The following is a 115,343-nucleotide window of genomic DNA, read 5'->3' on the forward strand; positions in this document are numbered from 1 at the left end:
TAAGGATGGTGGAAAACCTTTAGATGTAGCAAATACCTCTCGTCAGTCAGAAGTAGTAAACTTTTTAGGACCAAAGCAAAGTGAGTATGATAGACTTTTATTTGCTGCTGTAGAAAGTGGGAATGTTAGTGAAGTTACAAATCTTCTCAATATTGGAGCTAGTATTGAAGTTAAAGGTGTAGAAAATGCGGAGTTTAGGTTGGCCCGTTATGTAAAAAGAATTATGGAGATGAGTAATTACCATAATGTTCATTCGGAAAAAAATCTGAGCTTGAAAGGATAAAAGGAGAATTACCAGAGTCAGTAAAGAATGCAGTATTTTCATCGGAGGTATGTATTAAAAGTGTTTACTATAGTAATGAGTATTTATATCCTGCTAGTGATTATCTTAGCCATGATAGGGATAGAAGGAGAGTATTTACTTGGAGGCCAGGGGCAAAGATAGTCCATGTCAATGGAAAATTGAGGATTGTGGATCTACTCGCAAGAAGCGTGATGTACAATATAGTATTACAAAAGAAGCTAAGTGTGATCTATCTTATGATAATGCATCAGACAATTCATCGCAAAGTGACGAAATAGGCTATAACAAAATAGGAGCTACAAGCGGAGCAAGTAAGCCGTCTTCATGGATAGATGCTGTTAAAGGTGTTTTTCAGTTTATCTCTTCCCCTTTAAGGGCTGCGTTGCCTTCATTTTCAGGAAATAGCTCTAGCCGTTCTGATACAGCAGGAAGTAGCTCCAATCATTCTGATACAGTAAGAAACCCAAATATCCAATATACTAGCTAATTTATAGCTCTTTTTACAATAATCCGAACAGACCGTAATATGCTACTGGCCTGCTATAGCCATAAACACATATCTTATCGCATTCGGACTATTATAAGAAAGGCTATACTTCCTTGAACGACTTTATAATATCCGATGTGTAAAAAAGAGCCTTTACAGGATTAACATCAGAAAACTTAGGAAGAGGACACTTTTTATCTAGAAAAGCTTGTAACAAGAAAAACATCAAGCTAGCATTATTACTCGCACAAACTTCACGACTATAGCCTTTCTTATAATAGTCCGAATGCGATAAGATATGTGTTTATGGCTATAGCAGGCCAGTAGCATATTACGGTCTGTTCGGATTATTGTAAAAAGAGCTATAACTATTGCATTCCAGAACAATTTGATGCATCATTCTTTTTGTAAAAAACATTCCACACTTTCTCTCCACTTTTTCTGGGTAAGGTCATCATAGCATTAGTTAGATGCATTAGAATTGATTATGATGATGTACATATAATGTTTAGGTTTCAAGAACTTGCTCTGGAAATGCAAAAAAAAATGTTCAACATTATGTCGCGAGTCAAACTTAGGGTATTTGGCGTCTCATGTTTAATTTTTCGCACTACGTGCATCGCATGTCTTTAAAAATTCTGGGTTTTTACCTATATAAGCCGAAACGCGCTTATAAAGCGTTACAAGACATCAAAAAATGCCAATACTCGACAGAGATAGTAAAAGACTAGCTAACTCGGGGATTCTTTGTCTTTTTTTCTGCTTAGTAAACTTCTTAAACATTTGCAGCGTAAGTTAGTTGCAATTAAAAGCAGCTTAATCTTGCTTGTCAAGCGTTTAAAACATAAAAAACGCCAATATTTTAAAGCGGATAATAACCCCGGGGCTTCTTTTGCCTTTTTTTTCATTTGGTAAATTTCTTAATGTTTATGGCTGAACGACAATCGTCATCCCGCTACGTGTTAGCGGGATCTATGCTTTGAGATACTGCGAATGAATCGCGGTATGATGGTTAAGTAAGGGATCTATGCTAAGAGATGCCAAAGACCTTCATGAAACTTTGCCCATTTGGCTTCTCTAAAGATTTCGTTTACAGAATCTAGTAACTCAGCTATGCAGAATAAAAAAAGTTTGTATGGTATACAAATAGTGTGTTTTTTTTATAATTATTTTCCATAATATATAAACCTTTGGTCCAAGCTGTAAATGCCACCATAGGAATTAAAAGTTAATTAACAAACTGCAATGTATAATGAAATAAAGAAACTTGTAAGACTTTGATCTTACAGATTATAAACTTGTCATAAATTAACAGTGTCTGTTACTGCTTTTAGGTGTGAGGCTAGAGGGTTATTAGCAGTAACAGACACTGTTAAACTTATTATAGAATTTACCTAAAGTAAATACTTAATTTAAAATATTATAATATTTTTACTTACAATAGATTTATGTAAATGCTTTTTTCCTCAATTAGTATTGTACTATTATACTTGTTGAATGCTAAAAAATTATCAACCATCACTAATCTCTATTTGCATAGTGAGTTTATATATACTATTATACAGTATATAACTTAGTTTTATAGCAAACAAGCAAAAGATATGGTGAAGTTATTTGCACTATTGATAATATTTTACTCAAATATATCTGTTGCCTCTGCTCCTACTTCCTGGCAATTTGGATTTCCTGCTCCTGCAACTGAAGTAATGGAGGCTGTAGTTAGGTCACATTCGTTTGTGATGCTTGTGGTGGTTACAATAATGCTTTTTGTGTGGGCGCTGCTTGCTTATGTAGCGTTTCGCTTTCGTAAAAGCAAAGTAACAAACATAAGTAAAACTACCCATAGTGTTCCTTTAGAAATTATTTGGTTTGTTATACCAACTATCATTGTTGGAATATTAGCCTTTGAAAACGCTAAATTACTGAAGCTACAGGAAGAAATACCGAAAGCTGATATAACACTGAAAGTTATTGGCCATCAATGGTATTGGAGTTACCAATATCCAGAATATCAAGGTGTGTCATTTGATAGTTATATTAAGGGAAAAGAAGACTTTATCGAAGGAGATTTAAAGCTATTCTCTGTTGATAACAACATCGTTTTACCCATTAATACTAATGTTCGTTTACAAGTTACAGCAGGAGATGTGATACACAGCTGGGGAGTACCGGCTTTTGGTGTAAAAATTGATGCGATACCAGGTAGGCTGAATGAGGCGTGGTTTAATATCAAAAAGTCTGGTGTTTATTACGGGCAGTGCTATGAATTGTGTGGTCAAGGCCATGGATTTATGCCAATTGTTGTTGAAGCAGTAAGCAAAGAGGATTTTAATAAGTGGATTGAAAATAGAAAATTAGTGAGTTAAATTTGGAGTATAGATATGAGTGACGTACCAAGGGGCATAAAGCGTTGGTTGTTTTCCACTAATCATAAAGACATAGGGACACTGTACATTATTTTTTCCATATTAGCTGGAATTATTGGTGGATTATTATCGGTGATTATTCGCACTCAGCTGATGCACATTAATATACTTAACAATAACTATCAATTATATAACGTAATGGTTACAGGGCATGCGTTGATAATGGTGTTTTTTATGATAATGCCAGCCCTCATGGGAGGATTTGGTAACTGGTTTGTACCTCTCATGATTGGCGCACCAGATATGGCATTTCCTCGTATGAATAATTTAAGTTTTTGGTTATTAGTGTCATCTTTTATTTTGCTCATTCTCTCAGTGTTTATTGGTGAAGGTCCAGGTACAGGTTGGACTTTATATCCACCTTTATCACAGGTAATGTCCCATCCAAGTGCAGGAGTTGACATTGCTATACTTGCACTTCATGTTGCTGGTATGTCGTCAATTGTTGGGGCGATCAACTTTATAGTTACTATATTTAACATGCGTGCGAAAGGCATGTCGTTGACTAAGATGCCACTATTTGTTTGGTCTGTCTTGCTAACAGCATTTATGTTGATTGTTGCCTTACCGGTGCTTGCCGGTGCTATAACTATGCTTCTTACTGATCGCAATATTGGTACTTCCTTTTTTGATCCTGCAGGTGGTGGTGACCCTGTGTTATTTCAACATTTATTTTGGTTTTTTGGTCATCCAGAAGTTTACGTAATTATTTTTCCTGCATTTGGCATCATAAGTCAGGTTGTATCAACTTTTTCTCACAGACCTGTATTTGGTTACATAGGGATGGTTTATGCAATGATAGGTATAGCAGTATTTGGCTTTATGGTTTGGGCTCATCATATGTTCACTGTTGGGCTTAGTGCTGACGCTGCTGCATTTTTTAGCACTACCACAATTTTTATCGGTGTTATAACTGGTGTAAAAGTCTTTAGCTGGATTGCAACTATGTGGGGCGGAGCAATTGAGTTTAAAACCCCTATGCTATTTGCACTAGGTTTTATTTTTATGTTTGTTGGCGGTGGCATAACGGGAATAATTCTTTCTCATGGTGGAATAGATAAGCTCCTGCACGACACCTATTATGTTGTTGCTCACTTCCATTATGTCATGTCACTTGCTGCATTATTTGGAGCTTTTGCTGGCTTTTATTATTGGATTGGTAAAATGTCGGGTAAACAATATAATGAGCGCTTAGGTCAAATCCACTTTTGGCTTACTTTTATTAGCACCAATATCACTTTTTTACCTCAACATTTCTTAGGATTAGCTGGTATGCCAAGGCGTATACCTGATTATCCTGATGCGTTTATCTCTTGGAATTATATATCCTCAATTGGTTCGTATATGTCCTTTGTTTCAGTTATGTTTTTTGTGTTTATAGTTATACATCTTTTTAAATGGGGCAAGAAAGCTGGAGATAATCCTTGGGGAGGTGACACCTTGGAATGGACGGTATCTTCACCACCGCCTTTTCATACTTTCGAAAAACCACCAGTGGTAAAATAGAATGTACACAAGTGTTTTGCTAAATGTTGAATCAACAATACTGGATTTTTGGCGTTTGCTGAAGCCAAGGATAATGTATCTTGTGGTATTTACTGCAGTTGCTGGTATGGTTACTGCACCAGGTAGTATGCACCCTTTTCTAGCACTAATATCTCTTATATGTGTTGCTCTTGGCTCAGGATCTGCAGGTGCTATAAATATGTGGTATGACAGAGACATAGATCTGCTCATGGAAAGGACAAAAAACCGCCCTATACCCTCAGGTAGAGTTTCTGCAGAAAGTGCGCTTGAATTTGGTATAACTCTTGGAATATTGTCAGTATTTATCATGGCAATAGCAGTAAACTATATTTCTGCTGCTTTGCTTGCTGTTAGCATATTATTTTACGTTTTCATATATACAATTTGGCTAAAAAGGCGTACTCCGCAGAATATCGTTATCGGTGGTGCAGCAGGTGCTTTCCCTCCAATGATTGGCTGGGCAGCTGTGACTAATTCTGTAAATTGGGAAAGTTTCATTTTATTTTTAGTAATTTTTATGTGGACTCCACCACACTTTTGGGCCCTATCTTTAAATAAGTCTGAAGACTATGCAAAGGCATCGATTCCAATGTTCAATATTGTTTATGGTCCGGAAAAAACAAGAAAATATATATTAATTTATAGTGTCTTGCTGGTGCTAACTAGCTTGCTTCCAGCTCTATTCTTGAAAAAGGCTTTACTTTATCTAAGCATGGCAATTTTTGCAGGTTGCATCTTTATTTGGTACGCTATATCAATTCTCAGATTCAAGAACCACAACTCACAGAAACAAATGTTTTCTTACTCAATTTCTTATCTATTTTCCCTATTCGCCAGTATTATTTTTTGTTCTATTGATTTATTTTAGTTATGAAAGAACGGCAGAAGCATAAAAACTATTTTTTACTTTTCCTTTTGGTAATGCTCGTTGTCACACTTTTTTTTGTTTCTATAATAAAATTTAAAGGTGCAGCTTAAACTACCTTTAGAAATTGTGCTTTCATAAAAGCAACTATATATAGCCTTTCTTATAATAGTCCGAATGCGATAAGATATGTGTTTATGGCTATAGCAGGCCAGTAGCATATTACGGTCTGTTCGGATTATTGTAAAAAGAGCTATACTTTGTTAACCGATATAAACAAAGATGAGTAAAAAAGAAGTGACAATATATACGGATGGGGCGTGTTCTGGTAATCCTGGAGCGGGAGGATGGGCAGCTATCATATTATTTCAAGATTACAGAAAAGACATTTATGGTAGAGAAGAAAATACCACAAACAATAAAATGGAGTTAACAGCGGTGATCAATGGGCTGAAAGTATTGAAATTTTCTTGTAATATTAATTTATATACGGATAGTCTTTATGTTAAGCATGGCATAACAGAATGGATAAATAAGTGGAAAATGAATGGCTGGAAAACAAGTAATAAAAAATCAGTAAAAAATATGGAATTGTGGAAAGAGCTAGACAACGTTGCTTCACAACACGAAATTGATTGGAAGTGGGTTAAAGCACACAGTGGCGATAAGTATAATGAGGAGGCTGATAGTTTAGCAAGAAAAGCAATAATCGATGCTTAAAAAAATTACTATATTATTTTCCGTAGCTTTATTATTCATATTGTGCTTCTTTATTTTTTTTAAGCCTTTAAAAATCAATATTAATTATATTGATTTTTATGTTAAACATAAAATATCAAAAATATTTGTTGGCTCAAGCGTTAATATGGAGAATACCTCAGTTGTTTGGCAGAAAGATGGCAAAGATCCGTATTTAGTCATTACGGATTTGGCAATAGCAAACCCTAATTTTACTATAAAAGTTCCTGAGCTTTTTGTACATTTTAAGTTAAGTTCCTTATTTAAAGATAGCACAAATCTCTCTCAGGTTTCAGCTGATAATGTGCATGTATGTATCAAGAGAGAAGAAACTAATGTTAATCCGCAAAACTCATTAGACCTTTTGGATAATCATTATTTAAGTAGTAACCGCCTTCCTTCGGTGTCATTCCAGCGCGTGACGCTGGAATCTAGAAAAAAAGAAACAAGTAGTCAAGCTACTTGGATGACAAGGACGACTGCTGGGATGACAGGAAAAAAAGATACTGGGGTGACAGGGAAGAATTTCAAGATGACAGAAAGTAGTGCAAAAAATCTATTAAAAACAATAAGGGAATTTTTTTTTGACTTAAATGCGGATTCAAAAATTGAATTTACTAACATCGCTATTGATAAAAGCACAGAAGATGAATTTTTTATTGATAAATTATATATAGGGAAGGGGGAAGATTTTAATGTTTTAGATATTCATGTGAATACAAAAGATGGAAAGGGATTTTTGGATGATTTATCAATTACGATAAAAAATCGCAACAATTTGCTAAATGTGTACGGGACATTTTATGATCTAAAATTGGGACTATTGAGCAAGTTTTCTACATTAGTTAAAAGCTACAATTTGGACAAAAATATAGGATTCAAAGGAAGCTTCTCAGTGAAAATTAATAAAAAGGATGAAATTGTAGATGGAAATATATACGTATTAAATACAGAAAATTATTTGAACAAAAATTTGGCCTTAACTAATGTAAATATAAATTTAACATATAATAATGGAATTATTAGTGTAAAAAACTTCCATTTTAAGTTAAATGACACGTATCTCTCTTTAATAGGCAAAATGAACTTTGGTACAAGTTATGCTTTGCTTAGAATTAATATTAGTAAGTTTGCTGCAAAGGATTTATGTACTTATATACCAGATAGTGTAGTAAATAGTAAATTTAAAAGCTGGTATTGTGATAATATTGATGGGGATGTTTTAAATACCATTGTAAGTTTCAATGGCAAAATTAACAATTTGGTTGATGACGATCTGTCAGACATTGTAATTGTTGCTGATATAGAAAACGGTAGCGTAAAATTTGATGAAGATTTTGAGCAAGTAAAGGAATTAAAGGGTGGTTTGATCATCAAGAATAACGATCTTGAAATTACTGTAAATAGCGCTAAGTTTCAGAATTTCACTGTTAATGGTGGTGATATTGAAATGAAATCTCTAAATAAGGAAGATTCAGTTCTAACCATTAATGGCAAAGCTGTAAGTGATGCGTATGGTTTATATGAGCCTATAAGATTTAAGCTGGATGATGTGGTGAAGGTTGAAAGGGATAAAGTAAGTGGAATGGCAAAATCCGTATTTAATTTTCGCATTTTTAATCTAAATGCTGATGACAAAAAAGTAGACTTCTCAGCAAATTTTCATTCTGAAATTGACAATTTGGCCGTCTATAATGCAAGTCTTGGTAAATATGATATTAAGCTTAGTTTTGGCAGTGACTTTATAGATTTAAATGGTAGTGGTATGGTGAATAACACACAGCTATTATTTGACCTGAAAAGTAGCAATAGGAATGAAAGTTTCGCCTGGAATTTGACCGGAGATTTACCCGCTCAAATATTTAATTTTGATAGTGGCTATGTCAGTGCAAATTTAGAGTCAGTGATAAATCAAGATAAGACGGGGTATGTTAATGGTGATATAGATTTATCAGAATTTGAATCACATTCAAGCTACTTAGGGTGGAAAAATCGCTTTGAAGATCACAATAAAATTTTGTTTTCTACAAGGTTAAAAGGAGCAGGTGAATTGTTAGTAGATAAATTAGACATTGTAGGAAATGACCTAGATATAAAATTCAGCGGAAGAGTAGAAAATGGAAATTTATATTTAAATTCTAGTAGCTTTAAATTGCCTGATAATGATTTTAGTATAGAAATTGAATCAGGTAAGGAGAAAAATGCCATAACTATTTATGGTGAGGAAATTAACTTAAGTGATATTTTAGGCTTGCTTGGCAAAAACAGTAATGGATTAAATAAAGATATAGAGATTAGTATGAATGTTGACAATGTAATTATGAAAGAAGGCATCGTTATCAAAAATGCTAAGCTGAATGTAACCTGTACTAAAGGTAATTGCAATGGAAGTCAATTTACAGGGCAGTTTCTGGAAGATAGCAGCAACATACTAGCAGAATACAGTGGAATAGGGCTCGAAATATATGCGGATAATTCAGGTATGCTTTTGCGTTCCCTAGGCATTAGTAAATCAATTAAAAACGGCAAATTGTCTTTTTATCTCTCTCCTCAGAGAGAAAGTGGAGAACATTATGGTACGTTATCCATTAGCAATTTCTACATCAAAGATGCTCCACTACTTACTACTTTATTGTCGATGTCTTCATTGCCTGGCATTGTAAATGCCATAAAAAATGAAGGTGTATACTTTTACAAATGTAATGCACCTTTTTCATACAAAGATGGCACTATTGAAATTGAAGAATCTTGGTTTGAAGGGGCGGAGTTAGGTATTAGCACTGGTGGTAAGCTCGATATTAGAAATTATAAATTCCAGGTTGCAGGACAAGCAATACCAGCATATTCAATTAATAAATCTTTGTTAAAAATTCCTATAATTGGAAAACTTCTTACTGGTGGGAAAAGTAGGGGAATCGTTTCAATAGACTATAAAGCAAGTGGTGATGACAAAAACAATAACGTATCTGTTGATCTTATCTCTTCGCTAACTCCAAACCTATTAAAGAGGTTATTGGGAGTGTTTGATCGCATTATGACAAAAACAACGAAAGTGGCTTAAAAGGTGGTGTGAAAAAGAAATTTGGTTCGATATGACCAAAAGGGAAGTTATTTAACAAAATTATGGACAAAAATGCAAGAATTTCAGAATGATCTACCTGGTTTTTTATTTAGTTATTTAAGTAATATAGCCTTTCTTATAATAGTCCGAATGCGATAAGATATGTGTTTATGGCTGTAGCAGGCCAGTAGCATATTACGGTCTGTTCGGATTATTGTAAAAAGAGCTATACCACTCCCTTTAACCTCTCTATATTTGCTGAACAACTAAAAAGGGTAGGGGGTGGTTGTAAATTGTATCTGTTCAGCAGAGTGGCAAAATAAGGTAGACGAGAAAAGACAACTATAGGAATAAATGGGTGTCATGCCAGTGCGTGACACTGGTTTCCATCCAAAAGGGTGTCATTCCAGTGTCAGCTACTTTCATGACATCGTTTACTATGTGCCATATTGTAATGTTCGTACAGTTGTGGAATGAATCGCGGTATGACGTGTTGCTTGGGTCAGCTATAGTATAAATATACTAGGGGTTATAGTTTTCTTATGCTGCCTTTTTGTTATTAGACAACCACAATATAAAGGAGTGAAACGGATGCAAACAGCAGTGCATTTCTGCACCAAACGTATTACCTTTAACGAATAGTAAAATGTGAGATTTTTTGGAACTACCGTGGAGCAATTGCTCCACGGTTTCATTCTACTTAGAATCCACCCATGCCACTCATTTCTCCTGCACCCATAGGAGATGAAGCATTCTCTTTGCTTGGTACATCAACTATCATAGATTCAGTAGTTATCAGCACACTCGCAACAGATACCGCTGTTTCAAAAGCAATACGCACCACTTTTGCCGGATCAATCACACCAGCTGTAAACGCATTAGCATAATTCATAGCCTCAACGTTGTATATAAGCTCTTTATCATTCTGCTTAATCAAATAGTCAATTATAACAGCAGATTCAAGACCAGCATTTTTGACTAACCTTCTAATTGGAGCACTGAGAACTTTCTTGATAATGTTTATGCCTATTTGTTCCTCGTCACTTGCACCTTTTAATTTGTCGAGAACAGATGAAGCATAAAGAAGCGCAACCCCACCACCTGGAACTATACCTTCTTCAATTGCAGCTCTTGTTGCATGCAGCGCATCTTCGACTCTATCTCTACGTTCTTTAACTTCCACTTCAGTTGCTCCACCAACTTTGAGCACAGCAACGCCACCTGATAATTTCGCTAAACGTTCTCTTAGCTTTTCTTTATCATAATCAGAAGTTGAAGTTTCAATTTGAGATTTAATCTGCTGAATTCTAGCTTTCACACTGTCAGAATCGCTATTTTCGCTGACAACTGTGGTATTATCTTTAGTAATTTTAACATTTTTAGCCGTACCAAGATCATCAAGCGTGAGATCTTCCATCTTGATTCCAAGTTCATCTTTTATGACGTACTTAGCACCAGTTAAAGTTGCTATGTCTTCGAGCATCTCCTTTCTTCTGTCACCAAAACCTGGAGCTTTTACTGCAGCAACTTTTAAACCACCACGCAATTTATTGATAACTAAAGTGCTTAATGCTTCACCTTCGATATCCTCTGCAATAATAACCAAAGGTTTACCAGATTTAACAATAGCTTCAAGAATAGGAAGTAAAGGTTGAATAATATTTAATTTTTTCTCTGTAATTAATAGATAAGGATTATCAAGCTCCACGATCATTTTTTCATTATTTGTAATAAAATACGGAGAGAGATAACCGCGATCAAATTGCATGCCAGTAGTCAGCTCAACTTCTAACTCTTTTGAACCTTTACTCTCTTCAACAGTTATTACACCCTCTTTTCCAACTTTTTTCACGGAATCAGCGATACTGTTACCTATATCCTTATCACCATTTGCAGAGATTATTGCAACTTGTGCCACTTCGTCTATTTTCTCTAGAGAAATTGTACGAGACATTGACGCAATTCCCTTTAATATTACATCTTTTGCCTTCTGTATTCCGTTTTTAATACCAACACGATCGTTTCCAGCAGCAATTGATTTTGAAGCTTCCATTATCATGTTGCTAGTTAGTATTGAGCACGTTGTTGTACCATCACCAACTTTATCGTTACATTGAGAACAACTTTGTGCAAAGATGCTTGCTATCGCAGCGTTTAATGGTTTTTCAGGCTTGATACCCTTCATCACCTTATAACCATCTTTTGTAATTTCTGGTGCTCCATAGGGCTTATTAATCCCTACTGTTTTTCCCCTAGGTCCCGCAGTTATTGCCACCGTTGAGTCTACCATTGCTGCGACTTCACGAAAGGCTTCTTGCAACTGCTCACCTGATACTACTACATTAGTCATTTTTATCACCTCTTGTTAATAAAAAATTTAGAAAACTATAATAAAATTACTTACAATGCACTATGTCGTGCTTTGTTTTAGTTTAGTAAAATAAAGACTGCTACTTAATGACAGCAAGTATATCGGACTCTTTCATCACGATAAGCTTCTCATTATTATGTTCTATTTCTGTACCAGCCCATTGGCGATAGAACACTTTATCACCAGCTTTCACAGTTAAAGTTACGCGTTCGCCACTTGAATTGCGTGAACCTTCACCAATTGCTATAACTTCACCTTTAGTAGGTTTCTTTTCATCACTTGATGGAAGCACAATTCCACCTTGCTTTTCTTCGCTAATAGGCTTGATCAGCACGCTATCATCTAATACATTTAAACTTATACTTGACATTTGTTTTTCCTCATCAACAAATTAACTTATAAGTTTATATATATATACTCGTAAGTTAGATTTCAAGGGCTGGAGCTTGTAAAATATGCACGCCAAAAGCAGTTTCTAAAAGAGCCTAATGTTATATAATAAAATTTAGATTTATTTATAGAGATTTCATGAGTTATATACCATTTTTAAGTCGTGGTGTGGTAGTGCTATATGGGCCTGACACTAGAGATTTTCTGCAGGGTATTATAACCAATGATATTAATAAGTTGGATAGCCAAAAAGCCATTTACTCTTTATTGCTTAGCCCTCAGGGAAAATATCTATATGATTTTTTTCTTATTGAATATGGTAAATACACCCTCTTAGAGTGCGAAAACATGCACTTGCAGCAAATAATCGAGAAACTGGATTTGCTTAAAACTTACTTGAGAGTGAAGATTAAAGACGTTAGCGCACTATATAAGGTTGGAGTTTTGTTTAATACTAAGTTGGCGGAGTGTAGTGGTAAGTCACAAGTTATTTTTCAAGATCCAAGGCACAAGCTGCTAGGAATGAGGATCATACATAAAGATGAAATAAAAGAGCCGGTTGGGGATTTTACTCAGTATGAAAAAGTCAGAATTCAAAATCTCGTTCCAGATGGAGCGAAAGATATGGTGCAGAATTCATCGTTTCCGCTGCAATTTTTAATCGATAAAGTAAACGGTATAAGCTTTAATAAGGGGTGTTATATAGGTCAGGAAGTTGTAAATCGAATGAGCAGACAAGAAATATTCAGAAGAAAACTTTACCTTGTTGAGGGGGATAACGCACTTCCAGATATTGGCACTAAAGTGACAAATGAAAACAATGAGGAAATAGGGGAACTGCGCTCTAGTGTAGACAACATTGGATTTGCATTGCTTAATACTGGAAAGAGCCATGCAAATTTATATGCAGATGGAGTTAGGTGCGTTAAGACGTTGAAGTCTTAAGGTAGCGCATATAGAAACGAAAAACTTGCTTGACACCCTTCACCAGCGCCCTTATCATAACAGTGAAGCTATTTCATTTAACTTCGCAATCTGTGCAGATTAAAACGACAAGGACTCCTGATATAATGTTGAACATTTTTTTCTGCATTTCCGGGAATGTTCAAAAAAGTGTGTCAAACCGAAAAAAAAGTAATAAATTGGTATAAAAAAATGGAGGTTTGACAATGAGTCAGAAAGTAGTAAACAGAACTACCGGTTTGGTAGATTACAAAGAACTGGAAGCAAATATACTGTCATCAATAAGGGAAGGCAGACCATTAACAGGAAGGGATGGAGCATTTACACCACTTATAAAAAAGCTGCTGGAGGCAAGTTTGGAAGGTGAAATAGAAAATCACTTATTAGCTGAAAGTGAAGAGAATAATCGAAGAAACGGGAGAAATGGAAAGACTTTACGGACAAGTGCACACTCACTTCTTCTTGATTTTTTGGTTTATCTTGTCTACCTATTTTGCCACTCTGCTGAACAGATACACTCAACTAATGGTCAATACATCTTCTATTAAAAATTGTACAAATTCATTGCCATTCCAGTAATTCATAGAGATTTTACCCAAAATAGCTTTAACATTACCCTGCATGATAGCAGAGCCAAGATGAGTATTTGCAGAACGAAATGCAATAGCTCTTACCATAACATTATCATCAGCAATAAAACATTTTATATGGTCAACTCCTATAACTTCAGGCTTTCTTATCTTTGCTCCTTGGATAATAAACCTTGGTTCAGGATTTCCAACTCCAAATGGTCCCAAGCGTTGCAATTGATTCCATAAAGACAAATTTATTGCTTTAGCAGTTACTATACTATCAGCTTTTAAAGTTTTCTCATTTATAGAGTTTGAAAATCTTTCAGTAAAAAAATCATGCAAATCATTTATTTTGTCTTCTTTAATTGAAAATCCTGCCGCCATACTATGGCCACCACCTTCAATAATCAAATTTATAAACTTTGCGGAAAGGACTGCAGCACCGATATCAACTCCCAAAATTGATCTACAGCTTGCTTTTCCTATTCCATTATTTAAAGATATCACTACTGTTGGCAAGTGAAACTGCTCCTTTAGCCTTGATGCAATTATACCAATTATTCCCTGGTGCCAATTGCCACTTATCATTATAAAATTCGCACCTGATTGGGCAGACTTTTCCGCTTGTGCTGTAGCTTCCAAGAGAGCCTCATTTTCTAACACTTTTCTTGCATTATTCAAATCTATTAATTTTAGCGCGATTGAATGTGCCTCTTCATCATCATCGGTGGAAAGCAACCTTGCACCAAGCGATGCTTCTCCAATTCTTCCTCCAGCATTTATGCATGGCCCAATACTAAACCCTAATCGAGAAACACTTGGTTTTTCAAGGATTCCCAAAGCATCAAATAAAACACGCAAGCCAACGTTTTTTCTTGTTGACATAACTTTTAATCCTTGTGAGACAAGTGCTCTATTGAGGCCTGTGATCTGCATAACATCACAGACAGTTCCCAGGGCAACCAAATCCAACAGATCAAATAAATCTGGTTCTTTTTTGTTGGTAAAAAATCCTTGCTCACGTAGGCTTTTATTAAGAGCAACAATTAGCAGAAATGACACTCCAACTGCTGCTAGGTTATTATAAGGAGAGCTCTCATCAAGGCGGTTTGGATTCACAACTGCTACGGCTCTTGGTAATTTTTCCGTACCAAGGTGATGGTCAACAACTATAATATCAAGACCAAAAGCCTTTGCATCTTCTATTAGTTGATATGCAAGCGTACCACAATCAACGGAAATACATAAATCAATTCCATTCTTTTTAAGTTGTAATAAAGCATCTGTGTTTAATCCATAACCCTCATCAACACGATCTGGAATGTAGATTATAGAGTGTGTATCGATTGCTCTCAGGTATCTGTTAATCAATGCTGACGACGTTGCACCATCAACATCATAGTCACCAAATATTGCAAGGTTTTCATCATTTTTTATTGCCCGTATTATACGAGAAACAGCTTTATCCATATCAAGAAGGTGAAAGGGATCTGGTAATAGCGATCTGATTAGTGGATATAAGAAGTCGCTTGCATTTTCTATGTTAACACCACGAGTAACCAATATTCTTGCTAATATTTCTGGTAACTCAAATCTCTGTGTAAGAGTTAAGATTTGCCTTTGATCTGCTTCTTGCAACTTCCACAATGCATTTGTTATGCTGCGCTTTTCAATTTCAAGTAGCATATTCTTTCTTTGTAAATAAAACTACTTTACCAGAATTTTTAAGCTTGTTCTATAATTGTATTAGACTTCTGCATAACCTAAACTAAGTAGAAAAAAGGTATCATCTAAGTAGCTGACACTGGTCTCCATCCAAGAGGGCAGTAGCCCCTTCGGTGTCATTCCAGCGCGTGACCAGGTCTTTTTAGCTATCATAGGATGACAGAAGCAGACACTCCACTTTGTCGTTCCAGTGCCTCCTTTTTTTGTCATTCCAGTGCCTTGACTATTTGGATCCAGGAAAAAGAATGGTGTCATCCCAGTGCCCCTATGATGTCATCCAAGTAGCCTCCCTCTCCTGTCATCCCAGTGCTCCTTTTTTTGTCATCCGAGTAGCTGACACTGGGATCCAGGAATTTTATTAAGTTGGTAAGCATAAAAGTGTTATGTATAGCTCTTTTTACAATAATCCGAACAGACCGTAATATGCTACTGGCCTGCTATAGCCATAAACACATATCTTATCGCATTCGGACTATTATAAGAAAGGCTATAAAATACAACGTTCTTGATGGGATTGCGTGAAATGCTGGATCCCAGTGTCTGGGCACTGGGATGACAAAGGAGGACAGTGTCAGCTACTCGGATGACAAAAAAAGGAGCACTGGAATGACAGCAGTCCTACGTCATACCGCCGCGGTATCTCATCAGCTATAGCCTTTCTTATAATAGTCCGAATGCGATAAGATATGTGTTTATGGCTATAGCAGGCCAGTAGCATATTACGGTCTGTTCGGATTATTGTAAAAAGAGCTATAACAAGCAGCGGGATGACGGTTGTCGTTTAGCTATAAACATTAAGAAATTTACTAAGCAGAAAAAAAGGCAAAAGAAACCCCGTGGTAATTAGTGTTCACTCTCTAATCCTGCAAATTGGCGCACTATACTGTCTTAAACGACTTATAAGCGCGTTTCAGCTTTTATAGGTAAAAACCTAAAAATGCTGTGAAGACATAAGGTGCACATAGTGCAAAAAATTAAAAATAAGACGCCAACTACGTTGTTTTCTTGCTGTTTAATCTGCACAGATGAAGATAATTGAATAGCTTCAGTATCATGATAAGGGCGCTGGCGGAGTTTGTCAAGGAAGTTTTTTCGTTTCTATGGGTCAGTTGGTACGCGCTTTGCCTTTTAACAGATGTAAAAGCACAATTATTACGAACAACATTCCACCAACAACTGATATAGCGCCACCTATAATGAAGCACGTGCGTGCTAACATTGACGAAATGCTTGGCAGATCTGCAACCTTCCTTAAAGCACCATATCCACCAAGCCACACAAGGCCAGTAATATGGAGAAAATGCCCTACACTGTAGGCATAAATCTGTAATCTTACCATGGAGTTTTTTACCTCTTTAAAGTTTAATTTGGGTAACAGCCAATAAATGAAATTCATAAAAGCTATAGTGATCCCAACTACAGAACCGTGATAATGAGCAGGAATCGTGACATTACCTTCAATAGTCAACACTCCGAGCACATCTCCATAAGTGAACAACAAAAATGAATGTAATAAATAGTTGCTTTTATCATTAATAAAAGTTCTGATGTTGTAGCACACTAATATTATCAAAAAGCACGGCAAAACTGCTCCAGCAATCCTCATATGCCAAGTAAAAAACTGTATTAACTTGGCACTATCAACTGGATAAACAAAATATACAAACGGTGCGCCTACAGCTAAAATCGTGTTTATAAATAGTGGTAAAATAGTAATTTTATTGTTTGAAGCTAAACTAATATCATTGGAACTTAGCATTATTAAATAGACTAAAAACATTCCTTGAGTAAAAGCAAACTGCAATAAATGTCCGCCTCCCCAAAAGAGATATTCGTAAAATAAATTATTATCTGAGTGATATAGACCTGGAGGCATATTATTATATGCTAAAACAAAGCAAAGAAATGACGATACAAGTATAATAACTAGTCCAATTTGCCCAACAGAGAGAAATGAAACCTCTTTTTTTGATGTGTATGCTAGCATTGTATTTACTAATATACTGGCAATAAATAAACTGAGTCCAAGTAAAAATAATTTGTTTTGTAATACGGGAATATAGTTACTTTTGATAACTTCAGTGTTTGGAACGAATGCGGATATAAACATGAGCAGCATCGAAAGGGTTGATAGAACCCATGAAAAGTTAAACCAACTATTGGTATTTTGTAGGTTTATGATAAAGAGCAGAGATATTATAGAGCACATCCACACTAAAATTGACAAGTTCACGTGTATTACCAGCGCATTATCAAAAATATATTGTGCAGAAGGAACAAGAGAGGAGATAAAAGGCAATCGTAGAAAAATAACAATTATTGACAGTAACCCAGAGCAAGCAAGAGCACATACTGCCAAGAACATCCATTTTCTACAGAGCGGAGCGTTGTCTTGTATATTAAGCACAATCTTTTTTCTCAATTTTGTTCAATACAATATATAACACTGCAATAATACCTAAAACATAGCAATAGTATACGTGTGGCACGACTGCCAAAGGTGAAACTCCAGCAATAGTGCTAGCCAAAAGCAATTGAGCGCCATACGGTATTAATCCTTGAAATACACAAGAAAATATGCCTAGCCATGCTGCACTATAGTGAGGCGGTATTTCATATTTCTTAGCAATATCTCTAGCAATTTCACCGCTAAAAATTATAGCGATGGTATTATTTGCAAGTAAAATATCAAATATACTGACTATTTTTGCAATAAATAACTGCGCTGTTTTTTGTCCACCACGTTGTATCATAACCCAAGATGAAAGTTTATCTGCAAACTCCTTAGAATTTTTACCTACCAGTCCTGAAAGCCCGCCAACCATGAATGACAGTAGCATAATTTCATGCATACTCATAAACCCCTTAGTGATGTTTTGGCTTAAAAACAATAAACCATGATTGCTGTTATTTATAAATCCAATGATTCCAGCAAAAGTTATGCTTAAAACCAATGCCGTAAATACATTTATTCCAAAGTTTGCAAGCAATATAAGTATTATGTAAGGAGTCACAAGCAATAAAGAATACTCCTTAACTGAAATAGCAGCACTATTGCTTGAGCTATAAAATAATATAATTATTGTGAATATAGAAGCAATTAGTGCCACTTTTGCATTCAGTTTTAATTTTTTCTTTATATCAGCCTTTTGAGACATCACAGATGCAATTGTAGTATCAGAGATAATAGATAAATTGTCGCCAAACATTGCTCCTCCTACAACGGTTGCAACTCCTAAGGAAGGAGAAATCCCAGCTTGTGTCAGTTCAACTGCAATAGGAGCAATTGTTGCAATGGTGCCCATTGATGTACCAATAGCAGTGGAGATGAAAGCTGCTACAAAAAATAATCCTATGAGTAAAAATTGTGTTGGTATAAATGAAAGAGCCAAATTAACTGTGGCATCAGCACTACCGATTGCTTTAGTTACTTCACTGAATGCACCTGCAAGTAAGAAAATGATACACATAGTGATAATATTACGATCTCTTACCCCATCTAGAAAGGCATACATTTTTTCTTCAGTATTGCCCTTGCATAAAACCCAACCCAGAGCTATGGCAGGAACAATGGCTACCAGTGGAGATATAGCTCTTTTTACAATAATCCGAACAGACCGTAATATGCTACTGGCCTGCTATAGCCATAAACACATATCTTATCGCATTCGGACTATTATAAGAAAGGCTATAACTGATAAAAAGCATTTGAAACGCCAAGAATAGTAAAATATATACCACTTCCTACAAAAAGAAATAGGAACAGTAAAATAGGCAAAAAATTTGTAAGATAAAACATACCTCTACTCCAGCTCTGATAAACGCAAATCAACTATGATATGATTTATATTATTATAAACCACAGTTAGCACCTTGACCAAGGTTTTTCTAGAAAGCAATCTACCAGAAAAGGTTTCCATGAAAAGGACTATTATAATATATCATCTACTTGAATTATAGCTCTTTTTACAATAATCCGAACAGACCGTAATATGCTACTGGCCTGCTATAGCCATAAACACATATCTTATCGCATTCGGACTATTATAAGAAAGGCTATAAACTGGGAGATAGAATAAGTAAAAAATATGAATGACATAACAACAAAGCAAGTCATATCCTTATGGGATGCACAAGTTGGTGGATTTTTGCCGGATAAAAGAGAAATGGAGATTGATAATATTTTTTTAATCTAATGCTTCAATGTTTCCGACATAGGAAAAGTATCATCTTTACTTTCTATAGAGGAAGGCACACTATTTTGATTATCATCACCATCAATTGGAGTAGTAGGGTGCATTAAAGCAACTTTCATAACTTCATCAATATTCTTAGCAAAAACTACGTTGATCCCCTCTTTGATGCTTGCCGGAATCTCTTGCATATCTTTCTCATTTTCACTTGGTATAATCACAGTTTTGATTGATCCTCTGAGCGCTGCAAGCAATTTTTCTCTTAAGCCCCCAATAGCTAAAACTCTACCACGCAATGTCACTTCGCCTGTCATAGCAACATTTTTGTTAACTGGTATATTCGTCATAAGAGAAACAATAGACGTACATACCGCGCCGCCAGCAGAAGGGCCATCTTTTGGTACTGCACCCTCAGGTACATGTAAATGTATATCATTATTTTGGAACTTTTCGGGCTTTATACCAAAAAACAAACAATTTGATCGAATATAACTATACGCAGCTTTTATAGATTCTTGCATAACCTCTCCAAGCTTTCCTGTGTATTTTATTTCTCCCTTGCCCGCAATTAGGACTGATTCTATCATCAAAATATCACCACCTGTTTCAGTATAGGCGAGCCCAGTTACTATTCCTACTAAACTCTCATTTTCCGCAATGCCAAAGGTATATTTACGTACCCCTAAATAATCTTGTAAATTGTCAACCCCTACGGATATTTTCTTATTTTTATCAGTCAATATTTCTTTAACTGCCTTTCTCATGAGCTTTGCAAGCTCCCTTTCCATACTCCGCACACCACTTTCACGTGTATATAAACGTATCAACTCGTATAACGCCTCATTAGTTATGTCCCATTCCTTCTGATACAAACCATGCTCCTCCTTTAACTTCGGAATAAGGTGGTGTGTAGCAATACTGATTTTTTCATCCTCAGTATACCCGGACAATTGTATAATTTCCATCCTATCACGCAAAGGATGTGGTAAATTTAAGCTGTTTGCCGTAGCTACAAACATTACACTTGAAAGATCAAACTCAACTTCCAAGTAATGATCCGTAAAGTGTTTATTGTGCTCAGTATCTAAAACCTCAAGTAATGCAGATGCAGGATCGCCACGCGAATCAGAACCCATCTTATCTATTTCATCAAGCAGAAAAAGCGGGTTGCATGAATTAGCTTTTTTCATGTGTTGAATGATTTTACCAGGCATCGAGCCAATATAAGTTTTCCTATGCCCTCGTATCTCAGACTCATCACGCACACCACCAAGAGCTATGCGAACAAAATCTTTTCCTACTGCTCTTGCCATAGACTTAGCTAAAGAAGTTTTACCAACACCTGGCGGTCCAACTAAGCAAAGTATAGGACCTTTTATCTCTTTTACTCTTTTTAATACCGCTAAAAATTCTATTATTCTATCTTTTACTTTCTCTATGCCATAATGATTTTCATCTAAGATTTTCTTAGCTGCATTTAAGTTAATTTTTGCACCTTTGTACTTTCCCCATGGCAACTCAAGCAACCAATGCAAGTAACTAGATATAACTGTAGCTTCAGGAGAAATGGGATTCATTTTCTTGTATCTCTTCAAATCAGTTATAGCTTTCTCTCTTGCTTCCTGAGAAAGCTTTGTTTCATTTATCTTTTTTTCAAATTCATTGAGTATATTCCCTTCATCACCATTCTCAAATTCGCCTAATTCTTTCTGTATAGCTTTCAATTGCTCGTTAAGGTAGTAAACTTTCTGAGTGCTTTCAACTTGCGATTTAATTGTCTTATATAAACGGTTTTGTGCGTTCAAAATACTCATTTCTCTCTCAATAAAAGCAAAAGCTTTTTTTAAACGCTCTTCTGGGTCATAAGCCTCAAGTATACTTTGTTTATCTGATACTTTTATATTTAAATGTGAAGCTACCGTGTCTACAAGTTGATCAACTTCTTTGATTTGATCAATGGAGTTAATGGCAACCTCGGGTTGATTTTTCTTGTTTAGCTTACACCAGCTATCGAACGCGTCTACAACAGACCGCCTTAAAGCTTCTAAATCAATATTGTCTTCATCTTCTTTATAATAATTGTCTAACTCTACCCTGGCTTGTAATAAAGTATGAGAGCTAATATATTCTACAACTCTTCCCCTTCTTATCCCCCGGATTATAACTTTTACTGCATTGTCAGGTAATTTTATTAACGGTTGTACAATGCTTGCTAGCACACCTACTTCATAAAGATCTTCAGGCTCTGGATTATCAACAGAGCCATCTTTCTGTGCTACAAGAAAAATCTCATTTTGGTGATTACTACTACTTATTGCATACTCTAGTGCATTAACAGATTTTTCTCTGCCTATGAATAAAGGCACCATTATATTTGGAAAAATTACTACATCTCTTAAAGGTAATACTGGCAATGCAGTAAAAGTAGAGCTTACAGCACGTTCAATGTTCATAATATATGCCTCAAATTAATCATTAACCGTTATAACATTGCCATTGTTATTATGATTAACCGTTGCTTTTCCTAATTCTACCATTTTCTTAGTGATCACTATAGTGCTACCTTCAAAGCCTCCGTTTCCAGATGTATACATAATGTCAAGCAAAAGTGACTCCAAGATAGCACGTAACATTCTTGCACCTGTTTTGTAGCTTATAGCCTTTTTAGCAATAGCTGATATTGCTTCATCTGAAAACTCAAGGTTTACTTTGCTAAACGCAAGCAATGCTTTGTACTGTTTTATTAGTGCATTCCTTGGCTCTGTCAACACATGTATTAAATCTTCATGATCCAGCTCATCTAAAACAGCAGTTATTGGAACCCGCCCTACAAATTCGGGTATTAAACCGAATTTGATTAAATCTTCAGGTTGAACATCATGTAAAGCATTCTTTTTCTTTTGCTCTTTAGACTGACTTATATCTGCTCCAAAGCCAACTGACGTTCCCTTTTTTCTCGCTTCAATAATTTTATCGAGGCCTTCAAAAGCTCCTCCACAAATAAACAGTATGTTACTAGTATCCACTTGTATAAACTCTTGTTGTGGGTGTTTTCGCCCTCCTTGTGGCGGAACATAAGCAACTGTACCCTCCATAATCTTAAGCAGAGCTTGCTGGACCCCTTCACCTGAAACGTCACGGGTTATTGAAGTGCTTTCAGATTTTCTTGTAATCTTGTCTATTTCATCTATAAACACTATACCACGCTGTGCTTTTACAACGTCATAATTTGCAGCTTGTAATAAACGCGACAACACGCTTTCTACATCATCACCCACATAACCTGCCTCAGTTAAAGTTGTCGCATCAGCCATAGCAAATGGCACATCTGAAACTTTAGCAAGTGTTTTGGCTAGCAAAGTCTTACCAGAACCAGTGGGACCAATAAGCATTATATTTGACTTCTCGATTTCAATATCACTTATAGCATGAAATTGTACCATGGATTGACAATGGTTATACATAGCTACAGATAAAACGTGTTGCGCGTGTTCTTGACCTACAACATGCTTGCTGAGAAAGTTTTTTATATCCTCAGGTTTCTTTAGTAATAGCTTCATACCAGATATACGATCTGAATTAAAAGATCTATCTTTCTTTTGACTTATTGCTTTATGGGATAATTCTATGCACTCATTACAAATAAACACCTTTAAACCATCCGAAGAGTTAGTAATCAATTTATCTACTTCATCTTGCGCCTTGTTGCAAAAAGAACAGTAGTGTAAATCATTATTGTTATCCATTAACCCACCTTTTGTTTAACTTTAATATTTTCAATTTCAATATCTGTACGCTCAGCTATCACCCTGTCAATTAAGCCAATTTTCCTTGCTTCTTCAGGATCCATGAATTTATCTCTTTCCATCATTCCTTCAATTTTCTTCAGTGAATTTCCAGTATGTTTTTCATAAATTTGATTTAGTTTTTTCTTAACCCGCAAAATTTCATTAGCATGTATTTCTATATCAGTTGCTTGACCATGATAACCACCAGATGGCTGATGTATCATAATTCTTGAATGAGGTAGAGAGTAGCGCTTACCTTTTGTACCAGCTGCAAGCAATAAAGAACCCATAGACGCAGCTTGACCTATACATAAAGTTGAAACGTCTGGGTTTATATACTGCATTGTATCGTAGATCGACAAACCAGCAGTTACAACACCACCTGGTGAGTTGATGTACATACAAATGTCTTTATCGGGATTTTCCGATTCTAAAAATAAAAGCTGTGCTACTATTACACTGGCCATATTGTCTTCAATAGGACCTGTTACAAAAATTATTCTTTCTTTCACTAGTCTTGAATATATGTCATAAGCGCGCTCACCGCGACTAGTTTGTTCAACTACAATTGGTATAAGAGTCATACCTTTTCCTATTAAATATTATCAAATAATTCCTTTAATTCTTTCACAGAAACAATCTGCTCTTCTTTACTAACTTTTTCTATTATATAATCTGTCACTTTATACTCAAGCGCTTGCCCTCTAACTAATTCTTGAAATTGTTTATTTGATTCAAAATGCTTAAGTACTCTGTCAAATTGCACATCTTTACTGACATATTGATTTACAATAACACTCAAAACATCATTTTGAGTTAATGATATTTTATGTTCTGCACTAAATTTCATAAATAACATAGCAAGCTTTACACGTTTTTCAGCTTCTTTACGAGAATCATTTTGAGCACCCAATTCTCCTTCCATTCTTTGTTGTTCCTGTTTTACTATGTCTGTGGGTAAATCAAAACTATAATTAGCATCCAAATAATCAAACAGCTCCTTTTTAATTAAGAGATTTCTCATTTCGGTGCACTGATCACCAATCATTTTTTTTGCATGATTTATTAGCAAAGAATAATCTTTAAACCCAATACTCTTAGCTATTTCATCATCATTTTCAAAATCTTTGGCAATTTGAATCTCATTAACTCGCACAGAAAAATCAGCTTCCTGTCCTGCAAGGGAAATGGCTTGGTAATTTTCAGGAAATTTCAACTTAAAGTTCTTTGTTTCTCTCTTTTTCATACCAATTAATTGATCTTCAAAACCATTAATAAATGTGCCAGACCCTAAATTAACGGCAAAATCTTTGCTACTTCCACCTTGAAAGAGCTTATTCCTAATCCGCCCTTCAAAATCAATTATCAATTTATCTCCATCTTTCGCTTGATAAGAAGCATCATCAACAGAGGCAAAATTGGGGAACTTTGTTTTGATAGAATCAATAAATTCTTTTATATCTTCCTCTTCAATCTTTGCTTCAATTTTCTTTAAGTTTATTTTGTCAAGATCTATCATCGGTACTTCAGGCATCGACTCAAAAGATAGCTTGTATACAAAATTGCCCTCCTCATTTTCTTTGCCCAGATCTGGTAATGATATAACATCAACCTTAGGATAAACGTGAGACTTGACTTCAATTTTTTTCATCAAATCACTTGAGCAATAATCAATTGTATTGTTTATCACATATTCCAAAGCCTCGTTTTTATAATTTGCAACAACAAGGTCATAGGGCATCTTTCCAGCCCTAAATCCAGGTGATTTTGCATTTTCTGCTATCTCTTGCAACCTGGAATTTACCTTTTGTTTTATATAATCACTACCAACTGTGATTTCATACTCATACTTTAGTTTATCTATACTAAGCTCTTTGTAGGTATATACGCTACTTACTTCGACTGTATTTTGAGGTATATTATTAGACATCATAACTCATTTATTAACATTTTAATTCATATCTTAATAGAGTCATTTTACCAGAATTTAAGTTAAACACAACCCTTAAGAACAGGTTTTTACACAAACAAAAGTGTATTTAGTGATTATAAATTTTCCCTTAAAACCTAAGTTACATGACTTTAAAGTGCGGATAGAGGGACTTGAACCCCCACGAGCAAGCTCACCAGGACCTAAACCTGGCACGTCTACCAATTCCGCCATATCCGCAAGAAATTTTCAGTACCCTATTGTAGGTATTCCATTAAAAATATTCAAGGTTTAAAGTCTTACTTAATTTATGGTATTTACACAATCAAAAAAGCTTATTAACATTTCTTAATGAAAGCTCTAAACCCTGAAAATCAATAATGAGATTAATAACAAGCTTCTTACTCGCAATTTTTTTGATTACACAAAGTGGTTGCACAACCCTTATAATAGGTGGTGTGGTGGCTACAGCGACAGCAACAGCAATAACAATGCAGGACAAATCCTTGGGAAATATCATTGATGATACGACTATGGTCATCAGAATTAATAAGGGGCTCTTAAAACATGGGCTATTTTCATCCATAAAGGTTAAAGTAAGTGAAGGAAGAGTATTGCTCATTGGAAGTGTTGACACTCCTGAAAAACAACTTACAGCAGAAAAAATAGCTTGGCAGCAAAAAGAAATTAAAGAAGTGATAAATGAAATAAGAGTAATACCAATTCAAATGGCTTCCATGCTAGACACCACTGTAGATGGCATGATAACAGCGGAAATAAGAACAAGACTCCTGGGAAAAAGAAATATTAAGTCAATTAATTATAGCGTTAATACGGTTGATAGAGTTGTTTATTTGATGGGTATAGCCCAAAATAAAGCGGAATTAAAAGCTGTAATAGCAATTGCAAGAAAAGTAAAGGGAGTAAAACAAGTTGTAAGTTATGTACGATATAGGTACAGTAAGTTACGCCATTAGGCAAAAATCGCTTTCAAATTATAACATTTGTACAATTGTGACAATAGGTAGAGAACATAAATGAAAGTTGCCTTTCAGATGGATGAAAATATAAATTTTGAAACTGACACTACATTCGTGCTAATAAAGGAAGCACAAAGGAGGAAGCACGAAGTTTTTGTCTATGCTCCTAACAATTTAGCACTAAAGCTAAACCATCCAATTGCTCTGGCTCAGAAAGTCAGCGTTGATGATTTTAGTTTTATCTCTAAAGAGGATGTAGCAATCAACTTGAATGAAATGGACATCATATTTATCAGACAGGATCCACCCTTTGATATGCGTTATATTACAACAACATATATCTTAGAAAAAACCAGCGCATTGGTAATTAACAATCCAACAGAAATAAGAAATTGTCCTGAAAAATTGATAACTTCATTATTTCCAGAGCTAATTCCGCCAACTTTGATTACTGAAAATATATCAATGATTAGAGATTTCTACTACAACTATCAAGATATTATTCTGAAGCCATTGTATAGTTATGGAGGAAACGATGTGATAAGAATACAAGATGAGAATAGTATTCAAGTAGTAGTGGATCTCATGATAGCAAAATACGAATGCCCTGTGATTGCACAATCATTTTGTAAAAACATAGATAAAGATAAAAGAATATTGCTACTTTATGGCCAACCAATTGGTGTAATGAAACGAATTCCCAAAATCAGTGGAGAGATCAGAACAAACATGCGACTTGGAGCAAGTTTTGAGCCCGCTCAAATGAACGATAGAAACAATGAAATATGTAACAAAATTGGTCCTGAATTAAAGAAAAGAGGGCTAATATTTGTTGGTATTGATATTATAGATGACTTCCTGCTCGAAATTAACACAACTTCACCCACGGGAGTAGTTTATATCAATAAATTGTATAATATATCGCTAGAAAAGGATCTTTGGGACGTGTTTGAAGAAAAAGCAAGCAGCCATCAACTAAACCTGTGAACAATCACCTTAACAAACTCAGTAGTCCCATTCTTTATCCCTGTTTTTTCTGTACTATTGGTCATATCACGCAATTTTTGAGAATTATTTAATAGATCAAATAGTACCTCTGTTAGATTTTTTTTTGCTTCACTATTCTGCTTAACTATTATAGCTGCTCTCGAGTCTTCAATATATTTTGCGTTATAAAATTGGTGATTATCTTTTGAGTAAGGGTAAGGAATATATATAGCAGAACGCCTAGCAAGAGTGATCTCTGCTATTGAAGTTGCTCCTGCTCTGCTAATTACCAAGTGAGCATTGGCCAGTCTATTCTCCATATCATCAAAAAATTCACTCAATTCACAATCGATCTTTTCACTTTTGTATAGACTTTTGACCTTGTTTACATTTTTCTTCGTACATTGCTGCGTCACTCTAATTTTCTTTTTCATTTTAATAGGTAAATCACAAATTACGCTGCTTACTACATCATCAAAGAAATTTGCACCTTGGCTGCCTGCTATGACCAATATATTTAGGATTTTCTCAGTGCTAGAATGGCTCTGTGCTTTTATATCAACAAAATTTCCTGTAAAAATACATTTATTGCCCTCTGCATATTTAGTCTCCGGAAAGCTGGTTGCAATTAATTTTGCACTCTTGAAAAAGAATCTATTTACTCTCCCTAAAACTGTGTTTTGTTCATGTAAAATTATAGGTATAGAAAGAACTCTTGCTGCAAGAAGAGTTGGAAAAGAAGCATAGCTACCAAAACCAATGACCGATTTTGGTTTTAATTTTCTTACTTGATACAGTGCTAACATAGAGCTGTATATCAAGAAAAGGAAAAACTTAAATTTGTTGCTGCTTGGTTTACGTAATGGTAAGGTGTAGCTTTCTATGTCGGTATTTTTATTTGTTTTTTTATCAGTGAATAATATGCAATTGTATCCTTGTGTCTTTAGTGCTTTTGCTAAAGCTATGGCCGGAAAGATATGCCCACCTGTGCCACCTGTTGCTAAAATAATATCCATCTGTAAATAATAAATCCTAGATTGTTAACTGTTATTTAACAATTTGCACGTAGAATTTTATTAAGCGTCATGATAGTTGAGTTAAAAATGCCTAAAAGTAATAGTAAAAAAGAACCTAATGAGAAAAATAAACCTCAAGAACAAAGAGAAGGCAGAAGCGGAGGTTTTTTAGAACTGCTAAAAAATATAATAAAGATTCTTTTCAATTCGGTCATTGACCTACCTGAGCACGAGCAGCATAATAAAATGAAAAGCACTAATCTACAACAAGGTTTGGATACTAAAGGAAAAGGCCCAGAAGATCTTCATCCAAAGGCAAAGCTTGAAGTTAAAGAAGCAGCTAAGGGATTGAAAGAAGAGTTACAGAATTCTGATGCTGGTGGTAATCAATCTATTGAAACTAAAGTGCCTAATCAAACTACTACTCAAGACATTGACAACTCTAAAACGATGGAACGTTAGTTCAACTATTTAACATCTGCAGCAAGCACTGATTCATGTATCATCTCTGAAATGGTTGGATGAGGAAAAATCGTAGATTTTATGTCGAAGTCTGTTCCTTCTAGTTGCTTTGCAAGAGCAAAATTGCTAATTAACTCCGTTACTTCTGCACCTATCATGTGGCTACCCAGAATTTCTCCGGTTTTTTTATCTATAATCGTTTTCACTAACCCTTCAGTTTCACTGAGTGCAACAGACTTACCATTAAAGTTAGAGTGAAATTTTCCTATTTTTATATCATACCCACCTTCTATTGCCTGTTCCTCAGTAAGGCCGATGCTCGCTATTTGTGGATGAGAATAAGTGCAATTTGGTATGCATTCTTTTTTTAACGCATGAGCATTTTTACCAGCAATCTTTTCAATGCAGATCACGGCTTCATGGCTCGCTTTATGTGCTAAACATGGTGGGCCAGCTACATCACCTATTGCATACACATTTGATTCACTAGTTTCATACCATTCATTCGTTTCAATAAAGCCAGAAGGGCTTAATTTAATTTTTGTATTTTCTAAACCTATATTTTCAATATTTGCTTGAATTCCAACCGCAACAATCACCCTCTCAAATTCTTTGCTCTCACCACTACTTAGTAGTACTTGAGCAGAGTCTTTACTTTTAGTAAGAGCTTTTACGTTACTGCTTGTATATATTTCTATCCCCTGTTTTGTGAATATTTCTTGTGCTAAATCTGAAATGTCCTTATCCTCCAGCGGCAAAATAGTGCTCTTTATCTCTATGATTGTTACATCAACACCCAAAGTACTATAAAAACTTGCAAATTCTATTCCAATTGCACCAGACCCTATAATTAGTAGCGATTTTGGTAATCTCTCTGGAGTCATAGCGTGCTGCGCATTCCATATTAAATCTCCATCTGCCTCTATTCCAGGCAGATTCCGTGCCCTCACGCCTGTTGCTAAAATGATATGCTTGGAAACAATTTCTTGTTCTTCCTTATCGCTAACGACTTTTATAGTACCATTGCCTGCAAGTTTACCAAAACCTTGATGAACTTTGATATTATTTTTTTTCATCAAATATGCAACACCGCTTGACAATTTATCAACAACGTTTCTTGAGTATTTCACTATTGATTGTATATCAAAATTCGCTCCCTTTACTTCTATACCAAACTCTTTTGATCTTTTTATTAGCTTATAAACCTCAGATGCTCTAAGCAGTGATTTTGTTGGTATACATCCCCAATTTAAGCATATACCGCCTAAATTTTTTTCTTTTTCCACAATTGCAGTTTTAAACCCAAGCTGTGCCGCCCTAATTGCCGCTATATAACCACCAGGACCGCTACCTATAACCGTAATATCATACTCATTCATCAGTTTTCTTCGTATTCAAAAAGATTATATATAACAGATGGAACCCATACAATCAATGGTCTGTCATCTACCGTCTTAAGAGTCAAGATAAAAGTTGTTATTTTTTATCATGGCATTTAAACAAACGATAATTTTTCTCATGACAGCAACTAATGCAACCTTAGCAGCTTTGCCAGAATCAACCAAACGCTGATAAAACGCTTTCATTTTTCTGTTGTGGCGCATAGCAACAAGAGCTGACATGTATAGTGCTTTCCTTGCATAAAACCTGCCTCCTTTGATTTGAGCTTTGCCAACTTTTCTTCCACTTTCACTAGTTTTAGGTGCAACTCCAACTAAGCATGCAATTTCTCTATTCTCTAATCTACCAAGCTCAGGCACCTCTGTCAGTAGAACGCTCGCCGTCTTTGATCCAATACCTTTATAGCTGATTAAAAGCTCATTTTTTCCTTTCAATTCAGCTATTGCATCTTCTATGTCTTGCCTAATTTCTTTCAATTGTTTTTCAGCAAACCCTATCTGTCTTTCTATGTATTCTCTAGCTTTTCCCGTCGCACTTTGCAGGCGACACTTGTTTGCATGAATTGCATCATTTAAATTACGCTCAACTGCCCCCAGCTCCTTTAATTCCTCTTGCTTTTGTGAAATTATACATCCTTTTACTTCACCGTCTTTACTGACAAATTCAGCGTATTTTTCCAGTAATTTAGCATCTAACTTGTCAGTTTTTGCAAAATGATTGCAAGCTTTGGCAAATGCATATACCCGATTCGGGTGAGCTTTATGGACAGTTATAGCTCTTTTTACAATAATCCGAACAGACCGTAATATGCTACTGGCCTGCTATAGCCATAAACACATATCTTATCGCATTCGGACTATTATAAGAAAGTCTATAAAAGCTGTAAATTGCACCATATAAACAGTTATTTCAAGCAAAAGTTATGCCATTAAGAGCTATGCAACAAACATTTATATTTGTGGGTATAGCCTTTCTTATAATAGTCCGAATGCGATAAGATATGTGTTTATGGCTATAGCAGGCCAGTAGCATATTACGGTCTGTTCGGATTATTGTAAAAAGAGCTATAATAGTAAGATCTAAATCCGATAGAGCATTGTTGGCACACCATCAAAAGTCGCCTCAGACCTCTAATGCATCAATGTACAAACTTACACCTTTTAGTTGGTAATACCATTTTAGACGTTTATCATTCGTTTTAGAAAATACTATAGTAGCGGAATGACGAATTTTTGTTTTTCAAATTGTCAGTAAATCTAAGTCAGTTTAGCTATATAAAACATAGTATAAAAAGAGCTATTTTAGCAAAATTTTAAACAAATAAAGTTAATTACTTCACAATTGATACCTTACGAGAAAAGCACATTTGATACAGATTTAAAATACAAGTTAACGAATTATTATGATTTTTACCAAGATAATAATATAGTAAGGTTTGGTATTGAGGTATCAAAATGGAAAAATACACCAACGTATGGTTTAATAAGAAAGATAATCATGATTGTGCAAATGATGGCACTTGCGGGCAATCTATAAAGGATTTTAGGATTGGTAATTCTGATATTTCTTTTTTTGATAGTAACAAAAACTTAATTGCCAAAGTACCTAAACTACCAAAGTATTCTAGGGATAAATATGGGCATCAATTGTATAAGGAAGCTGAGTCAAAGCAGTTCAATTATTTTTCCACAAATATACATGATGTTTTGTCTAACAGCTTTACCGTTAAATACGGGTATATAAATTGTACTATAAAATACGACAACTTATCTGAGCAGGAACAAAACAAAATAGAAACAGACATTAAAACTGCCTATGAAGCATTTAAAGAAAAGTTTTGCTTGAAAAATAGTAATGCAAGTTACAATATAACGGTTCACATTTTTAATAATAGAAGCGATTATACAAAGTATAACAATCTTCTCGGCTTAGATGAAGATGGTGGTTCAGGATATATTACACGAGGAGTAACAGATTGTCAGAATATTCTGACATATAAGCAAAGTGCCATGGATTTTGTTCTAGGTCATGAGCTAGGCCACATATTTCAATTGCGTTTTTCACCATCGGCAACAGTCCAAACTTTGAATATTCTGGATACTGAACTCATAGCGAATGTCATTGGACGAGAGGTAGAAGAAAAAAATTATAAAGCTATTTGCAAGCAGATGGGTGTAGATGAATATGAAGGCCATGGATGGATGTTTAAATTTAAATATAAAGGTACACTTTATAAATATCACAAGAACCTTTCAGAAGATGAAAAATTTCAAATTATACAACGTGTCAAGAATTCTGGACTAGATGAATATGAAGACCATGGATGGATATTTAGTTTTAAATACAAAGGCACCACTTATAACGTAAGATGCAAGTACTTTTCAGAAGAAGAAAAATTTCAATTTATCAAAGACATTAAGAACTCTCATGAATCGCTCGTTAGTGAATGTGATGGATTGGGGAATGAGAATACAGTTTTATCGATTCACGTTGATGAAAATAAGGAGATAAGTCGAATGTATTTTCGAAACTCCGACAAAAATATATTCAAACAGCTAGATAAGACACTTATAAGCAGAAGTAAGTCTGAAGAAGAGGTAAATGAAAACCGCACGAATCCAGAGCCAGAAGAAGAACAAAAAGGTGATGACTACACAGAGGTTACAGGAATGTTGCAATTTAAGTACAAAGGGACCAATTATGCTATACAACACAGAGGTTACCTTTTAGTAGAAGAAGAAAAACTTCGATTGATTCAAGATATAAAGAACTCTCATGAATCGCTCGTTAGTGAACGTTATAGATTAAATGAAGGGTCATTAAGTCAGAATGCAACTGTAGTAATTTTTGTTGATGAAAACAAGGACATAGAGAAAATGTATTTTCATAATCCAGACAAGAATATGTCCAAATGGTTAGATAAGACACTCATAAGCAGAAGTAAGCCTGAACAAGATGTGGATGACACAGCAGGAAAAGAGCCTGAACCAGAATCAGCCGAAGAGGATACTCAGCAACCAAGTAATTTCTTATCCAATATTTTTTCAGCAATTAAATCCATTATTGATTCTATCTCATCACTCTTTTCATGGTTATTTGGGTCGAAAGAGAAAGAGTCTAATCAACAATCTGATGATAATCCTTCTTTGTTTAAGCTCGATGCTAATGAGTTAGATCACGAAGTTAAGCCTGATGCCAATGAGTTAGGTCACGATGTTAGAGATCACTTATCAGACAATTATAACCATTACAACTCATCTGATGGGCTAATGTAATATAGCTAATTTACAGTATCTGTTCAGATGCATGGCTAATGCTGAAACAAAAATTCCAGTGCCCCTGTGATGTCATTCCAGTGCTTGACACTGGAATCCAGCTTTTAATCGAAAATGTTGTATAGTACACGATCAAATTTTCTGGATCCCAGTGGGCTTTGTTGCATCGCTCAAGTGAAAAGAACTGGCAGTTACTGACAAAATTCATTATAAATAGCCATTTAACTGTTGAAGAAAAAATATGCCACAAAAAATGAGAGTCAGTAACTGCCATGAATATAACAAATTTCTCCAAGAAAGAGGAAGCATTTTTTGTTATATCAATGACGCCATAGAAAATTGGTACGAGAATTGTCCAAAAATGCAGGGCGGCAACTATATTTATAGTGATAAAGTTGTGATTTTGGTGCATATAATCGTCAGTTTCTTTAGAATTGGTTTAAGACAAACAGTCGGGTTTATAAAAGGGTATTTGCAACAAATAGGAAGAGGTTTGGCAGTTATCAGCTATTCACAAGCATCAAAAAAAACTTAATATTAAGATCAATGATTGCAGAAAATAATATGGAAGATATCGAAATTGCTATAGACAGTACAGGAATTAGTATATACAACAACACACAGTAAGGAAAATAGCACTGACAGAAAATATCGTGGCTATGAGCAAACGAGAAAATTGCACGTAATGTTGAATATAAACAACAAAAAAGCCATAGCTGTAAAATACAGTAACGGCTGATCACTATGGAGCTTGTGATTTGCTAAAAGAAGTTGATTTTCAGCATGCCATAAAAGCACTATATGCAGATAGAGCATGTGATAGGCACAAGTTTTATAAGTTGTGTAACGAATATGATATAAAGACAAAAATTCCACCAATAAACAATGCGGCAGAACATCCAGAAATAGATTATATGTCTGACAGGAATGCTGCTATTAGGTTAATAAAATTATACGGTGAAGATGGCATGAAAGAATGGAAAAAAGAAGTAAATTATGGGAAAAGATCTTATATTGAAGGGTTTTTCTCAAGATTAAAGCAAATATTCGGATTTAGTTTTAGGAATAAATCTGAGATAAATCGAGAAAAAGAACTGCTAATCAAATGCTATTTGCTTAATAAATTCACTGATATTGGTATGGCTAAATTTGAGACAGTTACATGAATTTACCATAAATCACCATCTCATAAAGTGTGATGCAACAAAGCCATCCCAGTGTCAAGCACTGGGATGACACCCTCCTTATGGACCAAAATCACAATGTTCGTACAGTTGTGGATTCATTCGCGGTATCTCGGCATAGATTCCGCTAACAAGTAGCGGAATGACGAATTTGTCGTTTTTCAGATTGTCGTAAGTCAGTTTAGCTATAGCATAATGCTATATTAATAAATAATCTATATAATACTATTAAATATAATAATTAAAATCTAAATTACTTTCTCTATAAAAGGAGAAATTTACCTTAATGAAAATACATATATATTTAATATTGTTTTTATTTTTTTCTTGCACTCAACTATATGCTGACGAGGAAATTGCAAAATTTGATTTACTTATTGGCGAGATAAATGAAGCAAGCTTCACTCTTAAAGGTGCAATAAAGGTTACAGTAGAACCAGGCTGGCACATATATTATAAAGATCCTGGAGATTTTGGCCTTCCCACGTCTATTAGTTACAAAGGTAATGCATCAGATATAAATATTCACTGGCCTATTCCAAAGGAACATAAAGATAAAGTAGGGAGAGAGACGTTTGTAAGTAACGTATATGAGGATATGGTATTATTTCCCTTTAAGATGAATATATTTTTAAATCAAGGGTATATTGACCTTAACTTCCATATAAATTATGCGATATGTAAAGATAGGTGCATCCCTAAAAATGTTGAGATAAAAATCAGGCAACCATTAAAGGATTTTATAGATTCTGATATCAATAAACTTATAAATGAGTGGTATGAAAAATAGAGTTCTCATGGGGTAGGTGTCATTCCAGCGCGTGACACTGGAATCTCATTTACTTTTTTGTTCACTATGTGAGGAACTTGGGCCTACAAGTATATAAACATAATGGTTTCGCATAAAAAATTTAGATCCCAGTGTCACGCACTAACTGTACGAACATTGAGATATAAGAGTAATTTGTACCAAGAAAAAAGATGTCATCCCAGTGCCCAGACACTGGGATCCAGATTGGACACTAAGTTGGTGAGTATAAAAGTAGCTAACCTTATGTTAAAACACAATATTTTTGGTGAGGGGTTGCATTAAAAGCTGGATTCCAGTGTCAAGCACTGGAATGACATCGTCTTAACATTGTACCATATTACAATGTTCGTACAGTTATAGCCTTTCTTATAATAGTCCGAATGCGATAAGATATGTGTTTATGGCTATAGCAGGCCAGTAGCATATTACGGTCTGTTCGGATTATTGTAAAAAGAGCTATATGTGTACGCTACTTGGATGACAAGAAAAGGTTTCTAGAATGACGGAAACGAATTCATACATAGAAAATAGGTTAGGTATTTTCAATTTTTGTTGTATACTCAAGTAAAAATCTCACTTTTACAGATGGATACAGTAAAGTTTGTTTTATTACTGCCAACAATATTACTCATGCTAGTTGCTGGTGTTTACCTATCGATTAAACTAAAATGGCTACAGGTATTTAGATTACCATACGCCCTTTCACTCCTTGGAGCTAAAAAAGGAGAAAATAAATTTTCTTCTATAGCCGCTCTGTTTACAATTTTAGGGGGAAATTTGGGAGTAGGAAATATTTCAGGAACTGCTGTTGCTCTAAAAACCGGAGGACCGGGCTCTATTTTGTGGATGGCGATAATTATTGTTATCACTTCTGTGATAAAATATGTCACTTGTTATCTAAGTATAAAAACCAGAAAGGAAAAGAACGGACGGTTTATAGGTGGCCCTGTAGCCTACATGGCTGATGCATTTAACTCTAGAAAAGCTACAATTGTGTTTCTAGTTGTTATGATAATGGTTTCAATAACAGTTGGTAACCTTGTTCAGGTAAATTCTCTATCAATATCACTTAACATGATAGATGTGCCTGTAGTCATTGGTGGCATTGTAATGGCCATAATGTTTTTTGTTGTTGCAGCTCTCAGCTTAAAAAAAATTAAAATTTTTATATCGGCTATGATACCGATAATGACGGTAAGTTACCTCACACTTTGCGGTATCATATTATTTAAATTTAGTGAAAATATTCTTCCTTCTCTAAAACTAATAACAAGCAGTTTTTTTACAACCAGTAGCTTTAACTCTGGTTTATCTTTAGGTTTGATTTTAGAAATGTTGACTATTATTCAAGTTGGAACTTTGCGAGGTATTTTTGCAACAGATATAGGGCTTGGCCTTGAAGGAATCGTACATTCTTCAATTGTTCCTAAGAAAAATAACAATAAATTTATTATTGAGCAGAGTCTAATTACGATAATATCGCCTTTTATAGTTGCGTTTATAGTGTTTATTACAACAATGGTACTGCTTGTCACAGATTCTTGGATTACTGATTTAGAGAGCACTAACGTGTGCATATTTGCTTTTAGAAAGGCAATGAATTGGCCTTATATTGACTATTTAATTATGGCCATAATGTTTTGTTTTGCTTTTACTACTATTTTTACTTGGTTTTTTTGCTCAAAACAGACAATACGCTATGTGTCCATGGATAATAAATACACTAAAATCTGGGTTGTAATTTTTACCTTGATTATTCCGCTTGGTGCGATAGGTAAAGTTCAATTGCTATGGGATGTTGCTGATATTTCGATCGCCGCTTTGTTGTTTATCAACATACTCGCTATACTCAAGCTAACCTCTCAAGATCCAGAAGTGTTTACTATGAGTGACAGATACTTGAAATTAGGCGCCAACTAAAAGTTGCCATCTAACACAACCTTCCTTAATAAAAATTCAACCAATGCTCGTGATAATTATATTAGCTAGAACTAAAGGCAGAGGGTTATTAGTGAGGGGTATATGAACACTAACGATACACAACAAGAACACATTTATAATGAGCGCATTCAAGAAATTTTTCCTTTATTTGGTAAAATAAAAAAGGAAGACGACCCAATTTATAATGCTAGAGTTGATTTTAACACAGTAAAGTTTTTAACAAAACACGCCAACTGGAATTGGGACGAAGAAGAAAACAAAGATAAAGCATATGGAGTTATTCTTCAGAAATGCGACAAGACAAAGAAAGCTGGACAAGACCTTGAAAGTGAAGTTAAAGAAAGGTTGAAAGAGTACGTTGATGATGTTGCAGGAGTTTCAATATACGGTAATCACGCAAGTATTACGCTGGGAAATAACAAAAAAGAGTTTAAAATCAGCGAATTTTTAAATAGTGATTTTTGTGAGAAGAATGAAATCTCGGGATTTTCAACATTGCATAGTGATGGAAAGAGCGGAATGCATGGTTTTGTTGCCGAGAAAGAAGGGAAAAAAATAAGACATTATGTCGTAACTGATGGTTCATATGAAATGACTTTAAAGTGGTATGCGGAGGGGAAGGAATGTAAGATCAAAATTAAGATTGATGCTAACGGTGTAGACCTTGTTAAAGGTGATGATTTTTCTCTAGAACGGTTAGAAGTAAACAGAGATGTAAAAATAGGTGGTTTATTCTTGCATGAAATACAATTCAGGGAGAAAGGACAAGGAAAAGCGAATGAGATGCAACATAATAAAGACAGTAACGAGCTATCATCTGAAACTACAACAAGAATTGATGTTAATAGAGGTGTTAGCGTTCAAGCTACTGATATAACTCAAAAAAAAGAAGACCACCATTCACATTTTGGACTACAATCTAACAGCAGAAGGCAGTCTTACGATAGCGGAATTGGAAAAGATTTTGACGATAAAATTAATTCTCAGGAGGCTAAAGAAAAGCGTGAGCTTAGACAAGCAGCACGAGAAGCAAATTCGGGAGGTCAAGTTTATAACCTACAATCGCTTTTTGAGGAGAATCCTCAGAACAAAAAAACTCCTCCGCCACTTCCGCCTAGAACTAGTTCACTACCACCTAAAAAAGGTGTTTTCGATGAGCAAGGGGGAGCCAAATCTGGAAGCCAAAAACCAGATGACTTGGGCGAAAATGAGCAAATACCTAATAATCAGCAAAAAGGTGCAACTTCTGATTCTTCAGATAGTTCTACTTTCACCAAGTCTGTAAGCCACAATCAAGATAATAGGCAAGAAGATGAACGGTATGACAATCCTACATTTGGACATGCTGTACCTGGAAGCCAAAAACCAGATAGAAGTGAGCAAACACCTAATGATCAGCAACAACCTAAAACCCAGCAACAAGAAGGAAATAGCAAAGGCGATCTGTTACAAGACATCAGAAATTTCAAGAAAAACAACTTACGGCACATTGATGTTGATGATAGAAAAGCATCAATTGCAGGAAGTAGAAAAAATAACCCATCACCGTTAGAGACATTAAAGGACATAATTCCTTATTCATCTTCTCCAGATAACAGTGATAACCAAGATGCTAGTGATGCTAAGTGGAAAGAAAGTGAACAGCTGCTCTCTGCTACAGCACTCAATAATAAAAGTGACTCGGGCTATTCATCTCCAACTCATGACAATAATGAACAATCTCAAGTAAATCCTGAACAGTTAAAGAAGAGCTTAGAGAACATTGAACAAAGTGATCAAACTCCACCTGAAAATCTTCTTAAAGAAATCAGAGATAGATCACAGCAGGATAATAGAGGATTAAGGCAAGTTGATCCTACTGATAAACTGTCACAAGATAAAGAAGATGGATTGCAAAAAGACGATTTAGCAGATGTAAAAATAATGGAAGGTCCAACTATTAGTGTCTCTGCTTCAACACCAAATAGTATAAGTGATTCAGGCTATATATCTCCAACTAATAGTGATAGTAAATCTCAAACAGATTTAAAACAGGTAGGAAGGAAATTAGAAGAACATATTAGACAAAGTAATCTAACTCTATTTGAAGAACTTAAAAATACATTAGGTCAAGAAAATCTCGGGTTAAAACCAGCTGATCAGAGTCAGATTAGCGAAGAAACTAAAAAACGCTTGAGAGAAGTTGGGTTGCTAAAAGACAGCTCAACAGACATAAAAGCAAACGATTCGGGCTATTCATCTCCAACTCATGACAATAATGAACAATCTCAAGTAAATCCTGAACAGTTAAAGAAGAGCTTAGAAAACATTGAACCAAAAGAAATCGGAGATACGAGTGAGTTAAAAGGAGCATTGGGAAACCCGGATAAAGGGTTAAGAGAACCGGCACAACAGGCTACTAAAGAAAATATTCCTAAAGATTCATTCTCAGAAAACATTTTAGAAAAGATAGGAGAAGGTAAACAATATGACCCTATACGTAAGTGGTTAGAAAAAACAGTGGCAGAACGAGAAAATAATGACACTAATCCAACTGTAGATAAAAATAGCGAACTATATAAATTACTAGAGAAAGATGAAGCACAACTGAAAGCTGGAGTAATAGAAGAAGAAAGAGGAGATACTTTAACAGAACACACTGATGGTTATGATCGCAATAGAATTGCATTAGCTAACAGAAATAAAAGACCACTAGATTGGGCTAAACAGGTTGCTGAGTCACAACAAAAAAAAGATACTAATAAAGGTATTTCAATATAAATTGAAGTTAAAATAATTGCTTAGCAAACAATAGGTTTCATGTAATGGTAACCCTATAACGGAAGAGTAGGAGCCGCGTAAGAACAATACGAACACTCCAGCTAGGCCTTGTATATTGCATCCCCCCGCCCTATTTTTCCACTCTTCTGATGCTAAATAATACTTAATTTCTTGTTCACTGAGACGTTTAAATTTCACTATTGTAACCACACTCCTGATATGTTGTTTAGATTGATCGGGAGTTAATAGACATACACTGGTGTATACTCTATGACTTCTTCCTGATAACAAGCGGATACATTTTTCTGCTTGCTCAACGTTTTCAGCTTTGAGCAATATCCTTCTACCACAAGCAACAACTGTATCAACACCAAGCACAAAATAATTTGGATTTAAACTTTGTATTTTCTCAGCTTTACTTTTTGCCATACGGATTGAGTAATCCTTCGGAAGTTCCTTTTTTAAAGGGGCTTCATCTATATCTGCTGGCAAAATTAAACCTGGCTCAATGTTTATTTGTTTTAGTAAAGCTATACGCCTTTTCGATGATGAAGCAAGAATAAGATTATTTAGAGATCGTTCTGTCACTTGTACCTTTAAGCCTTCTAATGATCCTACCCTTTCTCGCATTCCTATCGTAAATGCTCATCTCAACTAACACCCTATCCCCTATAATGATGCGTATTTTACTTCTTCTCACTTTCCCTGATACATGACAGATAATCTCATGTTCATTGTCCAGTTTCACTCTAAATTCTGCTGCAGGTAGTAAAGCAGTTACTGCCCCTTCCACTTCAAAAATTGTTTTCGATTTCTCGTCCTTTATCATATGTTATATTATAATTTAATAATCTTTTTTAGTCTACTATAGATTTTAAATTATTATCAACACAAAAGACCTTTTGCGCCCCACTTAAGTTGCAACTTAACCCCAACCATCTTCACAATGATACCCTACCTACGTTTCTACTCTCTGCCACCTTCTCAATAGAACTTATAGGACTTATGTTGAAAGATAAATCATTATCACAATTTTCTTCATCGCTATCAAGTCCACTATCAACGCTTAAAGATCTGAGTAGTGTTGTCTTCTCTCTCAGTGGAACATAAGACTCATTATCAACGCTTGAAGATTTGGATAACCTTTTCTTCTGTCGTGGAGCATTACCAGACTCATTAGAAATTTCTCCCGTTAATTGATTGTTGGAGCTCCTTTGTTCATCAGCACGAATTTTTTCCTCCAGTCCATCAAGCATTCCTACCAATTCATCACCCCATTCATTTTCTTCTTCTAATAATTGTTTACACTTTTCTTTCTCACGCTCTAGCTCGTTTCTTAACTCTTCGACTTTATCTTCATCTTTAGTGAGTTCAAGTGTAAGCACCTTATCTCCTGGAAATTCCTCGTACTCGTTTTCTAGTTCTTCAATGTTGAGTTTTAGTCTCTCTTCTCCAAGTGTATCTTGTAAATCGCTATCTTGCCTATCTGATTCTTTAATCTTTTGCTCAATTTCTACTTGTACCTTATATTCCTGATCTAATTCTCTTAGCTGATCTTTCAAGCGCTCTTTCTGCTGGCGTCGTTCAACCATTATCTGTTCCGCATCTTCTCGTGCTTGATTTAGCTCTTTTTCCAAATTCTTCTTTCCTGCATTAACAATTTTCAGCTCTTCCTTTAGCTTTCTTTTTTCTTCATATACACCTTTAAGTTCTTGTGCTTTCCCTTGTAGCTCTTTTAACACACCTGCTAATTCTTCATTTTTTTGTGCCAGTTCAGTTTGCAATTCCGTGTTTTTTTGCTCCTCTTTTTCAAACCTGTCTTGTATAGCTCTTTTTACAATAATCCGAACAGACCGTAATATGCTACTGGCCTGCTATAGCCATAAACACATATCTTATCGCATTCGGACTATTATAAGAAAGGCTATAACTCTTTTAATGTATAGTAGATAAGCGTAGAGTAATAAACCTCCCTATTCAGTGAAGTTTGTCCAATACACTTTTCAAGTTGATCACCTGTTTTTCCTGCCTCTGCTGTTTTTTCTTCTTTAGCCAAACTTCCAATCATAATACACCTCCTTAACTATATTTATATTATACCAATTAAGATATATTAAAAGAAATCAAACTGTATAACCTCGCCCTACACTAACTTTTATGATTACTTAATTGTGTAAAAATAACTGCAAGTGTTAAACTTGAGCTTTTATTTTTCATTATACATTTCTTACTACATGTTTATACTGCTGTCTTGCATAATAGACTATTCGAAGTTACACAAGTATTTTTTTATTAGATAAGAGTTAGTAAGAGCCTGTTCATAATTTTTTCAGAAGTAAGGCAGTGAAAGCCAGAACTACCATTTGTAGGCTAGTATTGAGTTTTCGCTCACAATTTTTCCACAATCTTCTACATTTTTCTAACCAAGCAAAAGATCGCTCCACAACCCATCTTTTGGGCAATACAACAAAGGAACGTAATTCATTTCTTTTGATCACTTCAACGGTTGCACCAATAATCGTTTTTATTTGAGTTACAAAATTCTCTCCAGTATAGCCTGCATCAACCAGTACATTTTTAACTCCCGAGAGGTTTTCTTTTGCATTTTCGACCATTCTCACAGCACTGCTACGGTCAGTTATCTCTGCTGTTGTTGTATAAATTGCATGCTTGCGTATCTACTGCAATACGGCCCTGAAATCTTCTTGCCTGCATCATAGCTTCAGCAGTATCTGCATTTTTTATACTCTGTGCATCAATTATGCAGAAGCTTTTCCGACCATTGTTTTGTCGCAATTATTTTTTTTTAATACCAGCTCCAGAACACTTTCTTTATTTACATCTGGTTTTTCACTCCACTTCTTAAAATAGTCGTAACAATTGCGCCATTTTGGGAACTCTTTTGATACCATTCTCCACTGGCAACCACTTTTTAACACGTATAACACTCCACAAAATATATCATGTAAATCAAGTGTTCTTGGTTTTGTCTTCTTTCTGCAAGATTCCAGATCTGCTACAATAATCTCAAACTTTTCTCGACTTATGTCACTTGGTTATAAACTTCGCATATCCTACTTTATATACTTTATCCTCTCACTTTATCTCTTTTTTGAGATTACGTACAGGCTCTAAGATACAAAGACGTTTTCAGAAATCTTTAAGCTTAATAACATCCTCTCTCTTTGGACTGGTTGAGATTAGATGAATTGGTACACCTATTAATTTTTCTAACCCTTCTATATATTTTATTAAATTGATAGGCAATGTTTCAATCGACCTTTTACCTTGAGTGTTTTCTTTCCAGCCAGGAAACTCTTCATATATTGGCTCTAATTCCCCTTGTATTGAATGCGATGCGGGTAAATAATCATACATTTTTCCGCTATACTTGTAACCAGTGCATATTTTAATTGTATCAAAAGAATTAAGCACATCTAATTTGGTTAATACAATGCTTAAAACTCCAGAGAGTTGTACGGCCTGGCGCACTAAAACTGCATCGAACCATCCGCAACGCCTTCTTCTATTGCTCACTGTTCCAAGTTCCTTACCTATAGTAAACAAGCTATCTCCTACTTCATTTTTCTGCTCAGTAGGAAATGGGCCATTGCCCACTCTTGTTGTATAAGCTTTTACCACACCAATAATGTAAGCATTGGAGGATAACCCTGAGCCTGTTATTGCTTGCGATGCTACAGTATTACTTGAAGTAACAAAAGGGTAAGTTCCGTGGTCGATATCTAAAAATGCGCCTTGGGCACCTTCAAATATTATTTTCTTACCTTCTTTCATCAAGTCATTTAATATCTTCCACACAGGTTTTTTATATGAAAGAATTTTTTCTGAAATCTCTTGAATTTCCTTTAATATTTCTTCTTTTTTAACCACCTGGTAGTTAAGGCCTTTCCTGATAGCATTGTGGTAATTCAAAAGAGTATCCACTCTTTTATTGAGCTCATCTGCGTTTTCTAAGTCACAAAGGCGTATAGCTCTCCTTCCAACTTTATCTTCATAACATGGCCCTATCCCTTTGTTTGTTGTACCAATTTTGTGATTTCCATTTAAATCTTCAAATAGCTTTTCCTTGTCCTTATGTATGCTAAGTATTAATGGACAGCTCTCGGATACCATCAAGTTGTTATAGTTTACGTCTACTCCTTTAACTTTCAATGACTCTATTTCTGAGATTAGAGCGTGTGGATCAAGAGCAACGCCATTTCCTATGATAGATATTTTGCCTGGCCTCAAAACAGCAGAGGGCAGTAAATTTAATTTATAAACCTCATCATCTACTACTATAGTGTGCCCTGCATTATTTCCTCCCTGAAATCTCACAACTACATCTGCATTCTCAGAAAGATAATCTACTATTTTACCCTTGCCTTCGTCACCCCATTGCAGACCAACAATTACAATGTTATTCATCATTATTTTCTAGATTAATACATAAATATTAATGCAGTACGCTACAAATGGAAAGAGAAATCTACGCCTTTCCTACACCCCTTAAATAAAGAAATATACTGTCGATTTTCTTAATATATTACCAAATTATTCATCATTATATGATATAACTTACAGCATATTTACAGTAAGGTGTTATTTATGAAAGAGACAAAAGGAAAAAATAATAAGAGTCCAGTAGTTAGATTAAAGGCCACAGCTAAAGAGTTCAATTTTAGTAAATTAAGAGCAGATCAAGATAATAAATTAGCGAATTCCGGTGAAACAATGTTCTTAGATTTTCAAAGGATGAATTTTATTATTAACGGAAAAGAAATAGATAAAAATCTTATTATTGCATTTAAGGAAGGAGCTAAGCACCGCAAAAGCGAACTTTTTAATAGTGATGACATATATAATGACGAAATATTTAACAAAAAAGGAACAAGAGAAATAGATACGGATCATGGCAAAGCTTTTGTTGCTTCAGTACTCGAAGATATTGAGAAAGAGCTTGTAAGTAATGCATTGGGTGAGCTATGGAAAAATCACTGTGAAAATTCCAAAACTGCCAATCATCAAAAAACCGATTCATATAAGAAAGAATTTGAAGAATTTTACAATGCTGGCCAAAGGTATATCCATCTATTACCAACAGAGAAAGATGAAAACAAGGATTACCGTTCCTTTGCAAAAGAAGTTTTCAAAAAAATGTTCAGATACGCTGGGGCAGAAGTTCCAAGTGATGCTATTTTAGAAGAGCTAGTTACCAATTGTAATCAAGCAGGGTATGAGGCTGCTCCATTTATACAAACCCAACTTGCACTTGGACAGTCGTTCATAGTAGAAAATCCTAAAAAAGTAATAAATATTGATTGTGCTAACCAAAATAATGTGAGAATTAGATCTGATATGAGGCTACCAATACTCTCTGTTAAAAATCAAGTTATGCATGGCGATAAGATATGTAATCTGTCTAGTTCATTGGAATTTACAATTGAATCTCACAATGGTGAAGACTTTGTAACATACAGAGATGGTAAATTGTCACTTACTATTCCTAAAGAGTTAAAAAATTATAAAGATAATGGCAAGAGCTTGTTTGACATTATTAAAGAATATTTTCAGAAATTCTGTGCAAAATTAGGATTTAAACCTGAGACAAAAATACAAATAGAGCATGGCTTAGGTGCTCAAAGTAACTATTTAGATGGTACAATATCAACCACAGGATCAGATGCAAATGAAGAATTTATCAATCTTTTAAGCGAAAATCTCAGAGAGAGGTTATTGGGGTCAGGAGTTGCTCTAGAAGATGAAGATGTTGATGATGTTGTTGAAGTCAGAGTATCTACCGTTATAGATCTATTGAGTGATTATGCTAAATTGGAAGATAATAAAGAACACAGAGAGTTATTAATAAGTAAAGTAGCAGATAATTTAGGACTTTCCACTCAAGATAAAACAGCACCAGAAGTATTGATGGAATCAGGCTCTTTACCTTCTTTGACAAAAGGTCAGGTTAATCATAATCAAGTGCAGTCTGTTGTAAATACTTTTATTAAGTTAATTATTGAAGGGAAAAGCGAAGTATACAAAAAAGGAGGTGCGATTAATGCAATTGATGCAATTCATAAGGAGATAGATAAGGCAATTGTTGAGCAAGAAAAAAAAGCAACCAACAAACAAGATATAGAAAATGATAAATGGACAGATAGAATCAAAAAACAGAATTATTCTGCGGAATCACATGAACATTTACCTTAAAGATATTAGTAGGCTCTTTAAATATTTTAGAGTTCATGGTTACAACGGTTGCTATTTTACAGTTCATCTCACAACACTTTCTTCAAAAATATACATGTTAACATACCCTGGACGTACAAGATCACACTTATACCCAAGCTTTTCATAAAATACTTTCGCTTTTTGAAAATTCATGGTTGCAACGGTTGCTATTTTACAGTGCATCTCACGACCATAATCATGAACTTCTTCCATTAGCTGCTTTCCCATACCTTTTCTTCTATAATCAGAGTGCACCCAAAGCAAGTCAGTGTAAATTGAACCATAGATAACAAAACCGCTACAACCTACAATAATTTGTTCAGTATCATCGCGAATAAAAAAAGCAAATGGGTTACACGTACCTTTATCAACGGTTTCTTCATTAATCTTTTTGAGTAGGAATTCAATGTCTTTGCTACTTGGTGATGTGGTGTGTTCTATTTTCATCTCTCGGCCTAATACCGCATACTGATTTCTCTCTTTATCTTATATAAATTAATTAAGTAAAGTGAATACAGTATCCACACTACTAAAAAAAATGTGGCACAAAACATAAACATTGCAACCAGTGGCAACAGCAGGGAACTTTCTATTGCTATTCCACCTTTTCTCAAAATGCTTGCTGGCTGATGGAGAGTGGACCATAAATTCACGGAAAATTTTACTATAGGAATATTTATAGCACTAAAGATGGCAAATACTGCTGCTGATTTTTCTGCCCTCGCTTCATTATCAAAAGCGCTCCACAATGAAAGGTAGCCAACATATAGGAAAAATAAAATCAGCATTGAAGTAAGCCTTGCATCCCATACCCACCAAGTGCCCCAGGTTCCTTTTCCCCAGATGCTGCCTGTGATTAAGCATATTGCCGAAAAGACTGTCCCTGCAGGAGCAGCAGCATGTGCCAAGACACTAGCAATGCTATTGTTCCATACCAATGAAATGAAACCAAGTGATGCAATTAATCCATATATTCCAAGAGCAAGCCATGCAGAAGGCACATGAATGTACATGATTCGTACAATTTCTCCTTGTTTATAATCTTCTGGGGAGAAGAATAACGCCAAAGACATTCCAATTAAAAAACATGCGAAACAAATCACCCCAAGCCAAGGTAGAGCTTTCTTAGAAAAATAAGAGAAATTTGTAGGCTTTAATAAAAACATTCATTTTGAGAATAATTGTGTTAAGAATTTACCAATTAGTTTGAGTTTTATCAACAGGATAGTTTTTCTATATTTACGTAGGTCAACAAATTAGCATAATTTCAGTAGCAGATTGCTAGCTATTATTTTTAGTATATGACCCTTAAAAAGCTTAATCTACACTTAGTATCAGATTCAAGTGGTGAAACTGTTATATCAGTTGCAAAATCAGCTCTGAAACACTTTCGTTCTGTAGAAACGATCGAATATGTTTGGTCTTTTGTAAAAGGAGAAGAGCAGATTGACAAAATTCTGGAGGAAATTAATAGGAAAAGTGATGAGCATAATTTTGTTATATGCACTATTACTGATGATGAGCTAAGAAAATATCTAAAAGATAACTGTATAAAGTTGAAAATTCCCTATAGAGCAATATTATCACATATTATTAGAGAAATTTCGTCTTATCTTGAAATTGAAAAAGACGAAAAGCTTGACTTGCATACTGAGATAAATAACGAATATTTTCAGCGCATTGAGGCAATAAACTACACTATTAATCATGATGATGGACAAAATATTCAAGATATTGATAAAGCAGATATAATTTTGGTTGGAGTTTCACGTACATCAAAATCTCCCACCAGTACGTATTTAGCTTACCGAGGCTATAAAGTTGCAAATATTCCTTTTGTTAGTGGAGTACCCTTTTATGTTGACTTGGCAAAATTAAAAAATAAACTAACGATAGGGGTAACAATAGACGTAAGTAGGCTAATAGAAATACGCAAAAATAGACTTACTTCAATTAACAACGAAGATAATAATATATATGCTAACCATGAGAAAGTAGAAAAGGAAATTAAAGAAGCAGAGGAGCTCTTTAAACAGAATAACTGGCCAATTATCGATGTCACGCAAAAGTCGATCGAAGAAGTATCAGCAACAGTTATACAATATTTTAATAAAATGTTATCAATTGACTAACTCTTGATAAGTGATTATAATGTAAAGTAATTTAATTCTTACTATAGATATGAAAGTCAAAGGGTCGCTAAAATCTCATCGTAACAGAGATAAAAATTGTAAAGTTGTGAAAAGGGGTGGTAAGATTTACATTATAAATAAGGTAAAGCCAAGGTGTAAAGCGCGTCAAGGTTCTTAGCTTTTTGTTCACCTTTTCATGTTATATATTTTTTATATGTGAAAGTACGGTGCTTATATCTAAAAAGAAGCAAAAGTTACTGTGTTTAAGCGCAGCCTTACTCATTTCTTCCCTTACATTATATTTCAGCATTAGCACAATTACAGGTAAACGTGGCTTATTGACGTTAATCGATTTAAAAAAAGAAATCGAGTACAATAAACTTTTGCTAAAGGATGTCTCTTCTGAAAAGGAAAAGTTGGACAACAAAGTATTTGGCTTATATGAAAAAAGCTTAGATTTAGATCTGCTTGATGAGCAAGCAAAAAATGCTTTAGGTTATGTGAACCCTAATGAACTTATGGTTGTTCTTGACGTGGGATAGCAGTAGTGCCCTTACCCAGAAAAAGTGGAGAGAAAGAAAGGAGTTTTTTCGGGTAAAATAAAATTTTGGAGGATTAGAAATGGTAAGAGAATATACGGCAGAATTCAAATTGGAAGCTGTTAAGCTGGCAAATGAACAAAGAAAGGTAGGTCAACCAGTTGCAAAAGTAGCAAGAGATCTAGGAATAAGGGATAGTGTATTAGGAAAATGGATGAAGAAATATAACGAAAAAAAAGTCAGCGGCAAATGCATTTCCAGGTAGAGGTAACATGGCTCCTTATGACAAAGAGAGGTTTGATTTACAAAGCAAGAGTAACAAGGGAAAGAGACATTTAAAAAAAAGCCCTGGCCAGTCAAAAAGAGTAAAATATTTTTTTATATAGTATAGCTCTTTTTACAATAATCCGAACAGACCGTAATATGCTACTGGCCTGCTATAGCCATAAACACATATCTTATCGCATTCGGACTATTATAAGAAAGGCTATAAATGCTATAAAGTACAGGAATTATGTAGGATTTTCTGCTAGTGGCTACTATAAGTGGACCACAAGAAAAATAAGCAGTAGAGAATCAGCAAATAAAGAGCTACTCGAAGCTATTCAAAAAATATATCAAGTTTCTAAATGTAGATATGGAGCTCCTAAAATTCATGCTGAATTGAAGGCTTTGGGTAAAAGTTGCAATTTGAAAACGGTGCAAAGTATTATGCAGAAAAATGACATCAGGGCTATACTGAGAAGAAAGTTTAAAATTAAAAAACAACAAACAGATAATAGAGCTGTAGCTCCCAATATATTAGACCAAAACTTTATTGTTGATCAACCAAATAAAGTATGGGATTACTTACATCAAAACCAAGGAGGGATGGCTATATTTGGCAGCAATAATTCTCACGTATGGTAGTTAATGAGTAGTGCAATAAATAAACAATTGGTTATGAACTCTTTATTAATGGCCATTAATAGGCGTAAACCTGTTAAAAATCTACTGCTGCACAGTGACCAAGGTTCATAATATTAGCCTTTCTTATAATAGTCCGAATGCGATAAGATATGTGTTTATGGCTATAGCAGGCCAGTAGCATATTACGGTCTGTTCGGATTATTGTAAAAAGAGCTATACTAATTCCTGTACTGTCTATAGCAATTTCGATATCTTCCATATTATAGCTCTTTCCATAAAAGTCCGGATGTGATAGGATAAGGGTAGATGATGATAAGGAGGTTGAATGCCAGCAGCATATAGTTATGATTTAAGAAAAAAAGCAATGGAAGCGCTAGACGAAGGAGAAAGCAGAGAAACAGTGGCAGCAAGATTTAAGATTGGACGAACTACTTTATGGGAGTGGCGGCAAAGAAGAAAAGAAACAGGAGACTTTCAATCAAAAAAACTTGGAAATGGGGGTTACAATCACAAAATTACCGACTGGGATACGTTTGCCAAATTTGCCAGAGAACACGGAGGAAAGACTCTATCGGAAATGGCTAAACTTTGGAACAACGTTAGTATCCAAACGATCTATCGAGCCCTTAAAAAAATTGGATTTACGCGCAAAAAAAGACATATGGATACAAGGGAAGAAACGAAGAAAAACGTGCTGAATTTTTGAAAATTATAGCGACAAAAGAACCTAAAAACTTAGTGTATATAGATGAGTCTGGCATTGATAACACCGAAGACTACCCCTACGGATATTGCCAGAAAGGACAGCGGTTTTATGCCTTAAAATCTGGAAAGAAAACTCAACGAATCAGTATGGTTGCAGCCTTAAGTGGAAGAAAGATAGTTGTTCCGTTAACCTTTGAAGGCCACTGTAATATGGATGTTTTTAATGGATGGTTTGAGCAATTTTTGACACCGATCTTGGAACCTGGACAGACTGTCATTCTTGACAATGCTACTTTTCATAAGTCTGATAAGATTATCGAGCTTGCTAAAGGGGTTGGTGCAGAAATTTTGTATCTGCCGCCTTATTCTCCAGATTTCAACAAAATTGAGCATCATTGGTTTGCTATAAAAAACAGAGCCAGGAAAAACATTCCTCTATTCGAATCCTTTCGTCGTGCTGTTGATTCTGCCTTCCTATGACCTGTTCGGACTATTATGAGAAATGCTATAACTATTGCATTCCAGAACAATTTGATGCATCATTCTTTTTGTAAAAAACATTCCACACTTTCTCTCCACTTTCTCTGGGTAAGGTCAAAGGATCTTATGTCTTAAACCTTATCACCAGGCTTAACAAATAGGTGGCCCAATACTATTAACTTTATGGGTTTATCTTCGTTATTTGCTACTATCCAAACCCATCGCTCTCATGATCAACAATTTCTATTGGTGCAAATACTACATAATTATTGTCATCAACAATCTTTATTCCAAGAGCACCCTCGTCACTTAAGCTCAGGGCTGAAGAAGGAACTTTATATGCAAATCTTTCGCCTGAAGGTAGCCTTACGTTGGCAGTTAGTCCCTGCAAGGATATCATATTATTAGTTACCTTTACCTCTACCCTATAAGACCCAGTTTTAGGCTCAGCAATTTTACTAATAAAACTTACTTCACCTGCCAATTCTTTTCCGTCCAGCAAATTAATTTGAGCTGTGCTGCCTAGCTCTATTTTATTTACTTCATTTTCCGAAACGTATAACACTACAAGAATTTGATCGAAATTAACCACGTCAGCTATTTTTTGCCCAGCATTAACAAAATCCCCTTCGTTTGCATTGATTTTATCAATATAACCATCTATAGGAGATGTGACTGCAGTATTTTCTAAATCCAATTCTAGCCTTTTTAGGTCAGCTTTTGCACTTTGTAACGCAGTAAAAGCTGCTTCTACTTGTATTTGTGCCCCATAGCCTTTTTTATTCAGTTTGTGAGAGGAATCATACTCAATTTCACGCTGCTTTAATAAAGCTTTGGCTTTCTGAGCTTGCTCAATCCTGTCACAATCTTCTATCTTTAACACTACATCATCTCTTTTTACCTTTTCACCATCAGGTAAATAAATAGCAATAATCTTACCACTTATTTTTGAGACAAGGCTAGCTCTATGTAAGGGATTTACTGTACCAGAAAAATTTAAATATATAGTGCGGTTTTGCGGCGCACATTCTTGAGTTTTTACTGAAAAGCTACTAGTTGCATTATCGCTATGAACCGCCTGATCTTTTTTTAAAAATGCACTGCTGATAAAAAACAGTAGAATAAAAGCAATACTGGAAATGATGATTACTTTGTTTCTCACCTTTAAACAATAGAATTTGTTGACCAATCTTGTTAGAAACAACTGCATAAATTTTCGAATCAGAAATGTAAGTATAATACATGTACCATTGTCACTCCATAAATAGTTTTATATGAGAACAAAAACAAGATTTTCCTACAATAAGTAAGTTTTTTATTGCTAAAATGCAATTTTTAATCGAATAAAATTGCAAACAAAGTTGTGCATAAGACTGGATTTAAAAAAATCTTGAAAAACATACTAAAACTTTTAAATAATAACTTTATATCTAGTGGCTTTGCCTTCTCCAAGACGCTGTAAGTATTTCATCCCTAGCAGTTTCTTTGTAATTGCCTCTACTGTTCTTGGAGGAAATCCTAGAGCTTCTATAGCATCTTTTCTACTAAATTCTTTATCTGCAAGGCTAAGTGCCCATTCCCAGAAGAACAATTGTTTTCTTGATAATAAATATTCAGTATTCTCCCTCTCAAGAATATAATGCGCCTCATTTGCTTGCGTTTTGAGTACATTAAGAAAAAATATTAACCACGGGGAAATATCTTCTTTGCCACTTTTCCAGCTACTTTGTGTTTTATTAAGCGCTAAGTAGTAATCAAGTTTGTTAGTTTCAATTATCTTTTCATGTGATACAATAGATACAAAATCATAACCCTGCTGCAACAGCATTAAATTAGTTATCAATCTACTAGTTCTGCCATTTCCATCTTGAAAAGGGTGTATTGCCAAATACTCAAAAACAAAGTTAGCAACAATAATAAGAGGATGCTTAAATTTATTATTTAAGGACCAGTGATACCAATCAATAAGCTCTTGTACTTCCTTTCTAACAAGGTAAGGTGGTGTGGGATCAAAAATTATACCAACAACTTTTCCATTCTGATCTTTTGCCTCAACTCTATTAGAACTTGCTTTGTATTTTCCTCTATGATACAAATCTTTTTCACTATAAAGTAGCATCTGGTTGTTATAGCTCTTTTTACAATAATCCGAACAGACCGTAATATGCTACTGGCCTGCTATAGCCATAAACACATATCTTATCGCATTCGGACTATTATAAGAAAGGCTATAACTCGTACACTTGCTCAATTACAGGCCTTTCTAGGTTGAGACGTGTACTAAGACGAAAATTCTCCCAGTTCATATTCTTCTCACATGCATATTATGTGAGATAATGTGATAAAAGTCAATAGTAAGCTTTATATGCATAGCAGAGCTAACTACAAAAATTATACATTTTCAAGTGATCCTAACCATATCAAAAACTACAGGGCAAAGCTGTTGGAGGAAGGCTTAATTAGTTAAAAATTTCAATCTTATGTAAAATATTGTCTTATTTTGTAATTTTCTTGTTGACTAACGAGACGATATCTACTTTTCAATAAACTCCATTTGCATTTCTTGTATACTACTTTCTATTTGCTCTATTTGTTCTATTAACCTTTCTTCTAAGTCAAGATTACCGCTCAGCCTCGCTTCGGTTCTTTCTTTTCGTAATGCATTTAACTCTTTTAGTAACACTATATTATTCCACACAATTTCTGCAGATTTTCTCTCGTTCAGTTGGCTATTTAGTACACTAGTTTTTTCAAATACATACTTTATAACGTTAAACTGTTTCAATTCTTGTAACAAAGCCTCTTTATCGAGTTTGCTTTTGTTACTTATTACATCAATTATACGCTGTTGTAATCTTTTCATCTCATTAGTAAATTCAAAATGAGAAAATTGCTCAAAAAATATAGGACGGTTCAAGATTTCAGGAAATTCTACGGCTATACGCAAAATTACGGCCTGATTTTGCTCTGCTTCAATTAGCTCTGGAGATTTGTTATGAAGATACTCACCTTTTGTTGCTCCAGTTTTACTATTAAAAATCTGTTTTTTGAAGCTAATTCTTAGTTCACTAGCCTTATTGTAAAAATAATCTCTGTAATACCTTCTAATACTGCTGTTGCTAATAGTATTTACATATTCCATGAACTTGTGCTCAAGAATTGAATATTTTTCCGGAGCAAGTTTTTCATAATTTTGCAAATTGCTATCGATTATGTGATGCCATAAATATTCAGAATGCAGTTTTGTTGAATGGTCAAGAGCAGTCAACACGTCTTCTTTCTTGTATACCAGTTCGTTACATATATCGTATGGATCTTTATTACTTGGCAAAGTCACAAACTTTAACGTGTATCCAGGCTCTAATATTAGCAGAGCAAGTTCTGCAACTCGAGTAGCAGCATGACGTCCAGCACTATCGCCATCCATACAGATGGAGATTTCTTTAGCAAATCTCCATAGATTTTTTATCTGTTCTGCAGAAATTGCGGTACCAAGCGGAGCAACTGCATTACTAATTCCCGCTTGATGTAGCGCTATAGTGTCCATATATCCTTCAACAACAAATATGTGCTGTTTTTTACGTATTTCGCTTAAAGCAAAGTTTAATCCGTATAAATTCTCCCTCTTCTTGAAGAGCTGACTCTCTGGGCTATTTAAATATTTCGGCTGTTGCTCAGAACTTAGCGCACGTCCACCAAAACCAATAACTCTTCCTGCAATGTTGTATATAGGAAATATCAGCCGGTCATAAAAATAATCACGAAAATTTTTGTTTACTAATCCAATATCAATCAAAATTCTGTCTTCAATACCTGAAGAGTTTAAATACTCTTTCAAACCAGAGCTTGGTGCATAACCTATCTTAAATTTATCTATGATTTTAGGTGAAATCTTACGCTGCTTTAAATAATCTACAACACTTTGATTTTTTTGTGCAAACCAATTTGCAGCTAAATCAAGCGCTAAAAATAGTTTATTGTTCTCTTTTGTAATACTAAGATTTTTGGGCAGTTCAACACCTGTAACCGATGCTAATTTTTCCAATGCTTCTTTAAAGCTTAATCCTTCAGTTTGTGAAATAAATTCAAATGCATCACCACTAGCTAAGCAACCAAAACAGTAATATAACCCCTTAGTATTGCTCACCGAAAAAGATGGGGTTTTTTCGTTATGAAATGGACAGAGCCCAACAAAACTATCTCCTCTTTTTATTAATCTGACTTTTTTACCTACTATGTCGGATAATAATAATTTTGATTTTATAATATCTATATGATCCATCTTGTTAAATTAGTAGTAGGATAAAAATTATATAGAATTTATACACATCTGACTCGAAATTTATTTCTATAACTAAAGCAATTTAGATTTACCGACAATGTAGCTATACAAATTCAAGAGCAATCCTGTCATCCAGGTAGCCCACAGAAACAAAAAACTTCCTTGACAAACCTCGCCAGCGCCCTTATCATGAAACTGAAGCTATTTGGTTATCTTCTCTGTACAGATTAAATGACAAAAAAACTCAACGTATCTGGCGTCTCATGTTTAATTTTTTGCACTATGTGCACCTTATGTCTTTATCAAATTTCCGGGTTTTGACCTACACAAGCTGAAATACGCTTATAAAGCATTTAAAACATTAAAAAACGCCAACTTAAAAAATGGATAGTGAATAACTAGCTACCCTAGGGTTTCTTTTGCCTTTTTTTCTGTTTAGTAAATTTATTAACGTTTATAATTTAGATTAGTTGCGGCTTAAAAGCAGCTAAATCGCGGTTATTAAGTGTTTAGAATAAAAAAACGCCATACTTGAAAGTATAATGTAAGTAATTAGCCAACCACGGGGCTTCTTTTGCCTTTTTTTTCGTTTGGTAAATTTCTTGATATTTATACAGAAGGTGTCATTCCAGTGCTTGACACTGGAATCCAGTTCTTATTATAGCCTTTCTTATAATAGTCCGAATGCGATAAGATATGTGTTTATGGCTATAGCATGCCAGTAGCATATTACGGTCTGTTCGGATTATTGTAAAAAGAGCTATATACAGCTATCTGGTGTACTTATTTAAAATTAAGTTTTCTGGATCTCAGTGCCAAAGCACTGGGATGACACCCTTCCTGGCGGAGATTATTCTCAAATCACAATGTTCGTACAGTTGTGGAATGAATTGCGGTATGACGTAGGAAAACCTTAGCTATAGCTTTAGAACTCCCAAAAGGTCAGAAGCATTGAATGACTTGACAGAAAGTTCAAACCCATATAGAATGTCCTTATTTCTTATATGTTAGATGTGGTATCAATTGCCTCAGATCATGCTGGTTATGAATTAAAATCAGAAATAAAACCTTACCTGGAAACCCTAGGTTATAGAGTGGTAGATCAAGGCTGCACTGCTCAGCAAAAGTGCGTGGATTATCCAGACTATGCTGTTAAAGTTGTAGAAGATATAACAAGCAAAAAAACAAATTATGGGATATTAATTTGTGGTACAGGTTTGGGCATGAGTACTGTGGCAAATCGTTTTGAAGGAATCTACGCTGCTTTGTGTAATAGTGTTGAAATCGCAAAATTAGCTCGCGAGCATGGCAACGCAAATGTACTGTGTCTTGGTGCAGGATTTACTGCGAGTGGATTAGCAAAAGACATAGTCAAACAATTCCTCGAAACAGAATTTTCAAAAGAAAGCAGACATAAAAAACGCCTTGATAAACTCAGCAATATAACCTCTAAGAAAAAAAAAACAAAAACTTATAACGAAGATGAAATATCAAAATTCGCTAAAATGGCAGGCCAGTGGTGGGATGAGAACGGCAAATTCAAACCATTGCACATGATGAATCCTGTTAGAGTATCTTACATTATTGAGAAAATAAAAGAGTTAAAAAAATGCAATTTAAAAGAATTATCATTGCTTGATGTCGGGTGTGGTGGTGGCATTTTGTCAGAGTCAATGGCACGCGTTGGCATTAACGTTGTGGGAATAGATGTATGTGAAGAAAACATAAAAGTAGCGCATTCACATGCGAAAAAAGTAGGGTTAAATATAGAATATATACACACCAGCATTGAAGAGCTAAGCAATGACAAGAAGTACGACGTGGTTCTGCTGATGGAAGTAGTTGAACATGTGGATAATTTAGAGCTTTTCATGAAAAAAGCGATAGAACTGCTAAAACCGGAGGGGTTAATCTTTATATCCACAATAAATAGAACTATTAAATCCTTTTGTCTTGCAATAATTGGTGCAGAGTACATATTAAATTGGCTGCCAAAAGGTACACATAACTGGAATAAATTTCTCAAGCCGTCAGAAATTGCAAATCACTTAAGAGAAAATAATGTAACGCTGCAAAACATGGCTGGCATGGAGTACAACGTAATAAAGCGTGAGTGGAATCTAACTAAAGGCGTGGATGTTAATTATATACTCTGCGGTTTGTTAGATTTAACTCTATAAAAGCACCATTTTCACTTCCAATACTTTGAAGGATCTTGGCCAGCTTTTATACAGTAGCCTTTATTAGTTAGCGCCCAACCGGAACGACAAGCATAACCTGTACCTACACGTTCATATCCAGGAGCAGCAACACACTTTCCATTCTCCAAGGTTTGACCTTTAAAAAGACAACAAACTTCTTTTTCTGTTACCTTTGTTACAATTTGAGGAGCACCAAAAAACACAGCAACAAACATACCCAGTGCGAAAAGTACAGGCCAAGGCATTCTGCCAAATATTGCAAGTAAGCTTGAACCAATTATTACCACTGTATAGCCTTTCTTATAATAGTCCGAATGCGATAAGATATGTGTTTATGGCTATAGCAGGCCAGTAGCATATTACGGTCTGTTCGGATTATTGTAAAAAGAGCTATATAAATAGAATTACAAGAAAATTTCTCATTGTTCTTTCAATAATCATGCCTGATTGTTTCTTATTTTAATAAAATTTCAGTAAATAGCTTTTTTCAAAAATTATGCTTAACCCAATCAATATTTATTTATTACTGCCTTTTTAATACTATAATTAACTCAGTTGATTTTTATCAAAATGCTAAACCATGGAACAATTCGAGAACTTTTACATCACCACGCCAGTATATTACGTAAACGATAAGCCACATATTGGTCATGGATACACTTCTCTCTTGTGTGACGTGGTGGCAAGGTTCATGAAACTAGCTGGGAAAAATGTCAAATTTACCACAGGTACAGATGAACATGGACAAAAAATAGAAAAAGCAGCTAAAGCAAAGGAAATGCAGCCAAAAGAATTTACAGATGAAGTGAGCGTTTCATTTAAAGAATTGGCTAAGTTCATGAATTTTGAGTATGACGATTTTATTCGCACTACGGAGGAACGTCACAAAAAAGCAGTTATAGCTTTATGGAATAGACTTGAAGAGAGAGGGCAAATATATTTGGATTCCTATTCGGGTTGGTATTCAGTTCGTGATGAAGCATTTTATCAGGAATCAGAGCTGATAGATGGCAAAGCACCAACAGGTGCTGAGGTCCAGTGGATAAAAGAAGAGAGTTACTTTTTTCGCTTATCAAACTGGCAAGAAAAATTACTGGAACTCTATAAAAATCAGCCAAGTTTTATCTTTCCTGAGAGCAGAAGAAATGAAGTGATATCGTTTGTAAGATCAGGGCTCATTGACCTCTCAATCTCTCGCACTAGTTTTAACTGGGGAATAAAAGTACCAGGTAATGACAAACACGTAATCTATGTCTGGATAGATGCATTAACCAATTATCTTACATCAATAGGTTTCCCTAGTACTGAAGGTGAGGAATATAAGAGGTTTTGGGCAGAACCAGAAACACAGATTCCAGTGTCAAGCGCTGCAAACCTAGCTGACAACTCTTTCAACGTTCATGTAATCGGTAAAGACATATTGCGCTTTCATGCTGTATATTGGCCAGCGATTCTCCTTGCAGCAGACCTGCCACTGCCAAAACAAATTGCAGTTCATGGTTGGTGGTTGAACGAGGGAGAGAAAATATCCAAGTCCCTTGGTAATGTCATAGATCCAATTGGCCTCGCTCAAGAGTTTGGTGTTGATCAGCTACGCTATTTTCTCCTCAGGGAAGCAAGCTTCGGCCAAGATGGCAACTTTAGTAAGAAAAATATGATCAGCCGGATAAATTCAGAACTGGCAAACAACATAGGCAATTTAGTACAAAGAACAATTTCATTTTTACACAAGCAATGTTCTGGAATTGTACCAACAATCGATCAAAGCCTACTTAAAGGTGAAGAAAGTCTTCCAGGTTGCAAAGCTATACTCGATCAAGTGATGAATCACCTATCAAAGTATGAATTTAACCATATCATACTTCTAATCATCAACATCTCTTCTGAAGCAAATGCCTACATAGACAAAAGTGCACCCTGGACACTAAGCAAAACTGACAGAGAGCGCATGAATTTAGTAATTTACAAGTTACTGGAATATATCAGGATAATAGGCATTTTATTGCAGCCAATTGTCCCGAGTTCAGCGGAAATGATACTTGATCAACTGCAAATCCCGAAAGAGCAACAAGATTTAAAATCTCTGTGCAACGCATGCGTAAGCTTAGGCATTACGCTGCCTAAACCTACGCCGGTTTTTTTGAGGGTTGATGCTAAAGAGGAGAAATAGTGTAAAAACTATTTCTCCTGGATGGGATTATCTTTAGTTAACGACGGTGCACACCGCTGTCTACATATTCAAGTTAGGTGGCAAGTGCCTTAGTTATAGCTCTTTTTACAATAATCCGAACAGACCGTAATATGCTACTGGCCTGCTATAGCCATAAACACATATCTTATCGCATTCGGACTATTATAAGAAAGGCTATACTTTAGCAAAATATGGTTTAGTAACATCAGCATCTATCACTACTACTTCAGTCATTGCCGACTTAACCTTTCCTAGGCTCCATGTAAACCAGCCTTGACCATTTTCTTCTTTAGTTGGCTGACTTTCTGGGCTAGAAATCTCAGTACCTTTTTCATCACCAGATTCTGCATCATAAAATACATCCTGATCCTCAGAAAGACTCATTAAATCACTTTTAGCAGCATCAACATTTAAATGATCAGGTTGCTTAGGAACGTTATCAATATTTAAATAATCCAAACTATTAGCTCGTTGCTTTTGCTCACTGGAAAGAACCTCAAGATTTAAATAATCCAAACGAGTTAGTTCTTGCATGCTAGGTTTAGATCCATCTTCACGCTTAAACTGCTCTTCCGGACTAGAAACCTTAGTACCATAAATCCTACTGTACAAGCTGCTTCCAACGCTGTTAAGTGCTCCTCTTACAGATGCAATTGACGCATCATAAGTATTTTTCAAGCCACCTCCAATACCACTAAGTGTTCCTTTTGTAGACTCAGTTGATGGCACATAATTATCGTAAGCATATTTGCCAGAATACAAGACACCATTAACTGCTTCTTTTGCAAACCAAACAGCGCTATTATAGCCTTTCTTATAATAGTCCGAATGCGATAAGATATGTGTTTATGGCTATAGCAGGCCAGTAGCATATTACGGTCTGTTCGGATTATTGTAAAAAGAGCTATAACTGTTCCTTTTGCAAGCTGAACAGTGCCATCAGCAATTGCCACTTTTAATTTGTCTTCTTCTATCTTTTTATTTTTTTCAGCTAGTTGAGTTTTTTGCTCAGAACTTTTCTGCTTTTGAGTGCGTACTTGATCTTTTAACTTAGAATTTTCTTCCTCTTGAGCTTTTACTTCCGCTTCTTTTTTAGCTAGTTGAGTTTTTTGCCCAGAAATTGTTTGCTCTTGAGCTTTCATTTCATTTTTTAACTCAGAATTTGTTTTGTTCTTACTAATTGCTTTATACGAAAGTGCAATAGTTACAACAGAAAACACAGCATAACCAATAATATAGCCTTTCTTATAATAGTCCGAATGCGATAAGATATGTGTTTATGGCTATAGCAGGCCAGTAGCATATTACGGTCTGTTCGGATTATTGTAAAAAGAGCTATAAATGGCAAGCCAACACTTAATGCTGCAACTGGAGCTAAGAAACCAATATAAGGAGCTGCAGCAAACACTTCAGATGCTAATAAAGTGAAAGTAGCCAAAGTTCCAGCTATATAATAGGGTACATTGTCTTTACTTATCATGATTATTCCTCACGTATTATAAAATATAATACCATTATAAAAGGATTTTTAAGAAGTTGTCAAGCTATCTTTACATAAAAAAATAATTGATAAACTTGGGAACAAGAAGATTGCTGCCAAGCTATGAACTATGCCTTTCCGTGTAATCTTTAAATGCACCTCTGTTAGAGTCAAAATATAGCTTCACACTGCCAATTGGTCCATTTCTCTGCTTTGCAATAATGAGCTCTGCAATGTTTCTAATTTTTTCCATTTTCTCTTGCCATTCCCGATGTTTATTGTTTCCTTCATTTGGCTGTTTTCTTAGTTCATAATACTCTTCTCTATAGAGAAACATTACTATATCTGCGTCTTGCTCTATGCTCCCTGAATCACGTAAATCAGAAAGTTGTGGTTTTTTATCATCCCTCTGCTCAACAGAACGAGAGAGCTGAGATAGTGCAACAATGGGAATATTTAGCTCCTTTGCAATTGCTTTCAAACCCTGCGTCACTTCCGAGATTTCTTGCACTCTATTTTCATTACTCCTTTTTGTTGTTCCTCTGATTAGCTGCAAATAATCAATGAATACCACTTCTACATTATATAATTGATACAGCAAGCGTATTCTGGTGTGAAGGGCACTAATTGATAGCGCAGGGGTGTCATCTATGATGAAAGGCAGTTCAGATAATTCTGTACTAGTATTGATAAATTCATGCAATTCAAAATCACTAATTCTCCCGGTTAATGCCTTATAATAACTAATTCCTGAATCTATAGTGATCAGCCTTGCAGTTAATTGCTCTGCTGACATTTCAAGCGAGAAAAACGCTACATAGTGTTGCTTATCTGCTCTTTTTTGCAACATCTTACAAGCATTAAGTGCGATGTTTAGCGCCAATGCTGTTTTACCCATAGAAGGCCTTGCAGCTAAAATTAATAAATCAGATTTTTGTAGACCACCAAGAAGCTGATTTAGATCTTGAAGTCCGGTTGTAACGCCTAGCGCTTCTGGATTATTTTTCAGTGTGCTGATCTTCTCAACTACATCTTTAATTGAACTTGCAAGTTTTATATATGTTTTCTCACCTTGTTTTTTTACTGCCAAATTGAACAATTTTGTCATTGCTTGTTCAATTTGCGCCTGTGCAGGATTTTCAATATCGTAGTTGTAGCTATCACCAACTATTTCTTGCCCGAGCTTGATTAAACATCTCCTTAAGTAAGTATCACGGATTATTCTAGTCAAACTATAAATATCAAGTGCAATACTTGCCTTCGCTGCAAGCTTTGCTAAGTACTCTACCCCGCCACACTCGGTAAACGCTTGGTCGTTCTCAAAAAACATTTTGAGGCTCAGTTCATTGGCAACTATACCGTGTTTCCTGGTTTTAGATATTTGCGTAAAAATACTTTGATGCAGTGGATCATAGAAATTTTCTGCTGTAATTGTGTCTTCAACTGCATCACAGATTCTATTATCACGAATCATTGCACCAATAAGCATCTGTTCAGCTTCTAAATTATGCGGTAATTTACATATTTCCTTACCTACACTTCTTGAACTGAGGAGATTGGCTAATTCATTCATTTTAAGTTTTGAGAGTAACTGTTGATTATTGTAGAATATTTAGTCCTCATTTGAAAGATGTAAAGGCAAAAAAATTTGACTAATTCCGTGTTGCCTATAGCATTAAAACTTAATGCCCCTGTGGTGGAATGGTAGACACGGCAGACTCAAAATCTGTTGCTTGCAAAAGCATGCTGGTTCAAGTCCGGCCAGGGGCACGTTAAATGTTGGAAAGTATATATATGTTACATAAATTTTTTAATCGTTTATTTTCTATTTTTTCTTCTATAAATGTTATTCAAAAGGTAAAGAAAGATGAAAATGGGATATGTTATGTAACGGGCCTCAGGCGCTATATATCAGTATTGCTTGATTTGATTATTATCGTTTTGTTCTTGCAGTTTTGCAGCCAAGCCTTAAATCAGCTCTTTATGAACTCAGAGGATAGCAAAATATTAAGTCAAATTGCTGCAAAATCCCCAATGCAAGCACCACTGTCTGCGGAAGAAAAGACAACGCAGAGTAGACTTATAAAATTACTAATCCTAAATCAAATAGTCCAGTTTATTATGCTCTTTTGCTATGTAATATATATGTGGGTAAAGTTTGCTACTACACCTGGAAAACTATTATTTGGGCTTAGAGTTGTGGATGCACAAACTTTCGAAAAGATGACCCTAAAACAAGCAACAAAGAGATTTTTTTCCTTTATATTGTCAGTTGCACCATTGTTCTTGGGCTTTTTATGGTCAAATTTCAACAAACGCTGTCAAACTTGGCACGATAAGATCGCAGGCACAGTGGTTGTCACGAGTAAAAGCCTTAGAAGGCAGAGCTAAAAACTACTTGACACCCTTCGCCAGCCCCTTTATCATGATACTGAAGGTATTCATTTATCTTCAATCTGTGCAGATTAAACGACAACAGTGTTACGTATTGGCGTCTTATTTTTAATTTTTTGCACTATGTGCATGCACTGGGATGACACCTCTGGGCACTGCCGTCGTAAAGGAACCAGTGTCAGCTACTCGTATGACAAAGGAGGACAGTGTCTCAGCTACTTTCATGACACCATTTGCTGTCTTTAAAAATGAATGTTCTTACAATTGTGCGTCATGCGCTTTATTAAATATTTTACTTAAAAATCTAATTTCTTATTATACAAGAGATAAGCAATTCATTGATGATGAAAAATTACAAAAAGGGGCATAGAAAGCGCCTAAGAGAGAAAATTATTTTAGATAATGGACAATCATTACTTGATTATGAAGTTTTAGAGCACATTTTATATTCAGCATATAGTAGAATTGATGTAAAACCGGTGGCAAAGAGTTTGATAGAAAGTTTTGGCAGCTTAAATAAAGTTTTTAATGCTGACCTGGAAGCGCTGCAAAACGTTGATGATGTCAGCAATGCAGCGATATCTGCCATCTTTTGTGTAAAACAAGCCTTTGTTTGTTCTGCAAGAGAAGAAATAAAAAACCTGCCTGTAATCGATAACTGGGAAAAATTGCTTGATTATTTAAGAATAAGTATAGGAAGCCTCAATAAGGAAAATTTTCGTGTCATCTATATGAATAAAAAGTATCGTCTAATAGCGGAAGACCTGCAAAATATTGGTACAGTAGATCAAACTCCTCTTTATGTCAGAGAGATCATCAAGCGCGCACTTTTGATTGGTTCAACATCCATTGTAATATCTCACAATCATCCAAGCGGAGATACACAACCTTCAAATAGCGATATATCTCTCACTAGACAACTAGCAGAAGCTTGCCAAAGTATAGGAATAGAATTAATAGACCACATTATTATTACATTCAGTAGCTATTTTAGTTTCAAGGAAAATAGGTTGTTGTGAAAGCCTTTATAGCTACAGTAACTTAGATTTACCGACAATCGTCATTCCGCTACGTGTTAGCGGCTAAGAGATACCGTGACGGGATGACGTAGGGGTTGCCGAGAACTTGTCATTCCAGTGCTTGACACTGGAATCCAGTTTTCTTTACAAATTCACCAAAAGTGCTTCATTCTATAACGCAAAACCCATACTCACCAAACCCAATGCATTACTTGCAATTAAGTTTCCTGGATCCCAGTGTCTGGGCACTGCCGTCATAAAGGAACCAGTGTCAGCTATAGCCTTTCTTATAATAGTCCGAATGCGATAAGATATGTGTTTATGGCTATAGCAGGCCAGTAGCATATTACGGTCTGTTCGGATTATTGTAAAAAGAGCTATACTTTCATGACACCCTTCTGGTAGGCCCAAATCGCAATGTTCGTACAGTTGTGGAATGAATCGCGGGATGACGGTTCGCGGTGGTATGACGTAGTAGCTATTTCTTGCAATCAAGTTTCGTTAAAAGTCAGATTGAATGGTTAAATCTTCCACCCAAATAACCACGCACTCTACTTGCTTGTTTGGATATATTTCTTGTACTAAGGTTTTATAGATTAACATCTGTTTTTTTATTTCATTTAATAAGGAAACAGAAACGTTACGGTGTGATTTGTAGTCAATTATGATTGCTTTATCTTGCGTTATGCATAGCCTATCTAGTCGTACTAATACTGACTTGCCATCAATTGTTCCACTCAGTGTAATCTCTGATTTGCCTTCCAAGTCAAACAAATAGCCATATTTTTCATTAAAGGCTAATATTTTACTGTAAATTTCATCCTTATCTTCGCTGATGTTATCAAGGTATTTTCTGACCCAATTTTTTCTCCTTTCTTTTTCTATCTTGGGCATATACTGCAATATGCTGTGAATAATCAGGCCTCTTGCATAACCATCTGTCATCCAAGTAGCTGACACTTGGATCCATTCTGCTCCTTCTTTTTCACTGGATTCCAGCGTCACGCGCTGGGATGACACCGAAGAGTGGGCTAAAGCTGGTGGAAGGGAAATGACCGGAACGTCAAAGTAATCACGTTTTTTATAAATGTAAGGGTAGTTTTCATTCACGCATAATACTTCAACTATTTCTTTAAATATTGGCCGTAAACCCCTTTGTTTCTTTTTATATGGTTCTCCATACTTAGTGATTAGATCATACCAAGAGCCCTTTTGCACTGGCTCTTTACTTAAGATGTATAACTCATCTTCAGCACGCGTGAGTGCTACGTATAATAAACGCAAATATTCATTATAATCCTCTAGTTTTTTCTCTCTTTTTACTTGATCGCAATAAGCGTTGTTGTTTTTTCCACACCAAAATGGTGCTTCCGTTCCATCAAAGATAATGCTTTCACTGTTTCTTGGCACTGTGTTTGTATCAACCAAAAATACTATGGGAGCTTGCAGACCTTTTGATTTGTGAATTGTCATTATTCGCACAGCATTGCGTTCTGATTGCATATCATTCTTAATCTCCGGGTTATTCTCCTTGATCCACTGAACAAACGCTTGAAGAGATGGATTTTCAAATTGCAACACAAGGTTCATAAATTCGTCTAGGACCTCGAAGCACTCAAGACCTAGCCTTGCAGCAAATTTCTTCTTACCTGTACGTAATATATGCGTAAATAGTGCAAGAGGAGGCTCTGTGCGAGATAAGTTAATGAGATAGTTTAATTCACTATAGATAACCACAGAATAATCGTGAATTCTTTCCCATAGTGAATGCTCTTTACGGTCGTATGCAATGTTAAATAAATCATCCTCGGTGAAATTAAATAGCGGTGATTTTAAAGCATTTGCAAGAGCTAAATCATTTGCCTGGAGGAGTAAAAATTCGGCCAAAGCTATTAAGTCCTGCACGGCTATATAGTCCATAATTCTAAAATAATCCCGGCCTACAACTGGCACATTTGCTTTTTTAAGTTCGCTTATTATGTAATCAACTAACACGTTTCGTTGTCGCACCAAAATCATAATGTCTCTTGGCTCTATATGGCGATCTTTAGCGACTAAAATCCGCCCTTCGTTTAACCAATTGTGAATTCTGTTAGCTATTGTTTGAGCAAGTAATCGATCTGCTATTGTATAACCTTCCTTGCATGTCAGAGGAATTTGTAAAGCTCGCTGTTCTTTCTCTTTGCGCCTTGGTAAAGCTGGCCAAATTTCAATATATCCTTGGTCATTTTCTCTATGTGGAACATGTTTTATTTCATTATCATTAAAAGATATTTCTGCGCGGAAGTTATTAAATATTCTATCTACAAGCATCAAAACTTCTGGAGTTGAACGAAATGACTTTTCAAGTTGGCATGATATCCAACCAGTTTTCGTATGAAAGTATTGTTGCATATAGTTGAATAGATGGGGATTTGCTCCTTGAAATCTGTATATGGATTGTTTTACGTCACCAACTACAAATAAGGTTCGCTTTTCATCATTACCGGCAAAAAATTCATCGCAGAGATTTGTTATAATTTTCCACTGGCTGATGCTATTGTCTTGTGCCTCGTCAACAAGGATGTGATCTATTTTTTGATCCAAGTTAAACAATATCCAATCTTTATAGTTTGGATTGCTGAGAAGATTTGTTGCTAAGTCAATTATATCATTGTAGTCAAGCAGTGCATTTTTTGATTTTTCACTATTATACAAATCAATATATACTTTAAATACACCAAGTAAGCTACTGGTTCTCTTGAATATTTGATAAGAGTTCATGTCTCTTATATGGGTAAATACTACATTCTGAACGCTCTCTATTATTTGCTCTGCATCTTTGAATTTCTCCAAAATACTTTTTGTTGCAATGGATGATATGCTCTTTTTTTCGTGCGATTCTGATTTTAGAAATACCTTGGCTAGGTTTTCTATTTTGGTGTCATTCCACTTTATTCCGGTATCATCCGAGTAGCTGACACTGGTTCTTTTTTTCTGGATCCCAGCTGGGATGACAGTAGAATAAAGTATTTCACTATAACTCTGATCTCTTTTACTGCCTTCACTTAATATCTCGGCTAGTCTTCCCACGTGCTCAATTGTTTCACTCTGTAAGTCATGAATTTCATCTGGGGCGCTCAATTTATCTTTGATATATTTCGAATCATTTGCTGATATCGATCTTTTTATACATAAAGTATAAAGCAAATCGCGTAGTTTATTTTCATCAATTTCAGTTGCAATAAGGTTGATATCATACTGCACAGTTTCGTTATGAAGCACTTTATTGAATATGAGTGAATGTAATTCTTTACATTCACTCAGCGTGCAATTTGGAGCAATGCCAGCTTCTATAGGAAAGCTGGAGATTAATTTGTAACAGAAAGCGTGTATGGTTTGTATAGTTAGACCAAGATTTTCCAGTTCAGAGAAAAGCCTTCTTGCTCTTGTTAAGTGACGATCAAGTGCTTCATTTTTTCTGGATCCCTCCGTTATCCCAGCACTCTCCTTTGTCATCCCAGTGCTTGACACTGGAATCCATTCTTCCTTTTTTCTGGATTCCAGCGTCACGCGCTGGGATGACACCGATTCCTCACTTAAATGCAAGAGGTCTAATTGTTCCAGATCCATTATTAATTCACTCTCTGAGCATATTGCCCACTTACTGAGTATGCTGTGAATGCGATTCTCCATTTCGTTTGCTGCAGCATTGGTGAATGTTAAGCAAAGAATATTTCTTTTGTTTTCTAATAAAAGTCTCAATACTCTGTCTATTAAGATTTTTGTTTTGCCTGTACCAGCGGACGCATTTACCCACACAGAGAAATTAGGATTTATGGCATTTGATCTCATCAGAAGTGCGAGAACCTTATAAAAGTTGACTAGAATAGCATTATACATATAATGTAAAAATAGTGTTAGTGAAGATATATAATGAAAAGTTTTTGTGTAAAGGCGCCTGCAAAAATCAATCTTTTTTTGCATGTTGTAGACAAAAAAGAAACAGGGTATCACTTGATTGAAGGTTTATTTGTCTTTGCTAATCTCTCTAATTTTTTGGAAATAAAAGTAGGTGAGAAGGATTCTAGATACGATAACTCTACAGTTGAATTTATAAACTCCGAGTCTAAAATAAATAACCAATATAACACTGTAATGAAAGCGGTTAATCTGCTCCTTAGGCATGCTCCTGTACGCACTAAAGTCACTGTAAAGGTTGTAAAAAACATACCAATTGCTGCAGGACTTGGTAGCGGATCCTCAGATGCTGGAGCTGTGGTACGTACGCTAGGGAAGCTGTGGGAGATTGGTAGGACGATTTTAAATGAAATAGCCTTAAACGTTGGTGCTGATGTTCCCGCAAGCGTAGATAGCAAGCCAGTTTTTGTTAGAGGTATTGGCGAAGAATTATGCCACATTAAAAAATTCTCTTTACCTACAAATGTGGTGCTTGTGAAACCGAAAAAAAGGTTTTTGAGTACACCAGAGGTATTTTCCAAACATGAAGGAAAATTTTCTGAGCCAATTAAATGGAGCGATGACGCTGAAAAGGATTTGTTGAAGCTTCTTAAAGAGACGAGAAACGATCTTCAAGAAATAGCAATAAGCTTTGTACCTGAAATTAAGGATGTGATATCAACACTTGAGTCACAAGAAGGCTCTATACTTTCTCGCATGTCAGGCAGTGGTGTATCATGTTTTGGAATATTCGATAGTGAGGAAAATGCAAAAGCTGCTGCAGTTAATATCGGAAAAAAGCAACCAGAATGGTGGGTATGTGACACTCAATTAATAGTTTGACTTATGCCCTTAATTTCCGAGAATAAAAATCTTATAAATGGTTACAGGGAAGGAAAATTTTTGGTGAATAATAGAGAATATTGCGGCTCAATTATAATTTTTCCTGAAAAGGTGATTAAATTGAAAGAAAGTGATATAAATAGCAAGGGACATTTTAAATCTTTTTTAACAGAGGAAATAGAAATTTTGTTAATAGGTACTGGTAAAACACGCAATATACCAAGTTCTTCAGTGAAGTCCTATCTTATGGAACAAAAAGGTTTAAATTTTGAATTTATGACAACAGGTTCTGCATGCAGAACCCATAACGTTTTAATATCCGAAGATAGATTTGTTGTCAGTTATCTAATAGCCATATAGCATGCTTACCCAGGACTTTTTCATCAATAGTCTAGTTGCAGTAGTTGTAATTAGCCTAGTAACAGGCGCTTTAGGATCGTTTATGATATGGCAAAGGTTATCTTATCTTGGTGATAGTTTGTCCCATTCTTCGTTGCTTGGTGTTGCACTTGCTTTAATCTTTAAGATTAGCCCATCGCTTAGCATAATGCTCATTGCAATTACATTTGCTATACTACTTTCTCTTAATTTTAACAGATTATATTCTGCTGATACGATATTGAACATTGTTACCAATGTAGTTTTATCATCGAGTTTAATACTTATGTCTTTTCTTCCATCTGGCAATAATAGTATTATTAGCTCACTGTTTGGTGATATATTAACGCTCGATCAAAGTGATATAGTATTGATTTTTTTAACCTCTGCAGTAGTTACTTTGATATTAATATTTAGATGGCGTTATTGGTTAATGATTTCAATTAATCAAGATTTAGCAGTAGTTGAAAAAATTAATGTTACCTTTGTTAGACTAGAATTTTTAATCACTCTTGCTATATTTATAGCAATTGCTGCCCAACTAATAGGAATATTACTCATTGCTGCATTTTTGCTAATACCAGCAGCATCTGCAAGGCTCATTTCGAAAACTCCAATGCAGATGATTATTGTTGCAACAGTTTTTTCTGTGATCTCTGGGATATCAGGTCTCATGTTATCTGCAAGTTTTGATTTGTTAACTGGACCTGCAATTATACTTGTTGCAGCGGTATATTTAATTATCGCTTATTTTATAAGGCTAGTATTAAGCAGGTTGGCTTAATTTTGATCTCGAATGTTAATAATTTTGTAATATACTCATTATAAAACATCACTATCTTAGCACAAAATAGTTTTTGCTATACTATTATTTATATGCTAATGATAAGTTGTTAATTTTATGGAGTAAGCAATATGAGCGAAGAAGGATTTTTTTCCAAATATATATCTCAACCTGTGAAAAAATTTTATAATTATATTACAGGAAAAACAGAAGAGTCAGATGATGTAGCAGGTGATGTGCATAATATTGTACAAGGAGACTCAGAGTCTTTGGATACTCATGTACAGTCAAATGAGAATGATATCATATAGATAGCATGAGGGTCACACCATCCAAAGTTAAAAAATTCCTAGAGAAACCTGATGCTTTGCGTGGTGTGTTAATTCATGGAAGTGATAACAGTAGGGTTGATTTTTATGTACAAGAAATAATTGCTAATTTGGGTGAGTATTCAGTTCAGGTGATGGATTTTGCAATAGTGCATAAGTCACCCAGTTTACTGTTTTCTGAATTGGCAAACGTTTCGATGTTTACCAGCAAAAAATTAATTAAGCTGATAAATGTGAGTGGAGGTATATCCAAGGAGTTAAAAAATGTATTGGATTATAACGCAAGTGGTCATTATGTAATGATGGTAGCAAATGATCTTCCATATAATTCTGCGACTAAAAGTTATATGGAGAGTTCAAAAATTTTTGGTGTGATTGCTTGCTATAAGGACAGCAACAGCAATCTTTATGACATTATATCAAGTTACTTAAAACAAAATGATATAAAATGCACAAATGAGATAATCTACCATTTGCAATCTTACTTTAATCATAGCAAGCTGCCTATATGTTCAGAACTTGAGAAGTTAGTTTTATACTTAGGGGAGAGAAAAGACCTAAAACTTACTGATATAGAATTATGCTTTTCAACTTCCGGCAACGACTATGCTACACTTGATGATCTATGCTCTGCCATAGCAAGTAAAGATATGTCGCGTTTCATTAGAATTTCTGATGCATTGATATCGCAAGAAAATTTTTCACCGATAGCACTAATTCGCATTATATCAAATTATTTCCTACGCCTTGAAAACGTTTTGCTGTCAGTGCAAGGTGGAATGAGTGAGCAGGCTGCGATTGATCAGCTAAGCCCTCCATTGTTTTTTAAACAATTGCAGAGTTTTAAATCTCATTTGAAAAGTTTGCAACTTTCAGAACTTAAGAAGATCTTGGAAAAATTGATAAGCTTAGAAGTTACCTGTAAAAAAACTGATTTAGATCATAAAATGATTTTTCAACATGCACTGACGGGTAGCTGACTACTCGGATCCAGCCTTTCTTATAATTTCATCAAAATGTTGTATTTTAACATAAAATAGCTCCTTTTGTGCCTACCAAAATTCATTCTTTAGTGTGTGTCTCACAAGTATTCTTTGCTAATAGGATATTTTCGAATATAATTGAATATAACTAGATAAAAATACAGATATGTTTGACATTTCAAAAATTGTAATAACACCTGAAATGTTAAAATTAGTTGCTGAAATTGATGAATTTAAAGGAGCATGGCAATTGTTTGGTAATTTAGCTCCAGAACGTTTACAAATGCTCAAGAAAATTGCAACAATTGAAAGTATTGGTTCTTCTACTCGTATTGAAGGGGCAAGATTATCAGACCGTGAAGTTGAGCAATTATAGCTCTTTTTACAATAATCCGAACAGACCGTAATATGCTACTGGCCTGCTATAGCCATAAACACATATCTTATCGCATTCGGACTATTATAAGAAAGGCTATACTATCCAAACTTGATACACGCTCATTTCGTTCTCTAGATGAACGAGAAATAGCCGGATATGCGTATGTGTGTGAAGAAGTATTTCAAAACTTTAACAAGATGCCATTTACAGAAAACACTATAAAACAGTTTCACATCTGGCTTTTACAATTTTCATATAAAGATCAAAGGCACATGGGAGAATATAAAAAATTCCCCAATCATGTTGAAGCGTTTGATGAATCTGGAAAAAGCTTGGGCATAGTTTTTGAAACAGCCTCTCCATTTGAGACAGCAACACAAATGCAAGAACTTATTTATTGGACTAGCCAGCAATTAGAGGTGAAATCGTTACACCCTCTATTAATTATTGGCATTTTTATAGTTACTTTTTTAGCTATTCATCCCTTCCAGGATGGAAATGGCAGATTATCACGCATTCTCACAACTTTCTTGTTACTAAAGTTAGGGTATATCTATGTACCTTACAGTTCCCTTGAAAGTAATAAGGAGAGTTATAGCTCTTTTTACAATAATCCGAACAGACCGTAATATGCTACTGGCCTGCTATAGCCATAAACACATATCTTATCGCATTCGGACTATTATAAGAAAGGCTATACTACTTAGCTTTGCGTCGTACTCAACAATCCTTGAAGACGAGCAGCTATGATTTTAATCCATGGCTTATATTCTTTTTAAGGTCACTACAAAAGCAAAAATTTCATCTTGAACAAAAGGTGTCACATGAAAAAGTGTTAAATCTCTATTTACCACCACTTTCTGCTAAAGTATTAGCACTACTCAGCAAACATGGACGTCTTACAATTAAGGATTTGGAAAATATTACTAAAGCAAACTGCAATACCTTAAAGAAGCACGTATCTAATCTCGTAAAGAGTAATCACATCACTCAGCATGGAAAAGGCAAAGCAACCTGGTATGTATAGCCTTTCTTATAATAGTCCGAATGCGATAAGATATGTGTTTATGGCTATAGCAGGCCAGTAGCATATTACGGTCTGTTCGGATTATTGTAAAAAGAGCTATAATATAGAGCTCAATAGGATATGTATTCATTTTGAATTGTTAAATTATTCAGCTATAGAATATAGATCACAGCTGTACAAACATTGTAGTTTGAGCCCACTAGATCCCAGTGCCCTATTCTTGTCATCCCAGTGCCCAGACACTGGGATCCAGAAAAGTTTGCTTGTAAGCAAGCAAATTAGCATAGAAAGTGGTTACAACGTTTTCGATGAGATTGCAGAAAGGCTAGATTCCAGACTGGAATGACATCGTTCACTATGTACCATATTGCAATAGTTGTGGTCAAGGCACTGGGATCTGAAATTGCAGTGTTCGTACAGCTATAGAATATAGATCAGAAGTGACAGAGCTTAAAAAAAGGCCTAACATTCTTAATAAACGTAAAAAGCTTTATGAAAATCAGAGTTGGAGTAATAGGCTGCTTAGGCAGAATGGGCAAAAAAATACTCAATGAATTAATTACAAATACCAAAGTGGAAATAGCAGGTGCTGTTGCCCTTTCAGGCAGTAAGTACATAGATTCAGATATTGGACCAATTATAGCCAATCTAGGAATTAAAGTTACAAGTTCTATTAGTGGCATATTTGAGTCATCTGACGTTGTAATAGATTTTACAACTAAAGAATGTATGTTAGACTGCCTTAAAGCAGCTGTAAAATTTAAAACACCGCTGGTTAGTGGCACAACTGGAATAGAAGGTGTCGATTTGAAAGAATATGCTGCTGAAGTTCCAATATTATGGTCAGCAAATATGAGTGTTGGGGTTAATGTGTTGCTGAAATTGGTAAAAAAAGCTGCTGAGCTTTTAGGTAATGAATATGACGTTGAGATTTGGGAAATGCATCATAACTTAAAAAAGGATTCACCATCTGGAACAGCTATAGAACTTGGCAAAACAATTGCTAACGCTTCAAAAGTGGATTTTCAGTCCAATCAATATTTACATAGTGGTTCAAACATAAGGAAAAAGGGGGGAATAGGTTTTGCAGTATCTCGTGGAGGTGGAGTAATAGGAGATCACAGCGTGATGTTTGTTAATTCTGATGAACGGATAGAACTAAACCACAAAGCAATTGATCGCACAACATTTGCTAGAGGAGCTGTTCAAGCAGCAGTATGGCTATACGAAAATAAAAGAGAAATTCCGGGGCTCTATTCAATGCAGGATGTGATATGAGCAATACACGTGCCTCTGTTAAAGATTTAAATCTCTGGTACGGCTCTAAGCAAGTTTTATTCGATATAAATTTGAATATTTATAAAAGAAAAGTTACTACTTTTATCGGACCATCCGGGTGCGGTAAATCAACATTTTTGCGTTGTTTTAATCGTATGAATGACTATGTAACAGGTTGCAAAACTGTTGGTGAATTAGATATCGATGGGCTGGGTGATATATATTCACGCGATATGGATGTTGTACTACTTAGAGCAAAAGTTGGTATGGTATTTCAAAAGCCAAATCCTTTTCCAAAATCAATATATGATAATGTTGCTTATGGGCCAAAATTGCATGGTATGGCGAAGGATAAGCAAAAATTGAATGAGATGGTGGAAAATAGTTTAACCAAGGTTGGTTTATGGGAAGAATTGAAGGACAGATTGCAAGATAGCGCACTCAATTTATCCGGTGGCCAACAACAGAGGCTATGCATCGCTCGCGCAATTGCAGTGAAGCCAACTATTTTATTAATGGATGAACCGTGCTCTGCTCTTGATCCAATGGCAACCAATGCAATCGAAAATCTTATACAAGAGCTGAAATTAAGATTTACTATAATTATGGTGACTCATTCAATGAAGCAAGCTAAAAAGTTATCTGATAGTGTAATTTTCTTTCATAATGGCAGAATTGTTGAGTCTGGAAGCACTCAAGAAATATTCGAAAATGCTCAATCTCCCTTAACAAAGGAGTATATCCTGGATCATTAAATTTCTGACCTTATCCAGAAAAAGTGGAGAGAAAGAAAAGAGTTTTTTCGGGTAAAATAAAATTTTGGAGGATTAGAAATGGTAAGAGAATATACAGCAGAATTCAAATTGGAAGCTGTTAAACTGGCAAATGAACAAAGAAAGGCAGGTCAAACAATTACAAAAATAGCAAGAGATTTAGGAATAAAGGGTGGTTTATTAGGAAAATGGATAAAGAAACACAACGAAAAAAAGTCGGCAGCAGATGCATTTCCAGGTAGAGGTAACATGGCTCCTTACGACAAAGAGAGGTTTGATTTACAAAGCAAGAGTAACAAGGGAAAGAGACATTTAAAAAAAAGCCCTGGCCAGTCAAAAAGAGTAAAATATTTTTTTATATAGTAACTGCTATAAAGTACAGGAATTATGTAGGATTTTCTGCTAGTGGCTACTATAAGTGGACCACAAGAAAAATAAGCAGTAGAGAATCAGCAAATAAAGAGCTACTCGAAGCTATTCAAAAAATATATCAAGTTTCTAAATGTAGATATGGAGCTCCTAAAATTCATGCTGAATTGAAGGCTTTGGGTAAAAGTTGCAATTTGAAAACGGTGCAAAGTATTATGCAGAAAAATGACATCAGGGCTATACTGAGAAGAAAGTTTAAAATTAAAAAACAACAAACAGATAATAGAGCTGTAGCTCCCAATATATTAGACCAAAACTTTATTGTTGATCAACCAAATAAAGTATGGGATTACTTACATCAAAACCAAGGAGGGATGGCTATATTTGGCAGCAATAATTCTCACGTATGGTAGTTAATGAGTAGTGCAATAAATAAACAATTGGTTATGAACTCTTTATTAATGGCCATTAATAGGCGTAAACCTGTTAAAAATCTACTGCTGCACAGTGACCAAGGTTCATAATATTAGCCTTTCTTATAATAGTCCGAATGCGATAAGATATGTGTTTATGGCTATAGCAGGCCAGTAGCATATTACGGTCTGTTCGGATTATTGTAAAAAGAGCTATATACTGCGCAAGGGTATCAATATCTCTTAGCTGTAAAGAATATAGATGAGTAATAAAGGCTGTTGTTACGACAATTCTGTTGCAGAAAGCTTCTTTAGCTAATTGAAAAGAGAAATACTTATTGATACTTCACAACACTCTGCTCAACACACTAGAACTGCAATATTTGAATACATAGAAATTTTTTATAACAAACAACGTCACTATTATAGCCTTTCTTATAATAGTCCGAATGCGATAAGATATGTGTTTATGGCTATAGCAGGCCAGTAGCATATTACGGTCTGTTCGGATTATTGTAAAAAGAGCTATATACTGCGCAAGGGTATCAATATCTCTTAGCTGTAAAGAATATAGATGAGTAATAAAGGCTGTTGTTACGACAATTCTGTTGCAGAAAGCTTCTTTAGCTAATTGAAAAGAGAAATACTTATTGATACTTCACAACACTCTGCTCAACACACTAGAACTGCAATATTTGAATACATAGAAATTTTTTATAACAAACAACGTCACTATTATAGCCTTTCTTATAATAGTCCGAATGCGATAAGATATGTGTTTATGGCTATAGCAGGCCAGTAGCATATTACGGTCTGTTCGGATTATTGTAAAAAGAGCTATAACTATTGCATTCCAGAACAATTTGATGCATCATTCTTTTTGTAAAAAACATTCCACACTTTCTCTCCACTTTCTCCGGGTAAGGTCACTTTTCCACTGATCATATTTAATCGCCATAACTTTACTCCTACTTTAACAATATTTTAATTATCATATATTATGGCAAGAAAGTCAACCCTACCTAATTTTGCTTAGTGAGCACACTAACTATGAAACAATCTATATTACCATCAAAAACAGAATTTATATTGCCCACTTCATGTCCAGTTCTTAAATCCTTCACCATTTGATATGGATGCATAACGTACGATCTGATCTGATTGCCCCAGCCTATATCGCATTTTTTACCATACTCTTCAGCCATTTTCTGTTCTTTTTTTTCCAGTTCAATTTGGTATAAACGTCCTTTAAGTAATTTTAACGCCTCATCTTTATTTCTATGTTGAGAACGACCATTTTGGCATTGAACTACAACACCAGTTGGAATATGCGTAATGCGTACTGCACTTTCAGTCTTGTTCACATGCTGACCGCCTGCTCCGGAAGCACGATAGGTGTCGATCTTTAGATCCTTTTCATCCACAGCAATATCAATTGAATCTTCTATCACTGGAGTTACTCCTACACTTGCAAAACTGGTATGACGTTTACCATTTGCATCAAACGGCGATATTCTAACCAGCCTGTGAATTCCACTTTCACTTTTTGCCCACCCATAAGCTTTTTCTCCAACGATTTTTATCATTGCAGACTTTATACCAACTGACTCTCCTTCTAATTTTTCTACAACTTCAACTTTAAAGTTGTGATAAATTTCTGCCCACCTTATATACATGCGCATCAGCATTTCAGCCCAATCATTGCTCTCGGTTCCGCCAGCTCCTGAGTGGATTTCTAAAAAGCAGTTATTATTATCTGCTTCACCAGTAAATAAGGACTCTGTTTCTTTATACTTGATTAATTTCTCTAGCTTAGCTAATTCATTTTCAACTTCAGAGAAAAATTCTTCATCATTTTCATCAATAGCAGACTTCATTAAGCTGATGGCATTGTTGTAATCGCTTTCCAGCTTTAAAAACGACTCTACGTCATTCTTAATTTTAGAACGTTCTTTTAAAACTTCTTGTGCTTTTTGGTTATCTTGCCATAGGTCATCATTCGACGCTTGGGAGTCAAGCTCTTCAAGGCGCAACTTTAATTTTTCTATGTCAAAGACACCTCCTGATAAGAGAAATACTTTTATTTAAGCTTTGAAAGTGTTCAAGAATTTCTGGATAAGTTTTCATTATACTTTAGATTTTAATATATTTACTATCAATAACAATAACAATAAACAAAATAGAAATTTAACCATATGATAGTTAATTTAAATAATTTCATTATACTTTAATGTTTAAGGAAATCAAGCGCGTATATTTATTAAAAAACAAGGTAAAGTAATGAATATTGAAATAAGTTCCCATTATGGTTTAGACAAAAAGGCTATTGATGACTTAATAGAGTCACTTGATAACGAGGAGCTAGAGAATGTTCGTAATATTGTAAAAACGATAGACAGTGTTCAGTTAGCTTATTTTTTATCTACTTCGATCAGTGATCACAGGGAGAAATTAGTTAATATCCTCGATCAACATTTGTTAAGTGATGCCCTAGTGCATGTAGTGCCAGATTTACAAATAGAGATCATAGAAACATTGGGAATAGAAAATACAGCAAAGTTACTAATGCTCCTTGATGTAGAAGATATAGTAACCATAGTGAAAGATTTAGATAGAAAGTCTGTAGAAAATATACTTTACTATTTGCCCAGCAAAACTCAGAAATCGGTAGAGGAGTTGCTATCATATCCAGAAGAAAGTGCAGGAAGGTTAATACATAAAGATATGGTTATAGCTCCATATTATTGGACAATAAATCAACTGACAGAATTTGTGTGCAACTATAAAAAAATACCAGAAAAATTTCACCAGATATTCATTATCAACTCAAAATTAGAGCCTATAGGCAGTGTTAATTTAAATAAGGTAATATCTCACTCAGGAGACACAATAATAAAAGAGATAATGGATCATGACATAAAAATCATTAAAACTGGAATAGACCAAGAGGAAGTAGCAAGAATATTTAAAGATTACTCTCTATTATCGGCTCCGGTAGTAAATAAGAATGGTAAAATTATTGGTGTGATCTTAATTGAAGATGTGATAAAAGTTGTTCAACAAGAAACAGAAGAGGATGTACTCAAAATAAGCGGTGTATCTTCTAAAGCCGATATAAATGCCCCTATACATAAAACTATAATTAAAAGGCTACCTTGGTTACTGTTTAACCTCTTAGCTGCAACAATGTGTTCCATAGTAGTTGGCTTTTTTGATGATGTAATAAAAAGTTTTATAGTGCTGCCAATAATCATGCCGATAATTGCATCAATGAGCGGAAATGCAGGATCCCAAACAGTAACGCTAACCATCCGGGCAATCGCAACAAAATATCTAACTGAGCAAAATGCAAAAAGAATACTGATGAAAGAATTTTTAATAGGTCTTATAAACGGGGTGATCTTATCTACTATTTCATTAGTAGTGTTAGCAATAAGGTTTCACAACTTCAAAGTGGAGATGATTTTTGTGGTCTCCATGATTATGATGTCAATTATTGCAACGTTCATCGGAACTTTCATTCCTATAATGCTTCACCGTTTAAAGTCTGACCCTGCCGTTTCTTCTTCAATCCTAACATCGGCAACAACTGATATTCTCTCAGCTTTTATATTTCTTGGTTTAGCTACGATCTTTTTATTAAATAGCTAATACTATCTATAGCTATACCGCCGCGAACCGTCATGCCGCGATTCATTCGCGGTATCTCTTAGCATAGATCCCGCTAACAAGTAGCGGGATGACGAGAAAGGGGCTACTTGGATGACATTCTTCCTGGTGTGCCCAAATCACAATGTTCGTACATCTGTGGATTTATTCGCGGTATAGATTCCGCTAACGAGTAGCGGAATGACGGTTTTTCAAATTGTCGTAAGTCAGTTTAGCTATAATATCAAATTTCACAACTTCACCAACTATTTCTTTCTATTATAGCTCTTTTTACAATAATCCGAACAGACCGTAATATGCTACTGGCCTGCTATAGCCATAAACACATATCTTATCGCATTCGGACTATTATAAGAAAGTCTATAAATAAGAATAAATTGCCTATACAAAAATAGATTGGCAATATTTCAAGTCTGCCAAGCAGCATTAAAAACGATAGAAATAATTTTACTTCATTACTGAAAGAAGAATAGTTACCTGAAGGGCCTATTAAGTTGCTGAACCCTGGACCAGAGTTTGTAAGCGTTGCAGAGACTGAGCTGACGCTAGTTATAAAGTCCGCATTGCTTAAGTAAGACATCACTATTGATGAAATGGTAAACGTTAACATGAAAATCGCAAAAAATATAAAGACGGAGTGAACTTCATCATTCTCCAGGGTTTTTCCATTGAATTTTACTTTATTACCTGCGCCTGGGTTTAATAAAAGGCGAAAGTGATTTTCTATAGACCTTAGAAAAATGATCAAACGAAAGATTTTGATTCCACCACTTGAAGAACCACTACATCCACCAACAAAGGTTAGAAAAAAAGCTAAGACTGAAATGAAACTCCAATCTATATGATTACAGATTGCATAACCAGTTGACGTAATCAAGGAAGTGATGGTAAATGTGCTGCATCTAAATGATAATGACACTCCTAAATCAACATTTTTATACAACCAAAAACAAGCAAATAAAGATGAGATAGTAGCTATCTTAACAAAGTAAGAGACCTGTTCATCATAGCAAATGTCTAACCGTCTTATGATTTTTAAATAGCTAAGAAAAGGCAGAGAACCCAAAATCATAAAAACGATCGTTATGGCTTCTAGTATGGGATTATTATAGTGCCCTATAGAATCATTATAGTTAGCAAATCCACCAGTTGATACAGCAGACATTCCGTGACATATTGCATCAAATAGTGGCATACCAGCTAGATAATAGGAAAATATACATAACAAAATTAAGCCATAATATATTGCCGTAACATGAATTACTACGCTTCGTGTGTTCGGCAACTTCCTTTTGGTAGCATCTGAATATTCAGAATAAAGTAAATTATTTAGGCTGAGAACCTTAAACATAGGAAAAACTGCAATTCCTAAAGTGATTACACCAAAACCCCCCATGCCATGTAGCATTGCTCTCCATAGCAGTATTCCTGGAGATTGTTTTTCAATATCATTAAATATAGTTGCTCCTGTGGTTGTGATGCCAGATATCGTTTCAAACAATGCATCAACATAGCTCAGATTATCAAAATAGAAAGGAATAGCTGCAAACAGAGACAAGGCAATCCAGGTGCAACTAGTAATCGCAAAAATTGCTGGCATTCCATGCAATCTACTTAATTTACCGAGTAAAATAAAAATTGCGCCAGATGTGCAGGTAATTATGAATCCAGCGAGGAAATTTTTCCATTTGTAGCTGAGACATTTATTAGTAATAGCAGGAATAAGCATTGCTAAGCTAAACAGCAATAGGAATATTCCCACAATAAATACAATTGAACGCAAATTTTGTAAACGTTGATGATTTTTCATAGAATTACTTCCTCGCTATACAAAGCCATAAAAGCTACTCTAACGTCAAGCACTTTGTTGGCCTTTATTAACAGTTATTAACAGTATACTTGATTTATAGCCTTTCTTATAATAGTCCGAATGCGATAAGATATGTGTTTATGGCTATAGCAGGCCAGTAGCATATTACGGTCTGTTCGGATTATTGTAAAAAGAGCTATACTTGTAAATATGTGTGATAATTAAATTTTTATTAGAGGTAAGATATGGTTGAATTAACTAATGCACAAGAAGAAATTCTAGATTCATTAAGACAGGCAGTCTGGAATGGCAATTTTCAAGAAGTCCAGAACGTACTCGACAATAATAAACATAATGATATACAAGCAGTTTTGAGCCACGAGGGGACTTTGACTAGTGACAAAGGTACCATTTTAAAGGATCTTTATTCCAATGCTCCTATAGTAACTAACACTACTACACCAACTACTGGCAACAAAACCCCAGAAAAGAACGAAACAACCTTCTGGAGTGAACACAAAGGGAAAATTGCTCTAGGCGTTGTTGGACTATGCGTAGTTGGTGCTATTGCAGCCTATGTGCTGGCATATCCTGTAGTTGCATTAGTTTTAGAAGTTTCAGCATTGGCTGTACTAGCTTATATTGGAGGAGTTTGTGAGAAATCAGAAAGTCCAAATACGAAAAGTTTGAACCCGGTTGTTTCTGGGTGTTGCAACAACGCAGAACTGCTTAATCAGTAATCCATTGTCATCCCAGCTCGCCGCGCTGGGTCTGACTACGCTAGAACAAAGAATATAAAAGAAACGTTGCCGTCACGTTATATCATAAACTTTTACTGAAGCTTTCTTTATATCTTCACTTGAAAGTGGGATCAGACCAAGCCTAGATAGATATCCATCTTCAATGCCGATCGAATCTATAATTTCTTTTACGAATTCTCTTAATCCATCAACAGTATTCAAGTGTTCCCTCTTTATGTAAAGGTATAGAGGTCTTGCTAATATATATTTTCCCGATGATATATTTTCGTAAGTTGGCTCAATTCCTGCAATTGTGCTCCCTTGTATTTTATCTTGATTCCTCATTAAAAAGCTGAAACTAAATATCCCTAAGGCGTTTTTGTTGCTTTTCAATTTTTGTATTATTATATTTTCATTAATTCCAACTTCTATATACCTTCCGTCATCCCTTATATTACCACATGCTTGCTTTCTTTCTTCCTGATCTTTATAATTCTCTTTGAAAATTCTCGAGTTCATGCATGAATATTGATCAAGCATAATAGAATTAACCAAAGTTTCGTATGTGCCTGTATTTTGATGTGGACCATAAATTTCAATTTCTGTTTTTGGTAAGGCTTGATTTACATCAGACCAAAACTTCTTATTATTTTTTACTAATTTATCATTTTCTTGAGAATATGCAGATAAAGTTTCAAATAAGTCCTTCTTTGTGAAATCAAATCTATGGCTTTGATTTGAATTTGCAATGACAATTCCATCATAGCCAATGATGATCTCTATCACTTCATTAATTTTATTTCTTTTACATAGTTCTCTTTCTACTTCCTTCATAGGGCGAGATGAAGTGGTGATGTCTGGCGTGTCTTCCCCTATTCCTGAGCAAAACATTTTGAACCCTGATCCACTTCCTATTGATTCCACAACTGGAGTCTTAAAAGGGAATACACGATTGAACTCCTCGGCTATAAACGAGATAAAAGGAAAAACAGTTGAAGATCCAACAATTCTGATGTATTTCCTGGCATCAGCATTTGACAGCGGCGTGAATAATACGAATACAAAAATCAGGAGAAAGTTTCTAAGCATTATTTTTAGTTAAGAACATAAATCTAATTATTGTAACAAAACATCAAACTGAAAAGCTTTAATTGCATGACGAAAGCTACAGTTTACATTTAAATTTTATCTTATATTATTGTAACTATTACACAACTTTAAGGGGCAATTATGGCAGTTATGCCAGATAAATGGATAAGAGAAAAAGCTGAAAATTTTGGAATGATAGAACCTTTTGTGAACCACAAAAGCAGCAAAGGTGTTATATCTTTCGGACTATCATCTTATGGTTACGATGCAAGAGTGGATAATAAATTTAAAATTTTTACTAATGTTAATTCAGCTATCGTGGACCCTAAAAATTTCTCTGAGAATAGTTTTATAGATAAAGAAACAGATGTATGTATAATTCCACCAAATAGTTTCGTACTTGCAAGCACAGTGGAATATTTTCGTATACCAAGGAATGTACTGGTCATTTGTGTTGGTAAATCAACTTACGCAAGATGTGGAATTATAGTAAACGTTACTCCCTTAGAACCTGGATGGGAAGGTCATGTCACACTCGAATTCTCAAACACCACTCCGCTTCCTGCGAAAATTTACGCTAATGAAGGCGCATGCCAATTCGTATTTTTAAGCGGCGAAAGTGAATGCGAGAAATCATATGATGATATGAAAGGAAAATATATGAATCAGCATGGTATCACTTTGCCACTGGTGAAGTGATTACTACTTTCGTTGTGAGCTACCAAGCTGCTCTATAGACAATATTCCACTATCACCAGATAGCAAAGTTCGCGCTGATTCACTTTGCTTAAGATGTTTAATTGCTTGCTTTTTGTCAGTTCCAGTGTACATACTGGAGCCAAGTTGGAAATCTATTCCATTTTCAACAATGTTACATGAAAACCCCATAGCAGTAGCGAAACCTTCTTGTTTATTAGTAGCATTTCCGGTAACAACACCACAAGCAGTGAAGTTACGATCATTTCCAACTGTTCGCATCATCATTCCACCATCTCGTATACCATCATTATTTATATTCTTTACTATAACAGTCTGGTCTACAAATCGCGTATTACCCACTTCTCGAGATATTACTTCTACAGTCGGTTGATTATGTAGTTGACCATTACTTACTAACGCTTGATTATGTGCTGAATGGTGTTGTTCTGAATTACTTTGACTATTACTCCCTAGTTCATTTTGCTCGTGCTCTTCATTGTTTTGATGTTGGTCAGTTCCTAACATGCTAGCTTCTTCTTCAACACGCTTATTGTATTCTTCACTTTTATTTACTGGTTGACCTTGACTGTTTTCTATGTCTTTTTGACTAAACATGTCTTTATTAATGTAATAAAAAATAAGACCAGGTATCAGTGAAATTATTAGATTTAATACAATGCACGGAATTAAAACCACGGTAGCAGCTATATAGATTAGAGAGCTAACTATAAACTTTATTACTTTAGATAATTTAGAATCATCTTTTTGAACATTAACAGCATTCAAAAAAAGCATAGTTAAGCTAAGAGATAATGCTGTTATAGCAGTAGGCACGATGATTGGAACAAGTAAAAAAGCATTGATTAATTTTTTTCCAGAACTAGTTGGTTTAGTGCTATTATTCAGTGATGCAAGATAGTTTTGACCAACATTAGTAATCCATTTTGTACCAGACAAGACTCTTTTACTATTCTCTTCCGACATTTCAAATTTCATTTTTACCACCATTTTGATAATACTAAATTGTACTAAGAATTGATATTGTAAAGTCAACATAAATTTTTCACTTCCGCACTTTTTCATTGTTGCTTACAATAACTATAGCTACACCATGTGCTTTTCTTAATTAAAAACTTCAATTATTCATCGTAAGTTGTTGAATTTCTTGTCATAGTATCTGTCATCCCAGTGCCTTGACTACTTGGATCCAGCTTTCTATGTGACCTCATCAAAAATGTTTATTTTTCAGCCATTTTTATACTTATCAACTCAGTGTGCTTGCTTACAATTAAAATTCCTAGATCCCAGTGTCGGAGCACTGGGATGACAAGGTTATAGGTGTCATCCAAGTAGCGTGACACTTGGATCTTCTCTCAACAATTTCAAAAAAATCTATCAAAAGGAGGATTACTATGTCTACAATAATTTTATCATCAATTTTTGGTCAAGCAGGCAGCATTTTTGGGCCAATTGGCCGGATTATCGGCTCAGAACTTGGTGCTCTTCTTGGTGCACAGCTAGATGGGGCAATGTTCGGCCTTGAAGCCGAGCAAAAAGTAACGCATGGGGCAAGGCTAAAAAATCTGCAAGTTCAAACCTCAATCTACGGCAGAACGATCCCAATTATCTATGGCACTGCTCGTGTTGCAGGGAATATTATTTGGGCACAGCCAATAAAAGAAGAGGCGATAACCACCAAAAGTAAAATTGGAAGAGGTATGAACGTTACATATAATTACTATGCAACGCTTGCAATTGCGATCTGCAAGGGGAAAGTAGAAAAATTAAACAGAATCTGGGCAGATACAACATCACTTAGCTTTGATGAAATAGATTATACTTTTTACAGCGGCAGAGAAGACCAAAATCCTGATCCATTTATGTCATCAATTGAAGGAGAGGGGAATGTGCCGGCTTATAGGGGAATATCTTACATAGTCATCAAGAATTTTCCTTTAGCAGACTATAATAATCATGTTCCGGTATTTACGTTTGAAGTGCAAACTGCAGTAAAGTCAAATGAATTTTCAGTAGCAAAAAATATTCGGAATATCAATATCATACCAGGTTCAGGTGAGTTTGTATATGATACAAAAATACAGAAGAAAATCGCGCAAGAGAAAATAAGCAGCAACCAATATATCCCATATGGGCTGGCGCAAAGGGTAAATCACAACAACCACACTAAAAAGAGCGATGCAATGCTTTCTTTGGATCAATTAAAAGAAGATTTGCCAAATGTTGAGTTGGTGTCGGTGGTAGTCAATTGGTTTGTGAATAATCTGAACATTAAAGATTGTAAAATATACCCTGCAGTTGAATTTCAAGATGATTCCGCAATATTACCTGATGATTGGCAAGTAGGTGGTGTAACCAGAGATAATGCTCAGCTAATTTCAAAAGATGCGAGTGGAAACCCAAGATATGTTGGCACAGTTAGTGATTCAGCGCTAATAAGATATATAGAAGAGCTACACAGCAGAGGCTACAAGGTGATGCTCTATCCAATGCCCTTACTTGATACAAAGAACAAAGAGTGGCGAGGAAGATTGAGTGGGGCTCCTGAAGATATAAGTGATTTTTTTAAGAATCAGTACAACAAATTTATAGAGCATTGTGCAAGCATTGCCAAACAAACTAAAGTGGAAGGGTTTATCATCGGTTCTGAACTTGTGCGGCTTACCAAAATGAGAGATGAACAAGGTAATTACCCTGCCGTTATAGAGCTAGTTAAGCTTGCAAAGCGAATAAAACTTCAGCTTGGAAAAGAAGTAACGGTAACTTACGCTGCGGATTGGAGCGAATACCATTCATATGATGGTTGGTATAATATGGATGAGCTTTGGTCTTCAGAGTACGTCGACGTTATTGGCATAGATGCTTATTTTCCACTGACTGATGGTCCAGAGCCTCCTTTTGGCTATTCTGCGGAAGATGTAATGGGTGGTTGGAGCAGTGGAGTGGGGTATGATTATTTCTATGATTACTCAAAAAGTGAGCCTGAAAAAGTAAAGTATAACGACAGCAGGTATGCGTGGAAAAATATAGAGAAATGGTGGAGTGAAACTCACATAAATCCAGGTGGTAGCAAAACAAAATGGCAACCAAAAATGAAAAAATATGGTTTACTGAATATGGATTTCCCAGTATGAACGGCTGCACTAATGAACCAAATGTGTTTGTTGACAAAGGCAGCATAGAGAGCAAATATCCACGATATTCAAACGGAGAGGTGAGCTTTCTTTCGCAAAAAATTGCAATTGAAGGAACGTTAAAAAAGTGGCAAAGCTCGCAAATGGTAGAAAAAATGTTTCTCTGGGCGTGGGATGCAAGGCCATTTCCTTACTTTCCCAATTTATGTGATATGTGGACTGACTGCCATAATTGGCAGACAGGACATTGGATTCAGGGAAAGCTTTCACAGCTTAATATTTCCGATGTTTATCGGATCTATAGCTCTTTTTACAATAATCCGAACAGACCGTAATATGCTACTGGCCTGCTATATCCATAAACACATATCTTATCGCATTCGGACTATTATAAGAAAGGCTATAAAATGCTGCAAAGTTGCTATTTTTTTGATGTGGTTGAACAGGACTCTAAACTGAAATTTGTCCAAAAGGGCAGGGGAGTTACAACTGTAATGCCAATTGGTGAAACGGTTTTCAGTAACAATTCAAAACTTGCTAATATCAGTCAATTAGATTTAAACAATAAAGTTAACGTCGTTTATTTTAATCGCAATTTTGGCTATCCAATTGATGTTAAATATGCTGAGTTGCCAAAGCAAGGCGCTGCTATAACAGTTGAAATACCGCTCATTATGGAGGAGGGAGAGGCGCAAAATATAGCTGAGGTTTTACTTTATTCTTCGTGGCAAGAGAGAAATATATACAATTTCAAGCTGCCGATAAGATATGCGTGGCTTGCGCCAAGTGATGTAATGACGATTTTAGACGGTGAGAAAAAGCATACGGTGAGAATTATAAAAACGAAATTTGAAAGCATGTCCATTCAAGTAAGTGGTGTTGGTTATGACAGCTCCATATATAAGCTTTCTTTTCCTTCAACAAGGTCACTTATGCTGAAGGAATACCCTCCCTCTCACATTAGCAAAACCATCGTAGAAATGATAGATTTACCGGATGTTAAAGGTAATAGTGCAAGCTTTACTTTAGTTAGTGAGGAAAAGAATTGGAAGGGAGCAACACTCTTTATTTCGTACAACGATAAGGATTATAAGCCTATTGCAAGCACAAACAAGCAGTCTACTTACGGATATGTAATGGAATCTACCGACGAGGGGCTTATAGTAGTGTTACGTTTTGGAAACATAACTTCAATTGCGGACTCAAATTCAGCATTAATCGGAAAAGAGATAGTGAAATTCCATAGTGCTGAACTAATAGATAAAAATAAATATAAGCTTAGCAACCTAATCAGAGGACAAGAAGATACTAAAGAATATGATCATGCCACAGGTGAAAAATTTGTTCTACTTGATGATTCAATAATATCTTTCGAAGTGCAAAGGGGAAAAAAGTTTTACCTAAAAGCAGTGACTTACGGTGACTCGCTGGAAAATACGGAAGTGAAAGTGATAAATTCATTTAGTAATTGAAATTTAATAAAGTAAGTGCTAGAATTAATATACAGGTATTAATGGTAGAGATATAACATGTCAAAGGAAATGGTCAATGAGTTGAAAGCTGAAGTGAAGAAGCTCAAATATGCTGATTTCAAAGCTAACACTTGGGACGAAGTAATTTCTGGTGAGGGAACATGTAAGGATCTTAATAGAACACACGGCCTTGCTATTAACGGACAAAAAATAACTAACGAATTTATTAACAATCTGTATTCAAACCATAAAAATCTAATTCTACGGGATGAAAACGGAAAAGGGAATTATCGTCCATTTCTCAGACAAATTTTTACAGAAATGTTTAAACACGTTGGTGCAACAATTCCCAATAACTCTATTATTGAGGAGTTAATAAATAACTATTATCAGGGCGGATATACTCATTTTCTTCCTAATGATATGAATCAAGCTCTTGGATCTTTTCATTTGTCAACGCAAGGCAACTGTATGACAAGAGAGTATATTATGGATTGTCGTGAACCCAATTGTATAAAGCTTAGTTTTAGCATGAAATATACAAAAATGCTTAACTATGATGATTGTACATATATCGAAACACCAGGTTTTTGCAGTTCAGCGGAGTTTAAACTGAAATGTGAAGATAAAAATGTAACATATGAAGATGGTAAAGTACTTCTTACCATTCCTAAAGAGCTAAAAAACTACAAAGTAAGTGGTAAGAATTTGTTTGATGTTATTGTTGAATATTTTCAGAAGATTTGCGAAAAATTGGGCTTTAAATTTGAGACAAAAGTGGAACATAGCCTTGGTGAACCACTAAAGGTAGTAAGTGAGGCAAATGCATCTTCTGTTGAAGACTTAAAGCTTAAAGTGAATAATCAAAGATAAGGTATTGAAATTCAGGCTTTTCATGATTTTAGCTTAAGATTTCAGTGTCCGCTACTCGAATGACATCGTTTACTATGTAACATTGTACTTATACTAATGAAAAAAATACATTATAATTAAGTATATTTAATCCAGTAAATCATTAAGTGAAAACAGCTCTTTCGCAAAATATCATCTCTCTTATTATGATATTGTCTGTAGCAATTGTCGATATGGCAACTGACCTATACTCAGTTGCACTACCAAGCATTGCCAATTATTTTAAAGTAGAAGGCAGTGTAGTGCAGCTTACAATTAGCTTGAATCTAGTTGGATTTGCGGTATCTGGCTTAATTTATGGTCCATTATCGGACCATTATGGTAGGCGTCCAATGATGCTGATTGGTATGACAATTTTTACTTTGGCAAGTGTCATGTGTTATATAGCCGACAGTATTGCACTCTTGATACTAATTCGCTTCATACAAGGAACAGGGGCTGGTGTTGCAGGTGTTGTTGGGTATGCAGCAATAAGGGATATGTACTCGGGTAGTGAATACTCGAGAGTAATTTCAAAATTAAATATGGTTGTGGCACTCTCACCTGGAATAGCTCCAGTGGTGGGCAGTTATATAATTTCACATGGGTATAGTTGGAAATTTTTGTTTTTTATTATATCACTTGCAGCAATTGCTATACTTATTTTTATATACTTTAAGTTACAAGAAACACTCACTGTAAATAAAAATGAAACCAGTATAACTACTAATATCTTCAAGCAATATATATCAATATTTAGAAATTATCGTTTCCTTGGGTTTTCAGCCATTCATGGATTAACTTTCATGTGGCTTTGGGCATACATTGCTAACTACCCGTTCATATTTGAATCGATGGGCATTGAAGTACAGTATTTTGGCTACCTCATATCGATCATAGTCATATTTTACATAATTGGAACTTTAATTAATAGAAGGTATGTACCAAAAGTAGGGGTTAGCAAAATGCTAATAATAGGTTTGGTGTTACCGATAATATCCGATAGTTTATTGGTATATTTTTATTTCGCGGACAAGTTGAATATATTAATTCTTCAAGTCGCCTGGATTCCAGCCAATATCGGACTTGCATTAATAATAAGCAATAACGTAACTTCTGCTTTAGAAACGATCAAAGGTATAGGGCTTGGTAGTGCAGTTCTCTCATTCTGCAATATGATGTTTGGGGCTATTGGAATATATATAGTAGGAAAATTTTTTCGCTATGGTATTTTACCAAATTTACTATTAACAATAGCATGCTCTACAATTGCAATTCTTATGTACAGCCAGCTCAAATGTACTGAAAAACACAAGGAATAACCATTATTTGCGTGATCCAGAGCTCATGGATTATTAATGACTTTATCATGATAATATAATTTTACAGGGGGTGAGAGCTCATAGATTATTAACGACTTTATCATAACAATATAGTTTTACAGGAGGTATGGGATGAGTGATTTACAAAGTATAAATAATGATTGGTTTTCTGCTGTTATAAAAGGTATAGCTCTTTTTACAATAATCCGAACAGACCGTAATATGCTACTGGCCTGCTATAGCCATAAACACATATCTTATCGCATTCGGACTATTATAAGAAAGGCTATAACCTATTGAAAATCTTGTTTTTTTTTGCAATCAATCTGATCAAATTTAAGAATAGTAATTTATTATTTACATTAATAAATTTAATTCTATTGAAAATAGCTAAAGCATTGAAATTCTTGAATTTTAGCCGGATTAGTGAGTGGTAGTGAAATTTCTTTTACTCAAATTTAGGTATTCACTGACCGTTCTTGTTATAAATACCAGAATAATAAGCTACTGATATTCTCCATCTTTTTTATCTTTAATCCATCATAGCTAGCGATGCAACAAAGCCCACTGGGATCCAGAAAAATTGATTGTAAACAAGCATACTATACAACATTTTCGATCAAAAGCTGGATTCCAGTGTCAAGCACTGGAATGACATCATCTTGGATAACGTCACGCGCTGGAATGACAAAGAAGAGTGGGCTTTCATATGGTTATGCAAGAAGTCTACTGAATGTAAACCAGTTTCTCACACACACATTTTACCACATGATCGGCACTGATATTGAAATGCTCATAAAGTGTTTTATAAGGTGCTGATTCTCCAAAGCTTTTCATGCCAATAAATATACCGTTTGAACCTATGTATTTATGCCAACCCATTTCACTTCCAGCTTCAATTGCAACTTTGATGCTGTCATTATTTAATATCGCCGCTTTATATTCATCACTTTGCTCATCAAAAAGCCTCCAGCATGGCATAGAAACAACCCTTGTACCTATGCCTTTTTCCTGCAATTTCTCCCTTGCTTCAACTGCAATTTCAACCTCGGACCCCGTAGCAAATATTGTCACTTTTAATTCTTTTGAACATTCACACAAAATATATGCACCAAACTTCGATAGATTAGCAGATTGATCGATATCAGAATGCATGTAACTTACGTTTTGCCTTGAGAGCGCAAACAGTGCTGGAGATTCTTTCTTTTCGAGTGCAATGCTAACACACTCCAGAGTTTCAACTGCATCGGCTGGCCTAAAAACATATAGATTTGGTATAGCACGCAAAGAAGCTAAATGCTCTATTGGCTGATGAGTTGGGCCATCTTCTCCCACTCCAATTGAGTCGTGAGTCATGACATACATAACCTGCTGCTTCATCAGAGCTGAAAGACGTATAGCAGGACGACAATAGTCGGAAAATACCAAAAAAGTGCCGCCATAAGGAAGAATCGCGCCGTGAAGTGCCATACCATTCATACATGCTGCCATAGCGTGCTCTCTCACTCCATAGTGGACATAAGAGCCACTATAATTATTGCTATTTATTACCTGCATGTGCTTATATTTAGTGCAATTTGACCCAGTAAGATCAGCAGAACCGCCGATTAATTCCGGCATAGACTCAGTTAAAAGTTCCATTACTCTGCCGAAAGAAGATCGAGTAGCTTCGTTTGGCATTAGCTCACATATTTGTTTCTTCAGGTCAGCTAAAACACCAGCGATATTATCTGGTAGATGTTTATCTAACCGTCTTTGAAGTTCTGCATGATACCCTGTCATCCCAGTACTCTCTCTTGTCATCCCAGTGCTTGACACTGGGATCCATTCTTTTTCTTCTTTCCTGGTCACGCGCTGGAATGACATCGTGTAGTTTTGTTTTGCTCTCTCAACAGTTTTCTTCCAGGCATTTTTCACATCTTCTGGTACATGGAATGGTTCATAATTCCAGTTTAATTTCTCTCTCATCTGTTTTATGTCTTCCTCCGAAAAAGCACCACTGTGAGCAGAGGATGTGCCAGCACGGCTTGAAAATTTTCCGATAATAGTTTTGCAGCAGATCATTGTAGGTTTATCAGACTTTTTTGCTTGCTCTATTGCAAGGGATATGGCATCAAAATCATGGCCATCAATTTTGTCAACATTCCATCCATACGCTAAGAAGCGTTTCTCTACATCGTCAGAACAGGAAAGGCAAGTAGCGCCATCTATAGAAATATCATTATCATCAAAAAGAGCTATAAGCTTATTCAATTTAAGATGCCCAGCAAGTGATGCTGCTTCATGGCTTATTCCTTCCATAAGACAGCCATCCCCTAGCATCACGTAAGTGTAGTGATTGATTCTGAATTGCTTTTTAAGGATTGATTCAGCAAGTGCCATTCCAACAGCAGCGGCAAACCCCTGACCGAGCGGGCCTGTTGTTGCCTCTACCCCGGAAGTCAAGCCGAACTCTGGATGACCTGGGGTCTGGGATCCCATTTGTCTGAAGTTTTTTAGCTCATCTATGCTAATATAACCTGTCAAATATAATATTGAGTATAGTAACATTGACCCATGACCGTTTGATAAAACAAAGCGATCTCTATTGAACCATTTAGAATCATCAGGATTATGATTCAGATATTTAGCAAACAAAACAGTTGCAACATCTGCCATGCCAAGTGGCATACCTGGGTGTCCAGAGTTTGCTTTTTGTACTGCATCAATTGATAAAAAACGGATGGCGTTTGCCATAGATTTTAAATGTGAATGATTCATGTGTTAATAGAAAAACTTAAAAATGAAGTATAAAAGATTATATCAGCAAAAACAAGTTGACACTGAGTGCTAAAATCCTTAATAATCTAAAGTTAAATCGTGAGAGTTTTTATATGACAACTGTTATCACTAGAAAGTATAGTATTAGCCGTAGACTTGGTGTAAATTTATGGGGTAGAGCTAAAGACCCAGTAAACAAAAGGAAATACCCTCCAGGTCAACATGGTATTCTTGGATTCAAGAAGTTATCCGACTTTGGTAAGCAGTTTGCTGCGCATAAGAAATTTAAGTTTTACTATGCGATTTCAAGTAAGCAGCTCAGACGTACATTTTTAGATGCTTATAACAGAAAGGGTTATACGGCTGATAATTTTATCGGTATCTTAGAATCGAGATTAAGTTCTGTTTTATACCACTCTGGTCTTGTTCCAACAATTTACTCAGCAAAGCAGCTCATATCTCACAAGCACGTTACAGTTAATGATAAGGTGGTTAACATATCGAGTTATCGAGTGAAGCCAGGTGATATAATAAAAATAAGAGAAAGGGCAGCAAAAATCCCTGTAGTAGTAGAGGCTGAACAAAAACAGGAGCGCAAGGCTCCGGATTATTTAGAAGCAGATAGTAAAGAGCATTCAGTGAAATATTTGAGGTCGCCTCAATATTCTGAGGTTCCTTATTCAGCAGACATGGAAGTCAATTTAGTAGTAGAGTTTTACTCTAGATAGATAAAAAAAGCCCGTGTGGCGGAATCGGTAGACGCAGCGGACTTAAAATCCGTGGGTTTTGCGACCTTGGGAGTTCAAGTCTCCCCATGGGCACCAATTTAACTTAGCAGATAAATACAAAAAGGTATGAAATGGCTTGATATAGAAGATATTGTGGAAGCTCTGGAGGAAAAATTTCCAAATGAGAATATAATTAGTATCAGATTCACTGAGCTTAAAAAAAAGGTCTTGAGTTTAGAGGAATTTGATGATGATGAAAAACGCTGTAACGAAAAAATACTCGAAGCTATTCAAGCAGCTTGGATTGAGGAAAGATTAACCGCATAGCAATAAACCATACGCAAACGTGATTTCTATTACAATTTGCATATTGATTATGCTATTTTTTGGATCTAGCCTGGCAAGTTAATAATAATTTAACTAATTACAATTAAAACAGCTATAAGGTTAATTATGAGGCAAAGATGACAGCACAAAATTTGGTAAATGGAACGATCTTGGCAAGTGCTACGTTGAGATAAGTTTTACATAAAAATACTGCTTTTACGGTGTGAGGCTAGAGGTTTGTAAAGCAGTTAGAAGGTTGTCATCTAAGTAGCGTGACCAGGGCTAGATTCCGCGGCGGAATGACGACTATGCAATATGCGTTGCGGAGTGACGATTATGGTCATACCGTCACGGTATCTCACAAACATGTAGCAGTAATGACAAAATCTCAAGTTATATGTATACTTTTATATTATCTACCTACTAAAAAAACAGAAAAATGCTCAAACGTAGCGGTCCAAAAAAATTAAAGTCTATAATTGAAAACTATGCATTAAAATGCATGAAAAATAAAATTAGCAAAAATGAAATACGTCTTATTTTAAACTGGCGAAATATAGTAGGGAAAGAAATAGCAGAGTGTACAAAACCGAAAAAGATCTCATATGCACAGAATATAAATTCGGGTGTGTTGCATCTGGTAGTAACAAATGGCAGCAAAGCATTGGAAATTCAGCATATGATTTCTCTTATAATAGAAAAAATTACGATATTTTTTGGCTATAAAGCAGTATATGGTATAAAAATTAAGCAAGAGAGTATTGACTATTTGACCATATAAGGTAATCTAAGTACATAGAATAATTTGGTATATTGAAGTGAGTAGAGTTTGTGAATTAACAAATAGAAAGAAATCTTTTGGTAATAAGGTATCACATTCGAATCGTAAAACAAAGCGTACCTTTCTTTTAAACTTACATAAAGTTACGTTGACAAGTGATATATTGAATAAAAAGTTTAGATTTCGTGTGGCAACAAGAACTTTGAGAACTATAGATTACAAAGGTGATTTAGATGCTTTTTTGCTCAACACAAGAACGATTAAACTAAGTGAGAAAGCGCAGAAGATAAAAAGAAGGTTGAAAAAAGTTTTAGTAAAGCAAGAGGTAGAGTTAGCAGTTTCAGATGCATAGCAAACCTCAATGGCTCAGAGCAAAAGCTCCGACCGGTGAAGTATTCAATGAAACCTTAAACATCGTTAAACTGCATAACTTGCATACAGTGTGCGAAGAGGCTGCATGTCCAAATATTGGCGAATGTTGGAATAAACGTCATGCTACTGTGATGATTCTTGGTTCTGTTTGCACTCGTGCTTGTGCATTTTGCAACGTTGCAACTGGCATTCCTGATAAACTAGACCCTCATGAGCCAGAAAATTTAGCAAAAGCGATAAAAAAGTTAAACTTAAAACATGTTGTCATTACTTCTGTTGATCGTGATGATTTACCAGATGGTGGCGCAAATCAGTTTATACAGTGCATAGAAGAAATTAGAAAGATAACTTCAGAAACAACAATAGAGATTTTAACTCCTGATTTTTTAAATAAGAAAGGAGCATTTGAAGCAATCGCTGTTGCATCACCTGATGTCTATAACCACAATATTGAAACAGTGCCGAGATTGTATGCAAAAATAAGACCACGAGCTCGCTATTTTCATTCACTATATTTACTGAAGATGGTAAAGCAGATTAATCCTAAAGTTTTCACAAAGTCAGGGCTTATGGTTGGTCTTGGAGAAACAAAAGAGGAAATACTGCAGGTTATGGACGATTTGCGCAGTGCTGAGGTTGATTTTATTACAATTGGTCAATATCTACAACCAACTCCAAAACATGCAAAGCTTGATAGGTATGTTACCCCAGAGGAATTTGAGCATTATAAATATATCGCTTACTCCAAAGGGTTCCTAGTGGTTGCATCAAGCCCACTAACTCGGTCATCATACCACGCTGAAGAAGATTTTAACAGGCTCAAGGCTTGTCGTTGACATTTGCGTTAATTCAAATTAATTTTTACTAATTATAAAGGAGTTGAGCGACTTTACGTAATGTCTACTATAAAAATCAAGAAGAAATCGCAATTAGTTAAAGAGGTATTCGATTCCGTGGCAAGTCGCTACGACACCATGAATGATATAATGAGCCTCGGAATGCATAGATTATGGAAAGATAGGATGGTAAATAGTGTGCATTTTACAAAAAACTCTAAGGTTTTAGATGTTGCTGGAGGAACTGGAGATATAGCAATAAGAATAGTAAGAAAAGAGCCAAGTGCTAAGGTTACAGTATGCGATATAAATCAAAACATGCTAAGCAGAGGACGTGATAAAGCTATAAATTCAAACCAAATTAATTTTGATTGGGTATGTGCAAGTGCAGAAAGTTTACCATTTGAAGACTCCGAATTTGATTATTGCACAATAGCTTTTGGCATTCGAAATGTTTCTGACCGCAAGAAGGCTTTAAATGAGGCGCACAGGGTATTAAAACCACATGGGAAATTTATCTGCTTAGAATTTGCCCCTATGCACTATCAAAATGAGATATTTACCAAACTTTATGACTTATATTCATTTAAAGTAATTCCTAAAATTGGCAGCATAGTTGCTAAAGACAAGAGTTCTTATGAATATTTAGTGAAGAGCATCAGAGAATTTCCAACTCAGGCTGATTTTAAAATGGAAATTGAAGAGGTAGGCTTTAAGAATGTTGAGTTTCATAATATGAGCTATGGAATAGTGGCATTACACATTGGAACAAAATGAATATTAAACTTTGGTATAGAACGCTGGATTATTATCTCATCCTTCCAGTGGTTTTTTTGCTCACTATAAGCTTCATTCTTGTTTATTCAGCAAGCCCTGTAATTGCGCAGCGTCTTTCTTTACCACAAGATTATTTTATACGGCGTCACACAATTTATATAGTCCTTTCACTAATTACCTTGGTAACATTTTCTTTTCTCAACACAAGAACTATACTTAACCTCTCGTTCGCAGGTTTCATTTTATTTACTATTCTAGTAGCAATTGCGATAATACTTGGTATAGAGGTAAAAGGTGCGAAACGATGGTTACATATTGTCAAAATTTCTGTTCAACCATCTGAGTTCGTAAGGCCATTTTTTTCTGTTGTTATAGCTAGTATCTTGGCCAGCGAAATGAAGTTTAAAATACACATATCAATCATAATATTTCTGTTAGTTTTTGTGTTGTTACTTTTGCAACCTGATTTCAGTATGTCTATGCTTTTAACATATTCTTTTATCGGTCAAATGTTTATTGCATGTATACCATTTTTATACTTTTTATGCATAATAGGAATGGCCACAACTGGAACTACAATAGCTTACTTATGCCTCCCACATATAAAGCAAAGGATTTACAATTTTGTCTTTTTTACGCAGCGCGATAACTTTCAAGTCACAAAATCATTAGAAGCATTCAAAAGAGGTCAATTAACTGGAGTTGGACCTGGTGAAGGTAGCGTAAAAGCCTCTCTTCCTGATTGTCATACAGATTTTGTGTTTTCTGTTTTAGCAGAAGAATTTGGTTTGATTACGTGCTTAGCCACATTGATGTTATTTGGCATCATTTCCGCCCGCTTGCTTTACATTGCATATAGGGAAAATGAATTATTTAATCTGTTGGTGATTCTCGGTATCTCAATGCAATTCATCACACAATTCATAATAAACATAGGGGTAACATTGAGTGTTTTTCCTACCACCGGCATAACCCTGCCGTTACTTAGCTATGGTGGTTCTTCTCTTTTATCTTCGAGCATCGCACTTGGCATAATGCTGTCTTTCAGTAGAAACCAAGCTATCGCATTAAAGTTTCGTGAGCGTGTTATGCTTGGAAGGTATATGGACTAAACTTGTACCGCTCACAACTATTATTGGTATCCCTCCAAAATGGGTATCTGTTCAGATGAGTGGCAAAATAAGGTAGACGAGAAAAGCAACTATAGGAACAAATGGGTGTCATGCAAGTAGCTGATACTGGTATCCAGTCCTTTTGCACAGTTCCATCAAAAACGTTGTAAAGCGCTTTCGTGTTTGCCAACTTAGTGCCCAATCTGGATCCCAGACTGGGATGACAAAAAAAGGAGCACTGGAATTTTTGTTTCAGCATTAGCCATGCATCTGAACAGATATAGCTCTTTTTACAATAATCCGAACAGACCGTAATATGCTACTGGCCTGCTATAGCCATAAACACATATCTTATCGCATTCGGACTATTATAAGAAAGGCTATACCAGAAAATATTCCACTGACATGCTGAACAACAAATACATCACTATGTCGTTTATCGCAAAAACTTATATTTTTCGTAACCATTCACACTTAATTCTGCAATTCTTTGATCTCACTCATAGAAAGACCAGTAGTTTGAGCTATAATATTAAAAGAAACACCTGCTTTAAGTAGATTCTTTGCGACTTCAATTTCCCTCTCTTTTCTACCTTCCTCTTTAGCAAGATCAAGTCTGTATTCAAGAATGGCTTCTTCTTTGCGCAGATCCATTATTCTTTCTTCATAAGCTACTAGATCTTTTTCATTCCAGTGAAACTTATCTAATTCATCATATGCTAGCTTTATTATTGGTGATTTTTCCGCAATTTTTCTGAGATCTTCGTCCGTTGTTTCATCTGCATATTTGAAAAAAAATAGCCAACGGTCTACTACACTTTCTAGTTGTTCTTCTCTACTCTTAGGAAATTTTGGCAGCTCTATGAAGATAAATTGAAAATCTTTTAAGTCATGCTCATTGGTTTTTTCATCTCTTATGGTATGGCTAGATATATAGTCAAGCTTATCAGGGAATAAGGTACAATTTGAAATCGCGATAAAGAAAATCTTCTTTAAATCAACGTATTTACCAGATTTATCAGCTTGTCTTGAGTAAGCCTTAGCAGCATAAAGTTGTGCGCGTTTTTCAAAGCCTTTATCACGAGTGAGCTGCATCTCAATTATATACCTGTTCCCACTAGAATCCCTGCAAAGAACATCAACAATGCTTTGTTTATCAGAAGCAATTTCAGGGTCCATAATGGTGCTTAAGAATTCTACTTCTTGTATAGTGTTGACTTCAGTACATCCTAAAATATCGTTTAAAAAATGGATAAGAATATTCTTATTTTTTTCAGTGCCAAAGATTTTCTTAAATGTTAAATCTAACTTTGGATCGAGAAATTTAGAAAGAGCCATAGTAAAAATACTGAGAAAAGATTAACAATTATACACTATTATTAACAACTATTCAACCATATTTTTAAGTATAGCTATACCGCTGCGGCGCTAACACGTAGCGGGATGACGATTGTCGTTTAGCCATAAACATTAAGGAATTTACCAAATAAAAAAAAGGCAAAAGAAGCCCTAGTCATTGTCTATTTTCAGTATTGGCGTTTTTTAAGTCTTAAACACTGCAATTTAGCTGCTTTTAAATGCAACTCACCTTAGTTTGAATGTTTAAGAAATTTACTAAGTAGAAAAAAAAAGGCAAAGAAAACCCGTGTTAGCTAGTTGTCACTCTCTAATCCTGCAAATTGGCGTACTATACTGTCTTAAACGACTTATAAGCCCGTTTCAGCTTATATAGGTAAAAACCTAGAAATGTTGTGAAGACATAAGGTGCACATAGTGCAAAAAATTAAAAATAAGACGCCAACTACGTTGTTTTCTTGCTGTTTAATCTGCACAGATGAAGATAACTGAACACCTTCAATACCATGATAAGAGGACTGGCGGAGTTTGTCAAGCAAGTTTTTCGTTTCTGCGGGCTACTACCCTTTCTTGGTGGACTATAACAGCTGCAGAACCTAAATTGCTTCATACTACACCTTTCCCCTTTCCCCTGAAACTAGAATCTATATACTTAACTTTAGAAACTTTAAAATACGATGCGATCTAATATTAGGCAGTTATTTTACTATATAAAGCCTAATCTATCCTATTTTGTCATAGCTTTTATTGCAGTTTTATTTTCAGCCTTAACGATCCTCCTCTTTGGCAGAGGCTTAAACGATATAATTGATTCTGGCACAGAGCACGATTTTACTACCAAACTATTAGTTGCAATATTTATAGTTTTAGCCATTTCTCTCACTGCATTTACTCGGTTATATTTCATTGGCATTGGCAGCGGGAAAGTTATCGCAAGAATCAGATATGACTTATATAGCAGTATCACTAACTTGCAACCAAGTTTCTTTGAGAACACAGGCGTACAAGATGTTATCTCAGCGTTAATTACTGATACCTCTGTGCTGCAATCAATAATAAACAGCAGCTTACTAACCATATTACGAAATTTTGTGATTCTGATTGGCAGTGTTGCTATGTTATTATATACAAATATACAACTAACTTCGTATGCAGCCGCAATAATACCTATACTACTCATTATCATGACCTCACTTGGAAAAAAAGTGCGTAGCTATGCACGCTTTGCTCAGGATAAATTAAGTGAGCTTGCGTCATTTAGTGAGGAAAATTTTAGATCTATAGTGACTATCAAATCGTTTGTACTCGAAGAAAATGAAAAAACCCGTTTTAAGGAGTATTTAAACTCAGTATCAAAATCATACGTAAAATTAGTACTCTTGCGTGCTATTTTAGTAACTCTAGTTATCACGTGTGTGATAGGTTCACTAGTTGTTTTGCTCTTTTTTGGTATTAAAGAAGTCTTAAGCAATAATATAACTATTGGAGAACTCTCCTCATTTGTGTTTTATTCAGCGCTTGCGGCAGGAGCTATAAATAATTTGAGCGATAATATCAGTGATTTACAACGAGGTCTTGGAATAGTAGAGCGTTTATTTGAATTTAAAAATATGAAAAGCTCTATAGTAGATGCCGATGATCCTATAAAAATTTATAGTGTTCAAAAAGGAATTTCGTTTAATGGTGTAACATTTTTTTATGAATCTCAGCTTGATAAGCCAGCGTTAAACAATGTATCGTTTTCTATAGAGGCAGGTCAAGCAGTATCAATTGTTGGACCATCTGGCAGTGGTAAAAGCACCATTTTAAAGCTTCTGCTCCGTTTTCATGATCCAAACAAAGGTAGCATTACTATCGATGGGCACAATATTAAGTCAATTGCGCTAAATGACCTCAGATCGTTGTTTGGCTTAGTGCCACAAGATCACATGATATTCTCTTGCTCAATAATGGAAAATATACTATATGGCAAACCAGGTGCCGAATATGAGGAAGTGAAGCAAGCAGCCATCAGCGCTTATGCGATGGAATTTATTGATGAGCTGCCTGATAAATTTGATACATTTGTAGGAAAAAGAGGATTAAAACTTTCTGAAGGACAAAAACAGCGTATTATAATAGCAAGAGCCATACTCAAAAACCCTCAGGTTTTAATACTGGATGAAGCAACCTCTGCCCTTGATTACAAAAGTGAGAACCTCGTGCAAAAAGCCTTGAGCAAGTTAATGCAAAACAGAACAACAATCGTAATTACACACAGGCTATCAACCGCACTCAAGACTGACAAGATTATAGTAATTAATCATGGAAAAGTAGAAGAAGTAGGAACTCATGACTCTCTAATGAGTAAAGACGGGCTGTATGCAAAACTGGCGAAGATACAGTGGAATTGAAAGAAAATTTAAATCATACCGTTAGTTGATATGCTAGATTTATAATTAAAATTATTAAATTTTTAATTTTATTATCTTATAATGGTTCCATAGTTATCCGGAAATTTCGTGATCTGTAGTTTCTTTCATTCACGTTATATTCATAGCTTGTTCTATCTTAATGTAATTCCAATTTTGACTGTATAGGAGGTCTCTATGTTAAAACATAACTATAGTGATAAAATCAATAATCGCTATTCATATACTAACAAATTTTCTTATAGTGATGAGGGTGTAGATGAGACGATCAAGGATAAAATCACAACTGAAGATCAGGTAGTATAGCCTTTCTTATAATAGTCCGAATGCGATAAGATATGTGTTTATGGCTATAGCAGGCGAGTAGCATATTACGGTCTGTTCGGATTATTGTAAAAAGAGCTATAACTGATGATGTTGAAGAGCCTGATGCTGGTAATGATGGTTACAGTGAAGGTATGGCTTTCTCTTACCATGGTTACGGCAACGACTTAATATAAACTCTGATCCAGGAAGATAAAATAGTTAAGATAAACCTTCAACTAGCCCCACTTATTCGCTATATTGTTGGAGGTTTTCATAGTTTTTCTAGTTGATGAACATTTTCAAAAGGGCTTCTTCCTTAATTTTGAGTAAATTAAACGAGTTGAAGCAAAGGGGTATTATAAATACAGATACAACAAACTTTATCGTAGAACCCCCAAGTAACAGAGCACATGGAGACATTTACACAAACGTTGCTATGGTGCTCGCAAAGCATGAAAAGAAGAATCCCATTGAAATTGCAGAGGTTTTAGCCAAAGAATTTGAACTTTTTGATGAAGTTGCAAAAGTGGAAATAGCGGGCCCTGGTTTCATCAACATACACTTAAAAATAAAAGTATGGCATGGGATTTTAAAACAAATAAATGAGCTAAAAACAGAGTTTGGCACCCTAGATATAGGGAACAATCAGGCCATCAATGTTGAATTTGTATCTGCAAATCCAACTGGTCCACTGCATATTGGTCATGCAAGAGGGGCAGTATTTGGTGACGTTCTGGCAAATTTATTGAAAAAAGTTGGTTATAAAGTTACTAAGGAATACTATATTAACGATGCTGGAGCGCAGATAGATACACTAATAAAGTCAGTATATCTGCGGTACAAAGAAGCTCTGGGAGAAAAAATCAGTATAGAAAAAGGTTTATACCCAGGTGAATATTTAAAACCAATAGGGGAGGGGCTAGCTAAAAAATATGGCAAGGAATTTCTAAAAAAGCAAGATAATCAAATAATTAGGGAATATACTTTAAGTTTTATCTTAGAACTCATAAAGGAAGACATGAACTTGCTTGGAGTAAATCATGATGTTTTTACTTCAGAGTATGAGCTACAAAAAAGTGGCAAAATTGAAGAGAGTATAAAGATATTGTCTGACAAGGATCTAGTGTATGAAGGGTACCTGGAGAAACCAAAAGGCAAAGAAAGCGAAAATTGGACTTCCAGAAAAGAGATGCTATTTCGCTCTACAAAATTTGGTGATGACGTTGACCGTGCATTGAAGAAAGAGGACGGCAGTTGGACTTATTTTGCCTCGGATATCGCTTACCATTTTGATAAGATATCGCGTGGTTTTAACAATATGATCGTAGAGCTTGGTAGTGACCACGGCGGTTATGTCAAAAGACTCAAAGCAGTCGTCTCTGCGCTCAGTGATAATCAAGCAAAAATAGAGGTAAAACTGCATAATATTGTGAATTTTTTCGAGAACGGCAAACCTGTTAAGATGTCCAAAAGATCAGGAAACTTCCTAACAGCAAGAGATGTAGTGGAAGAAGTTGGCAGGGACATAACTCGTTTTATAATGCTAACACGCAAGAATGATATGGTCTTGGACTTTGATTTTGCTAAAGTTAAAGAACAGTCAAAAGACAACCCTATTTTTTACGTGCAATATGCGCATGCTCGTGCTCATTCGTTAATGCGTAATGCTCCAAAAGAGCTCCCAACAGCAGATCCTTCACTTTTAAGGACAGGTGGAGAGCTCTTCCTCATAAAAACCTTAGCAAAGTGGCCAGATGTGGTAGAAATTGCAGCAAGGCTTTGTGAGCCACACAGAATTACTTTCTACTTACTTGAAGTTGCAGAAGCGTTTCACGTTTTATGGGGGTATGGCAAGAGTGATTTAAACATGCGTTTCATACTGGAAGACAACTTAAACCTCACCGCTGCAAGAATGTTTCTCGTGCAGGCCTTAGCACACGTCATCGCTTCTGGACTTTCTATCTTCAATATAGAGCCTTTGGAAGAGATGAGTTGATTTTTTTATGCAAGATTGTTTTTTTCAACGAATAGAGAAGTTGACAAAATTAAGTAAAAATGTTATAGTTTATAGTAGTATTTTCTGGTTAATATATGGCTCACAGTCAAAAAAAGCTCAATGTTAATGTAAGTTTTGACAGTAAATTGGCTCAGTATCTTACAGAAATGGCAGAGACTCAAAATAAAACTATTCCTGAAGTTTTAGTAGATTTAGTGGAAGAAGAGTTCGAAGAAGATGTAGAGCTATCCAAAATAGCTGACGATCGCCTCTCTGAAGGTGAAGAAGAAGTAGAGGATGATGAAAACATCTGGAAATAAAACTTACACTATAAAATTCTTAAAAAATGTTATTGAAAAAGAAATTCCAGCTCTTCCGGCAAAGATTAAATTAATGGTTCAGGAGGCCATAAAGAAACGCCTTACAGTTGATCCTTTTAATCTAGGAAAGCCTTTATGTCATAGCTTTAGAGGGCAATATAGGATAAGGGTTAGCAACTACTGTATAATTTACAGCATAAATCATTCAGAGCGCAGAGTACTTATTACTGCAGTGGGGCATAGAAAAAACATTTACAAACACAGGAGATTACACAATTAAAAATATAAGAAAGATCTCACCGCTGCAACTTGTCCAAGCCTTAGCATACGTCATTGCTTCTGGACTTTCTATCTTTAATATAGAGCCGTTAGAAGAAATGAGTTGATTTTTTTTGTTACAATATGTAATGATCAAAATATTATTCAAAGTAGGGTAAAGTTATGACGATCAGTTTTAGGGAGTATTCAACTGTATTCACTGAAGTTGCGGAACAGACAGATTTAAATGGAAATAACATAATTGAAAGAATAAAAGGGCATTAGCATAGATCCCGCTAACAAGCAGCGGGATGACGGTTGTCAGGGTGTCAGGATAGTACCTTCTCTTGTCATCCCAGTGCCCAGACACTGGGATCCAGAAAAGTTTGCTTGTTCACAAGCAAACTAGCATGGAAAGTGGTTACAACATTTTCGATGAGATTATATGGAAAACTGTATTCCAGTGTCAAGCACTGGAATACATCACAGGGGCAATGGAATGACACCCTTTACGGGCTCTTAAATTGCAACTATAAATATTTAAGAAATTTACCAAATGAAAAAAAAGGCAAAAGAAGCCCCATGGTGGTTGGCTATTTATAGCTCTTTTTACAATAATCCGAACAGACCGTAATATGCTACTGGCCTGCTATAGCCATAAACACATATCTTATCGCATTCGGACTATTATAAGAAAGGCTATACTATGTACTAAAATATCGGCGTTTTTTTTATTCTAAAACGCTTGATTAAGAGCGATTTAGCTGCTTTTAACTTGCAACTAACCTACACCGCAAGTGTTTAAGAAATTTACCAAGCAGGAAAAAAGGCAAAGAAACCCTAGGGTAGCTAGTATTCAAATTCTCCCTTGTCAATTTGACGTTTTTTGCTGTCTTAAACGCTTTGTAAGCGCGTTTCAGCTTATATAGGTAAAAACCTAGAAATTTTTAAAGACATGCGATGCACGTAGTGCGAAAAATTAAACATGAGACGCCAAATACCCTAAGTTTTTTGTCATTAACCTGCACAGATTGCGAAGATAAATAAATAGCTTCAGTTTCATGATAAGGGGGTTGGCGAAGGGTGTCAAGTAATTCCGTTCCTTATGGGTAAAAAGAGAGAAACTCTAAGTTGCGGCCGCACAATGTTTCTCTTTTCTGCTGTTGATGATTATTTCGCCTATTGTAACTGCCGCTAGAATAAAGCAATAATATACCTGTGTTAATAAAGAAATAGGTGATACAGAGGCGATGCTACCTGCTAGCAATAGTTGGGAACCATAAGGTAAGATACCTTTTGTAGCACAAGCAAAAACATCTAATAAGTATGCGCTGCGATGTGGCGCAATACTGTGTTTTTGTGCAAGCCTTTTTGCAATGCCACCACTTAGTAAAATAGCAATGGTATTATTGGCAACTAAGGTAGTAAACATAGACGCAATTCCTGCTATCACAAATTCAGCTTTAGTTTTTGTGATATTGCTTTCATCGATGAGTTTATGCAACGCTTTTTGACCTTGCTTGTACATTATATGGCTCAATCCACCGATAAATAGAGCAAATATCACTATTTCGTTTACTTTTTTGAAACCGTCATACACGTCATGAGGAAATTGAATGATAGCATAGTCAAAAAAAGTTATTCCTAGCACACCAGCAATAATTATGTTTATAGTTGTTGTTACTAAAGTGGCGACTTCAAGCAGCCCCATGATTATTAAAGAAATGTAAGGAATAATTTTTATTATAGAATAATAATCTAAATTTGATATAGAAATAATTTTTGTACTATTTGAGGCAACTGCTAGGTAGATGAGTGTTATAATGCTGGCAATAAGTGCAACTTTAGAGTTCATTTTAAGTTTATCTTTTGCTGAAGCTTCCTGTGAAGAAACAGATGCAATGGTGGTATCAGATATCATCGAAAGGTTATCGCCAAACACGGCACCACCTACTACAGTTGCAGTTCCTATTTCGAGACCAAAAGCTCCACTTTTTGCCAGATTAACAGCTATAGGTACCATCAGCGCAACAACTCCCATAGATGTGCCAATTGCAGTTGAAATAAAAGCAGAAGCCAAAAATACTCCAGGCAGCAGTAATCTTGCTGGAAGGAAATTAAGAATTAAATTAGCAACAGTGTCTGCGCTACCAATTGATTGAGTAACTGCAGAAAATGCTCCAGAAAATAAAAAAATTAAACACATAGTAAGGGTGTTTTTGTCACCCATGCCCTTGATAACAGTATCGATGTTATGCTGAGTTTTATTTGTACCACGTGAGACAGCAAAAAATAGTGCTGGTAACAAGCATATTACTGGTGAAACCTGATGAAGTGGATTATCAGTTCCGATAAAAGAAAAATAAGCACCACTTCCAAGATACAAGATTAAAAAAATAATCAAGGGGACAAAAGCTGTCATTTTACTGTACCTAAACTTATAACTATAACTAATTAAGTGGTTTTAAGCAAGTTTGGTTTTCACTAGTTCTACAGGAAGTCAATAGCAGAGTTTTAAACTTCATATTTAATCTACTAAATAAATAGCACATGTAGCTTATTGCTTGACAATAGGATCTAATTGTTGTCTAGATTCCAGCATCACGCGCACAACTGTACGAACATTTGTTTGCGAAGAAATGTTATAGCTGGTTTTGCCTCAAACACAAAGATGTCATCCGAGTAGCTGACTACTTGGATCCAGAAAATTTTGCTGCGAGTAAGCAAATTTGTTTGGTGAGCATAGAAAGTGGAATGTGTAAGCGCAGCCTCAACAGGTTGTCATCCAAGTAGCTGACTACTTGGATCCAGCTGAGTTGGTGAGTATAAAAGTATAGCTAACGCGAGCTCTACGTCATACCGCCGCAGAATAATTAACCGTCATACCGCGATTCATTCGCAGTATCCCTTCGCGGTATCCCTTAGCCGCTGACAAGCAGCGGGATGACGGTTGTCGTTTAGCCATAAACATTAAGGAATTTACCAAATAAAAAAAAGGCAAAAGAAGCCCTAGTCATTGTCTATTTTCAGTATTGGCGTTTTTTAAGTCTTAAACACTGCAATTTATAGCTCTTTTTACAATAATCCGAACAGACCGTAATATGCTACTGGCCTGCTATAGCCATAAACACATATCTTATCGCATTCGGACTATTATAAGAAAGGCTATAGCTGCTTTTAAATGCAACTCACCTTAGTTTGAATGTTTAAGAAATTTACTAAGCAGAAAAAAAAGGCAAAGAAAACCCGTGTTAGCTAGTTGTCACTCTCTAATCCTGCAAATTGGCGTACTATACTGTCTTAAACGACTTATAAGCGCGTTTCAGCTTATATAGGTAAAAACCTAGAAATGTTGTGAAGACATAAGGTGCACATAGTGCAAAAAATTAAAAATAAGACGCCAACTACGTTGTTTTCTTGCTGTTTAATCTGCACAGATGAAGATAACTGAATACCTTCGGTTTCATGATACGGGGACTGGCGAAACTTGTCAAGGAAGTTTTTCGTTTCTAACGGTTGTTGCCAAAAACTATACAAGAAGTCTATTGAAATTACGTATATCAATCGTTGTAAAATCACACAATTGCTCTGTAGAGCTATGCCCTGTAATAATTACTATACCATTTTGCTCAGAGCGTATTGAGATTAGGTTCAGCACTAATTCACACGTTGCACTATCAAGATTACAAAATGGTTCATCTATCAGCCAAACGTTTGCATTAGAAATCAAGAGGCGAGCAAGCGCAACTCTCCTTTTCCAGCCTGCAGAAAGTTCGCCATATCTAATATTAAGTACAGGTTGCAACTGCAAGCAACAAATAGCTGCCACAATCAATTCTCTAGTATTTCGTATTCCTGCCCAGAATTCTACGTTTTGAGCAACAGTTAAGCTATCTTTACAGGCATTCTTATGGCCTATATAGACCATAGAAGGTATATAGGATTTTGGATCATCATATATATCTTTTCCGCAGTGCCTTATATTGCCTGATACCGGTGGTAAAAGTCCAGATAAACTTCTAATTAAGCTGGTTTTACCACTACCATTTGGACCAGTGATTAGAATCTTTGATTTTAGCTCAGCTTTAAAACTGAGATTCTTAAATAGTACCTTATTATTACGAGCGCAGGATAAATTTTCACATTCAAGCATGGATTATCTGCCCTTTCCCTTATGTTTACCTTGAGTTGAAGCCTGAGCTTTTACAAACAGCTCCCAAAATCCTTTCTGTCCGCCTTCTCTATGTATCAATTGTGCAAAACGCTGCATTAAACCATTACCCATCATAACCATCTTTGTCCATTTACCTACCGGTTTTGCTATGTCAACTATTTCTGGATCTTCTTTATAAACTTGCACATCTTTTTGTTTCTCGCGTAGCGTTTCTTGTTGTTTCATCAACTCTTTTTGCTTATTTTTTTGATATAATTCATTGAATTTTCTGTCTTCTTCCCACTCTTCTTTAAAAACTTTTCTAGGAAATATGATTTTTCTAATGCGATTTTTGTATATTTTTCTCAAAAAGAGAAATACTGCAGCTACAGCAAGTAATGTTACGCTATATAATATGATCTGTGTAAGTGGCATTTCCTGTATCTAATTCATTAAAAATACCCTCGCCATTATACCATAATTATAGAAATTGTGCAATTTTTTTTGCGGGTAAAGACAATATAAAAGCAGTACTGCTCTATTTCGAAAATTGCGCAAATATCTGACGAACGGGCTTGTATGTAATAAGGTTTATTTCTATACTTCTTAGAGAATTTAGAAGTAAAACAAATATGAACTGCTATAAAACTCATACGTGCAATGAACTGAGGAAGAACGACGTAGAAAAGGAAGTTACCCTTTCTGGATGGTTATATCGTAAGCGCGACCATGGTAACCTAATTTTTGTTGATTTAAGAGACTTCTACGGAATCACTCAGCTAGTATTTAATAATGACAAAGACTTTTTTGATGAGATATCAAATTTAAAATTGGAGAGTGTAATTACTGTTACAGGAATAGTTGAAGCTAGAACTGAAGATACGGTAAACAGCTCTATTTCTACCGGAGAAATCGAGGTGATAGTCAACAATTTGCGCGTTGAGTCGGAAGTTGAGTTCCACTTTGATGAAGAAATAGCAAAAGAAGAAAGAAGTATATTGGCAAGCATTACCGGCGAGCAAGAATACCCAGAAAACATGAGATTTAAATATCGATTTCTTGACTTAAGACGTGAAAAAGTCCGCAACAATATTATTTTGCGCTCACAAATTATTGCAGAGCTCCGCAAGCTCATGATGGAGCGAGGATTTTTAGAGATTCAAACTCCAATACTCACTGCTTCCTCTCCTGAAGGAGCACGCGACTACCTAGTGCCAAGCAGGCTAAATCCTGGCAAGTTCTATGCATTGCCACAAGCTCCGCAGATTTTCAAACAGTTGCTCATGGTTTCAGGGTTTGATAAATATTTCCAAATTGCACCGTGTTTTCGTGATGAAGACGCAAGGGCTGACCGTTCTCCGGGAGAGTTTTATCAGCTAGATCTTGAAATGTCTTTTGTAACTCAAGAAGACATCTTTCAGATTATTGAGTCTACCTTATATAGAGTGTTTGCTAAATTTTCTCGTAAGTCTGTTGATAAAGATTTTCCACGTGTTACATATAAAGAAGCAATGCTTAAATATGGTTCTGATAAGCCAGATCTGCGCAATCCACTATTAATCAGCGATGTTACAGAAATTTTTCGTGATTCAGGGTTCAATATTTTCAAAAGCAATGTTGAGCGTGGTATGGTAGTGAGAGCCATCCCTGCACCTAAAACAGCAGAGGAACCACGCAGCTTCTTTGATAAAAAGATAGAACATGCGCAAAAAGAATTCGGTGCTAAGGGTCTCGGATATATAACGTTTGATAAAGATGGAACTGCGAAAGGCCCAATTGCTAAATTTCTTGATGAAAATAGGCTAAACCACATAAGAGAAGCAACAAACATAGAGCCAGGAGATAGTGTATTTTTTGCTTCTGACAAAGAGAATGAGGCGGCAAACATTGCAGGAAAAGTACGCACTCTTTTAGGGTCAGAACTCAGTCTTATAGATGATAATATCTTCAAGTTTTGTTGGATCATTGATTTTCCATATTTTGTATATGACGATAAAAGTAAAAAAATCGATTTCTTTCATAACCCATTCTCCATGCCACACGGTGGTCTGAAAGATTTAGAGGACAAAAATCCACTGGATATCCTTGCTTACCAATATGATCTTGTTTGCAATGGAATAGAACTGTCAAGTGGGGCGATTCGTAATAACAAACTGGATATCATGTATAAAGCTTTTGCCATTGCAGGTTATAGCCGGGGAGAAGTTGATACAAGATTCGGTGCACTTGTACGTGCATTCAGATTTGGTGTTCCTCCTCATGGTGGAATAGCACCAGGAGTTGATAGAATAGTTATGCTGCTTGCTGATGAGCCAAATATTCGTGAAGTAATCTGTTTTCCTATGAACCAGCAAGGTGAAGATGTTCTAATGGGTGCTCCTTCCAAGGTGGAGGATAAGCATTTACGTGAATTATCCTTGAAGGTTATTGAATGAAAAATTTTATAGCAAGGAGCACCGGTTAATGATATATTAGGTTATGTTAGGTTGAAAGACCATGAATAATCTCCAAAAAGCAATACTATCAGGCATAATCTGCAACATGATTATATGGTATGAGTTAACTCTATTTGGAGTGTTAACTCATATAATAAGTGACGTTTTTTTTTCATCAGAAAGTGATTACATAAAAAAAATCAAATTTCTTGGCAGTTTTGCAATTGGATTTGGATTTAGACCACTTGGTGCATTTATTTTTGGTTACATTGGAGATAAATACGGCAGAAGGAAAATTTTGCTGACTTCCGTAATATTAGCCTCAATATCATCTACTGCAATTGCGGTTATACCAAGCTTTAAAGAAATAGGAATATTTTCTCCTATATTGCTTCTGCTTTGTAGAATAGCACAAGGAATGGCAGCAGGCGGAGAAACGAGTATCAACTCGGCTTTTTTAATAGAGCATTCGATCGATAAAAAAGATCTAGGTTTTTTAGGCAGCATGAAAGCTTTTAGTGGTGCTCTTGGTTCTATTACATGCTTTATAATGATAGCTATTTGCAAAAAGTTTACAGGTGAAAACTTTGAAATTTGGGGTTGGAGGTTGCTCTTCTATTTCTGCTCCGTTATGGGCATAATAGGCTTTTTAGCAAGATATATAATGGAAGAGAGCTTAGCATATAAAACACACGATAAAAATAAAAGCTTATCTCATTCTCCATTTTTAGAATTAATCAGGGACTATAAAAAAGCATTTATGATAGCAATTGGACTTGGTATTGCCCATAATGCAATTGTTTACTCAGCAATCATGTTTTACAACATATCTGTAAAAGAGCTCATTCTATCAGGTATTGATATTAAAAATGTAGTAAGGATTATAAGTGAAATTATATTTGGAGTGTCTGCAGTGCTGTTTGCAACGCTGTCTGATAAAGTTGGAAGGAAAAGCGTGATGGTTCCTTTATTAATAGTGCTGGCTTGCATTAGCTTACCGGCATTTTCGCTACTGTCCTATGATAACCACTATGTTATAACGCCCGTTTATTTGCTAGTGACTATACCGATAAGTGCATCTTTTGGAATATACAATTCTCTTGCCTGCGAGTTATTTCCAACGAAAGTTAGATGCACTGGCTTCAGTTTAGCAAATAACATATCTGCAGGAATATTTGGTGGCCTTTCTCCATCCATATGCATGTGGCTCATAGAAAAAACCGAAACAAAACTTGCAGCAGGTGTTTATCTTACCACCTGCGCATTAATTAGCCTAATATCTGTGCTTCAAATCAAAGCCAAAGACAGAAAAGTTGATTGGTGAAATCGTTTCAGTCGAAAAATAGCGCTTCAATAGACTTTTCAATGTGCTTAGGGATAGGAGCGGTAATAGTGATTTCTTTATTGTTTGGCAATTTTAAAAATAAAGAATGCGAATGAAGGTGAATTTTACTTGCCACTCCGTCAATAAAAGCTTTTTTACCGCCGTATTTACCGTCACCAAGAATAGGGCAATTTATATGAGCTAAATGTGCACGTAACTGATGGGTTCTGCCGGTAATTGGTTGTAATTTTAAATAAGCAACATTGTGTTTGGATTTTGCTATAATTGAAAAATGCGTAGTGGCATTTTGAGGTGAATTTTCATCAACGATCACTTTTTCTTGACCTGAAACATATTTTTTCGCCAATGGATAGTCTATTGTTCCACTATCCTTGCTCGGTATGCCAGAAGTCAATGCTAAATAAGTTTTTTTTACTCTTCGTCCTTTAAATTCCTCCATAAGGTATCTTGCAACATTAGCATTGCGTGCGAATATTATCACTCCACTCGTATCTCTATCTAGCCTATGGACAATTTTAAATGTTTCTCCCTCTCTTATTTGGTCAAGCAAATCACTAATACTAATCTTTACTTTTACGCCACCTTGAACGATGACCCCTGCGGGTTTGTTTATAGCTAATATATATTCGTCTTCATATAATATGTTCTCTCTTAGTAGATTCACTAACTTTTCGTTATATTTGCGATCAGAATTAGCGTTCTCAATGTAATTCAAGTGCTTCAGCGTTATAGTTTGCCCAGAATTTACTCTATCACTGGACTTTGCTTTGCAATCATCAACTTTGATTAATCCTTTCCTTAAAGATTTTTCAATTACAGATTGCTTTAGATCAGGAAAGATTCTTCTGATGTACCTATCCAGCCTAACGTTATCGTCTTCTATTAATATGGTTTTTATACTTTGTAGCATTCCATTATTTATAATGAATATCTAGTGAAATGTCAATTATTGGTGTCATTCCAGTGTCAAGCACTGGAATGACACCGAAGGGGCTACTGCCGTCATAAAGGAACCAGTGTCAGCTACTCGGATGACAAGAGAAGGTACTAGCCTGACACCCTGACAACCGTCATCCCGCTGCTTGTTAGCGGGATCTAGAGATACCGCGAATGAATCGCGGTATGACGGTTCGCGGCGGCATGACGTAGAGCTTGCGTTAGCTATACTTTTATACTCACCAACTCAGCTGGATCCAAGTAGTCAGAGCGCTGGGATGACAAAAAAAGGAGGGCACTTGGATGACGGGAGAAGGAGCTATTTGGATGACATCGTTTACTATACAATGTTTGTACAGTTCTGGATAAAAAAATTAGCTAACAAATTTATAAACATCAGTATACAGCTCATCAACGCTTGGTTCTTTACTATTTTTGGCAAAATCTTCCGACTTTTTTACTAAATCACGTATTTCCTTATCAATTACTTTGCACTCTTCTTCTGAAGCCATTTTATTATCTGTCATGTATTTCTTTAAAGTGCTTATAGAGTCATGATTTTGCTTCATATCTTCAACTTCTTCTTTTAAGCGATAAGTAGCAGGATCTGACATTGAGTGACCGCGATATCGATATGTCTTCATTTCAAGCAGGATAGGCCCTTTTCCGCTGCGTGTGTGTTCCTCTGCTTCGCTTGTAGCCTCATAAACAGAGAAAAAATCCATTCCATCAACTTGTTTTCCAGGAATACCAAAACTTTCTCCTCTTTTATATAACTCTGTTACTAAAGTTGACCTTTGCACGGAGGTTCCCATTGCGTATTCATTATTTTCTATGATGTAAACCACAGGCAACTCCCACAAAGATGCCATATTAAACGATTCATATACTTGTCCTTGATTTGCAGCACCGTCGCCAAAATATGTAAATACCACATTATCTTTTTTCTTATATTTATTAGCAAATGCTATTCCTGTGCCAATTGGAACTTGTGCTCCCACTATTCCATGCCCGCCGAAGAATTTTTTTTCAACGTCAAATACGTGCATCGAACCACCTTTACCTTTCGAGC

At 35.4% G+C, this 115,343-nt stretch carries 111 protein-coding genes, 3 tRNA genes and 11 pseudogenes (2 of these 125 only partly in view); 74 read left to right on the top strand and 51 right to left on the bottom strand.

From position 1 onward, the window contains the following. Both OPR46_RS02995 and OPR46_RS03000 read left to right on the top strand, forming a co-directional pair. A protein-coding gene (locus tag OPR46_RS02995; protein ID WP_265043965.1) for an ankyrin repeat domain-containing protein crosses the window boundary here: on the top strand, positions 1 to 283 show its 3' portion. 203 nt of this gene lie to the left of the window's left edge; 283 of the gene's 486 nt are visible here — the last part of the coding sequence; the start codon falls outside the window, past its left edge; it ends in the stop codon at positions 281 to 283. A gap of 139 nt (positions 284 to 422) precedes the next feature. Continuing rightward, entirely contained in the window at positions 423 to 791 is a 369-nt protein-coding gene (locus OPR46_RS03000; protein ID WP_265043968.1) for a hypothetical protein, read from the top strand. A gap of 225 nt (positions 792 to 1,016) precedes the next feature. On the opposite strand, the gene OPR46_RS03005 is transcribed toward OPR46_RS03000, so the two are convergent. Further along, on the bottom strand, positions 1,017 to 1,178 hold the full coding sequence (locus tag OPR46_RS03005) for a hypothetical protein (protein WP_265043969.1): 162 nt from the start codon (positions 1,176 to 1,178) through the stop codon (positions 1,017 to 1,019). A gap of 1,214 nt (positions 1,179 to 2,392) precedes the next feature. Between OPR46_RS03005 and coxB the strand changes: the two genes are divergently transcribed. From coxB to OPR46_RS03020, 3 genes are read left to right on the top strand one after another with little or no spacing between them, the layout of a single operon-like run. Next, positions 2,393 to 3,157 carry a cytochrome c oxidase subunit II gene (gene coxB / locus OPR46_RS03010; RefSeq protein ID WP_265043972.1) on the top strand — a complete coding sequence of 255 codons (765 nt, stop codon included), beginning with the start codon at positions 2,393 to 2,395 and terminating at the stop codon, positions 3,155 to 3,157. Positions 3,158 to 3,172: 15 nt separating this feature from the next. Beyond that, positions 3,173 to 4,723: a cytochrome c oxidase subunit I gene (gene ctaD, locus OPR46_RS03015; protein ID WP_265043974.1), complete on the top strand. Its 1,551-nt coding sequence runs from the start codon at positions 3,173 to 3,175 to the stop codon at positions 4,721 to 4,723. A gap of 1 nt (position 4,724) precedes the next feature. Beyond that, on the top strand, positions 4,725 to 5,612 hold the full coding sequence (locus OPR46_RS03020; protein ID WP_174515960.1) for a heme o synthase: 888 nt from the start codon (positions 4,725 to 4,727) through the stop codon (positions 5,610 to 5,612). A gap of 35 nt (positions 5,613 to 5,647) precedes the next feature. Here OPR46_RS03020 and OPR46_RS03025 read toward each other — a convergent pair whose 3' ends face one another. Next, positions 5,648 to 5,830, bottom strand: coding sequence for a hypothetical protein (locus OPR46_RS03025; protein ID WP_265043975.1), 183 nt, complete (start codon positions 5,828 to 5,830; stop codon positions 5,648 to 5,650). A 61-nt stretch (positions 5,831 to 5,891) separates the two neighbouring features. Between OPR46_RS03025 and rnhA the strand changes: the two genes are divergently transcribed. Together rnhA and OPR46_RS03035 are read left to right on the top strand one after the other, a co-directional pair. Further along, complete coding sequence (gene rnhA, locus OPR46_RS03030; protein WP_151807582.1) at positions 5,892 to 6,329, top strand: ribonuclease HI; 438 nt, start codon at positions 5,892 to 5,894, stop codon at positions 6,327 to 6,329. Beyond that, the gene (locus OPR46_RS03035; RefSeq protein WP_406833326.1) at positions 6,322 to 9,408 is read left to right on the top strand and encodes a YhdP family protein; all 3,087 of its coding nucleotides are present in this window, start codon (positions 6,322 to 6,324) and stop codon (positions 9,406 to 9,408) included. Before rnhA ends, OPR46_RS03035 begins: the two co-directional genes overlap by 8 nt. Positions 9,409 to 9,521: 113 nt before the next feature. On the opposite strand, the gene OPR46_RS03040 is transcribed toward OPR46_RS03035, so the two are convergent. Further along, positions 9,522 to 9,674 (bottom strand): hypothetical protein, encoded by a 153-nt coding sequence (locus OPR46_RS03040; RefSeq protein WP_265043976.1) that lies wholly within the window; start codon positions 9,672 to 9,674, stop codon positions 9,522 to 9,524. Between the two features lie 107 nt (positions 9,675 to 9,781). Here OPR46_RS03040 and OPR46_RS03045 point away from each other — a divergent pair, with 107 nt between their 5' ends. Further along, positions 9,782 to 9,925, top strand: coding sequence for a hypothetical protein (locus OPR46_RS03045; protein WP_264705617.1), 144 nt, complete (start codon positions 9,782 to 9,784; stop codon positions 9,923 to 9,925). A gap of 183 nt (positions 9,926 to 10,108) precedes the next feature. On the opposite strand, the gene groL is transcribed toward OPR46_RS03045, so the two are convergent. Together groL and OPR46_RS03055 are read right to left on the bottom strand one after the other, a co-directional pair. Beyond that, positions 10,109 to 11,758 carry a chaperonin GroEL gene (groL, locus tag OPR46_RS03050; RefSeq protein ID WP_265043978.1) on the bottom strand — a complete coding sequence of 550 codons (1,650 nt, stop codon included), beginning with the start codon at positions 11,756 to 11,758 and terminating at the stop codon, positions 10,109 to 10,111. A 100-nt stretch (positions 11,759 to 11,858) separates the two neighbouring features. Continuing rightward, on the bottom strand, positions 11,859 to 12,140 hold the full coding sequence (locus tag OPR46_RS03055) for a co-chaperone GroES (protein WP_265044070.1): 282 nt from the start codon (positions 12,138 to 12,140) through the stop codon (positions 11,859 to 11,861). 167 nt (positions 12,141 to 12,307) lie between these two features. Here OPR46_RS03055 and ygfZ point away from each other — a divergent pair, with 167 nt between their 5' ends. Both ygfZ and OPR46_RS03065 read left to right on the top strand, forming a co-directional pair. Continuing rightward, the gene (ygfZ, locus tag OPR46_RS03060; protein ID WP_265043980.1) at positions 12,308 to 13,114 is read left to right on the top strand and encodes a CAF17-like 4Fe-4S cluster assembly/insertion protein YgfZ; all 807 of its coding nucleotides are present in this window, start codon (positions 12,308 to 12,310) and stop codon (positions 13,112 to 13,114) included. 224 nt (positions 13,115 to 13,338) lie between these two features. Beyond that, positions 13,339 to 13,596, top strand: a pseudogene (locus OPR46_RS03065) (IS256 family transposase); the annotation flags it as partial. A 54-nt stretch (positions 13,597 to 13,650) separates the two neighbouring features. Here OPR46_RS03065 and recJ read toward each other — a convergent pair. Continuing rightward, positions 13,651 to 15,390 (bottom strand): single-stranded-DNA-specific exonuclease RecJ, encoded by a 1,740-nt coding sequence (gene recJ / locus OPR46_RS03070; protein WP_265043982.1) that lies wholly within the window; start codon positions 15,388 to 15,390, stop codon positions 13,651 to 13,653. 60 nt (positions 15,391 to 15,450) lie between these two features. Further along, complete coding sequence (locus OPR46_RS03075) at positions 15,451 to 15,639, bottom strand: hypothetical protein (RefSeq protein WP_264954149.1); 189 nt, start codon at positions 15,637 to 15,639, stop codon at positions 15,451 to 15,453. Between the two features lie 17 nt (positions 15,640 to 15,656). On the opposite strand from OPR46_RS03075, the gene OPR46_RS03080 reads away from it, so the two are divergent. Continuing rightward, positions 15,657 to 15,791, top strand: a complete 135-nt coding sequence (locus tag OPR46_RS03080; RefSeq protein ID WP_265043984.1) for a hypothetical protein — start codon at positions 15,657 to 15,659, stop codon at positions 15,789 to 15,791. A gap of 1 nt (position 15,792) precedes the next feature. Further along, positions 15,793 to 15,951, top strand: a complete 159-nt coding sequence (locus OPR46_RS03085; protein ID WP_265043986.1) for a hypothetical protein — start codon at positions 15,793 to 15,795, stop codon at positions 15,949 to 15,951. A gap of 49 nt (positions 15,952 to 16,000) precedes the next feature. Here the strand turns inward: OPR46_RS03085 and OPR46_RS03090 are convergent, their stop codons facing one another. The 3 genes from OPR46_RS03090 to OPR46_RS03100 all read right to left on the bottom strand — a co-directional run bounded on the left by OPR46_RS03090 (position 16,001) and on the right by OPR46_RS03100 (position 18,944). After that, entirely contained in the window at positions 16,001 to 16,147 is a 147-nt protein-coding gene (locus OPR46_RS03090) for a hypothetical protein (RefSeq protein ID WP_265043988.1), read from the bottom strand. 387 nt (positions 16,148 to 16,534) lie between these two features. Further along, positions 16,535 to 17,794: a cbb3-type cytochrome c oxidase subunit I gene (locus tag OPR46_RS03095; protein WP_006279990.1), complete on the bottom strand. Its 1,260-nt coding sequence runs from the start codon at positions 17,792 to 17,794 to the stop codon at positions 16,535 to 16,537. A 34-nt stretch (positions 17,795 to 17,828) separates the two neighbouring features. Further along, positions 17,829 to 18,944 (bottom strand): Na+/H+ antiporter NhaC family protein, encoded by a 1,116-nt coding sequence (locus OPR46_RS03100; RefSeq protein ID WP_265043989.1) that lies wholly within the window; start codon positions 18,942 to 18,944, stop codon positions 17,829 to 17,831. A gap of 43 nt (positions 18,945 to 18,987) precedes the next feature. On the opposite strand from OPR46_RS03100, the gene OPR46_RS03105 reads away from it, so the two are divergent. Then, complete coding sequence (locus OPR46_RS03105) at positions 18,988 to 19,155, top strand: hypothetical protein (protein ID WP_265043990.1); 168 nt, start codon at positions 18,988 to 18,990, stop codon at positions 19,153 to 19,155. A 466-nt stretch (positions 19,156 to 19,621) separates the two neighbouring features. On the opposite strand, the gene lon is transcribed toward OPR46_RS03105, so the two are convergent. The 5 genes from lon to OPR46_RS03130 form a co-directional block, all read right to left on the bottom strand. Beyond that, the gene (lon, locus tag OPR46_RS03110) at positions 19,622 to 22,075 is read right to left on the bottom strand and encodes an endopeptidase La (protein WP_265043991.1); all 2,454 of its coding nucleotides are present in this window, start codon (positions 22,073 to 22,075) and stop codon (positions 19,622 to 19,624) included. A gap of 15 nt (positions 22,076 to 22,090) precedes the next feature. Beyond that, the gene (gene clpX / locus OPR46_RS03115; RefSeq protein ID WP_265043992.1) at positions 22,091 to 23,368 is read right to left on the bottom strand and encodes an ATP-dependent Clp protease ATP-binding subunit ClpX; all 1,278 of its coding nucleotides are present in this window, start codon (positions 23,366 to 23,368) and stop codon (positions 22,091 to 22,093) included. Further along, on the bottom strand, positions 23,368 to 23,994 hold the full coding sequence (gene clpP, locus OPR46_RS03120) for an ATP-dependent Clp endopeptidase proteolytic subunit ClpP (protein WP_006280254.1): 627 nt from the start codon (positions 23,992 to 23,994) through the stop codon (positions 23,368 to 23,370). The genes clpX and clpP overlap by 1 nt, the downstream gene beginning before the upstream one ends. Before the next feature lie 11 nt (positions 23,995 to 24,005). Beyond that, positions 24,006 to 25,340, bottom strand: a complete 1,335-nt coding sequence (tig, locus tag OPR46_RS03125; RefSeq protein ID WP_265044072.1) for a trigger factor — start codon at positions 25,338 to 25,340, stop codon at positions 24,006 to 24,008. A gap of 158 nt (positions 25,341 to 25,498) precedes the next feature. Further along, a tRNA-Leu gene (locus tag OPR46_RS03130) sits at positions 25,499 to 25,580 on the bottom strand. A 140-nt stretch (positions 25,581 to 25,720) separates the two neighbouring features. On the opposite strand from OPR46_RS03130, the gene OPR46_RS03135 reads away from it, so the two are divergent. Together OPR46_RS03135 and gshB are read left to right on the top strand one after the other, a co-directional pair. Further along, positions 25,721 to 26,317: a BON domain-containing protein gene (locus OPR46_RS03135; protein WP_006279461.1), complete on the top strand. Its 597-nt coding sequence runs from the start codon at positions 25,721 to 25,723 to the stop codon at positions 26,315 to 26,317. A 60-nt stretch (positions 26,318 to 26,377) separates the two neighbouring features. After that, entirely contained in the window at positions 26,378 to 27,307 is a 930-nt protein-coding gene (gshB, locus tag OPR46_RS03140; RefSeq protein WP_007549071.1) for a glutathione synthase, read from the top strand. Here gshB and murG read toward each other — a convergent pair. Next, positions 27,292 to 28,323 carry an undecaprenyldiphospho-muramoylpentapeptide beta-N-acetylglucosaminyltransferase gene (gene murG, locus OPR46_RS03145; RefSeq protein ID WP_265043994.1) on the bottom strand — a complete coding sequence of 344 codons (1,032 nt, stop codon included), beginning with the start codon at positions 28,321 to 28,323 and terminating at the stop codon, positions 27,292 to 27,294. The two genes, gshB and murG, sit on opposite strands and share 16 nt — an antisense overlap. A 69-nt stretch (positions 28,324 to 28,392) precedes the next feature. Between murG and OPR46_RS03150 the strand changes: the two genes are divergently transcribed. Further along, entirely contained in the window at positions 28,393 to 28,785 is a 393-nt protein-coding gene (locus OPR46_RS03150; RefSeq protein ID WP_265043996.1) for a hypothetical protein, read from the top strand. 5 nt (positions 28,786 to 28,790) lie between these two features. Here the strand turns inward: OPR46_RS03150 and lpdA are convergent, their stop codons facing one another. The 3 genes and pseudogenes from lpdA to OPR46_RS03165 form a co-directional block, all read right to left on the bottom strand. Continuing rightward, positions 28,791 to 30,164 carry a dihydrolipoyl dehydrogenase gene (gene lpdA / locus OPR46_RS03155; protein WP_265043997.1) on the bottom strand — a complete coding sequence of 458 codons (1,374 nt, stop codon included), beginning with the start codon at positions 30,162 to 30,164 and terminating at the stop codon, positions 28,791 to 28,793. A gap of 75 nt (positions 30,165 to 30,239) precedes the next feature. Beyond that, a pseudogene (locus tag OPR46_RS06970) lies at positions 30,240 to 30,959 on the bottom strand (transposase); the annotation flags it as partial. A 136-nt stretch (positions 30,960 to 31,095) separates the two neighbouring features. Continuing rightward, the gene (locus OPR46_RS03165; RefSeq protein WP_265043999.1) at positions 31,096 to 31,218 is read right to left on the bottom strand and encodes a hypothetical protein; all 123 of its coding nucleotides are present in this window, start codon (positions 31,216 to 31,218) and stop codon (positions 31,096 to 31,098) included. A gap of 422 nt (positions 31,219 to 31,640) precedes the next feature. Between OPR46_RS03165 and OPR46_RS03170 the strand changes: the two genes are divergently transcribed. After that, positions 31,641 to 33,461, top strand: coding sequence for a hypothetical protein (locus tag OPR46_RS03170; RefSeq protein WP_265044001.1), 1,821 nt, complete (start codon positions 31,641 to 31,643; stop codon positions 33,459 to 33,461). Positions 33,462 to 33,471: 10 nt separating this feature from the next. Here the strand turns inward: OPR46_RS03170 and OPR46_RS03175 are convergent, their stop codons facing one another. Further along, the gene (locus OPR46_RS03175; protein WP_265044003.1) at positions 33,472 to 33,669 is read right to left on the bottom strand and encodes a WPE palindromic element domain-containing protein; all 198 of its coding nucleotides are present in this window, start codon (positions 33,667 to 33,669) and stop codon (positions 33,472 to 33,474) included. 33 nt (positions 33,670 to 33,702) lie between these two features. On the opposite strand from OPR46_RS03175, the pseudogene OPR46_RS06975 reads away from it, so the two are divergent. From OPR46_RS06975 to OPR46_RS03200, 4 genes and pseudogenes are all read left to right on the top strand, one after another. After that, positions 33,703 to 34,627, top strand: a pseudogene (locus tag OPR46_RS06975) (IS5 family transposase). Positions 34,628 to 34,931: 304 nt separating this feature from the next. Further along, complete coding sequence (locus OPR46_RS03190) at positions 34,932 to 35,435, top strand: protein-disulfide reductase DsbD domain-containing protein (protein WP_044471194.1); 504 nt, start codon at positions 34,932 to 34,934, stop codon at positions 35,433 to 35,435. Between the two features lie 606 nt (positions 35,436 to 36,041). Beyond that, positions 36,042 to 37,376 carry an alanine:cation symporter family protein gene (locus OPR46_RS03195; protein ID WP_265044006.1) on the top strand — a complete coding sequence of 445 codons (1,335 nt, stop codon included), beginning with the start codon at positions 36,042 to 36,044 and terminating at the stop codon, positions 37,374 to 37,376. A gap of 102 nt (positions 37,377 to 37,478) precedes the next feature. Beyond that, the gene (locus OPR46_RS03200) at positions 37,479 to 40,157 is read left to right on the top strand and encodes a hypothetical protein (RefSeq protein ID WP_265044008.1); all 2,679 of its coding nucleotides are present in this window, start codon (positions 37,479 to 37,481) and stop codon (positions 40,155 to 40,157) included. On the opposite strand, the gene OPR46_RS03205 is transcribed toward OPR46_RS03200, so the two are convergent. The 3 genes from OPR46_RS03205 to OPR46_RS03215 all read right to left on the bottom strand — a co-directional run bounded on the left by OPR46_RS03205 (position 40,149) and on the right by OPR46_RS03215 (position 41,941). After that, on the bottom strand, positions 40,149 to 40,745 hold the full coding sequence (locus OPR46_RS03205; RefSeq protein WP_265044010.1) for a Maf family nucleotide pyrophosphatase: 597 nt from the start codon (positions 40,743 to 40,745) through the stop codon (positions 40,149 to 40,151). The genes OPR46_RS03200 and OPR46_RS03205 overlap by 9 nt on opposite strands. Next, entirely contained in the window at positions 40,723 to 40,986 is a 264-nt protein-coding gene (gene infA / locus OPR46_RS03210; protein ID WP_007550159.1) for a translation initiation factor IF-1, read from the bottom strand. Before infA ends, OPR46_RS03205 begins: the two co-directional genes overlap by 23 nt. A gap of 112 nt (positions 40,987 to 41,098) precedes the next feature. Continuing rightward, positions 41,099 to 41,941 carry a coiled-coil domain-containing protein gene (locus OPR46_RS03215; RefSeq protein ID WP_265044011.1) on the bottom strand — a complete coding sequence of 281 codons (843 nt, stop codon included), beginning with the start codon at positions 41,939 to 41,941 and terminating at the stop codon, positions 41,099 to 41,101. Between the two features lie 4 nt (positions 41,942 to 41,945). Here OPR46_RS03215 and OPR46_RS03220 point away from each other — a divergent pair, with 4 nt between their 5' ends. Then, the gene (locus OPR46_RS03220; protein WP_265044013.1) at positions 41,946 to 42,110 is read left to right on the top strand and encodes a hypothetical protein; all 165 of its coding nucleotides are present in this window, start codon (positions 41,946 to 41,948) and stop codon (positions 42,108 to 42,110) included. Here OPR46_RS03220 and OPR46_RS03225 read toward each other — a convergent pair. The 3 genes and pseudogenes from OPR46_RS03225 to OPR46_RS03235 form a co-directional block, all read right to left on the bottom strand. Then, positions 42,082 to 42,225, bottom strand: a complete 144-nt coding sequence (locus OPR46_RS03225; RefSeq protein WP_265044015.1) for a hypothetical protein — start codon at positions 42,223 to 42,225, stop codon at positions 42,082 to 42,084. The genes OPR46_RS03220 and OPR46_RS03225 overlap by 29 nt on opposite strands. A gap of 250 nt (positions 42,226 to 42,475) precedes the next feature. Continuing rightward, positions 42,476 to 43,204, bottom strand: a pseudogene (locus tag OPR46_RS03230) (IS5 family transposase). A gap of 103 nt (positions 43,205 to 43,307) precedes the next feature. Further along, the gene (locus OPR46_RS03235; protein WP_265044016.1) at positions 43,308 to 44,585 is read right to left on the bottom strand and encodes an adenylosuccinate synthase; all 1,278 of its coding nucleotides are present in this window, start codon (positions 44,583 to 44,585) and stop codon (positions 43,308 to 43,310) included. Positions 44,586 to 44,765: 180 nt separating this feature from the next. Between OPR46_RS03235 and OPR46_RS03240 the strand changes: the two genes are divergently transcribed. After that, entirely contained in the window at positions 44,766 to 46,370 is a 1,605-nt protein-coding gene (locus tag OPR46_RS03240) for a hypothetical protein (RefSeq protein WP_265044017.1), read from the top strand. A 63-nt stretch (positions 46,371 to 46,433) separates the two neighbouring features. On the opposite strand, the gene OPR46_RS03245 is transcribed toward OPR46_RS03240, so the two are convergent. Both OPR46_RS03245 and ccmC read right to left on the bottom strand, forming a co-directional pair. Next, on the bottom strand, positions 46,434 to 46,838 hold the full coding sequence (locus tag OPR46_RS03245) for a GNAT family N-acetyltransferase (RefSeq protein ID WP_265044018.1): 405 nt from the start codon (positions 46,836 to 46,838) through the stop codon (positions 46,434 to 46,436). 8 nt (positions 46,839 to 46,846) lie between these two features. After that, complete coding sequence (gene ccmC, locus OPR46_RS03250; RefSeq protein WP_010962525.1) at positions 46,847 to 47,557, bottom strand: heme ABC transporter permease CcmC; 711 nt, start codon at positions 47,555 to 47,557, stop codon at positions 46,847 to 46,849. Positions 47,558 to 47,692: 135 nt separating this feature from the next. Between ccmC and OPR46_RS03255 the strand changes: the two genes are divergently transcribed. The 4 genes and pseudogenes from OPR46_RS03255 to OPR46_RS06980 form a co-directional block, all read left to right on the top strand. After that, a complete protein-coding gene (locus OPR46_RS03255; RefSeq protein WP_265044019.1) occupies positions 47,693 to 48,523 on the top strand; it encodes a pyruvate, water dikinase regulatory protein in 831 nt (276 codons plus the stop codon). A gap of 49 nt (positions 48,524 to 48,572) precedes the next feature. Next, positions 48,573 to 48,701: a type B 50S ribosomal protein L36 gene (gene ykgO / locus OPR46_RS03260; RefSeq protein WP_006279631.1), complete on the top strand. Its 129-nt coding sequence runs from the start codon at positions 48,573 to 48,575 to the stop codon at positions 48,699 to 48,701. A 49-nt stretch (positions 48,702 to 48,750) separates the two neighbouring features. Then, positions 48,751 to 49,065, top strand: a complete 315-nt coding sequence (locus OPR46_RS03265) for an FtsB family cell division protein (protein WP_265044020.1) — start codon at positions 48,751 to 48,753, stop codon at positions 49,063 to 49,065. A 79-nt stretch (positions 49,066 to 49,144) separates the two neighbouring features. Continuing rightward, positions 49,145 to 50,079, top strand: a pseudogene (locus OPR46_RS06980) (IS3 family transposase); the annotation flags it as partial. Here OPR46_RS06980 and OPR46_RS03280 read toward each other — a convergent pair. Next, entirely contained in the window at positions 50,045 to 50,230 is a 186-nt protein-coding gene (locus tag OPR46_RS03280) for a hypothetical protein (protein WP_265044022.1), read from the bottom strand. The pseudogene OPR46_RS06980 and the gene OPR46_RS03280 overlap by 35 nt on opposite strands. A gap of 66 nt (positions 50,231 to 50,296) precedes the next feature. Between OPR46_RS03280 and OPR46_RS03285 the strand changes: the two genes are divergently transcribed. Continuing rightward, positions 50,297 to 51,156, top strand: a protein-coding gene (locus OPR46_RS03285; protein WP_265043306.1) for an IS630 family transposase whose coding sequence is annotated in 2 segments (ribosomal slippage) — positions 50,297 to 50,621 and positions 50,621 to 51,156 — 861 coding nt in all. Because the reading frame shifts where the segments join, the coding sequence is not laid out codon by codon here. Between the two features lie 131 nt (positions 51,157 to 51,287). Here OPR46_RS03285 and OPR46_RS03290 read toward each other — a convergent pair. The 3 genes and pseudogenes from OPR46_RS03290 to dnaG all read right to left on the bottom strand — a co-directional run bounded on the left by OPR46_RS03290 (position 51,288) and on the right by dnaG (position 55,438). Next, a pseudogene (locus tag OPR46_RS03290) lies at positions 51,288 to 52,366 on the bottom strand (efflux RND transporter periplasmic adaptor subunit). Between the two features lie 201 nt (positions 52,367 to 52,567). Next, the gene (locus OPR46_RS03295; protein ID WP_265044024.1) at positions 52,568 to 53,275 is read right to left on the bottom strand and encodes a Fic family protein; all 708 of its coding nucleotides are present in this window, start codon (positions 53,273 to 53,275) and stop codon (positions 52,568 to 52,570) included. A gap of 414 nt (positions 53,276 to 53,689) precedes the next feature. After that, positions 53,690 to 55,438: a DNA primase gene (gene dnaG / locus OPR46_RS03300; RefSeq protein WP_265044025.1), complete on the bottom strand. Its 1,749-nt coding sequence runs from the start codon at positions 55,436 to 55,438 to the stop codon at positions 53,690 to 53,692. Between the two features lie 1,004 nt (positions 55,439 to 56,442). Here dnaG and ubiG point away from each other — a divergent pair. Beyond that, complete coding sequence (gene ubiG, locus OPR46_RS03305) at positions 56,443 to 57,618, top strand: bifunctional 2-polyprenyl-6-hydroxyphenol methylase/3-demethylubiquinol 3-O-methyltransferase UbiG (RefSeq protein WP_265044026.1); 1,176 nt, start codon at positions 56,443 to 56,445, stop codon at positions 57,616 to 57,618. A gap of 167 nt (positions 57,619 to 57,785) precedes the next feature. On the opposite strand, the pseudogene OPR46_RS03310 reads toward ubiG, so the two are convergent. Beyond that, positions 57,786 to 57,929 (bottom strand): annotated as a pseudogene (locus tag OPR46_RS03310) (TrbC/VirB2 family protein); the annotation flags it as partial. Between the two features lie 290 nt (positions 57,930 to 58,219). Between OPR46_RS03310 and metG the strand changes: the two are divergent. Both metG and OPR46_RS03320 read left to right on the top strand, forming a co-directional pair. After that, positions 58,220 to 59,809, top strand: a complete 1,590-nt coding sequence (gene metG, locus OPR46_RS03315; protein ID WP_265044027.1) for a methionine--tRNA ligase — start codon at positions 58,220 to 58,222, stop codon at positions 59,807 to 59,809. 77 nt (positions 59,810 to 59,886) lie between these two features. Next, entirely contained in the window at positions 59,887 to 60,015 is a 129-nt protein-coding gene (locus tag OPR46_RS03320; protein WP_265042706.1) for a hypothetical protein, read from the top strand. Here the strand turns inward: OPR46_RS03320 and OPR46_RS03325 are convergent. From OPR46_RS03325 to OPR46_RS03340, 4 genes are all read right to left on the bottom strand, one after another. After that, on the bottom strand, positions 60,005 to 60,508 hold the full coding sequence (locus OPR46_RS03325; RefSeq protein WP_265042707.1) for a hypothetical protein: 504 nt from the start codon (positions 60,506 to 60,508) through the stop codon (positions 60,005 to 60,007). The two genes, OPR46_RS03320 and OPR46_RS03325, sit on opposite strands and share 11 nt — an antisense overlap. Next, positions 60,505 to 61,050, bottom strand: a complete 546-nt coding sequence (locus OPR46_RS03330) for a hypothetical protein (RefSeq protein WP_265042709.1) — start codon at positions 61,048 to 61,050, stop codon at positions 60,505 to 60,507. Before OPR46_RS03330 ends, OPR46_RS03325 begins: the two co-directional genes overlap by 4 nt. Continuing rightward, entirely contained in the window at positions 61,035 to 61,310 is a 276-nt protein-coding gene (locus tag OPR46_RS03335) for a hypothetical protein (protein ID WP_265042710.1), read from the bottom strand. The genes OPR46_RS03330 and OPR46_RS03335 overlap by 16 nt, the downstream gene beginning before the upstream one ends. 121 nt (positions 61,311 to 61,431) lie before the next feature. Beyond that, entirely contained in the window at positions 61,432 to 62,883 is a 1,452-nt protein-coding gene (locus OPR46_RS03340; RefSeq protein ID WP_265042711.1) for a replicative DNA helicase, read from the bottom strand. A gap of 114 nt (positions 62,884 to 62,997) precedes the next feature. Between OPR46_RS03340 and OPR46_RS03345 the strand changes: the two genes are divergently transcribed. From OPR46_RS03345 to radC, 4 genes are all read left to right on the top strand, one after another. Next, positions 62,998 to 63,080: transfer RNA gene (locus OPR46_RS03345), tRNA-Leu, on the top strand. A gap of 24 nt (positions 63,081 to 63,104) precedes the next feature. Further along, complete coding sequence (locus OPR46_RS03350) at positions 63,105 to 63,701, top strand: RDD family protein (RefSeq protein ID WP_015589093.1); 597 nt, start codon at positions 63,105 to 63,107, stop codon at positions 63,699 to 63,701. A gap of 178 nt (positions 63,702 to 63,879) precedes the next feature. Beyond that, a complete protein-coding gene (locus OPR46_RS03355; RefSeq protein WP_155968352.1) occupies positions 63,880 to 64,074 on the top strand; it encodes a hypothetical protein in 195 nt (64 codons plus the stop codon). After that, positions 64,049 to 64,723, top strand: coding sequence for a RadC family protein (gene radC / locus OPR46_RS03360; RefSeq protein WP_265042713.1), 675 nt, complete (start codon positions 64,049 to 64,051; stop codon positions 64,721 to 64,723). Before OPR46_RS03355 ends, radC begins: the two co-directional genes overlap by 26 nt. Before the next feature lie 171 nt (positions 64,724 to 64,894). On the opposite strand, the gene OPR46_RS03365 is transcribed toward radC, so the two are convergent. Both OPR46_RS03365 and OPR46_RS03370 read right to left on the bottom strand, forming a co-directional pair. After that, complete coding sequence (locus OPR46_RS03365; protein WP_265042715.1) at positions 64,895 to 65,218, bottom strand: hypothetical protein; 324 nt, start codon at positions 65,216 to 65,218, stop codon at positions 64,895 to 64,897. A 6-nt stretch (positions 65,219 to 65,224) separates the two neighbouring features. Next, on the bottom strand, positions 65,225 to 68,557 hold the full coding sequence (locus tag OPR46_RS03370) for a UvrD-helicase domain-containing protein (RefSeq protein ID WP_265042717.1): 3,333 nt from the start codon (positions 68,555 to 68,557) through the stop codon (positions 65,225 to 65,227). 81 nt (positions 68,558 to 68,638) lie between these two features. Here OPR46_RS03370 and OPR46_RS03375 point away from each other — a divergent pair, with 81 nt between their 5' ends. The 8 genes from OPR46_RS03375 to OPR46_RS03410 all read left to right on the top strand — a co-directional run bounded on the left by OPR46_RS03375 (position 68,639) and on the right by OPR46_RS03410 (position 73,108). Continuing rightward, on the top strand, positions 68,639 to 69,505 hold the full coding sequence (locus OPR46_RS03375) for a 4-(cytidine 5'-diphospho)-2-C-methyl-D-erythritol kinase (RefSeq protein WP_265042718.1): 867 nt from the start codon (positions 68,639 to 68,641) through the stop codon (positions 69,503 to 69,505). 3 nt (positions 69,506 to 69,508) lie between these two features. Further along, positions 69,509 to 69,865, top strand: a complete 357-nt coding sequence (locus OPR46_RS03380) for an Mth938-like domain-containing protein (protein WP_265042719.1) — start codon at positions 69,509 to 69,511, stop codon at positions 69,863 to 69,865. A gap of 1 nt (position 69,866) precedes the next feature. Beyond that, a complete protein-coding gene (locus OPR46_RS03385; protein WP_010962536.1) occupies positions 69,867 to 70,667 on the top strand; it encodes a metal ABC transporter permease in 801 nt (266 codons plus the stop codon). A 131-nt stretch (positions 70,668 to 70,798) separates the two neighbouring features. After that, the gene (locus OPR46_RS03390; protein ID WP_265042720.1) at positions 70,799 to 70,978 is read left to right on the top strand and encodes a hypothetical protein; all 180 of its coding nucleotides are present in this window, start codon (positions 70,799 to 70,801) and stop codon (positions 70,976 to 70,978) included. A gap of 5 nt (positions 70,979 to 70,983) precedes the next feature. Continuing rightward, positions 70,984 to 71,976 (top strand): DNA polymerase III subunit delta, encoded by a 993-nt coding sequence (gene holA / locus OPR46_RS03395; RefSeq protein WP_265042721.1) that lies wholly within the window; start codon positions 70,984 to 70,986, stop codon positions 71,974 to 71,976. A gap of 169 nt (positions 71,977 to 72,145) precedes the next feature. Beyond that, positions 72,146 to 72,355 carry a hypothetical protein gene (locus tag OPR46_RS03400; protein WP_265042723.1) on the top strand — a complete coding sequence of 70 codons (210 nt, stop codon included), beginning with the start codon at positions 72,146 to 72,148 and terminating at the stop codon, positions 72,353 to 72,355. Between the two features lie 32 nt (positions 72,356 to 72,387). Continuing rightward, positions 72,388 to 72,987, top strand: a complete 600-nt coding sequence (locus OPR46_RS03405) for a Fic family protein (RefSeq protein ID WP_265042725.1) — start codon at positions 72,388 to 72,390, stop codon at positions 72,985 to 72,987. Continuing rightward, entirely contained in the window at positions 72,932 to 73,108 is a 177-nt protein-coding gene (locus tag OPR46_RS03410; RefSeq protein ID WP_265042728.1) for a hypothetical protein, read from the top strand. The genes OPR46_RS03405 and OPR46_RS03410 overlap by 56 nt, the downstream gene beginning before the upstream one ends. Before the next feature lie 236 nt (positions 73,109 to 73,344). On the opposite strand, the gene OPR46_RS03415 is transcribed toward OPR46_RS03410, so the two are convergent. Next, entirely contained in the window at positions 73,345 to 73,515 is a 171-nt protein-coding gene (locus OPR46_RS03415; protein WP_265042730.1) for a hypothetical protein, read from the bottom strand. Positions 73,516 to 73,575: 60 nt separating this feature from the next. Here OPR46_RS03415 and OPR46_RS03420 point away from each other — a divergent pair, with 60 nt between their 5' ends. The 6 genes and pseudogenes from OPR46_RS03420 to OPR46_RS06995 form a co-directional block, all read left to right on the top strand. Continuing rightward, positions 73,576 to 73,731 carry a hypothetical protein gene (locus OPR46_RS03420; RefSeq protein ID WP_265042731.1) on the top strand — a complete coding sequence of 52 codons (156 nt, stop codon included), beginning with the start codon at positions 73,576 to 73,578 and terminating at the stop codon, positions 73,729 to 73,731. A 146-nt stretch (positions 73,732 to 73,877) separates the two neighbouring features. After that, complete coding sequence (gene dapB, locus OPR46_RS03425) at positions 73,878 to 74,663, top strand: 4-hydroxy-tetrahydrodipicolinate reductase (protein WP_265042733.1); 786 nt, start codon at positions 73,878 to 73,880, stop codon at positions 74,661 to 74,663. Beyond that, on the top strand, positions 74,660 to 75,418 hold the full coding sequence (gene pstB / locus OPR46_RS03430; RefSeq protein ID WP_265042735.1) for a phosphate ABC transporter ATP-binding protein PstB: 759 nt from the start codon (positions 74,660 to 74,662) through the stop codon (positions 75,416 to 75,418). Before dapB ends, pstB begins: the two co-directional genes overlap by 4 nt. Before the next feature lie 78 nt (positions 75,419 to 75,496). Further along, a pseudogene (locus OPR46_RS06985) lies at positions 75,497 to 76,326 on the top strand (IS3 family transposase); the annotation flags it as partial. Positions 76,327 to 76,429: 103 nt separating this feature from the next. Beyond that, a pseudogene (locus tag OPR46_RS06990) lies at positions 76,430 to 76,708 on the top strand (IS3 family transposase); the annotation flags it as partial. A 38-nt stretch (positions 76,709 to 76,746) separates the two neighbouring features. Then, positions 76,747 to 77,020: pseudogene (locus tag OPR46_RS06995) on the top strand (IS3 family transposase); the annotation flags it as partial. A gap of 220 nt (positions 77,021 to 77,240) precedes the next feature. Here the strand turns inward: OPR46_RS06995 and prfB are convergent. Then, positions 77,241 to 78,345, bottom strand: a protein-coding gene (gene prfB / locus OPR46_RS03455) for a peptide chain release factor 2 (RefSeq protein WP_264954064.1) whose coding sequence is annotated in 2 segments (ribosomal slippage) — positions 77,241 to 78,269 and positions 78,271 to 78,345 — 1,104 coding nt in all. Because the reading frame shifts where the segments join, the coding sequence is not laid out codon by codon here. Positions 78,346 to 78,498: 153 nt separating this feature from the next. Here prfB and mgtE point away from each other — a divergent pair. Next, a complete protein-coding gene (gene mgtE, locus OPR46_RS03460) occupies positions 78,499 to 79,869 on the top strand; it encodes a magnesium transporter (protein WP_006280192.1) in 1,371 nt (456 codons plus the stop codon). A gap of 349 nt (positions 79,870 to 80,218) precedes the next feature. Here the strand turns inward: mgtE and OPR46_RS03465 are convergent, their stop codons facing one another. Next, positions 80,219 to 81,697, bottom strand: a complete 1,479-nt coding sequence (locus OPR46_RS03465) for a TrkH family potassium uptake protein (RefSeq protein WP_265042739.1) — start codon at positions 81,695 to 81,697, stop codon at positions 80,219 to 80,221. Positions 81,698 to 81,942: 245 nt separating this feature from the next. Between OPR46_RS03465 and OPR46_RS03470 the strand changes: the two genes are divergently transcribed. Further along, positions 81,943 to 82,437 (top strand): hypothetical protein, encoded by a 495-nt coding sequence (locus OPR46_RS03470; protein WP_265042740.1) that lies wholly within the window; start codon positions 81,943 to 81,945, stop codon positions 82,435 to 82,437. 72 nt (positions 82,438 to 82,509) lie between these two features. On the opposite strand, the gene OPR46_RS03475 is transcribed toward OPR46_RS03470, so the two are convergent. Further along, the gene (locus OPR46_RS03475) at positions 82,510 to 83,526 is read right to left on the bottom strand and encodes a substrate-binding domain-containing protein (RefSeq protein ID WP_265042741.1); all 1,017 of its coding nucleotides are present in this window, start codon (positions 83,524 to 83,526) and stop codon (positions 82,510 to 82,512) included. 141 nt (positions 83,527 to 83,667) lie between these two features. On the opposite strand from OPR46_RS03475, the gene dcd reads away from it, so the two are divergent. Further along, the gene (gene dcd / locus OPR46_RS03480) at positions 83,668 to 84,225 is read left to right on the top strand and encodes a dCTP deaminase (protein ID WP_006280485.1); all 558 of its coding nucleotides are present in this window, start codon (positions 83,668 to 83,670) and stop codon (positions 84,223 to 84,225) included. 3 nt (positions 84,226 to 84,228) lie between these two features. On the opposite strand, the gene OPR46_RS03485 is transcribed toward dcd, so the two are convergent. Beyond that, positions 84,229 to 85,221, bottom strand: a complete 993-nt coding sequence (locus OPR46_RS03485) for a hypothetical protein (RefSeq protein WP_265042744.1) — start codon at positions 85,219 to 85,221, stop codon at positions 84,229 to 84,231. Positions 85,222 to 86,426: 1,205 nt separating this feature from the next. On the opposite strand from OPR46_RS03485, the pseudogene OPR46_RS06715 reads away from it, so the two are divergent. The 6 genes and pseudogenes from OPR46_RS06715 (at position 86,427) to OPR46_RS03515 (ending at position 91,362) form a co-directional block, all read left to right on the top strand. Continuing rightward, positions 86,427 to 87,712, top strand: a pseudogene (locus OPR46_RS06715) (baseplate megatron protein TIM-barrel domain-containing protein). Continuing rightward, a complete protein-coding gene (locus tag OPR46_RS03495) occupies positions 87,663 to 87,836 on the top strand; it encodes a hypothetical protein (protein ID WP_265042747.1) in 174 nt (57 codons plus the stop codon). Before OPR46_RS06715 ends, OPR46_RS03495 begins: the two are co-directional and overlap by 50 nt. After that, positions 87,785 to 88,849 (top strand): phage tail protein, encoded by a 1,065-nt coding sequence (locus OPR46_RS03500; RefSeq protein ID WP_265042748.1) that lies wholly within the window; start codon positions 87,785 to 87,787, stop codon positions 88,847 to 88,849. Before OPR46_RS03495 ends, OPR46_RS03500 begins: the two co-directional genes overlap by 52 nt. Before the next feature lie 57 nt (positions 88,850 to 88,906). Next, a complete protein-coding gene (locus tag OPR46_RS03505) occupies positions 88,907 to 89,722 on the top strand; it encodes a hypothetical protein (RefSeq protein ID WP_265042750.1) in 816 nt (271 codons plus the stop codon). Positions 89,723 to 89,868: 146 nt separating this feature from the next. Then, positions 89,869 to 91,062: a multidrug effflux MFS transporter gene (locus OPR46_RS03510; RefSeq protein ID WP_458694300.1), complete on the top strand. Its 1,194-nt coding sequence runs from the start codon at positions 89,869 to 89,871 to the stop codon at positions 91,060 to 91,062. A 132-nt stretch (positions 91,063 to 91,194) separates the two neighbouring features. Beyond that, on the top strand, positions 91,195 to 91,362 hold the full coding sequence (locus OPR46_RS03515; RefSeq protein ID WP_265042752.1) for a hypothetical protein: 168 nt from the start codon (positions 91,195 to 91,197) through the stop codon (positions 91,360 to 91,362). Between the two features lie 426 nt (positions 91,363 to 91,788). On the opposite strand, the gene tkt is transcribed toward OPR46_RS03515, so the two are convergent. Beyond that, positions 91,789 to 93,822 carry a transketolase gene (gene tkt, locus OPR46_RS03520; protein ID WP_265042755.1) on the bottom strand — a complete coding sequence of 678 codons (2,034 nt, stop codon included), beginning with the start codon at positions 93,820 to 93,822 and terminating at the stop codon, positions 91,789 to 91,791. Positions 93,823 to 93,935: 113 nt separating this feature from the next. On the opposite strand from tkt, the gene rpsD reads away from it, so the two are divergent. The 8 genes from rpsD (at position 93,936) to OPR46_RS03560 (ending at position 98,755) form a co-directional block, all read left to right on the top strand. Continuing rightward, positions 93,936 to 94,550, top strand: a complete 615-nt coding sequence (gene rpsD, locus OPR46_RS03525) for a 30S ribosomal protein S4 (RefSeq protein ID WP_265042756.1) — start codon at positions 93,936 to 93,938, stop codon at positions 94,548 to 94,550. Positions 94,551 to 94,559: 9 nt separating this feature from the next. Beyond that, positions 94,560 to 94,646, top strand: a tRNA-Leu gene (locus tag OPR46_RS03530). 30 nt (positions 94,647 to 94,676) lie between these two features. Then, positions 94,677 to 94,877, top strand: coding sequence for a Fe-S cluster assembly protein IscX (gene iscX, locus OPR46_RS03535; protein WP_007552114.1), 201 nt, complete (start codon positions 94,677 to 94,679; stop codon positions 94,875 to 94,877). Between the two features lie 439 nt (positions 94,878 to 95,316). Then, the gene (locus OPR46_RS03540; protein WP_010082513.1) at positions 95,317 to 95,658 is read left to right on the top strand and encodes a DUF721 domain-containing protein; all 342 of its coding nucleotides are present in this window, start codon (positions 95,317 to 95,319) and stop codon (positions 95,656 to 95,658) included. Positions 95,659 to 95,695: 37 nt separating this feature from the next. Continuing rightward, positions 95,696 to 96,010, top strand: a complete 315-nt coding sequence (rpmB, locus tag OPR46_RS03545; protein ID WP_006279619.1) for a 50S ribosomal protein L28 — start codon at positions 95,696 to 95,698, stop codon at positions 96,008 to 96,010. Continuing rightward, positions 96,003 to 96,866, top strand: a complete 864-nt coding sequence (gene lipA / locus OPR46_RS03550; protein ID WP_010082514.1) for a lipoyl synthase — start codon at positions 96,003 to 96,005, stop codon at positions 96,864 to 96,866. Before rpmB ends, lipA begins: the two co-directional genes overlap by 8 nt. A gap of 60 nt (positions 96,867 to 96,926) precedes the next feature. Continuing rightward, entirely contained in the window at positions 96,927 to 97,643 is a 717-nt protein-coding gene (gene ubiE, locus OPR46_RS03555; protein WP_264724116.1) for a bifunctional demethylmenaquinone methyltransferase/2-methoxy-6-polyprenyl-1,4-benzoquinol methylase UbiE, read from the top strand. Then, positions 97,640 to 98,755, top strand: a complete 1,116-nt coding sequence (locus tag OPR46_RS03560) for an FtsW/RodA/SpoVE family cell cycle protein (protein ID WP_265042757.1) — start codon at positions 97,640 to 97,642, stop codon at positions 98,753 to 98,755. Before ubiE ends, OPR46_RS03560 begins: the two co-directional genes overlap by 4 nt. A gap of 474 nt (positions 98,756 to 99,229) precedes the next feature. Here OPR46_RS03560 and OPR46_RS03565 read toward each other — a convergent pair whose 3' ends face one another. After that, complete coding sequence (locus OPR46_RS03565) at positions 99,230 to 100,093, bottom strand: Rpn family recombination-promoting nuclease/putative transposase (RefSeq protein WP_182320143.1); 864 nt, start codon at positions 100,091 to 100,093, stop codon at positions 99,230 to 99,232. Between the two features lie 695 nt (positions 100,094 to 100,788). Between OPR46_RS03565 and OPR46_RS03570 the strand changes: the two genes are divergently transcribed. The 6 genes from OPR46_RS03570 (at position 100,789) to OPR46_RS03595 (ending at position 105,905) form a co-directional block, all read left to right on the top strand. Continuing rightward, positions 100,789 to 102,504 carry an ABC transporter ATP-binding protein gene (locus OPR46_RS03570; protein WP_265042759.1) on the top strand — a complete coding sequence of 572 codons (1,716 nt, stop codon included), beginning with the start codon at positions 100,789 to 100,791 and terminating at the stop codon, positions 102,502 to 102,504. Positions 102,505 to 102,699: 195 nt separating this feature from the next. Continuing rightward, positions 102,700 to 102,828 (top strand): hypothetical protein, encoded by a 129-nt coding sequence (locus OPR46_RS03575; RefSeq protein ID WP_264723330.1) that lies wholly within the window; start codon positions 102,700 to 102,702, stop codon positions 102,826 to 102,828. A gap of 289 nt (positions 102,829 to 103,117) precedes the next feature. Continuing rightward, positions 103,118 to 104,824 (top strand): arginine--tRNA ligase, encoded by a 1,707-nt coding sequence (gene argS / locus OPR46_RS03580; RefSeq protein WP_265042761.1) that lies wholly within the window; start codon positions 103,118 to 103,120, stop codon positions 104,822 to 104,824. Between the two features lie 95 nt (positions 104,825 to 104,919). Beyond that, positions 104,920 to 105,144: a hypothetical protein gene (locus tag OPR46_RS03585; RefSeq protein ID WP_010962565.1), complete on the top strand. Its 225-nt coding sequence runs from the start codon at positions 104,920 to 104,922 to the stop codon at positions 105,142 to 105,144. Further along, a complete protein-coding gene (locus OPR46_RS03590; RefSeq protein ID WP_077188096.1) occupies positions 105,125 to 105,424 on the top strand; it encodes a type II toxin-antitoxin system RelE family toxin in 300 nt (99 codons plus the stop codon). The genes OPR46_RS03585 and OPR46_RS03590 overlap by 20 nt, the downstream gene beginning before the upstream one ends. Positions 105,425 to 105,749: 325 nt before the next feature. After that, positions 105,750 to 105,905: a hypothetical protein gene (locus tag OPR46_RS03595; RefSeq protein WP_265042763.1), complete on the top strand. Its 156-nt coding sequence runs from the start codon at positions 105,750 to 105,752 to the stop codon at positions 105,903 to 105,905. A 623-nt stretch (positions 105,906 to 106,528) separates the two neighbouring features. On the opposite strand, the gene OPR46_RS03600 is transcribed toward OPR46_RS03595, so the two are convergent. The 3 genes from OPR46_RS03600 to OPR46_RS03610 form a co-directional block, all read right to left on the bottom strand. Further along, positions 106,529 to 107,824 carry a Na+/H+ antiporter NhaC family protein gene (locus OPR46_RS03600; protein WP_265042766.1) on the bottom strand — a complete coding sequence of 432 codons (1,296 nt, stop codon included), beginning with the start codon at positions 107,822 to 107,824 and terminating at the stop codon, positions 106,529 to 106,531. A 1,107-nt stretch (positions 107,825 to 108,931) separates the two neighbouring features. Beyond that, a complete protein-coding gene (ccmA, locus tag OPR46_RS03605; protein ID WP_155968378.1) occupies positions 108,932 to 109,555 on the bottom strand; it encodes a heme ABC exporter ATP-binding protein CcmA in 624 nt (207 codons plus the stop codon). Positions 109,556 to 109,558: 3 nt separating this feature from the next. Further along, a complete protein-coding gene (locus OPR46_RS03610) occupies positions 109,559 to 109,990 on the bottom strand; it encodes a hypothetical protein (protein ID WP_174515653.1) in 432 nt (143 codons plus the stop codon). Positions 109,991 to 110,187: 197 nt separating this feature from the next. On the opposite strand from OPR46_RS03610, the gene aspS reads away from it, so the two are divergent. Both aspS and OPR46_RS03620 read left to right on the top strand, forming a co-directional pair. Further along, positions 110,188 to 111,990 (top strand): aspartate--tRNA ligase, encoded by a 1,803-nt coding sequence (aspS, locus tag OPR46_RS03615; RefSeq protein WP_265042767.1) that lies wholly within the window; start codon positions 110,188 to 110,190, stop codon positions 111,988 to 111,990. 61 nt (positions 111,991 to 112,051) lie between these two features. After that, complete coding sequence (locus OPR46_RS03620) at positions 112,052 to 113,314, top strand: MFS transporter (protein WP_265042768.1); 1,263 nt, start codon at positions 112,052 to 112,054, stop codon at positions 113,312 to 113,314. A gap of 7 nt (positions 113,315 to 113,321) precedes the next feature. Here the strand turns inward: OPR46_RS03620 and OPR46_RS03625 are convergent, their stop codons facing one another. Next, the gene (locus OPR46_RS03625) at positions 113,322 to 114,245 is read right to left on the bottom strand and encodes an RluA family pseudouridine synthase (protein ID WP_265042769.1); all 924 of its coding nucleotides are present in this window, start codon (positions 114,243 to 114,245) and stop codon (positions 113,322 to 113,324) included. Positions 114,246 to 114,645: 400 nt separating this feature from the next. Beyond that, positions 114,646 to 115,343 carry the 3' portion of a pyruvate dehydrogenase (acetyl-transferring) E1 component subunit alpha gene (gene pdhA, locus OPR46_RS03630; protein WP_265042770.1) on the bottom strand. 283 nt of this gene lie beyond the right edge of the window, so the window shows 698 of its 981 coding nt (coding positions 284-981); its start codon lies off the right edge, out of view; the stop codon is at positions 114,646 to 114,648.

Origin of the sequence: Wolbachia endosymbiont (group A) of Scambus nigricans, assembly GCF_947251485.1 — a bacterium.
GTDB lineage: Bacteria > Pseudomonadota > Alphaproteobacteria > Rickettsiales > Anaplasmataceae > Wolbachia > Wolbachia pipientis.

Bases quoted from the DNA above. Each gene is read 5' to 3' on its own strand.
- coxB (WP_265043972.1), top strand. From the start codon at position 2,393: ATGGTGAAGTTATTTGCACTATTGATAATATTTTACTCAAATATATCT.
- ctaD (WP_265043974.1), top strand. From the start codon at position 3,173: ATGAGTGACGTACCAAGGGGCATAAAGCGTTGGTTGTTTTCCACTAAT.
- OPR46_RS03020 (WP_174515960.1), top strand. From the start codon at position 4,725: ATGTACACAAGTGTTTTGCTAAATGTTGAATCAACAATACTGGATTTT.
- OPR46_RS03025 (WP_265043975.1), bottom strand. From the start codon at position 5,830: ATGCTACTGGCCTGCTATAGCCATAAACACATATCTTATCGCATTCGG.
- rnhA (WP_151807582.1), top strand. From the start codon at position 5,892: ATGAGTAAAAAAGAAGTGACAATATATACGGATGGGGCGTGTTCTGGT.
- OPR46_RS03035 (WP_406833326.1), top strand. From the start codon at position 6,322: ATGCTTAAAAAAATTACTATATTATTTTCCGTAGCTTTATTATTCATA.
- groL (WP_265043978.1), bottom strand. From the start codon at position 11,758: ATGACTAATGTAGTAGTATCAGGTGAGCAGTTGCAAGAAGCCTTTCGT.
- ygfZ (WP_265043980.1), top strand. From the start codon at position 12,308: ATGAGTTATATACCATTTTTAAGTCGTGGTGTGGTAGTGCTATATGGG.
- recJ (WP_265043982.1), bottom strand. From the start codon at position 15,390: ATGCTACTTGAAATTGAAAAGCGCAGCATAACAAATGCATTGTGGAAG.
- OPR46_RS03075 (WP_264954149.1), bottom strand. From the start codon at position 15,639: ATGACAAAAAAAGGAGGCACTGGAACGACAAAGTGGAGTGTCTGCTTC.
- OPR46_RS03090 (WP_265043988.1), bottom strand. From the start codon at position 16,147: ATGCTACTGGCCTGCTATAGCCATAAACACATATCTTATCGCATTCGG.
- OPR46_RS03095 (WP_006279990.1), bottom strand. From the start codon at position 17,794: ATGTTCTTGGCAGTATGTGCTCTTGCTTGCTCTGGGTTACTGTCAATA.
- OPR46_RS03100 (WP_265043989.1), bottom strand. From the start codon at position 18,944: ATGTATGCCTTTCTAGATGGGGTAAGAGATCGTAATATTATCACTATG.
- OPR46_RS03105 (WP_265043990.1), top strand. From the start codon at position 18,988: ATGGCAGGAACAATGGCTACCAGTGGAGATATAGCTCTTTTTACAATA.
- lon (WP_265043991.1), bottom strand. From the start codon at position 22,075: ATGAACATTGAACGTGCTGTAAGCTCTACTTTTACTGCATTGCCAGTA.
- clpX (WP_265043992.1), bottom strand. From the start codon at position 23,368: ATGGATAACAATAATGATTTACACTACTGTTCTTTTTGCAACAAGGCG.
- clpP (WP_006280254.1), bottom strand. From the start codon at position 23,994: ATGACTCTTATACCAATTGTAGTTGAACAAACTAGTCGCGGTGAGCGC.
- tig (WP_265044072.1), bottom strand. From the start codon at position 25,340: ATGTCTAATAATATACCTCAAAATACAGTCGAAGTAAGTAGCGTATAT.
- OPR46_RS03135 (WP_006279461.1), top strand. From the start codon at position 25,721: ATGAGATTAATAACAAGCTTCTTACTCGCAATTTTTTTGATTACACAA.
- gshB (WP_007549071.1), top strand. From the start codon at position 26,378: ATGAAAGTTGCCTTTCAGATGGATGAAAATATAAATTTTGAAACTGAC.
- murG (WP_265043994.1), bottom strand. From the start codon at position 28,323: ATGGATATTATTTTAGCAACAGGTGGCACAGGTGGGCATATCTTTCCG.
- OPR46_RS03150 (WP_265043996.1), top strand. From the start codon at position 28,393: ATGATAGTTGAGTTAAAAATGCCTAAAAGTAATAGTAAAAAAGAACCT.
- lpdA (WP_265043997.1), bottom strand. From the start codon at position 30,164: ATGAATGAGTATGATATTACGGTTATAGGTAGCGGTCCTGGTGGTTAT.
- OPR46_RS03165 (WP_265043999.1), bottom strand. From the start codon at position 31,218: ATGCTACTGGCCTGCTATAGCCATAAACACATATCTTATCGCATTCGG.
- OPR46_RS03170 (WP_265044001.1), top strand. From the start codon at position 31,641: ATGGAAAAATACACCAACGTATGGTTTAATAAGAAAGATAATCATGAT.
- OPR46_RS03175 (WP_265044003.1), bottom strand. From the start codon at position 33,669: ATGAATTTTGTCAGTAACTGCCAGTTCTTTTCACTTGAGCGATGCAAC.
- OPR46_RS03190 (WP_044471194.1), top strand. From the start codon at position 34,932: ATGAAAATACATATATATTTAATATTGTTTTTATTTTTTTCTTGCACT.
- OPR46_RS03195 (WP_265044006.1), top strand. From the start codon at position 36,042: ATGGATACAGTAAAGTTTGTTTTATTACTGCCAACAATATTACTCATG.
- OPR46_RS03200 (WP_265044008.1), top strand. From the start codon at position 37,479: ATGAACACTAACGATACACAACAAGAACACATTTATAATGAGCGCATT.
- infA (WP_007550159.1), bottom strand. From the start codon at position 40,986: ATGATAAAGGACGAGAAATCGAAAACAATTTTTGAAGTGGAAGGGGCA.
- OPR46_RS03225 (WP_265044015.1), bottom strand. From the start codon at position 42,225: ATGATTGGAAGTTTGGCTAAAGAAGAAAAAACAGCAGAGGCAGGAAAA.
- OPR46_RS03235 (WP_265044016.1), bottom strand. From the start codon at position 44,585: ATGAATAACATTGTAATTGTTGGTCTGCAATGGGGTGACGAAGGCAAG.
- OPR46_RS03240 (WP_265044017.1), top strand. From the start codon at position 44,766: ATGAAAGAGACAAAAGGAAAAAATAATAAGAGTCCAGTAGTTAGATTA.
- OPR46_RS03245 (WP_265044018.1), bottom strand. From the start codon at position 46,838: ATGAAAATAGAACACACCACATCACCAAGTAGCAAAGACATTGAATTC.
- ccmC (WP_010962525.1), bottom strand. From the start codon at position 47,557: ATGTTTTTATTAAAGCCTACAAATTTCTCTTATTTTTCTAAGAAAGCT.
- OPR46_RS03255 (WP_265044019.1), top strand. From the start codon at position 47,693: ATGACCCTTAAAAAGCTTAATCTACACTTAGTATCAGATTCAAGTGGT.
- ykgO (WP_006279631.1), top strand. From the start codon at position 48,573: ATGAAAGTCAAAGGGTCGCTAAAATCTCATCGTAACAGAGATAAAAAT.
- OPR46_RS03280 (WP_265044022.1), bottom strand. From the start codon at position 50,230: ATGGAAGATATCGAAATTGCTATAGACAGTACAGGAATTAGTATAGCT.
- OPR46_RS03295 (WP_265044024.1), bottom strand. From the start codon at position 53,275: ATGCTACTTTATAGTGAAAAAGATTTGTATCATAGAGGAAAATACAAA.
- dnaG (WP_265044025.1), bottom strand. From the start codon at position 55,438: ATGGATCATATAGATATTATAAAATCAAAATTATTATTATCCGACATA.
- ubiG (WP_265044026.1), top strand. From the start codon at position 56,443: ATGTTAGATGTGGTATCAATTGCCTCAGATCATGCTGGTTATGAATTA.
- metG (WP_265044027.1), top strand. From the start codon at position 58,220: ATGGAACAATTCGAGAACTTTTACATCACCACGCCAGTATATTACGTA.
- OPR46_RS03335 (WP_265042710.1), bottom strand. From the start codon at position 61,310: ATGATAAGTAAAGACAATGTACCCTATTATATAGCTGGAACTTTGGCT.
- OPR46_RS03340 (WP_265042711.1), bottom strand. From the start codon at position 62,883: ATGAATGAATTAGCCAATCTCCTCAGTTCAAGAAGTGTAGGTAAGGAA.
- OPR46_RS03350 (WP_015589093.1), top strand. From the start codon at position 63,105: ATGTTACATAAATTTTTTAATCGTTTATTTTCTATTTTTTCTTCTATA.
- radC (WP_265042713.1), top strand. From the start codon at position 64,049: ATGAAAAATTACAAAAAGGGGCATAGAAAGCGCCTAAGAGAGAAAATT.
- OPR46_RS03370 (WP_265042717.1), bottom strand. From the start codon at position 68,557: ATGAGATCAAATGCCATAAATCCTAATTTCTCTGTGTGGGTAAATGCG.
- OPR46_RS03375 (WP_265042718.1), top strand. From the start codon at position 68,639: ATGAAAAGTTTTTGTGTAAAGGCGCCTGCAAAAATCAATCTTTTTTTG.
- OPR46_RS03380 (WP_265042719.1), top strand. From the start codon at position 69,509: ATGCCCTTAATTTCCGAGAATAAAAATCTTATAAATGGTTACAGGGAA.
- OPR46_RS03385 (WP_010962536.1), top strand. From the start codon at position 69,867: ATGCTTACCCAGGACTTTTTCATCAATAGTCTAGTTGCAGTAGTTGTA.
- OPR46_RS03390 (WP_265042720.1), top strand. From the start codon at position 70,799: ATGAGCGAAGAAGGATTTTTTTCCAAATATATATCTCAACCTGTGAAA.
- holA (WP_265042721.1), top strand. From the start codon at position 70,984: ATGAGGGTCACACCATCCAAAGTTAAAAAATTCCTAGAGAAACCTGAT.
- OPR46_RS03400 (WP_265042723.1), top strand. From the start codon at position 72,146: ATGTTTGACATTTCAAAAATTGTAATAACACCTGAAATGTTAAAATTA.
- OPR46_RS03405 (WP_265042725.1), top strand. From the start codon at position 72,388: ATGCTACTGGCCTGCTATAGCCATAAACACATATCTTATCGCATTCGG.
- OPR46_RS03415 (WP_265042730.1), bottom strand. From the start codon at position 73,515: ATGAATACATATCCTATTGAGCTCTATATTATAGCTCTTTTTACAATA.
- dapB (WP_265042733.1), top strand. From the start codon at position 73,878: ATGAAAATCAGAGTTGGAGTAATAGGCTGCTTAGGCAGAATGGGCAAA.
- pstB (WP_265042735.1), top strand. From the start codon at position 74,660: ATGAGCAATACACGTGCCTCTGTTAAAGATTTAAATCTCTGGTACGGC.
- mgtE (WP_006280192.1), top strand. From the start codon at position 78,499: ATGAATATTGAAATAAGTTCCCATTATGGTTTAGACAAAAAGGCTATT.
- OPR46_RS03465 (WP_265042739.1), bottom strand. From the start codon at position 81,697: ATGAAAAATCATCAACGTTTACAAAATTTGCGTTCAATTGTATTTATT.
- OPR46_RS03470 (WP_265042740.1), top strand. From the start codon at position 81,943: ATGGTTGAATTAACTAATGCACAAGAAGAAATTCTAGATTCATTAAGA.
- OPR46_RS03475 (WP_265042741.1), bottom strand. From the start codon at position 83,526: ATGCTTAGAAACTTTCTCCTGATTTTTGTATTCGTATTATTCACGCCG.
- dcd (WP_006280485.1), top strand. From the start codon at position 83,668: ATGGCAGTTATGCCAGATAAATGGATAAGAGAAAAAGCTGAAAATTTT.
- OPR46_RS03485 (WP_265042744.1), bottom strand. From the start codon at position 85,221: ATGAAATTTGAAATGTCGGAAGAGAATAGTAAAAGAGTCTTGTCTGGT.
- OPR46_RS03495 (WP_265042747.1), top strand. From the start codon at position 87,663: ATGTTTATCGGATCTATAGCTCTTTTTACAATAATCCGAACAGACCGT.
- OPR46_RS03500 (WP_265042748.1), top strand. From the start codon at position 87,785: ATGCTGCAAAGTTGCTATTTTTTTGATGTGGTTGAACAGGACTCTAAA.
- OPR46_RS03505 (WP_265042750.1), top strand. From the start codon at position 88,907: ATGTCAAAGGAAATGGTCAATGAGTTGAAAGCTGAAGTGAAGAAGCTC.
- OPR46_RS03515 (WP_265042752.1), top strand. From the start codon at position 91,195: ATGAGTGATTTACAAAGTATAAATAATGATTGGTTTTCTGCTGTTATA.
- tkt (WP_265042755.1), bottom strand. From the start codon at position 93,822: ATGAATCATTCACATTTAAAATCTATGGCAAACGCCATCCGTTTTTTA.
- rpsD (WP_265042756.1), top strand. From the start codon at position 93,936: ATGACAACTGTTATCACTAGAAAGTATAGTATTAGCCGTAGACTTGGT.
- iscX (WP_007552114.1), top strand. From the start codon at position 94,677: ATGAAATGGCTTGATATAGAAGATATTGTGGAAGCTCTGGAGGAAAAA.
- OPR46_RS03540 (WP_010082513.1), top strand. From the start codon at position 95,317: ATGCTCAAACGTAGCGGTCCAAAAAAATTAAAGTCTATAATTGAAAAC.
- lipA (WP_010082514.1), top strand. From the start codon at position 96,003: ATGCATAGCAAACCTCAATGGCTCAGAGCAAAAGCTCCGACCGGTGAA.
- ubiE (WP_264724116.1), top strand. From the start codon at position 96,927: ATGTCTACTATAAAAATCAAGAAGAAATCGCAATTAGTTAAAGAGGTA.
- OPR46_RS03560 (WP_265042757.1), top strand. From the start codon at position 97,640: ATGAATATTAAACTTTGGTATAGAACGCTGGATTATTATCTCATCCTT.
- OPR46_RS03565 (WP_182320143.1), bottom strand. From the start codon at position 100,093: ATGGCTCTTTCTAAATTTCTCGATCCAAAGTTAGATTTAACATTTAAG.
- OPR46_RS03570 (WP_265042759.1), top strand. From the start codon at position 100,789: ATGCGATCTAATATTAGGCAGTTATTTTACTATATAAAGCCTAATCTA.
- OPR46_RS03575 (WP_264723330.1), top strand. From the start codon at position 102,700: ATGTTAAAACATAACTATAGTGATAAAATCAATAATCGCTATTCATAT.
- argS (WP_265042761.1), top strand. From the start codon at position 103,118: ATGAACATTTTCAAAAGGGCTTCTTCCTTAATTTTGAGTAAATTAAAC.
- OPR46_RS03585 (WP_010962565.1), top strand. From the start codon at position 104,920: ATGGCTCACAGTCAAAAAAAGCTCAATGTTAATGTAAGTTTTGACAGT.
- OPR46_RS03590 (WP_077188096.1), top strand. From the start codon at position 105,125: ATGAAAACATCTGGAAATAAAACTTACACTATAAAATTCTTAAAAAAT.
- OPR46_RS03600 (WP_265042766.1), bottom strand. From the start codon at position 107,824: ATGACAGCTTTTGTCCCCTTGATTATTTTTTTAATCTTGTATCTTGGA.
- ccmA (WP_155968378.1), bottom strand. From the start codon at position 109,555: ATGCTTGAATGTGAAAATTTATCCTGCGCTCGTAATAATAAGGTACTA.
- OPR46_RS03610 (WP_174515653.1), bottom strand. From the start codon at position 109,990: ATGCCACTTACACAGATCATATTATATAGCGTAACATTACTTGCTGTA.
- aspS (WP_265042767.1), top strand. From the start codon at position 110,188: ATGAACTGCTATAAAACTCATACGTGCAATGAACTGAGGAAGAACGAC.
- OPR46_RS03620 (WP_265042768.1), top strand. From the start codon at position 112,052: ATGAATAATCTCCAAAAAGCAATACTATCAGGCATAATCTGCAACATG.
- OPR46_RS03625 (WP_265042769.1), bottom strand. From the start codon at position 114,245: ATGCTACAAAGTATAAAAACCATATTAATAGAAGACGATAACGTTAGG.